110 protein-coding genes, 2 tRNA genes and 5 pseudogenes (2 of these 117 cut by a window edge) are annotated in these 113357 nt (G+C 62.8%); 58 read left to right on the top strand and 59 right to left on the bottom strand.

The annotated features are described in order from the left end of the window. A protein-coding gene (locus JGU72_RS20190) for a zinc-dependent alcohol dehydrogenase family protein (protein ID WP_199685835.1) crosses the window boundary here: on the top strand, positions 1 to 394 show its final stretch. 656 nt of this gene lie to the left of the window's left edge; only the last 394 of its 1050 coding nucleotides appear in the window; the start codon falls outside the window, past its left edge; it ends in the stop codon at positions 392 to 394. Positions 395 to 460: 66 nt separating this feature from the next. On the opposite strand, the gene JGU72_RS20185 is transcribed toward JGU72_RS20190, so the two are convergent. The 4 genes from JGU72_RS20185 to JGU72_RS20170 are packed head-to-tail and all read right to left on the bottom strand — an operon-like array spanning position 461 to position 6462. Further along, on the bottom strand, positions 461 to 1075 hold the full coding sequence (locus tag JGU72_RS20185) for a hypothetical protein (protein ID WP_199685834.1): 615 nt from the start codon (positions 1073 to 1075) through the stop codon (positions 461 to 463). Next, positions 1072 to 2085 (bottom strand): inorganic phosphate transporter, encoded by a 1014-nt coding sequence (locus JGU72_RS20180; protein WP_199685833.1) that lies wholly within the window; start codon positions 2083 to 2085, stop codon positions 1072 to 1074. The genes JGU72_RS20185 and JGU72_RS20180 overlap by 4 nt, the downstream gene beginning before the upstream one ends. Further along, complete coding sequence (gene otsB, locus JGU72_RS20175) at positions 2082 to 6062, bottom strand: trehalose-phosphatase (RefSeq protein WP_307828524.1); 3981 nt, start codon at positions 6060 to 6062, stop codon at positions 2082 to 2084. Before otsB ends, JGU72_RS20180 begins: the two co-directional genes overlap by 4 nt. Position 6063: 1 nt before the next feature. After that, positions 6064 to 6462 carry a hypothetical protein gene (locus JGU72_RS20170; RefSeq protein ID WP_199685832.1) on the bottom strand — a complete coding sequence of 133 codons (399 nt, stop codon included), beginning with the start codon at positions 6460 to 6462 and terminating at the stop codon, positions 6064 to 6066. A 177-nt stretch (positions 6463 to 6639) separates the two neighbouring features. Here JGU72_RS20170 and JGU72_RS20165 point away from each other — a divergent pair, with 177 nt between their 5' ends. The 3 genes from JGU72_RS20165 (at position 6640) to JGU72_RS31295 (ending at position 8986) form a co-directional block, all read left to right on the top strand. Further along, on the top strand, positions 6640 to 6873 hold the full coding sequence (locus JGU72_RS20165; RefSeq protein ID WP_199685831.1) for a hypothetical protein: 234 nt from the start codon (positions 6640 to 6642) through the stop codon (positions 6871 to 6873). 153 nt (positions 6874 to 7026) lie between these two features. Continuing rightward, complete coding sequence (locus tag JGU72_RS20160) at positions 7027 to 8040, top strand: Acg family FMN-binding oxidoreductase (RefSeq protein ID WP_199685830.1); 1014 nt, start codon at positions 7027 to 7029, stop codon at positions 8038 to 8040. A 46-nt stretch (positions 8041 to 8086) separates the two neighbouring features. After that, positions 8087 to 8986 carry a universal stress protein gene (locus tag JGU72_RS31295; RefSeq protein WP_199685829.1) on the top strand — a complete coding sequence of 300 codons (900 nt, stop codon included), beginning with the start codon at positions 8087 to 8089 and terminating at the stop codon, positions 8984 to 8986. Between the two features lie 386 nt (positions 8987 to 9372). On the opposite strand, the gene JGU72_RS20145 is transcribed toward JGU72_RS31295, so the two are convergent. Then, positions 9373 to 10230 (bottom strand): universal stress protein, encoded by an 858-nt coding sequence (locus JGU72_RS20145; RefSeq protein ID WP_199685827.1) that lies wholly within the window; start codon positions 10228 to 10230, stop codon positions 9373 to 9375. A gap of 220 nt (positions 10231 to 10450) precedes the next feature. Continuing rightward, on the bottom strand, positions 10451 to 10612 hold the full coding sequence (locus JGU72_RS20140; protein ID WP_199685826.1) for a CBS domain-containing protein: 162 nt from the start codon (positions 10610 to 10612) through the stop codon (positions 10451 to 10453). 319 nt (positions 10613 to 10931) lie between these two features. Here JGU72_RS20140 and JGU72_RS20135 point away from each other — a divergent pair, with 319 nt between their 5' ends. The 3 genes from JGU72_RS20135 (at position 10932) to JGU72_RS20125 (ending at position 12342) form a co-directional block, all read left to right on the top strand. Then, a complete protein-coding gene (locus tag JGU72_RS20135) occupies positions 10932 to 11414 on the top strand; it encodes a DUF2267 domain-containing protein (RefSeq protein WP_199685825.1) in 483 nt (160 codons plus the stop codon). Positions 11415 to 11538: 124 nt separating this feature from the next. Next, positions 11539 to 11739 carry a hypothetical protein gene (locus JGU72_RS20130; protein WP_199685824.1) on the top strand — a complete coding sequence of 67 codons (201 nt, stop codon included), beginning with the start codon at positions 11539 to 11541 and terminating at the stop codon, positions 11737 to 11739. A gap of 168 nt (positions 11740 to 11907) precedes the next feature. Continuing rightward, positions 11908 to 12342 carry a hypothetical protein gene (locus tag JGU72_RS20125; RefSeq protein ID WP_199685823.1) on the top strand — a complete coding sequence of 145 codons (435 nt, stop codon included), beginning with the start codon at positions 11908 to 11910 and terminating at the stop codon, positions 12340 to 12342. Positions 12343 to 12575: 233 nt separating this feature from the next. Here the strand turns inward: JGU72_RS20125 and JGU72_RS20120 are convergent, their stop codons facing one another. The 5 genes from JGU72_RS20120 to JGU72_RS20100 all read right to left on the bottom strand — a co-directional run bounded on the left by JGU72_RS20120 (position 12576) and on the right by JGU72_RS20100 (position 16687). Then, the gene (locus tag JGU72_RS20120; RefSeq protein WP_199685822.1) at positions 12576 to 12929 is read right to left on the bottom strand and encodes a CBS domain-containing protein; all 354 of its coding nucleotides are present in this window, start codon (positions 12927 to 12929) and stop codon (positions 12576 to 12578) included. Between the two features lie 91 nt (positions 12930 to 13020). Then, the gene (locus JGU72_RS20115; RefSeq protein ID WP_199685821.1) at positions 13021 to 13899 is read right to left on the bottom strand and encodes a universal stress protein; all 879 of its coding nucleotides are present in this window, start codon (positions 13897 to 13899) and stop codon (positions 13021 to 13023) included. Between the two features lie 47 nt (positions 13900 to 13946). Next, on the bottom strand, positions 13947 to 15476 hold the full coding sequence (locus JGU72_RS20110) for a CYTH and CHAD domain-containing protein (RefSeq protein WP_199685820.1): 1530 nt from the start codon (positions 15474 to 15476) through the stop codon (positions 13947 to 13949). Beyond that, positions 15473 to 16366, bottom strand: coding sequence for a universal stress protein (locus tag JGU72_RS20105; protein WP_199685819.1), 894 nt, complete (start codon positions 16364 to 16366; stop codon positions 15473 to 15475). The genes JGU72_RS20110 and JGU72_RS20105 overlap by 4 nt, the downstream gene beginning before the upstream one ends. A 51-nt stretch (positions 16367 to 16417) precedes the next feature. Further along, a complete protein-coding gene (locus JGU72_RS20100; protein WP_199685818.1) occupies positions 16418 to 16687 on the bottom strand; it encodes a hypothetical protein in 270 nt (89 codons plus the stop codon). Between the two features lie 349 nt (positions 16688 to 17036). Here JGU72_RS20100 and JGU72_RS20095 point away from each other — a divergent pair, with 349 nt between their 5' ends. Genes JGU72_RS20095 through JGU72_RS20085 form a run of 3 tightly spaced genes read left to right on the top strand, consistent with a single transcriptional unit; the run spans position 17037 to position 19413 of the window. After that, positions 17037 to 18017 (top strand): Acg family FMN-binding oxidoreductase, encoded by a 981-nt coding sequence (locus tag JGU72_RS20095; RefSeq protein WP_199685817.1) that lies wholly within the window; start codon positions 17037 to 17039, stop codon positions 18015 to 18017. Positions 18018 to 18049: 32 nt separating this feature from the next. Beyond that, positions 18050 to 18805: an SDR family NAD(P)-dependent oxidoreductase gene (locus JGU72_RS20090; RefSeq protein ID WP_199685816.1), complete on the top strand. Its 756-nt coding sequence runs from the start codon at positions 18050 to 18052 to the stop codon at positions 18803 to 18805. Then, on the top strand, positions 18802 to 19413 hold the full coding sequence (locus tag JGU72_RS20085; protein ID WP_199685815.1) for an Rv1733c family protein: 612 nt from the start codon (positions 18802 to 18804) through the stop codon (positions 19411 to 19413). Before JGU72_RS20090 ends, JGU72_RS20085 begins: the two co-directional genes overlap by 4 nt. Positions 19414 to 19618: 205 nt before the next feature. On the opposite strand, the gene JGU72_RS20080 is transcribed toward JGU72_RS20085, so the two are convergent. The 5 genes and pseudogenes from JGU72_RS20080 to JGU72_RS20060 form a co-directional block, all read right to left on the bottom strand. After that, on the bottom strand, positions 19619 to 20209 hold the full coding sequence (locus JGU72_RS20080) for a TetR/AcrR family transcriptional regulator (protein ID WP_199685814.1): 591 nt from the start codon (positions 20207 to 20209) through the stop codon (positions 19619 to 19621). 189 nt (positions 20210 to 20398) lie between these two features. Then, positions 20399 to 24823 (bottom strand): non-ribosomal peptide synthetase, encoded by a 4425-nt coding sequence (locus JGU72_RS20075; protein ID WP_199685813.1) that lies wholly within the window; start codon positions 24821 to 24823, stop codon positions 20399 to 20401. A 109-nt stretch (positions 24824 to 24932) separates the two neighbouring features. Continuing rightward, the gene (locus tag JGU72_RS20070) at positions 24933 to 25811 is read right to left on the bottom strand and encodes a M56 family metallopeptidase (protein WP_233532705.1); all 879 of its coding nucleotides are present in this window, start codon (positions 25809 to 25811) and stop codon (positions 24933 to 24935) included. A gap of 17 nt (positions 25812 to 25828) precedes the next feature. Beyond that, positions 25829 to 26200, bottom strand: coding sequence for a BlaI/MecI/CopY family transcriptional regulator (locus JGU72_RS20065; protein WP_199685811.1), 372 nt, complete (start codon positions 26198 to 26200; stop codon positions 25829 to 25831). A 261-nt stretch (positions 26201 to 26461) separates the two neighbouring features. Beyond that, positions 26462 to 26878 (bottom strand): annotated as a pseudogene (locus JGU72_RS20060) (TetR/AcrR family transcriptional regulator); the annotation flags it as partial. Positions 26879 to 26906: 28 nt separating this feature from the next. Between JGU72_RS20060 and JGU72_RS31100 the strand changes: the two are divergent. From JGU72_RS31100 to JGU72_RS20035, 6 genes and pseudogenes are all read left to right on the top strand, one after another. Further along, positions 26907 to 27038 (top strand): hypothetical protein, encoded by a 132-nt coding sequence (locus JGU72_RS31100; RefSeq protein ID WP_267909246.1) that lies wholly within the window; start codon positions 26907 to 26909, stop codon positions 27036 to 27038. Between the two features lie 354 nt (positions 27039 to 27392). Continuing rightward, complete coding sequence (locus tag JGU72_RS20055; RefSeq protein ID WP_199685809.1) at positions 27393 to 28136, top strand: hypothetical protein; 744 nt, start codon at positions 27393 to 27395, stop codon at positions 28134 to 28136. A 202-nt stretch (positions 28137 to 28338) separates the two neighbouring features. Further along, entirely contained in the window at positions 28339 to 28581 is a 243-nt protein-coding gene (locus JGU72_RS20050) for a hypothetical protein (RefSeq protein WP_199685808.1), read from the top strand. Positions 28582 to 28644: 63 nt separating this feature from the next. After that, the gene (locus JGU72_RS20045; protein ID WP_307828523.1) at positions 28645 to 29151 is read left to right on the top strand and encodes a hypothetical protein; all 507 of its coding nucleotides are present in this window, start codon (positions 28645 to 28647) and stop codon (positions 29149 to 29151) included. A 95-nt stretch (positions 29152 to 29246) separates the two neighbouring features. Further along, a pseudogene (locus tag JGU72_RS31095) lies at positions 29247 to 29357 on the top strand (MaoC/PaaZ C-terminal domain-containing protein); the annotation flags it as partial. Positions 29358 to 29597: 240 nt separating this feature from the next. After that, complete coding sequence (locus JGU72_RS20035) at positions 29598 to 31838, top strand: molybdopterin-dependent oxidoreductase (RefSeq protein WP_199685807.1); 2241 nt, start codon at positions 29598 to 29600, stop codon at positions 31836 to 31838. A 1-nt stretch (position 31839) separates the two neighbouring features. On the opposite strand, the gene JGU72_RS20030 is transcribed toward JGU72_RS20035, so the two are convergent. After that, positions 31840 to 32499, bottom strand: coding sequence for a TetR/AcrR family transcriptional regulator (locus tag JGU72_RS20030; protein ID WP_199685806.1), 660 nt, complete (start codon positions 32497 to 32499; stop codon positions 31840 to 31842). A gap of 71 nt (positions 32500 to 32570) precedes the next feature. On the opposite strand from JGU72_RS20030, the gene JGU72_RS20025 reads away from it, so the two are divergent. Further along, positions 32571 to 33467 (top strand): alpha/beta hydrolase, encoded by an 897-nt coding sequence (locus JGU72_RS20025; protein WP_199685805.1) that lies wholly within the window; start codon positions 32571 to 32573, stop codon positions 33465 to 33467. Between the two features lie 18 nt (positions 33468 to 33485). Continuing rightward, entirely contained in the window at positions 33486 to 34337 is an 852-nt protein-coding gene (locus JGU72_RS20020; RefSeq protein ID WP_199685804.1) for an SDR family NAD(P)-dependent oxidoreductase, read from the top strand. A gap of 219 nt (positions 34338 to 34556) precedes the next feature. Here JGU72_RS20020 and JGU72_RS20015 read toward each other — a convergent pair whose 3' ends face one another. Next, positions 34557 to 35012: a hypothetical protein gene (locus JGU72_RS20015; RefSeq protein WP_233532704.1), complete on the bottom strand. Its 456-nt coding sequence runs from the start codon at positions 35010 to 35012 to the stop codon at positions 34557 to 34559. Between the two features lie 113 nt (positions 35013 to 35125). Between JGU72_RS20015 and JGU72_RS20010 the strand changes: the two genes are divergently transcribed. Further along, on the top strand, positions 35126 to 35443 hold the full coding sequence (locus JGU72_RS20010; protein ID WP_199685802.1) for a nuclear transport factor 2 family protein: 318 nt from the start codon (positions 35126 to 35128) through the stop codon (positions 35441 to 35443). 79 nt (positions 35444 to 35522) lie between these two features. Here JGU72_RS20010 and JGU72_RS20005 read toward each other — a convergent pair whose 3' ends face one another. Further along, complete coding sequence (locus JGU72_RS20005) at positions 35523 to 36320, bottom strand: SDR family NAD(P)-dependent oxidoreductase (protein ID WP_199685801.1); 798 nt, start codon at positions 36318 to 36320, stop codon at positions 35523 to 35525. After that, positions 36317 to 37177: an acyl-CoA dehydrogenase family protein gene (locus JGU72_RS20000; protein ID WP_233532703.1), complete on the bottom strand. Its 861-nt coding sequence runs from the start codon at positions 37175 to 37177 to the stop codon at positions 36317 to 36319. Before JGU72_RS20000 ends, JGU72_RS20005 begins: the two co-directional genes overlap by 4 nt. A 503-nt stretch (positions 37178 to 37680) precedes the next feature. Between JGU72_RS20000 and JGU72_RS19995 the strand changes: the two genes are divergently transcribed. Both JGU72_RS19995 and JGU72_RS19990 read left to right on the top strand, forming a co-directional pair. Further along, positions 37681 to 38124: a hypothetical protein gene (locus JGU72_RS19995; RefSeq protein ID WP_199685799.1), complete on the top strand. Its 444-nt coding sequence runs from the start codon at positions 37681 to 37683 to the stop codon at positions 38122 to 38124. Between the two features lie 324 nt (positions 38125 to 38448). Further along, a complete protein-coding gene (locus JGU72_RS19990) occupies positions 38449 to 39276 on the top strand; it encodes a hypothetical protein (protein ID WP_199685798.1) in 828 nt (275 codons plus the stop codon). A 558-nt stretch (positions 39277 to 39834) separates the two neighbouring features. Here the strand turns inward: JGU72_RS19990 and JGU72_RS19985 are convergent. Then, positions 39835 to 40713 carry an alpha/beta fold hydrolase gene (locus JGU72_RS19985; RefSeq protein ID WP_199685797.1) on the bottom strand — a complete coding sequence of 293 codons (879 nt, stop codon included), beginning with the start codon at positions 40711 to 40713 and terminating at the stop codon, positions 39835 to 39837. Continuing rightward, positions 40710 to 41102: a hypothetical protein gene (locus JGU72_RS19980; RefSeq protein WP_199685796.1), complete on the bottom strand. Its 393-nt coding sequence runs from the start codon at positions 41100 to 41102 to the stop codon at positions 40710 to 40712. The genes JGU72_RS19985 and JGU72_RS19980 overlap by 4 nt, the downstream gene beginning before the upstream one ends. Before the next feature lie 217 nt (positions 41103 to 41319). Between JGU72_RS19980 and JGU72_RS19975 the strand changes: the two genes are divergently transcribed. Beyond that, positions 41320 to 42072, top strand: coding sequence for an IclR family transcriptional regulator (locus tag JGU72_RS19975; RefSeq protein WP_233532702.1), 753 nt, complete (start codon positions 41320 to 41322; stop codon positions 42070 to 42072). A gap of 12 nt (positions 42073 to 42084) precedes the next feature. Here the strand turns inward: JGU72_RS19975 and JGU72_RS19970 are convergent, their stop codons facing one another. Genes JGU72_RS19970 through JGU72_RS19950 form a run of 5 tightly spaced genes read right to left on the bottom strand, consistent with a single transcriptional unit; the run spans position 42085 to position 47103 of the window. Then, complete coding sequence (locus tag JGU72_RS19970) at positions 42085 to 43266, bottom strand: thiolase family protein (RefSeq protein ID WP_199685794.1); 1182 nt, start codon at positions 43264 to 43266, stop codon at positions 42085 to 42087. Continuing rightward, positions 43233 to 43610, bottom strand: a complete 378-nt coding sequence (locus tag JGU72_RS19965) for a Zn-ribbon domain-containing OB-fold protein (protein WP_199685793.1) — start codon at positions 43608 to 43610, stop codon at positions 43233 to 43235. Before JGU72_RS19965 ends, JGU72_RS19970 begins: the two co-directional genes overlap by 34 nt. 34 nt (positions 43611 to 43644) lie before the next feature. Beyond that, positions 43645 to 44388 (bottom strand): enoyl-CoA hydratase/isomerase family protein, encoded by a 744-nt coding sequence (locus JGU72_RS19960; protein WP_199685792.1) that lies wholly within the window; start codon positions 44386 to 44388, stop codon positions 43645 to 43647. A 58-nt stretch (positions 44389 to 44446) separates the two neighbouring features. Further along, a complete protein-coding gene (locus JGU72_RS19955) occupies positions 44447 to 45691 on the bottom strand; it encodes a CaiB/BaiF CoA transferase family protein (RefSeq protein ID WP_199685791.1) in 1245 nt (414 codons plus the stop codon). Further along, positions 45688 to 47103, bottom strand: coding sequence for an aldehyde dehydrogenase family protein (locus JGU72_RS19950; RefSeq protein WP_199685790.1), 1416 nt, complete (start codon positions 47101 to 47103; stop codon positions 45688 to 45690). The genes JGU72_RS19955 and JGU72_RS19950 overlap by 4 nt, the downstream gene beginning before the upstream one ends. A 257-nt stretch (positions 47104 to 47360) precedes the next feature. Here JGU72_RS19950 and JGU72_RS19945 point away from each other — a divergent pair, with 257 nt between their 5' ends. From JGU72_RS19945 to JGU72_RS19920, 6 genes are all read left to right on the top strand, one after another. Then, the gene (locus JGU72_RS19945) at positions 47361 to 48368 is read left to right on the top strand and encodes a MaoC family dehydratase (RefSeq protein ID WP_199685789.1); all 1008 of its coding nucleotides are present in this window, start codon (positions 47361 to 47363) and stop codon (positions 48366 to 48368) included. Between the two features lie 47 nt (positions 48369 to 48415). Further along, positions 48416 to 49336: an HpcH/HpaI aldolase/citrate lyase family protein gene (locus tag JGU72_RS19940; RefSeq protein ID WP_199686105.1), complete on the top strand. Its 921-nt coding sequence runs from the start codon at positions 48416 to 48418 to the stop codon at positions 49334 to 49336. 33 nt (positions 49337 to 49369) lie between these two features. Further along, complete coding sequence (locus JGU72_RS19935) at positions 49370 to 50521, top strand: acyl-CoA dehydrogenase family protein (protein ID WP_199685788.1); 1152 nt, start codon at positions 49370 to 49372, stop codon at positions 50519 to 50521. 25 nt (positions 50522 to 50546) lie between these two features. After that, a complete protein-coding gene (locus tag JGU72_RS19930) occupies positions 50547 to 50945 on the top strand; it encodes a hypothetical protein (RefSeq protein WP_199685787.1) in 399 nt (132 codons plus the stop codon). Then, positions 50942 to 51796 (top strand): alpha/beta fold hydrolase, encoded by an 855-nt coding sequence (locus JGU72_RS19925; protein ID WP_199685786.1) that lies wholly within the window; start codon positions 50942 to 50944, stop codon positions 51794 to 51796. Before JGU72_RS19930 ends, JGU72_RS19925 begins: the two co-directional genes overlap by 4 nt. Before the next feature lie 94 nt (positions 51797 to 51890). After that, on the top strand, positions 51891 to 52724 hold the full coding sequence (locus JGU72_RS19920) for an enoyl-CoA hydratase-related protein (protein ID WP_199685785.1): 834 nt from the start codon (positions 51891 to 51893) through the stop codon (positions 52722 to 52724). Positions 52725 to 53696: 972 nt separating this feature from the next. Here the strand turns inward: JGU72_RS19920 and JGU72_RS19915 are convergent. Continuing rightward, complete coding sequence (locus JGU72_RS19915) at positions 53697 to 54107, bottom strand: PPOX class F420-dependent oxidoreductase (RefSeq protein ID WP_199685784.1); 411 nt, start codon at positions 54105 to 54107, stop codon at positions 53697 to 53699. A 541-nt stretch (positions 54108 to 54648) separates the two neighbouring features. On the opposite strand from JGU72_RS19915, the pseudogene JGU72_RS19910 reads away from it, so the two are divergent. Further along, a pseudogene (locus tag JGU72_RS19910) lies at positions 54649 to 54968 on the top strand (transposase); the annotation flags it as partial. A 195-nt stretch (positions 54969 to 55163) separates the two neighbouring features. Then, entirely contained in the window at positions 55164 to 55628 is a 465-nt protein-coding gene (locus tag JGU72_RS19905) for a VOC family protein (protein WP_199686134.1), read from the top strand. A 990-nt stretch (positions 55629 to 56618) separates the two neighbouring features. Here the strand turns inward: JGU72_RS19905 and JGU72_RS31500 are convergent. Beyond that, positions 56619 to 57299, bottom strand: a complete 681-nt coding sequence (locus tag JGU72_RS31500) for a hypothetical protein (RefSeq protein WP_463315442.1) — start codon at positions 57297 to 57299, stop codon at positions 56619 to 56621. On the opposite strand from JGU72_RS31500, the gene JGU72_RS19895 reads away from it, so the two are divergent. Continuing rightward, positions 57265 to 58683 carry a multicopper oxidase family protein gene (locus JGU72_RS19895; RefSeq protein ID WP_199685783.1) on the top strand — a complete coding sequence of 473 codons (1419 nt, stop codon included), beginning with the start codon at positions 57265 to 57267 and terminating at the stop codon, positions 58681 to 58683. The genes JGU72_RS31500 and JGU72_RS19895 overlap by 35 nt on opposite strands. A gap of 310 nt (positions 58684 to 58993) precedes the next feature. Here the strand turns inward: JGU72_RS19895 and JGU72_RS19890 are convergent, their stop codons facing one another. After that, a complete protein-coding gene (locus tag JGU72_RS19890) occupies positions 58994 to 59728 on the bottom strand; it encodes an aquaporin (RefSeq protein WP_233532701.1) in 735 nt (244 codons plus the stop codon). 159 nt (positions 59729 to 59887) lie between these two features. On the opposite strand from JGU72_RS19890, the gene JGU72_RS19885 reads away from it, so the two are divergent. The 3 genes from JGU72_RS19885 to JGU72_RS19875 are packed head-to-tail and all read left to right on the top strand — an operon-like array spanning position 59888 to position 62979. Beyond that, positions 59888 to 60964 carry an acyltransferase domain-containing protein gene (locus tag JGU72_RS19885; protein ID WP_199685782.1) on the top strand — a complete coding sequence of 359 codons (1077 nt, stop codon included), beginning with the start codon at positions 59888 to 59890 and terminating at the stop codon, positions 60962 to 60964. A 60-nt stretch (positions 60965 to 61024) separates the two neighbouring features. After that, a complete protein-coding gene (locus tag JGU72_RS31290) occupies positions 61025 to 62335 on the top strand; it encodes a sensor histidine kinase (protein ID WP_199685781.1) in 1311 nt (436 codons plus the stop codon). Beyond that, a complete protein-coding gene (locus tag JGU72_RS19875; RefSeq protein WP_199685780.1) occupies positions 62332 to 62979 on the top strand; it encodes a response regulator in 648 nt (215 codons plus the stop codon). Before JGU72_RS31290 ends, JGU72_RS19875 begins: the two co-directional genes overlap by 4 nt. A 2295-nt stretch (positions 62980 to 65274) precedes the next feature. Here the strand turns inward: JGU72_RS19875 and JGU72_RS19870 are convergent. From JGU72_RS19870 to JGU72_RS19855, 4 genes are all read right to left on the bottom strand, one after another. Further along, positions 65275 to 65607 carry a type II toxin-antitoxin system RelE/ParE family toxin gene (locus JGU72_RS19870; protein WP_199685779.1) on the bottom strand — a complete coding sequence of 111 codons (333 nt, stop codon included), beginning with the start codon at positions 65605 to 65607 and terminating at the stop codon, positions 65275 to 65277. Further along, on the bottom strand, positions 65570 to 65812 hold the full coding sequence (locus JGU72_RS19865) for a type II toxin-antitoxin system ParD family antitoxin (protein ID WP_199685778.1): 243 nt from the start codon (positions 65810 to 65812) through the stop codon (positions 65570 to 65572). The genes JGU72_RS19870 and JGU72_RS19865 overlap by 38 nt, the downstream gene beginning before the upstream one ends. A gap of 244 nt (positions 65813 to 66056) precedes the next feature. Further along, positions 66057 to 67199 carry a PrpF domain-containing protein gene (locus JGU72_RS19860; protein WP_199685777.1) on the bottom strand — a complete coding sequence of 381 codons (1143 nt, stop codon included), beginning with the start codon at positions 67197 to 67199 and terminating at the stop codon, positions 66057 to 66059. Positions 67200 to 67338: 139 nt separating this feature from the next. Then, positions 67339 to 68730, bottom strand: coding sequence for an SLC13 family permease (locus JGU72_RS19855; RefSeq protein ID WP_199685776.1), 1392 nt, complete (start codon positions 68728 to 68730; stop codon positions 67339 to 67341). Between the two features lie 218 nt (positions 68731 to 68948). On the opposite strand from JGU72_RS19855, the gene JGU72_RS19850 reads away from it, so the two are divergent. The 5 genes and pseudogenes from JGU72_RS19850 to JGU72_RS19830 all read left to right on the top strand — a co-directional run bounded on the left by JGU72_RS19850 (position 68949) and on the right by JGU72_RS19830 (position 73325). After that, the gene (locus JGU72_RS19850) at positions 68949 to 69905 is read left to right on the top strand and encodes a LysR family transcriptional regulator (RefSeq protein WP_199685775.1); all 957 of its coding nucleotides are present in this window, start codon (positions 68949 to 68951) and stop codon (positions 69903 to 69905) included. A gap of 579 nt (positions 69906 to 70484) precedes the next feature. Continuing rightward, positions 70485 to 71064 (top strand): annotated as a pseudogene (locus JGU72_RS19845) (SDR family NAD(P)-dependent oxidoreductase); the annotation flags it as partial. A gap of 171 nt (positions 71065 to 71235) precedes the next feature. Next, on the top strand, positions 71236 to 72456 hold the full coding sequence (locus JGU72_RS19840) for an FAD-dependent oxidoreductase (RefSeq protein ID WP_199685774.1): 1221 nt from the start codon (positions 71236 to 71238) through the stop codon (positions 72454 to 72456). A 20-nt stretch (positions 72457 to 72476) separates the two neighbouring features. Beyond that, the gene (locus JGU72_RS19835; protein WP_199685773.1) at positions 72477 to 73103 is read left to right on the top strand and encodes a TetR/AcrR family transcriptional regulator; all 627 of its coding nucleotides are present in this window, start codon (positions 72477 to 72479) and stop codon (positions 73101 to 73103) included. Between the two features lie 30 nt (positions 73104 to 73133). Continuing rightward, positions 73134 to 73325, top strand: coding sequence for a hypothetical protein (locus JGU72_RS19830; RefSeq protein WP_199685772.1), 192 nt, complete (start codon positions 73134 to 73136; stop codon positions 73323 to 73325). A 131-nt stretch (positions 73326 to 73456) separates the two neighbouring features. On the opposite strand, the gene JGU72_RS19825 is transcribed toward JGU72_RS19830, so the two are convergent. After that, positions 73457 to 74149, bottom strand: coding sequence for a hypothetical protein (locus tag JGU72_RS19825; RefSeq protein WP_199685771.1), 693 nt, complete (start codon positions 74147 to 74149; stop codon positions 73457 to 73459). Positions 74150 to 74598: 449 nt separating this feature from the next. Beyond that, positions 74599 to 74672, bottom strand: a tRNA-Ile gene (locus JGU72_RS19820). A 118-nt stretch (positions 74673 to 74790) separates the two neighbouring features. On the opposite strand from JGU72_RS19820, the gene JGU72_RS19815 reads away from it, so the two are divergent. Further along, a complete protein-coding gene (locus JGU72_RS19815) occupies positions 74791 to 75219 on the top strand; it encodes a nitroreductase family deazaflavin-dependent oxidoreductase (protein WP_233532700.1) in 429 nt (142 codons plus the stop codon). A 15-nt stretch (positions 75220 to 75234) separates the two neighbouring features. Here the strand turns inward: JGU72_RS19815 and JGU72_RS19810 are convergent, their stop codons facing one another. Further along, the gene (locus JGU72_RS19810; RefSeq protein WP_199685769.1) at positions 75235 to 75462 is read right to left on the bottom strand and encodes a hypothetical protein; all 228 of its coding nucleotides are present in this window, start codon (positions 75460 to 75462) and stop codon (positions 75235 to 75237) included. Positions 75463 to 75468: 6 nt separating this feature from the next. Beyond that, the gene (locus JGU72_RS19805; RefSeq protein WP_199685768.1) at positions 75469 to 75867 is read right to left on the bottom strand and encodes a DUF5709 domain-containing protein; all 399 of its coding nucleotides are present in this window, start codon (positions 75865 to 75867) and stop codon (positions 75469 to 75471) included. 128 nt (positions 75868 to 75995) lie between these two features. On the opposite strand from JGU72_RS19805, the gene JGU72_RS19800 reads away from it, so the two are divergent. Then, positions 75996 to 76628, top strand: coding sequence for a type 1 glutamine amidotransferase domain-containing protein (locus JGU72_RS19800; RefSeq protein WP_374101134.1), 633 nt, complete (start codon positions 75996 to 75998; stop codon positions 76626 to 76628). 90 nt (positions 76629 to 76718) lie between these two features. Here JGU72_RS19800 and JGU72_RS19795 read toward each other — a convergent pair whose 3' ends face one another. Continuing rightward, positions 76719 to 76925 (bottom strand): hypothetical protein, encoded by a 207-nt coding sequence (locus JGU72_RS19795; protein WP_199685766.1) that lies wholly within the window; start codon positions 76923 to 76925, stop codon positions 76719 to 76721. 396 nt (positions 76926 to 77321) lie between these two features. Here JGU72_RS19795 and JGU72_RS19790 point away from each other — a divergent pair, with 396 nt between their 5' ends. Further along, entirely contained in the window at positions 77322 to 79442 is a 2121-nt protein-coding gene (locus JGU72_RS19790) for a catalase (RefSeq protein WP_199685765.1), read from the top strand. An 8-nt stretch (positions 79443 to 79450) separates the two neighbouring features. Here the strand turns inward: JGU72_RS19790 and JGU72_RS19785 are convergent, their stop codons facing one another. After that, a complete protein-coding gene (locus JGU72_RS19785; protein WP_199685764.1) occupies positions 79451 to 80062 on the bottom strand; it encodes a TetR/AcrR family transcriptional regulator in 612 nt (203 codons plus the stop codon). Positions 80063 to 80160: 98 nt separating this feature from the next. On the opposite strand from JGU72_RS19785, the gene JGU72_RS19780 reads away from it, so the two are divergent. From JGU72_RS19780 to JGU72_RS19770, 3 genes are read left to right on the top strand one after another with little or no spacing between them, the layout of a single operon-like run. Next, a complete protein-coding gene (locus JGU72_RS19780; protein ID WP_199685763.1) occupies positions 80161 to 81060 on the top strand; it encodes an AurF N-oxygenase family protein in 900 nt (299 codons plus the stop codon). Beyond that, a complete protein-coding gene (locus JGU72_RS19775; RefSeq protein ID WP_199685762.1) occupies positions 81057 to 82865 on the top strand; it encodes an FAD-dependent oxidoreductase in 1809 nt (602 codons plus the stop codon). The genes JGU72_RS19780 and JGU72_RS19775 overlap by 4 nt, the downstream gene beginning before the upstream one ends. Positions 82866 to 82909: 44 nt before the next feature. After that, complete coding sequence (locus tag JGU72_RS19770) at positions 82910 to 84541, top strand: FAD-dependent oxidoreductase (RefSeq protein WP_199685761.1); 1632 nt, start codon at positions 82910 to 82912, stop codon at positions 84539 to 84541. Positions 84542 to 84553: 12 nt separating this feature from the next. Here JGU72_RS19770 and JGU72_RS19765 read toward each other — a convergent pair whose 3' ends face one another. Continuing rightward, a complete protein-coding gene (locus JGU72_RS19765) occupies positions 84554 to 86074 on the bottom strand; it encodes a catalase (RefSeq protein ID WP_199685760.1) in 1521 nt (506 codons plus the stop codon). Between the two features lie 161 nt (positions 86075 to 86235). Between JGU72_RS19765 and JGU72_RS19760 the strand changes: the two genes are divergently transcribed. Then, positions 86236 to 88068: an acyl-CoA dehydrogenase gene (locus JGU72_RS19760; protein WP_199685759.1), complete on the top strand. Its 1833-nt coding sequence runs from the start codon at positions 86236 to 86238 to the stop codon at positions 88066 to 88068. A gap of 32 nt (positions 88069 to 88100) precedes the next feature. After that, complete coding sequence (locus tag JGU72_RS19755) at positions 88101 to 88457, top strand: hypothetical protein (RefSeq protein ID WP_199685758.1); 357 nt, start codon at positions 88101 to 88103, stop codon at positions 88455 to 88457. A gap of 123 nt (positions 88458 to 88580) precedes the next feature. Here the strand turns inward: JGU72_RS19755 and JGU72_RS19750 are convergent, their stop codons facing one another. From JGU72_RS19750 to JGU72_RS19740, 3 genes are all read right to left on the bottom strand, one after another. Further along, a complete protein-coding gene (locus JGU72_RS19750) occupies positions 88581 to 89381 on the bottom strand; it encodes a peptidylprolyl isomerase (RefSeq protein WP_199685757.1) in 801 nt (266 codons plus the stop codon). A 75-nt stretch (positions 89382 to 89456) separates the two neighbouring features. Further along, positions 89457 to 90692: a M23 family metallopeptidase gene (locus JGU72_RS19745; RefSeq protein WP_199685756.1), complete on the bottom strand. Its 1236-nt coding sequence runs from the start codon at positions 90690 to 90692 to the stop codon at positions 89457 to 89459. An 86-nt stretch (positions 90693 to 90778) separates the two neighbouring features. After that, positions 90779 to 91630: an SDR family NAD(P)-dependent oxidoreductase gene (locus JGU72_RS19740; RefSeq protein WP_199685755.1), complete on the bottom strand. Its 852-nt coding sequence runs from the start codon at positions 91628 to 91630 to the stop codon at positions 90779 to 90781. A 104-nt stretch (positions 91631 to 91734) separates the two neighbouring features. Here JGU72_RS19740 and JGU72_RS19735 point away from each other — a divergent pair, with 104 nt between their 5' ends. Both JGU72_RS19735 and JGU72_RS19730 read left to right on the top strand, forming a co-directional pair. Beyond that, the gene (locus JGU72_RS19735; protein WP_199685754.1) at positions 91735 to 92349 is read left to right on the top strand and encodes a TetR/AcrR family transcriptional regulator; all 615 of its coding nucleotides are present in this window, start codon (positions 91735 to 91737) and stop codon (positions 92347 to 92349) included. A gap of 73 nt (positions 92350 to 92422) precedes the next feature. Next, on the top strand, positions 92423 to 93304 hold the full coding sequence (locus JGU72_RS19730; RefSeq protein WP_199685753.1) for an aldo/keto reductase: 882 nt from the start codon (positions 92423 to 92425) through the stop codon (positions 93302 to 93304). A gap of 6 nt (positions 93305 to 93310) precedes the next feature. Here JGU72_RS19730 and JGU72_RS19725 read toward each other — a convergent pair whose 3' ends face one another. The 5 genes and pseudogenes from JGU72_RS19725 to JGU72_RS19705 form a co-directional block, all read right to left on the bottom strand. Beyond that, positions 93311 to 93796, bottom strand: a complete 486-nt coding sequence (locus JGU72_RS19725; RefSeq protein ID WP_199685752.1) for an SRPBCC family protein — start codon at positions 93794 to 93796, stop codon at positions 93311 to 93313. Next, a pseudogene (locus tag JGU72_RS19720) lies at positions 93793 to 94107 on the bottom strand (ArsR/SmtB family transcription factor); the annotation flags it as partial. The pseudogene JGU72_RS19720 and the gene JGU72_RS19725, both read right to left, overlap by 4 nt. Before the next feature lie 84 nt (positions 94108 to 94191). Continuing rightward, positions 94192 to 94578 (bottom strand): DoxX family protein, encoded by a 387-nt coding sequence (locus JGU72_RS19715; RefSeq protein ID WP_199685750.1) that lies wholly within the window; start codon positions 94576 to 94578, stop codon positions 94192 to 94194. Between the two features lie 82 nt (positions 94579 to 94660). After that, the gene (locus JGU72_RS19710; protein ID WP_307828522.1) at positions 94661 to 95161 is read right to left on the bottom strand and encodes an acyltransferase; all 501 of its coding nucleotides are present in this window, start codon (positions 95159 to 95161) and stop codon (positions 94661 to 94663) included. Between the two features lie 56 nt (positions 95162 to 95217). Further along, a complete protein-coding gene (locus JGU72_RS19705; protein WP_307828521.1) occupies positions 95218 to 96126 on the bottom strand; it encodes a glycosyltransferase family 2 protein in 909 nt (302 codons plus the stop codon). A gap of 320 nt (positions 96127 to 96446) precedes the next feature. Here JGU72_RS19705 and JGU72_RS19700 point away from each other — a divergent pair, with 320 nt between their 5' ends. From JGU72_RS19700 to JGU72_RS19690, 3 genes are read left to right on the top strand one after another with little or no spacing between them, the layout of a single operon-like run. Beyond that, positions 96447 to 97622: an inorganic phosphate transporter gene (locus JGU72_RS19700; RefSeq protein ID WP_199685748.1), complete on the top strand. Its 1176-nt coding sequence runs from the start codon at positions 96447 to 96449 to the stop codon at positions 97620 to 97622. A 27-nt stretch (positions 97623 to 97649) separates the two neighbouring features. After that, positions 97650 to 97946, top strand: coding sequence for a hypothetical protein (locus tag JGU72_RS19695; protein ID WP_199685747.1), 297 nt, complete (start codon positions 97650 to 97652; stop codon positions 97944 to 97946). Between the two features lie 58 nt (positions 97947 to 98004). Beyond that, the gene (locus tag JGU72_RS19690; protein WP_199685746.1) at positions 98005 to 98307 is read left to right on the top strand and encodes a DUF3349 domain-containing protein; all 303 of its coding nucleotides are present in this window, start codon (positions 98005 to 98007) and stop codon (positions 98305 to 98307) included. Positions 98308 to 98519: 212 nt separating this feature from the next. On the opposite strand, the gene JGU72_RS19685 is transcribed toward JGU72_RS19690, so the two are convergent. Then, the gene (locus JGU72_RS19685) at positions 98520 to 99239 is read right to left on the bottom strand and encodes an IclR family transcriptional regulator (RefSeq protein WP_199686102.1); all 720 of its coding nucleotides are present in this window, start codon (positions 99237 to 99239) and stop codon (positions 98520 to 98522) included. Between the two features lie 134 nt (positions 99240 to 99373). Between JGU72_RS19685 and JGU72_RS19680 the strand changes: the two genes are divergently transcribed. Genes JGU72_RS19680 through dmpG form a run of 3 tightly spaced genes read left to right on the top strand, consistent with a single transcriptional unit; the run spans position 99374 to position 102169 of the window. Continuing rightward, complete coding sequence (locus JGU72_RS19680; RefSeq protein ID WP_199685745.1) at positions 99374 to 100180, top strand: 2-keto-4-pentenoate hydratase; 807 nt, start codon at positions 99374 to 99376, stop codon at positions 100178 to 100180. 4 nt (positions 100181 to 100184) lie between these two features. Then, a complete protein-coding gene (locus JGU72_RS19675) occupies positions 100185 to 101153 on the top strand; it encodes an acetaldehyde dehydrogenase (acetylating) (RefSeq protein ID WP_199685744.1) in 969 nt (322 codons plus the stop codon). Continuing rightward, complete coding sequence (dmpG, locus tag JGU72_RS19670; RefSeq protein WP_199685743.1) at positions 101150 to 102169, top strand: 4-hydroxy-2-oxovalerate aldolase; 1020 nt, start codon at positions 101150 to 101152, stop codon at positions 102167 to 102169. The genes JGU72_RS19675 and dmpG overlap by 4 nt, the downstream gene beginning before the upstream one ends. Before the next feature lie 29 nt (positions 102170 to 102198). Here dmpG and JGU72_RS19665 read toward each other — a convergent pair whose 3' ends face one another. The 3 genes from JGU72_RS19665 to JGU72_RS19655 form a co-directional block, all read right to left on the bottom strand. Next, positions 102199 to 102891, bottom strand: coding sequence for a TIGR00266 family protein (locus JGU72_RS19665; protein WP_199685742.1), 693 nt, complete (start codon positions 102889 to 102891; stop codon positions 102199 to 102201). Positions 102892 to 102959: 68 nt separating this feature from the next. Further along, on the bottom strand, positions 102960 to 103649 hold the full coding sequence (locus JGU72_RS19660) for an enoyl-CoA hydratase/isomerase family protein (RefSeq protein ID WP_199685741.1): 690 nt from the start codon (positions 103647 to 103649) through the stop codon (positions 102960 to 102962). A 215-nt stretch (positions 103650 to 103864) separates the two neighbouring features. Further along, a complete protein-coding gene (locus JGU72_RS19655; RefSeq protein ID WP_199685740.1) occupies positions 103865 to 104803 on the bottom strand; it encodes an SDR family oxidoreductase in 939 nt (312 codons plus the stop codon). Between the two features lie 130 nt (positions 104804 to 104933). On the opposite strand from JGU72_RS19655, the gene JGU72_RS19650 reads away from it, so the two are divergent. Further along, the gene (locus JGU72_RS19650; RefSeq protein WP_199685738.1) at positions 104934 to 105773 is read left to right on the top strand and encodes a helix-turn-helix transcriptional regulator; all 840 of its coding nucleotides are present in this window, start codon (positions 104934 to 104936) and stop codon (positions 105771 to 105773) included. 15 nt (positions 105774 to 105788) lie between these two features. Here the strand turns inward: JGU72_RS19650 and JGU72_RS19645 are convergent, their stop codons facing one another. From JGU72_RS19645 to JGU72_RS19625, 5 genes are all read right to left on the bottom strand, one after another. Next, on the bottom strand, positions 105789 to 106262 hold the full coding sequence (locus tag JGU72_RS19645; RefSeq protein ID WP_199685732.1) for a hypothetical protein: 474 nt from the start codon (positions 106260 to 106262) through the stop codon (positions 105789 to 105791). 435 nt (positions 106263 to 106697) lie between these two features. Beyond that, positions 106698 to 107138, bottom strand: coding sequence for a VOC family protein (locus JGU72_RS19640; protein ID WP_199685730.1), 441 nt, complete (start codon positions 107136 to 107138; stop codon positions 106698 to 106700). A gap of 133 nt (positions 107139 to 107271) precedes the next feature. Continuing rightward, entirely contained in the window at positions 107272 to 108990 is a 1719-nt protein-coding gene (locus JGU72_RS31285; RefSeq protein ID WP_199685728.1) for an FUSC family protein, read from the bottom strand. Then, the gene (locus JGU72_RS19630; protein WP_267909256.1) at positions 108987 to 109664 is read right to left on the bottom strand and encodes an alpha/beta fold hydrolase; all 678 of its coding nucleotides are present in this window, start codon (positions 109662 to 109664) and stop codon (positions 108987 to 108989) included. The genes JGU72_RS31285 and JGU72_RS19630 overlap by 4 nt, the downstream gene beginning before the upstream one ends. A gap of 170 nt (positions 109665 to 109834) precedes the next feature. Further along, positions 109835 to 110680, bottom strand: a complete 846-nt coding sequence (locus tag JGU72_RS19625; protein WP_199685725.1) for a class I SAM-dependent methyltransferase — start codon at positions 110678 to 110680, stop codon at positions 109835 to 109837. Positions 110681 to 111312: 632 nt separating this feature from the next. Between JGU72_RS19625 and JGU72_RS19620 the strand changes: the two genes are divergently transcribed. Beyond that, positions 111313 to 112656: a hypothetical protein gene (locus JGU72_RS19620; RefSeq protein WP_199685724.1), complete on the top strand. Its 1344-nt coding sequence runs from the start codon at positions 111313 to 111315 to the stop codon at positions 112654 to 112656. 262 nt (positions 112657 to 112918) lie between these two features. On the opposite strand, the gene JGU72_RS19615 is transcribed toward JGU72_RS19620, so the two are convergent. Next, positions 112919 to 112991: transfer RNA gene (locus JGU72_RS19615), tRNA-Asn, on the bottom strand. Between the two features lie 167 nt (positions 112992 to 113158). On the opposite strand from JGU72_RS19615, the gene JGU72_RS19610 reads away from it, so the two are divergent. Then, a protein-coding gene (locus JGU72_RS19610) for a hypothetical protein (RefSeq protein WP_199685722.1) crosses the window boundary here: on the top strand, positions 113159 to 113357 show its 5' portion. Its footprint extends 47 nt past the window's final position; the window shows 199 of its 246 coding nt (coding positions 1-199); its start codon is at positions 113159 to 113161; the stop codon falls past the right edge of the window.

Raw genomic sequence — 113357 nt, 5'->3', positions numbered from 1 at the left:
CCTCAACGAGAATGTGCTGGATATTGTGCGGGGCCTCACCGACGGCCTCGGCGCCGACGTGACCATGGAAGCGGTCGGAATCCCCGAAACCTTCGAATTGGCAGTCGATCTGGTCCGTCCTGGCGGACACGTGGCCAACATCGGCGTACACGGCGCGCCCGCCACGTTGCACCTCGAGCGAATTTGGATCAAGAACCTCACGATCACGACAGGTCTTGTCGATACGAACTCGACGCCGACACTGATCAAACTGTTGGCCAGCGGACAGGTCGACGCATCTCCTATCGTGACCCATCGATTCGGCCTCGACGAATTCGAGGATGCTTACGACGTGTTCGCGCGGGCTGGCGAGACCGGCGCACTCAAAGTGGTCCTGGCGGCGCCCCAGAGCTGATCGATCCAATGCGGATAGCCGCACCCGAACTCGGGTGCGGCTATCCGTGCGTACACCGACTACTCCCTACTGAGACTTGTACACCGCGTACCAGGTCCGCCGCGCGGCACCGCGAACCGCATCGGTGAGATGCTCCGCGCGCCGGTACAACTCCCGGCGGCGCAATTCCCGACGGAGGTCGGTTTCACTTTCGAGATCGGCAATCGCGGTTCGATAGGCGTGCTCTGCTGCGGTCAAAAGTTCGAGCGATTCGTCTGCCAACTTCCCCGCCCGCGCGTGCGGCAGGGCGTGTATCGCCGCACCGAGCGGAACGAGCGCTCTCTCGATCGCATCCACCTGCAGCCCCAGACACGGATCGGTCGCCGTGTGCGAAAGCTCGGCCTCGCGCACGACTGCGTACGACCGCTCACAGATCTCGCCGAGCCGCTCGCCAAGTTCGAACAAGTCCTCGGCGCCGAGGGGAGTACTGAAGCTCGATCGAACCTGCGTGTGCAATCGTCGACGGCGCACGTGTTCCTGCACGATCAACGCGCGCATTGCAATGATGGGATCGGCGCCATCGGCACCTGCGCACCACGCCGCGAGAATGCTGAAGGACTGCTCGACAATGTCCAACTGTTCAATCAGTGTGCCGAGAATGTCATAGGTTTCCGGCAGAAACCACGCGTGTGGAAGTTTCATGTCACTGCACTCCATAAGGGGTAAACGAAAACGGCGACGGCGGCACTGATGGGTAGGGTGACGATCCACGCCGCGCCAATTTCGCGGACAACGGCCCAGTGCACGTGGTGGGCCCGTTGCTGTAGCCCGACACCAACCACGCCGGATGCAACGACGTGCGTCGTGCTGACAGGGGCACCAACCGCAGCACCTACCAAAATGACTGCAGCGGAGCCGCCTTGACTCACTAGACCATCCAAGGGCTGCATCCGGTAGACGCCGCTGCCGACCGTTCGTACGATGCGCCACCCGCCGAGCGCGGTGCCAACCGTAAGGCACGCGGCTGCTGCAAAGCGAACCCAGAACGGCACTGCAAATTCGGATAGCTGTCCCTCGGCGACCAGCAGGAGCGTCACAACACCCATCGTCTTCTGCGCATCGTTTGCACCATGGCTGAACGCCAGAGCCGACGCCGTGACCCACTCGGCCTTTCGGATGACGCCGTTGATCTCTCGCCGCGCTCTGCGCAACAGCCGTCGTCCGATGTAGATCCCTCCCGCACCTACCGCGACTCCGAGCACGGGCGAAATCGCCAACCCAGCAAGGACGCCGAATACGCCGGTCGGCCGACCGTCCGAGAAACCGCCCCACCGGACACCTGAAAGCCCACCGGCAACGATCGCGGCACCGACGAGTCCACCCACAAGAGCATGCGAGGAACTGGACGGCAGACCGAACTTCCAAGTGACCATGTTCCATGCAATGGCTGCGGTCAGTGCAGCCGCGATTGCCGTCACCGTCTCGTGCGGCGCAACGTGGACGACGCCACCGACAGTGTCCGCAACCGCGGTACCAGCAAGCAATGGACCCAAGATGTGGCCCGCGCTTGCAAGGGCCAGGGCTTGCGCCGGCGTCGCTGCCCGAGTCGCGACAAGCGCTGCAACAGCATTCGCCGAATCATGAAAGCCGTTGGTGATATCGAAGGCCATCGCCAGGCCGACCACGATGACGAGAACTGTGAAGACACTCATTTCAGATGCACGGTGTCACCCGGCCGCAACGCGGCCACGTGGCCACGGCATTCGATCTCGATCGGCCGCTGGGTACCCTCGGTGGCTGTCACCTGGACCTCCGTGCCGACTATGCGGAGCACAAGGCGGTGCCCTCGGTAGTAGATCGGAAACGCGAGAGCACCGAGTTCTGTCGGCCAGTTCGGACAAAGCACCAAACGATCGCCGCGTGTCTCGAGGCCTGAAAAGCATCGTTGCAACAGGTCGATACTGCCCGCCATTGCTGCCAAATGAATCCCTTCCGCAGTCGTGCCGCCCTGCACGTCGGCGATGTCGGATGCGAGCACACGGTCGAAGAACTCGATGGCCTGAGATCTGTTGGCACGAGCGAGAACCCAAGATTGCACGACCGCACTGAGCGTGGATCCATGCGACGTGCGCGCCATGTAATAATCGATGGTCCGCGGAATCGTTTGGGCGTCGAACTTGTAACCGAGTCGATCGAAAAGCTCTCGAAGCTCGTCCGACGACAAGAGGTAGAAGAGCATCTTCACGTCGGCCTGTTTGGACACTTTGTACAGATTGACGTCGTCGCCCTCTGCCTCGAGAATACGGTCCAGGCGTCCTATCTCGCCGTACCTACCGCGATATTTCTCCCAATCCAGTTCAGCGAGTTGATCGTAGCCCTCGAACTGGCTGATCACACCATCGTGGAAAGGCACGTACAGCTGGCGGCTGACCGCTTCCCACCGAGTCATCTCGTCGGCGTCGACACCCAGGGTTTCCAGCAGTTCGCACTTAGTGACGCTGGGGATGACGTCCAGTGCGTCGAGCGCGCGCACGATCACCCAAACCGCCATCACGTTCGTGTATGCGTTGTTGTCTATCCCATCGAGCGGCCGCCCCGGGTAGCCGGAGTGGAACTCGTCCGGGCCGATAACTCCGCGAATGACGTAGCGGTCGAGTCTGTCGTCGTATGTCGCGAGACTCGCGTAGAACCGCGCGATTTCCACAAGCATTTCTGCCCCCACGTCCGCGAGGAAGTCGAGATCGCCTGTGACCTGATAGAACTGCCATACGTTGTAGGCGATTGCCGCACCGATGTGATGCGCGCGCTGGCTCGAATCCGGCACCCACCTGCCCGACCGCGGGTTGAGGTGCAATTGCTGGCTTTCCTCGCGACCGTCACTACCCGACTGCCATGGGAACATCGCGCCCCTGTAACCCGCTTCGGCTGCCAACCTTCTTGCTTCTGGAAGACGGCGAAAACGGTAGCGCAACAACGATTCCGACAACGCCGGTAACCGGAGGTTGAGTACTGGGAGGACGAACAACTCATCCCAGAAGACATGCCCGCGGTATGCCTCGCCGTGCAAGCCTCGAGCGGGCACGCCTGCGTCGACGTCCGCCGTATGTCTCGACACTGTTTGCATCAGATGCAGTATGTGCAGGCGGACGATCCGCTGAGCCTCGTCGTGGCCCTCCAACTGGATATCCGCATGGGCCCATATGTGTTTCCAGGCAAGTTCGTGCCCGCTCAGCAAATCGTCGAACCGAGCGATGCGCCCCAACATCCGCGCCGCTTCATCGGCTGGCTCGGAAATTGCACGGTCACGGCCCGTGAATACGGTCGCGATCTTTTCCAGCGACACCGGCTGTCCGGACGTGACGTCGACTGAGATCTCATGGCCGATGGAGGTGCTCTCATCCACGAGTCGGTACGGCGAGCAAACTCTTTCAGCCCCGCGCCACAGTGTGTTCCTTGCGGCGACCGCCACCGGAATGCGCGATTGATTGGTCGTTACTACGAACAGCACGGAGTCGTCGGAAAGCTGCCGTGACTCGACGTGCTGGAGATGGTCACTCGACAGCTCGCGGTACCGCTCGACATTGGTGTTCCGGACAGCGCCGTTCACTGTCGAACGAAACTCGACCATGCCCGACCAGTCCTCGGGAACCACCGTGGTTTCCAGTGCACACACGTGCGGGTGCTGCATCGAAACGAACCGTCTCTGCACGACTGCTGTGTTCTGCCCTAGCGAATCGCGGAACCTGAAGCGGCGCTGCAAAACTGCACGTTTCAGATCGAGGTGCTGACAATAGTCGAGAAGCTCAGCTCTATCGAGGTCGAACCACGCACCCCTTGGCCCCTCGGTCCGAAACGTCACTGGGAGCCAGTTCGGCAAGTTGACGATGCTCTCGTTGTCGATGATTTTGCCAGATACGCGGTCCAGCAATCGGTTGTAGACGCCGGCGGCATAGGTGCCCGGATAGTGGTACTCCCCTGCCCGCGCTTCTGGCGCACACCCGCGGGTCGCAAACAACCCATTTCCGGTGGTACACAGAGCCTCGCGCAACTTTTCGGATTCAGCGTCGTAACCTTCGTAACTGAAAGTCCACGTGTCCGCATGACACGTCGCGACCACTCGCTCCAGCCGGTCGGCGAGTTTGGCCAGAACCTCGCGAACCTCGCCGGTGCTGTCCACAGCCAGACGCGCAGCGGAAGGGCGGTCCCCCGTATCAGCATTGCGCACAACGACCCCAACGCCTTCTTGCGCAACAGCATCGAAAGCGTCTTCATCGGTGAGGTCATCGCCGATGTAGAGCGGTGTCCTTTTATCCGGTCCGACGATGTGCGCCAGAACCCAGCACAAGGCGTCCCCCTTGCCCCAGTCCACATTGGGCCGCAATTCGACCACTTTGCGACCGGTCGTCAACCGAAGTCCCGTCGCCGATGCAACGGCGGCGACCGCACCGACTATTTCTTCGATGGTTTCGGCCGCTACGTTGCGATAGTGGACAGCGATCGTAAATCGTTTGTGTTCCAGAAGGACTCCCGGAAAGTGGCTCAAGCTTTCACGCAAGCCCGCGACCGCCCGCGCGAGATCCGGGATCGCCGCGAGCGCAGCCTCGTTCTCGTAGTACTCACCGCCGGGACCGATGAGTTCGAATCCGTGACTACCCGAATACCAAATTCCAGGTAGCGCGACCCGAGCGCGGATGTCGGCCAGATCCCGGCCGCTGATCACAGCGACGGGGCAGAGTTGCGCAAGCCTCGAAAGCTCGGCCGCACAGCCATCGGCCAGCACTGCGGAATCGGGGTCGTTCACAATGTCGGACAATGTGCCGTCATAGTCCAGAAAAACTGCCGGCCGCGATCCGCGCAGAGTCGGGTCGAGCGCGCCGTCTTCGGTCAAAGCATGCGGAAGGTCCGAGGAGCGGACAAGGTTTTCCCGAATCACGACTTCGGCGAGGTCTGCGACCACCGTGTCGGCACCGCATTCGCGCAGCGGACTCGAGCCCCCAGCCGAGTCGACGCCGATAACGAGCGCGAATCCGCCGTTCCGTCCCGCCGCAACACCCGCTTCTGAGTCTTCGATCACGACCGCCCTTGCGACCTGAGCACCGGTGCGACCAACGGCCTCGAGCAGAACCGCCGGATCCGGTTTGCCGGCCAGATTGCATTCTTGTGCATCGACGCCGTCGACGGTTACGTCGAACAGCTCGTCAAGCCCGGCGGCCCTGAGCACTATCGCGCCATTGCGGCTTGCAGTGAAGACGGCAGTCTTTATTCCTGCTTTCCTGAGGTGCGCAACCAACGCGACAACGCCGGCGAAGACCCGAACGCCCCCATGCGCGATTCGCTGCCGAAAAAGCTCGTTCTTTCGGTTGCCGAGCCCGCACACCGTAGCGTCCGCCAACTGGTCCTCGGCATTGCCGAGAACCAACGAAATCCCACGCGACGCAAGGAAATCGACGATACCTGCGTTGCGCGCCTTCCCGTCGACATACCGCTTGTAGTCTCCGGTGGTGAAGGGCGCATGATCTTCGTCCGCGGAAGCCGCGCGCGTACCCATAAATGCGTCGAACACCTCGGCCCATGCGTGCGCATGCACGGTTGCGGTATCGGTGACGACACCGTCCATATCGAAGATGACGACATCATGGAACCGCGGATCTACTACTGGACCGAGATTGCGACCAGGCTTGCACGTCACCTCAGGTCCGCTCTTTCGTGCCTGACGAAGAACTGTTGTGCGAAGCGCGTTCCATATCGAAAGCAATGACTTTGCCACCGCTGCCGCAGCTAAGTCGACGATCCGTTGTGTACATGCGACGCGCAATCCTTCGGGCCCTCCGCACCGCGCCCAGATCGATCACTTGCGTTGCCTGACCCTCACGACCGCGTGGCTCGACGCGGTCCGAACCGATGTGGCGCCGCCACAGTTCGGACTGGCCAGCTTGTGTCGCGAGTATCTCCATGACAGCGTCGACACGCTTACGGCCGGTTTGATAGTGGGGCCGGACGATCGCGGCAATCGTCTCGGACAACGACCGCTTGGCGTCTGCGCGTCCGTTGTGGGTTGGAGTGGTCAGGATCTCATGATGAAGGGGCATCAGTTGCTCCGAGTCTGTCGTTTACCTGCATCTCGATCGTTATCGCAATGCCGGCGAGCGCCAAGCGGCGCCCGTCCCGACAAGTCGATTCGTTCGTCACCGCGCCACGGGTCCTTGTGCTCTCAGCGCGCCCGCCCGGCATCGGATTCGATGAACCTTCTAATCACGAGGAGCGACATGACAATCGAAGTTCGTGTGTTCAAGGGCGACGATTTGCTGCACAGCGCCCTGTGCGAGTCCGAGTCCGACGCTGAAACCGAGGTCGAACGCTGGGCGGACTACGACGATGTGACCTGCGAGGTCGCCGAACTTGCGCTCCGTCCCTGGGATGAGGACCTGGCCGATCGAGCCCCAGCCGAGCCTGCCGATGATGAATACGCCGGGGAAAGCAGTAGGCACTGGCCGTGTTGAACACTGTTGCAGTACTGGGTATTTCGAGAATATTAGCGTCGCCAGCACGGTAGTATATGGTCCCCCGAAATCAGGGCCTTCGTCCTCTGCACTCGCCCTGGGACTGGTGCGAAGGTTGTTGTCACAGGCACCGGACAGAGAGGCAAACCCAAAATGGACGCAGAGTTCCCCGACGAAGGCACTATCAGAGCAGCAATCGCATTGGCGCTGCGCGCGCCATCGGTCCACAATTCGCAACCGTGGCGGTGGCGAATGGGCGACCGAACTGTGCATCTCTACATCGATCCCAAAGTCGTGTTGCACCACACGGATCCGGACGGTCGAGATCTGATGCTGAGCTGCGGCACAGCGCTGAACCACTTCAAGGTCGCGATGGCAGGCCTGGGATGGAGAGCACGTACACACCGCTTCCCGAACCCCGCCGATCCTGAGCACATCGCTGCTATCGAATTGGATCGCCATGTCGCGTCCGAGCAGGACATCGCAATGGCTGGTGCGATTCCGCGCCGGCGAACCGATCGTAGGCACTACAGCTCCTGGCCCGTACCGATAGGCCACATCGCGTTGATGGCGTCTCGGGCGGCCCAGGAGGGAGTCGTGCTCTACCGAGCAGAGGCACTCACGCATCTCGAGCGCGCCGTCGCCGCGGCCGCCGCGGAGCACGCGAAGGATTCCGACTATCAAACAGAACTGCGCGTGTGGAGCGGGCGCCGAGGCTCGCTGGATGGGGTGCCCGCCACGAACACTTCTGCGCCCGATGGCACGAGTCGGATGCCGTCACGTACCTTCGCGAATCCTCTGCTCCAACAACCGCGTGGCGTGCAGCCCAGCGAGGATGCGGCAGAACTGCTCGTGCTGGCTACTCCGTCCGACGACACGATCTCGCGGTTACGCGCGGGTGAGGCAACCAGCGCTGTTCTGCTGACGGCGACCTCGCTGGGACTTGCCACGTGTCCCTTGACAGAGCCTCTGGAGTTGCCTGATACGCGCGCCGCAATTGTGTCAGAAGTTTTGGGCGACTCGGGTTTTCCACAAATGATCTTGCGAATCGGTTGGGCGCCATCCACAGCAGAGCCATTGGCGGCCTCACCGCGGCACGGAGTCACGGAGATGATCGATTCGCTCGATGGTGCCGTAACCGGACGACGACGAGAAGTCGTACGTTGACGGGCGTCAGCATGCCGACTACAGCGTGATCGAGAGAAGATACGCAGTGGACGAGGACTTCGCCGAACATCCGATTGTCGCGGCCGTCGACGGATCGTGGTCGGCCGCGCAAGCCGCTCTGTGGGCGGCTGACCTGGCAACGAGACTGCACTGCACACTCGAGATCGTGCACGCTCTACCCAATCCGGGCTACTACTTCGGTGAAGCGGCGGTTGCCGGGCCAGCCGAGTTGGCGGAGTCCGGCCGACAACCCGCGAACCGGATCGTCACCGAGACCGCCGAACTCGTGCGCGAGCACTTTCCGGACATCGACGTTTCCGGCAGTGTGTCCACCGGACCCGCAGCGCAAGCGCTGATCGAACGATCCAAAAATGCTCGCATGTGTGTCCTCGGCCCGAACGGGACCGAGATGTTCGGCACGATTCTGCTCGGCTCTACAGCCATCCTTGTCGTCAACAACGCGCACTGCCCGGTCGTCATCTGCCGGCAGAACGTGGAGATGTTCGACTCCGTTCACCGGCAGATCATCGTCGGCGTCGACGGCACTCCCCTCAGTGACGATGCGGTCGAGCACGCCTTCCAACTCGCTGCTGCATTCGGACTTCCACTCGTCGCGGTGCACGCCTGGCAGGCGGACAAGATCGAGGTTCACTACCCCATTGCCGAGGCACGCAAGTCGCTTGCCACCGAAGAAAGCGAGGCCGCCGCCCTGCTGGCCGAGTGCACCGCGGGCTGGAGCGACAAGTACCCCGACGTTGTCGTCACTCGGATCTCCGAACGAGGCGGCGCGGCACAGATCTTGCTGAACCGCGCGAGTTCCAACGACATAGTCGTCGTGGGGAGTCGCGGTCGCAACCGCCTGATCGGGCCGCTACTCGGCTCCACGAGTCAGAACCTGATCTACCACGCGCCATGCCCAGTCGTGGTTTGTAGACGCGCCGGCTGATCGACCACCCAGAAAGTGGACCGTCTTCACGGCTTCGGCCGGCGCGGGGCAATTGCGACTGTCATCGTCGGCGGCGGAGCAGCACTCATAGCCATCAACCGCACACCGTTGTCAGCAGGCTACGCCGCGGCCACACGGCGCGTCGGGCGGTCTCGGCGTGGTCGAGGCGACTCTCACGATCGCGCTCGCCGCAACCGGAATGCAGGCTGATACCGCGGTTGCTGCCGTGCTGGTCTACCGTTTCCTGAATCTCCTGGCTCCGGTCACTGTCGGATATTTGCTGCTTGCAGCGAGCCCCAGGCCGCGTCCGGCACACGCGACGTTACAGGAACTGCGAAGCCCGGCCAGCGACGAATCCGTTGGCCGGGCTTCTGCATCTCCCGCTCTCAGGTGATCGAGGGGACCACCAGCACAGGGCATTTCGCGTGATAAACCATTGCGTGTGCGGTCCCATCGAGAGTGCCGGCGTCTTCCGCGCCGGTCTGACGGCGGCGGCCGACCACAACCAATTGCGCACTCTTACTCAGTTGCTCCAGATACGCAATCGGATACCCGTCTATGAGCATCGAGTAGGCCACCACGGTCGGGAAGTTGCCGCGGAACGTATCCACCCGGTCTTCCAACGGACCCGTGGCACCACGCGCGACCGTCGTCGAGCTCGCAGGAACCGCCCATGGGCGGATACGCTGTAGCTGCGGAATCATCACTTCTGCGGCTCGGATCTTGCCCTCGAAAAATGCCGCCCCCAGGACTGCGTCCACCGGCGATCTACTCTCGATAGGAACTACAATCGGCCCCGCCGACGGCACTTCGGCGTACCGGTGGGGCGCACGAACGATCGCGACCGCGCAGCGGGCTGTCCGCGCGAGCGAAGAGGCGGTCGACCCGAGAATCATCTCGGCGAAGAACCCGATACCCACCGATCCGACGACTACCATTTCTGCGCCTTCGGACAGCTCCGCCAAGGTCGAGTCGACCTTCCCGTGAAGCAACTCGGACTCGACTTTCACCGCGTCACGATGTTCCACAGCCCGTCGAGCTGCCTCCAAAGCATCTCTGCCATAGTCGAACTCCGTGTTCGGAGCTCCCGCCACAGGATCCTCGCCGTTCGGCTCCGCAACGTAGACGAGCCTGAGTGGGATATCCCGGTCAGCCGCTTCTGTTGCGGCCCACTCAGCCGCACGAATGGCGGCTGTAGATCCGTCGATGCCGACAATGATTGATTTCTGGGGTGAATGAACCATGATGAACTCCGATCGAGAAGTTGTGTGGACCGATCGAACTCGGCCCAGGTAAGTTGCAAATTTCAGATCAAGATGCCGCGGCGGCCGACCGGCATCGAACGAAGGCGAAAGTTGATCATGCGCACCGCGATTGTGCTCATATCTGCGCTCGGACTCAATACGTGGGCCGAGGCCGTCATCACTTGCTCCACAGTCGTACCTGCCTGATCCCGGCCTGCAATCAACGATTCGACTCGGACAGCATTCCAATCACGTGACCGTCCTCGTCAACGACGGGAAGCGCCGCGAAGCCATTGCCGACAAGGAGTGAGATCGCCTGTGCGAGCGGAGTTCGCGGTTGCACCGTCACCACCGAACGTGTCATGAGATCCCGTGCCTGCATCGAAACTACCTTTGCCTTTCCATATTTCGCATTTCCGCCCGCCGCTCCATGCGCGGAGCGACGCTCGATGCGACCGTCTTCAGCGTGCTGCAATCGACGCCCGGCACGAAGGGCCGGTGGTCCTCAGCCGCTGGGTCAATCGTCGGTCGTCGAACTCACAATCGCCGAGCCACTCTCGAGCAGACACTTGCCATTCGACCGCCCAAAGTCGTCGTACCGGGGCCTGACGGCCTCCGGACGAGGCCGCATTGCCCTAGTTGGAGGCGGTGATCAACCGAGAACCTCGAAACACACGCCGTTTCGAGTCCAAGGAGATTTCATGACACAGCAACGCGATCCCTTCGCTCCCACTGTCGCCAAGGCGCAGCACTGGCTCGACGTGGTGACCGACACCTTGGGTACCGAGGACAGGTTCTTTGCTTATCGGGCGCTCCGGGCCTGGTGCCATACGGTTCGTGATCGCATTCCGGTCCCCGTCGCCGCACACCTGGGTGCACAGATGCCGGAACTGATCCGAGGAATGTTCTACGACGGCTGGGTACCCTCGCACGTACCCGTCCGACACGGCACCGAGGCGTTTGTCTCTCAGTTCGCCCGTGAGGCCGGCATACCTCGAGCGGACGTTCCAACAACTGCGGGCCTGGTCACCGACGCGCTCGACCAACTGTTCTCGCCCGGCCAACTAGAGAGAGTCTTCGCTGTTTTCCCCGAATCGCTTGTACACGTCGTATGGGGGCAGCCACTTGCGGATAATTCTCTTGGCGGTCCAATCCCAAGTGGCGCCTGGACTTTCTCGGAATGACATTCGTACTGCCTGCGAGGGAAACCAGACCATTCGACTCGAGGCGAATTGCCCTGTCACCCCTCGGTTCAGTTCTCGCACAATCTTGTCAGGAATGCACCTGCTCAACCAGTGAAGGAATGAAATGAAACCGACGGCGTGGACAATCGTGTACGTGCTCACAATGGTGACAGTCGCCCTCGTGGGAATTACCTTGACTGCCGCCGGGTCGGGGCTCGGTAACTGGGCCGCCGTCGGCGGCGTCGGTGCGCTGTCGACAGCCGCGACGGTCGCCGCCATCGCCATCATCGCCTCACGGGGTCACGACATGCCGCGACATTCGTGATCCGCTGATCCCGAGTTCGCGCTCCCCATGTCGCCCGGCCGTGCTGATCACGGCCGGGCGATCCGCTGTTGCTCAGTGCGCGTTATGGTCTCGCCGACTCCGAACGTCCTTTCCGCAATGGACATGGGGCCCTTCCGCCGATTCGTCCAGCTATACAGACTCAGCATCATGCAACTGACAATTCGCAGACCGATTGCGACCTTCTGGGCGTACTCGGTTGCATCGCTGGCGGGCTGTACCGCCATACTGGCCTTCGCCGGCGCGGCCGGGCTCATACTGGGTGTCTTGGACGTCGGCGACGAGGCTGCCCATCGAATCCCTTTCGACAGTCCTGCTTTAGCCGGAATTGCGCTCGTGCTCATCGTCGGTGTGCCGATGACTGCGACCGCGTGGCTGGCCATTTCGGGAGACCCCCGAGCAGCCACCGCTGCAATCGGATCGGGACTTCTGCTTGTCGCCTGGATCGCCGTGCAGATCGCCATCATCAAGGAACTGAGCCTGCTGCAACCGTCTTTCGTCACAGTCGGGGTTCTGTTGGAGATGTTCGGTCTCGCACGACAACGCGAATGGTGGCCGAGTGGCAACTCGGACCCCAATGAATAACGCGGAAACGAAATTTGCGATCCTCGCTTGCGTCGAGGCTCGTGGGCAGTCCACCGACGGCTATGTCCGACGTCAGATCGTCCGCAAGCGCGCCGAATCTTGTCGACTAAGACGCTGAGCGCGAGGTGTTCTCGTGGCGAGAAGTACTCACCGATGCACCGTCGACATCATCGCGTGCTATCTCGCCGCGCAGACGGTGTCAGCCGTGGTCGACTGACGCAACCGCTCCGGCGTTATCGCGCCCGAGCAATCGCATGGACGATGTCGGTAGACGTCAAAACTCCGGCAATCCGGCCATCATGATCGACCACGAGAGCATCGGCGGAGGCGCGCTCCAATGCTTCGGCGGCCGACTCCAGCGTGGCGTCGACCGCGACGAGCGGCACCGGGCTGCGAGCGCATGCACCGGCGCCGCTCGCAGCCTCGGCCCGCAAATACAGTTCCCATAAAGCGTCGGACTCGTACAGAAGGCCGACACATTTGCCGCGATCGACTATCGGCAGGTGCCGAACGCGCGCCCCCAACATGACGGCCAGCGCCTCTTGAAGAGAAGCAGACGGGCCGATCGCGACCACGCGGGTCGTCATCACCATTCCTACGGTTGGAAGCTCTGCAGAACAACGACTTCCGTCGCCTTTGCTGGGAATCGCCATCGAAGCCCTACTCACTCGTGATGCGTCAGGCGGGCCCACGGGCGATGATCAGGGGGCATGAAACGGTATGTAGCAACGCCTGACTGACAGATCCGAGAAGAAGGCCGGCGAATCCACCCCGGCCGTGGCTGCCGACCACAACGACCGCCGCGTCGGCAGCCTGTTCGGCCAAGTGCCGGCGGGGGTGATTCCTGACAGCGATCCGACGTACGGAAACGTCGGGAAACTTCTCCTGCCAGCCCGCAAGGCTTTCGGCAAGCGTCGCTTCCGCAGCACCCGCAGCGTCCGGCCAGTCCGCCAACTGATAGTCGAAATCGCTCGTATCGGCCCACGCGTGCAGCGCCACAAGATCGCAATTCCGATGCGACGCTTCGTCGAATGCGATCTCGATCGCGCGCTCGCTGTTTCGCGTCCCATCGACACCGACGACTACCGGCTTCTTCGAGCGTAAGTCTTCGTCGGTGTCCTGCTCGTGAATCACCGCTACCGGGCAGTGCGCGTGCCGAGCGACAGCGGTACTCACCGAGCCCAGAAGCCCGCGCTTGAACGCCCCGAGGCCCCTACTACCGACCACTACCATCCGGGCGCCATTCGATAGATCGATAAGGGTCGGCACAGCAGGATCGTCACTGAGTATCGTCTTGACCTCGGGCGACTCCACTGCCGCCGTGTGCGCGGCAACGTCCGTCGTCGCGCGCGCAAGCACCTTTCGTGCAGCAGCTTGCAGCGGAGTGCGATCGAACGCGGCCTCCGCGATGGTCGCTGCGTAACCCCGTGGGTCCGCACAGGAATTGACGATATGGAGCGGAACATGATGGGTCGCGGCCTCCAGTGCTGCCCACCGCAGCGCAGAGCCTGAGGACGGCGAGCCGTCCACCCCGACAATAATTGGCTGATATGTCACAGCGATAACTCCTTGCGATGCGTAGTCAACGTCCTATTGCGAAAACACTATTGCTGCGGTGGTTTCGGACGCTGTTGCCTTTCGTCACTTCCCGTAAAGCAGTTGGCCCTCGAAGTCGATTGCTTGTCTTGGATCCGTTGGCAGGCTCGCTCGGCTCGCCGCCATTCATTCTTCAAGTCGCGCACCGCGTGCTCGCCGATCTGCACTTCGCGTTGATAGAGGACACCGAACGTGAATGTGTCTTCACTGCACAGTTCGGAGTCGCGTAGTAGAGCCAGTAGGTGTGCACGCGCAACTACCGAGTCCTGATACTCGCCCAACGAATTCTGCAGCTTGGTCAATTTCGCGATCGCACGCTGCACGGTCCGCGGTGCTGTCCCCCGACTCGCCTCGAGCGCATAGCGAAGTCTTTTCGCCGCCTTTCGCATCCGGTGTATCGCCTGCTCGCGCGGCGCGCCTTCCTTCGCGGATCGGACTGCCCCGAAAGACTTGGACACCCGCTTCACTGCGTGGGCCAAGACTGCCGTCATCTCGGCCCGATCCGGCTCCAGCGCACCACTGTTCGTGGTGGCAAAGGTCTCGAGGGAGTCGAGCAAGGCCCAGTATCGCGCAGCATCCAGCGTCGTGGTCGCGTGTTCCTCGGCACCGATGATCGCCCCACCGAAATGAGCCCGCAACCGCGCGGCAACAGGCCCGATCGTCAGAGTCGGGTCGGTCGTCGCCAATAATTTCCCGAGCCGCTCCTGTTGCACTTCCAGGTCCCGGGTCGGGCCTAATTCTGCACTGAGCCAATGCAGTTCGCGGTTCAGTTCGGACCCGCCAGATACGTGGTGGAGAACGGATCCGAACTCTGTCAGTACGCTGCTTGCCCTGCGCGCCGCAACTCGGATGCGATGCACCGCGTCTGGTCGCTTGCGTCGATATGCAAGGTCGGCCTGCAAAATTTCCTCGAGTTGCTCGCGCAAGAATGCCGCGAGCGGTGCGCTCGGCGCGCGCGGGGTATCTCCGTCGATCTCCAGCAGCCGTGCAAGTTTCGAACCAGGGTCGCTTCGCCGTATGCCGCACTCGGCGAAATGAGTGTCGATTGCCGACATCACGGCAACACTGTTCGCCGGCACCTCCACCTCCACCTCACGCCAACTCACCGGAATACGGTCACCGATAAGGTTGCGGGCCAGAACGGAATCGACCACCACTTCGCCGATCGGTGCACCGTTCGCACCGATCAGTTTTGTCGTCTCACGGTCCGTCGTGATGCATGCGACCGAACGCAGCAGCCTGCCCCGCGTTCGAGCAGCGACAAGTCGCGTCAGCTCGGCTGGCGGCGTGCTCCGATCATCCAGTGGCAGAAGGCATTCCAATCGAGTGTCCTGCACAGCCGGCAATTTCAGATGCCAACCTTCGTCCGATCCACCCGCTCGGCGGCGCAGCGTTATGCCGGCCCGCAGGAGCCGCGTGTCTTCGGTGTCGAAGTAGGTCGCGCGCAATGTGACCACAGACTCTCGCGAGAGCTCTGCGATACCTGCCAGTCCGGTCAGATCCGGGATCGATTCCGATCCCGGAGCGTCGTACGTCACAACGATTCCCGGGAGACAAGGACCGTGCAGGACGAACGAGAAGTCAGGGTTTGGCTGGTCGAACCGTGGACGAGACCGGACAGTGGACCATAGCCATGACTGCCGACCACGATCAATTGTGCGATCGTCGACCGCGCCAGTAGCTCTGTCACTGCGTTCCCCTCTTTACACACGCGAATAACCACGACATCGGGAAACTTCTCTGCCCAACCAGCCAAACACTCAGCAAGCAAAGCATTTTCGGACTGCCGATCGACGTCAGGCGACACTTCGGCGCCGTAGGGCAGGTGATTTGCCGACCACATGTGGACAGCGATCACAGGCACCCGCAGCATAGCGGCGTAATCGAATGCTTGGCCGACAGCTCGCTCGCTCGTCGCACCTCCGTCCACACCCACCACGACCGGTCGCGGGTCGCCGAGAACGTGCACCCGTGAGTCCGGCTGACCGCGAAACACAGCAACAGGGCTCGAAGCAGCGTTCGACACTTGCAGTGCGGTGGACCCCAGGATGCGAGCCCCCGCTCTAGTTCGACCAGTCGCTCCGACGACGACAAGACTTGCCTGCACACTGAGTTCGAGGAGCACATCCGCTGCTACACCAGGACGAATTCGCCACGAAACGTCCACTTCCTGATAACGCTTGCGCACCATCGACGCTGTATGCGCGAGGAGTCTCTTCGCCCTGCCGAGATCCTGTCTCCTGAAAGCAGCCTCGATCGGCAGCTCGTCGTCGCCGCCGAAGTACCTACCAGAAGGCACCGTATGAACAATCGCGAGGGGCGCATGGCGCACATCGGCGATGCGCGCCGCCCACAACGCACCGTGCAAGGCTGCACGCGAACCGTCGATGCCGACTACTACCGACTGCGGGTCCAAAGTCATCGCCATGTTCGAATACCGAAACCGTTCTGTCGGTGCGTCTGTCGGAATTGCTCGAGCTCAGTGATATGCCGGCTGATGCTTTTGACCGCTCAGTGACTCAGTCGGTACAAATTCGTCCTGGTCCTTCGGTTGCGGCTCTACGTAGTCGCGCAGTCGCGGCGCAACAATTCGCACAGCCCTCGAGCGCATTTTTGCCCACATTCGGCTGGGTACGAACAGGAGAAGCCACAGCAGAATTGCTGCTGTGACGAATACCTCTGCGTGTTCAGCGATGTAGCTCACAACGCCGAAATAGTAGGCGACCAAAATAATCGCGATCCCGGACATCTGAAGTTCTCCCTTCAGCCCGACTCGAATCGAGGCTCTGCACCCATTCCACTCGTTCGTGCTGTAACGAAGCAGGGCACGAGGTAGTCGCACCTATCAGCCATTGGTCGGAGAAAGTGGGGCACGAAGTCACTGACCGCGTGTGCCGGCCTTCCTGGTGTCCATGGTCGCCCGACGAGGGACCAAAGCCTCCTCTCGGACGATCATCCTCGTCGTAGATTTCGATGCGAGACGAAATGTCCGAGGACATACCCGAGGCGATGAGTATGCAAGAGCCACAACGAGAAAAGTCGTCCTTCGTTGCCGACGGTGGCGCGCTGCCGACCCGCAATCGAACGAGAAGCGAACCATGAACACACTGTCCGTACCCGATACCCGCACTGTCGAATCTGTGATCGCGCTGGCCTGCCGAGCACCGTCGCTACACAACAGCCAGCCATGGAGATGGGTCCGCGACGGCCATTCGCTGGATCTCTACTGCGATCCGGACAGGCTGCTGCCCTCGACGGACGCCTTCGGTCGGCAGATGGTCATCAGTTGCGGTGCCGCGCTCGACCATCTGCAAACAGCCTTCGCTGCTCGAAACTGGCAAACAGATATCACGCGAATGCCCGATAACGACCGCGATCACCTCGCACAGATCATCGTCGCACCGGCACATCATGCAAGCGCTGAGGCCACAGACGCTGCAGCCGCAATTGTGGAACGACGCAGTGATCGATTGCCACTCGCAGCACCGACCGACCTCGACGCGTTGACCCTTCGACTCGGCGCACTCGCGCTTGTCTCGCACGTGAGAGTCGACGTGCTCGGCCGCAGCGCACACGCCGAGCTGGTCCATGCGTCCGCACTGACTTCCAGTCAGCGCCAACTCGACGCTATGTACCAGGACGAGTTGTATTGGTGGACAGGCGAGTCGACTCTCCCCGAGGGTGTTCCGAAAAGCGCGTTGATCAGCGCTGCCGAACACGATCGAGTCGCAATGGGCAGACGATTCCCAGTTGGCAAGCCGCGGTCCAGGAGACACGAAATCGTCGAGGACCGTGCTGCCATTCTTGTCCTGTCCACAGCCGCGGACAATCGCATCGATTGGCTGCGCACAGGCGAAGCACTCTCCAAGGTGTTGCTCGAGTGCACCGCCAGAGGGCTCGCGACATGCGCCCTCACACACGTGACCGAACTTCCGCACAGCCGCAACATGATTCGGAGCGTCTCCCCCACTGACGGAATTCCGCAGGTACTCGTCAGGGTCGGAATCGCCCCAACGGCGGAAGACGGACCTCCAACCCCCCGCAGGCCGCTGTCCGAAGTTCTGTTCACCAAGAAGTAGCCAGCAAAACGAGACGAATCGACGGGAACGCGATGCAAAAGTTCGACGGGCGAAGTGCAGTAGTCACGGGTGGCGCACAGGGGATCGGTGCCGCAGTCGCACGGGCATTGGTCGACGCCGGAATTCGCGTGCTTATCGGCGATCTGGATGACGACGAAGGTAAGCGACTCGCTGAATCACTAGGCGAGCACGCACGTTACCGTCATCTCGACGTCACAGATGCGAAGGATTGGCGCGCAGCTCTAGAAGAATCCGACGAGGAACTCGGACCGCTCGCGATCCTTGTCAACAATGCCGGCATCGTGGATTTTCACGGGGTGGCCGACGAGTGGCCTGCTCAGTTTCGGCACGTTCTGGATGTGAATTTGTACGGCCCCTGGTTGGGCATGCACTCGGCGGCACCGATCCTGCGCCGCAACGGCGGCGGCGCAATTGTAAACATTTCCTCGACCGCCGGCCTGACCGGATATTCCGGCCTGGGCGGATATGTTGCAAGTAAATGGGGGCTACGCGGGCTTACCAAGGCCGCCGCACTCGATTTCGCGGAAGACGGGATCAGAGTCTGCTCGGTCCACCCGGGTCCGATAAGGACGCCCATGACAGCCGGCCTCGGCGAAGAAATCGTGACATCGCAACCAATTCCGCGATTCGGAGACCCTGCGGAAGTTGCGGCAATGGTGCGATTCGTCGCACTAGAGGCTACCTACTCGACCGGTTCGGAATTCGTCGTTGACGGCGGAGCAACTGCCGGATCGGTCGCGATCTCAAAAGGACCGAACATCCGATGACGAACACGACAAACTGGGGCGCACGCTTGTGGCAACTCGGTCCATGGAACACGAACAAATTGATGCGGACCAGCGAACGCGTCTACACGACAGCAGTGCTGATCGCGGTTGTTGTTCTTGCAGTGGCAGTTCCGATTTGCGCGACGATCGGCACGAACTCGTACTCCAACAAGCGCGATAGCATCCTTGCTGACCGCGCGACAAAGCACGAGGTCTGGGCGTCCGTGGTAGACGCCGTCAAATCGACCGGACCGAGCAATCTACGGTCTGGCGCCACTGCTTCCGACATGACCAAAGTCGAGGTCGAATGGACCGTCGGGGGTCGCGTCGTCAGGGCGACGCAACGGATCAACGGGCACGTCGAGACTGGCGATCAGGTTGCGGTTTGGACGAATGACGCCGGCGAACGCGTCGATCCGCCGCTGCCGACGTCCGCGGCCGCGTCATTCGGAATCTGGTCGGCCATTACGAGCTTCAGCGTAATTGCGGCGACTCTGATTGCGAGTATAGGAGGCTTTCGCTGGGCACTCGACACCCGCAATTCACGTCGTTGGACTCACGAATGGGCGGACTGGAGCGAGTCGACGCGAGCTTCGGACAGGAACTAGACACGCAAGAATCGCGGTGTGATTCACGACCAGAAGGGAGATGAGACAAATGGACCTGATGCAGGTTGTGCACATGATAATGATGTGCATGCACCATATGGGAATGATGCCACCCATGGACATGCCGATGTAATCGCTTAGCCTGCCGACTCCGCCCCACGGACGATTCCGGTTGGGGTCTGCCGGGGAAGAGTCGACTACCGCGCTAGACAGCGGTCGCGGAGTTGAGACTGCACATGAATAGCTCTACGACCGCGGCGGCCGCCTCATCGCGGGTGGTACGGCCACCCGCGAGTTCGGCCCCGACCGCCCGAGCAGCCCCCAACAGACCGATACACCGCAGCCGCAACACGGGCGGACCGAGGCAGGAGTGCGGCAGCAACGCGATATACATTGCCTCCACGTAGCGGTCGAACATGCCGAGAAGTTTCTGTTCGCTTTCGGAATGACCTTTCAACGCCGCAGTGAGAGCATCGAATTCGGCTCGGTCCGCTGCACAGTCTAACAATGCTGCCGCCACCCCGCGCGCGATCTCCTCGAGCGTGTCCGACGGCGGTTGCAACGCATTAACTAGCGCCGCGTAATGACCGTCGTACAGACGCTGATACAAAGTGAGCAGCAAACCCGTTCTGCCACCGAAGTAGTTGTAGACGGTGGGCCTACTCACGCCACAGGCATCGGCCAGCATAGGCAAGGTGAGGCCGTCCGCTCCGCGGCTGCGCAGGATCGCGAATGCGGTGCCGACCAACTGCTCACGCCGACCCCCTGTGGACGATCGGCTCGAAGCGGTAATCATCGTCCCCTCCCGGGCAACTCGACTTGCCCTGTCATCAGCCCACACTGTACACCGCTTGCGCCTGAAATCTGTTGTATTACAACCTTTTCCACATCCCCACATGGGTACAGGCGTGAAGCGCAAAGTCCGCGTCCAACACCGCCACAGTTCTCCCCGCCCGTCTGCCCATTTCGATCACGCTCGGCGACCTCACTGTGCGAAGTTGAATACAATTGCGCTGGTGAGCTTTTCGTATCGCTCGAGAATCGGTTCGACATCGTCGAAGACGTCGGTCGAGTACACCAACTCACACGATATTCCGACATCGTCGGCGGTCTCGGAAAAATGAAAATGCAGGTCGCATTTGGCCACGTCAAGCGGGTGTGGCGTGATGTCGAATTGCAGAGAGTCCACGGAAAGTGTTGGCGCAGAATAGTTGTCGAACGATACTACGACCTGGAAGAAGGGGTGTCGCACCGCGCTGCGTGGTGGATCGAGGACCTGGACGAGACGCTCGAAAGGAACGTCGGACTGGGCCAACCCACGCAGGTGCGCGTCTCGGGCACGGTCGATGACTTCGTCGAACGTCATGGTCGGCTCGATCTCGACGCATAAGACGAGTGTGTTCACGAACATTCCGACAAGCTCGTCGAGAGCATCCTCACCGCGTCCGGCAATGGGTGTACCGACTGCAATATCGGTCCGGCCTGTCAAATCCGCGAGCAACATTGCCACCGACGCAAGCACGGTCACGTACAGGCTGGTCTGGTGCCGGCTCGCGATGTCGCGAAGGGAGTCACCGAGGCGGGAAGACAACGTTGTGAGCCGCACACGGCCGGCACCATAGGTCCAGCACTCGGGCCGGCGACGATTGGCGGCCAGCTCGAGCGGTGCGGTGAGACCGGCAAGTTCGGACCGCCAATAGTCGATCTGTCGTGCTGCGACGCTGTCGGGGTTCGTTTCGTCGCCGAGTCGTGCGCGGTGCCAGACGACGTAGTCCGCGTAGTCGATGCGCAGAGGTGCCCAAGCGGGTTCTGCGCCCGCCGCTCGCGCCATGTAGGCAGCCACAAGATCGCTCGCCAGTGGGCGGAGCGACCAGCCGTCGGCCGCGATGTGGTGGATCGCGCACGCAATCACGTGGTCGTCGGGGCCTAGCCGGAACAATCGGGCTCGAATCGGAGCGTCGTGCCTCACATCGAAGGGCGCGCTGAGTACCGGTTCGACCTGCACGTCGTTGGTTGCTGGAGAACTGTGCAGCACTGCTAGTTCGGGTGCGGCCTCGACCGCGTCGAGTACTCGCTGCACGACCCCGGTCGCGGCGTCGGGATAGATCGTGCGCAGTGGGGCGTGGCGGTCGACGACGTCGACGAGCGCACGTCGGAGCGCTTCGACGTCGAGCGGTCCGTGGACACGGATCGTGAAAGGCAGGTTGTACAAAGCGGGTTCATGCGGCGATCGATCGATGAAGGCCTGTGCCGGAGCGAGCGGAATATGCGGGGGCACAGGCAGACTGCCGAGCCTGGGCAGCGAGTTCGACGATATCGACCGCTCGCGCACGCGTTCGCCCAGTGTCGCCAGGATCGGTGCGTCGAAGATGTCTCGGACGGTCAGTTGCATGTCGAATGCGTCGTTGATTCTTGCAGCAACCCGCGTTGCCGACAGCGAGTCACCGCCGAGGTCGAAGAACGAGTCTTCGACTGACTCCACCTCGACGTGCAAACAGTCGCCGACGATGCGCGTCAATTCGTGCTCGATTTCGTCGGCAGGTGGGCGGCCTGTTTCCGTCTGCGATCCGAATATCGGGGGCGGTAAAGCAGTCGAATCGAGTTTCATCGTCGGCGTCAGCGGCACAGTATCGATCTCGACGAAACTCGCTGGAACCATGTACGGCGGGAGACTGTTACGTGCGTGCCGGCGTAGGTGTACCGCGTCGAAAGGGGCGCCACGCGCGGGAACGACGTAGGAGATCAGAATCCGATCGTCCTCGGCGTTCGCATGCACGATCGTGGCAGCGAAATGAACCCCCGGGTCTGCGGTGAGAACGGCGTCGATCTCCCGGAGTTCGATCCGGAAACCCCTGATCTTCACCTGAGTGTCGCGCCGACCGTGAAAATCCAGTTGCCTATCGTCAGTAAACCGGACGATGTCGCCCGTATGAAACATTCGTGAGCCGACAGCGGCGAAGGGCGCGGCTACGAAACGCGCCGCCGTGAGGCCGGCCTGACGGTGATATCCGCGCGCCAATCCCGGCGTCGAGAGGTAGAGGTCGCCGAACTTTCCAGGCGGACACGGCCGCAGATGCTCGTCGAGCACGACGGCACTGACACCGCGCATCAAGTGCCCGATCGAGACTGGACCTTCCGGCTTCAGCGGCTCGGTCATCGTGACACTGCACGTCGCTTCGGTGGGGCCGTACGCGTTTCGCATCGTTCGACTGCCCGCCCACCGCCGCGCGAGCAGCGGCGGGCACGGTTCGCCGCCGACAAGGACAAGTTGCAGGTGATCATCGTCTGCGTGATCGAGTGTCGCGACTGCGGAGGGCGTGGACAGCAGGTGCGTCACCCGGTGCGCGCGCAATAGATCGTGCAGCTCGGTGCCACCGTAGGTCGACGGGGGCGCTACAACGAGTCTCGCTGCTCCCAAACTCGCGGCGAGAATTTCGACGAGCGAAGTGTCGAAAATCGGTGACGCGAAATGCAAAATACGCGACGACCCGTCGATCCCGTACTTCTGCCGGATTTCTTGGGCGAGGTTGGCCAATCCGCGATGCGTGACTACAACACCTTTCGGTGTGCCGGTGGAGCCAGACGTATAGATCACGTACGCCGGATGGTCGATTCGCAGCGGCGCGACCCGATCGGCATCGGTGATCGGGGTGCTCGAGTAGCGCCCGACTGCCTCAGATTCGTCTACGAGCAACCACGACACGGAATCCGGCAGACGGGCGCGAGCACCGCGCACCGTGAGGCCGAAACGCGCGCCCGAGTCCGCAATCATGTACGAGACACGGTCGGGCGGATGAGTCGGATCGACAGGGACGAAGGCCGCACCGGTTTTGGCGACTGCCCACACCGCGACAACTGATTCGATCGAGCGCGGAATCGCAATCACAACAAGAGATTCGGGCCCGGCACCACCGAGCGCCAGTGCGCGCGCCAATCGATTCGATTCATCGTCGAGCTGTTTGTACGTGAGCGCAGCCCGGTCGTCGCAAACGGCCGTGCTGTGTTCGTGTCCCTCCAGACCGGTAGCAAGCAGGTCGGGTAGCGACGCGGGGGCGAGTCCACACGCTCCGGTTGCTGGTATGAATTCACCGTGTTCGCCGGCCCGGAAGAGGTCCAAGTCCGAGACCATCGCGCGCGAACCCAGGCCGCCGACGAAACGGCCGAGAAACGACAAAAAGCGACGGTGGTGATTCACAAGGGTTTCGTGGCTGTACAAGTTCGCGTTCGCCTCGAAATCGATGCGCCACGCCGAATCGTCGTAGCCAGGATAAATGTTGACCGACAGGTCCGTTGTCGGGCCAGTAGTGAGTACGTGCACGTGCCCGTGCACTCCAGCGATCGCTATTTCGTTGCGAAACATCATCACGTTGACGACTGGACCGAAATGGACGAGACGATTGTCGGATTCGACGATGTCGTAGCGCGGAAACCGTTGGTGTCGAAGAGCATTCACAATCGCCGACTGGCAAATTCGGACAGCGGACTCGGCCTCGACCGAACCCACTCCCGCCAGCACCAACGGAACGACGTTTGCCGTCGACCCGCCGCCACGTCGCAACCTCGCTGTCGTGCGAGCAGCAACAGGTAACCCGAGTACGAGATCGTCCGCATCGAGCATGCGTGAAAGAAATGCTGCAAAACCGGCGATCAACGTTGCCGCGCCAAAGCGGTCGTCGAGCGAACGCAAGACGCCCGAAACTTGTTCGGGCAGTGCAGCGCTCGCAACCCAAGAATGAGCGGTCGGGCGTCCCACCGCACCTGCCAGGCTCGGCTGAGGCTGCAGCCAACCGGCCTGAGCGCGCCAGAAGTCACCATCGATTCGATACCGACGAGATGTGCGATAACGCGTTTCCTCCTCGATTACGTCCGCCAACCCGGTCGTAGCGGCGCCCTGAGGCTCCTCGCCGGTCATGAAACACCGATACAGATCAGTGGTGCGGCGCATGACCTGCATCGCGGCGTAGCCATCCAGGACGATGTGGTGGGCGCGCGAGTACCACCAGTACCTGTCGTCGGCCAAGCGGAAGATGCTGCACGCAACGAGCGGATCACGCAGCACGGACAACGGTTTGGTGTAATCCGCTGACATGATTGCGCGCGCCGCTCCGGCCGGGTCGGACTCCTGCCGCAAGTCGAGGGAAGCGACGTCGAACAATCCGAGACCGAGGACCTGGTGCGGCCGGCCCTCGACTTCGACCAGCGGATCGGTTGCGACGTCCAACTCCCGGAGCGCACGCCGCATGCAGTCGGCCATGAGCCCTGTGTCGACCGATCCGCGCAGATCCGCGTACTGCGCGACGACGAACGGGACATCGGGGGTCATCGTCTGCGCAAGCCAGAGCGCGTGCTGTTGGGGGCTGAGCGGCAGGATGCGCACACCGTCATCGGAACCCTGCAATCGGGTGACCATCCATTCTCCGTCGATAGCTACGCAACGCTGTCAACTGATAACTACTACAAACTGAGTAGTTTTAAACCTCGTTGCGCAGAATCGTCCGATTTCAGAGAACAGACGAGCGTCACCGGAAGACGTCGGTCGGACTGTGCCCGGGTTCCGGGAAGACGCTGTCTTGTGCCACGTCGGCCAACGCGCCCCACAACAACGCTGCAACGACTGCCACCGCACCAATCAAAACAACAAGGGACTTCGGTTGGTTCTCGATGGGCGGCGCTGCAAGCGCCTGCACCCGACGCACTGCGTCGCCACCCTTGCTGGAGATGCCGATCGCCGGCATCCGAACCGCTGCCCTGGGCAAGATCGACGCGCGCGCGACAGCGCGCAGAGCAGCCGGGCGGTCCAGGTATGCCGCGCATTCGTCCGCATGCCGCTCCGCGGCCAAGCGGATGGAGGCAGTCAGCGGTCGCACGACGGGGTTGAGCGCACGAGCCGACTCCGCGATCTGAATCCACGTACTGTGCCGGTAACGCACGTGCGCGGACTCGTGTGCGATAACCGCCGCCAGTTCTCGCGGAGGCAGCGCGGCCTTCATCCCGGTCGTTATCACGACCGCTCCGCGGCCGGTCCGCACCGCAAAGGCATCTGGGATCGGGTCCTCGATAACGACAACTCCATCGTCGTCTGCGCGAGCGTCACTGAAGTGGCGACTTACAGCCCGACTGGACAGAACGCGACGCCAATGCGCTGACAGGACGACGACCCGAGAAAGGGCCAGGGCGACCAGGGCATATCCGACAGCGAGCAGCGCGAACGGTGGAGCTGCGACAATAACGACCGCACCCAATGCGACCAAAGTGGTCCAAGTCGCGAGCGAGAGCACAGTCGATGCGGCAGTCATGGCAACCACATATGTGAAAGGTTCGAGCGTTCGTTCAAGTCGTCCGACAGCTGCGAGCAACGCCATCGTGAGCAGCCACGGTGTAACTACCGTCAGCGCCATTCCCATTAGTGCACCTCCTATTCGGCGTTGTCCGCGTCGTCCAGAGCCTTCCGGAGCAGAGCCTCCTCTGTCGGATCGAGGGATGCTACAAAGTTCGCCAAAACCTCTGCTCGGTGTACGCGTCCGTCCAGCGCGGCCCGCATTCGAGACGCGGCACGCAGGGCAGCCAGCGAACTGATCGGCCCTGCCAATGAGTATTCGAAGCTGCGGCCCCGGCGTCTCCTGGTCAGCAGCCCCTTCTCGGTCAACCGAACCAGGGCAGTCATCACCGTCGTATGCGCGAGATCATTCGGCAGCAGCGCGCCCACTTCCGCGACAGACTTCGGCGCAGGTGACGAATCGAGAGCTCGAAGGATCTCCGCTTCGAGCTCGCCCGGGGATCGCCGCATCGCGCACACCTCCCTGAGAGTCCGACCGAAGCCTAGCAATTCACCAGCTCCGTATGCCCCACTGATCCCCGGAGCACACGCACGTTCGCCGCCCCCCAGGCGACCCGACAAGGGCGCATAACCTACCCGCGTTCGCGGGCACCTTCGATCATCGGCCGTTCATCGAAAGACTTTGTCGACCGATTTCCATGACGCGTTGTGCGAGGCCCTGCGCGGCCACGGTGCTGTGCTGCTGGCGTGACCGGCGGTGTCGACGGACGGCGGCACTCGCGACAATCCACCCCACGCGAGCGCGACCGTCGTCTCGATTGCCGCCGCTTTGGAGATGGGCCTATCTGTATCGAGCCAGTAGCGTGCTGCGAGTCGGCTCGCGCCGATCAGGCTGGCGGCCAGGACACGTGCGCGGTGGTGATCGAGTCCCGAATCGTGCTCGACGAGGTCGAAGACCGCTTCCAGGCAGTCCTCGGTCACCTGCTCGATTCGCGCCGCGACCGCGATATCGCTAGCCAGGTCCGACTCGAAGACCAGCCGGAAGCCTTGCACATCGTTGTCGACGAAGTCGTAGAACGCGCGCACCGCCGCTCGAACCCGACTCTTGTTGTCGTCGGTCGACAGCAATGCGGCGCGGACACTCGTGACGAGAACACTCGCATGATGGTCGAGCACCGCGAGGTACAACCGCCGCCTAGGTGTCGCACTCGACACCATGCGCGGCCTGGCACTGCGCCTGAACATCGAACCCCGCCAGCAGCCGAGCCGACCCGACCCGTGGCCCGCAACCAGAGCAGAACTCACCGACCTGCTCGACCGCCCGACCACCCACCGACTCGACGACTGAGCCGAACGCGCGACCGGCCATCACGCCAATCTGGTTTTGCCGGAATATGTTTCGGCGAGTTCGCGGGCGAGAGTGAGCGCGTCACTCGTCGACCGCCAGCGGGGTCGTCCGCGCCGATCGAGAAAGACGTGACCGATTGCAATCCAGACTGGTCTGCGGGTCGCAACCTCGACACCCCGTCCGCACACACGCAAATCAGCCTCGGCAGCCCATCTTCGAAGTGCGCGTGAACCGGAAAATCGCCGGACCCCAGGAGAATTGGTTGCACCCGCGACATCGACACGGTTAACTCAGTACCGGTGACCTCGCGTCCGACGGCATCGCCCGTCGTCCCCCGAACACGCGAGTACGAATGTGCTGCTCCTAGACGTCGAAAATCGAGTACTCACCCACTTCCTCGGTCACGGACCGACACCCACGGCAGCAGACAGCCTGCGCCGACAACCACCACTACACCGCGACCTCTTCGACAACTTCCTCTACACCGCAACGACAATCGCTGTCGGCGAAGGCACCTGGGCGATGTTCCCCACCGCCTGCGCGAACTACCTGTCCGCCGTCGATGGTGACCTGCAGCGTCCACCGCCGTTGATTCCACCCGCTATCGCGAGCACCGTCGCGGAAATCCTGACCCAGTTCCAGCGGGCACAACCCGGAGACACAACGGTCGACGGATTGGGCAGCCGCATCACCCACCACCAACACAACCTAGCGTTGCGACTGTTCTACGAACTCGGTGGTGATCGCGGCGACGGACCCGCCGCCGCTGGACTACGCGTCCACAGCAAGACGATGGCAGCACGCATCAGCGACGGCTTCCTGCACCCCGCACTCGGCGGACACATGTGGAGCGACGTCCCCGCCGGCCCGCCCCACCGACCCGACGGTGGCCGCGACATCACCATCCTGCGCACCATCGCAGCACTCAGCTACGCCTGGCGCACAACACCGGCCGACCGACCCACGATCGAACGAAGAATCCTCGACCGTGCCCACACCCTCGGCTGGCGAACACACAGCCCCGGACTGATTGAAGACTCCCCCGGCAGGTGGTACGTGCAAGCACCACCACCAGACTCTCCGACGATACTTCCCTGAAGGGGCGTTCTCGGACACCAACCGCATTCCCGGACAACGCATTTGCAGACACATCGCCTTCTTAGAGAAGTGTCCTCCGTTTCACACCGGGCAGTCCACGCGATAATCGAGAAACGCAAAGACACATGCCGCGACGACGTTGAAAGGCAAGAACGAGTCGACCGGGCGGGTGCAGACGTGGAACTACGATGACCGCTGAGGCGTGATCGAGTCTGCGGACACACCAGAGGGATGCTGGGTCGACATTTCGTCGCTCATGATCGAGCACCCCGGACTCGTACTACCCGTTGGTCGTCGCATGCGATTCATGTGGGAGCGATTGAGCAGCAACGGAGTTCAGGACGGGTACGACTACGTCGCCTCCGAGGGTGTGGAACGACGGCGAGCAGCCATACCCACGTCCGCCGACCCCGACCAGTCGCAAGCACTGGCGCGCACCGCATGACGCCAGTCACTACATATCGTGCGGGCATTCTGTACCTCACCAACTTCCGCGATAGGTCTCCACGTGTTATCAAAGGCCATGGATTGGTCGCAGCCGGCGCTCGTGCGCGCAGGCTTTTCAGGTTTCGTCCCCTTCAGGGATCTCCCGGCCGCGAACGTGCCGATCAATCCTGGCGTATACGTTGTCGTTCGACCTACCGGTACAACACCCAAATTCCTTCCGGCTAGTCCGGCCGGCTGGTTCAAGGGCAAAGATCCGTCTGTGTCGATTCCAGTCCTGCAAAAGAAATGGGTTCCCGATACATCGCTGGTGTATGTCGGCAAAGCCAACGGTGGTAGCACTGGGAGAAGGGGTCTCCGTAAACGACTCGACGAGTACCGACGACATGGGGCCGGGGACCCCGTCGGCCACTGGGGTGGACGATACATCTGGCAGCTCGCCGACAGCGACGAGTTGCTGGTTGGATGGAAAACGACCGCGGACGGCCTCGCACGTGACCTCGAGCGAGACATGATTGCCGAATTCAAAGCAGCGCACGCCCAGCGACCGTTCGCCAACCTCGCCGGATAACCCACACGATCTGAGTTGCAGCGTTCATGCTCAAGGATGCAGACCGCGTACGCTGAACGGTCCCCAATCCCCATTCGCCACAGTATGTTTCAAAACACACCGATCCGCAGAGAGCAGCGTCCGGACCGTTCGGCAGAACAATTGCGCACGGATACCTGACACTTGCGCTGATCGCTCCCGCACTGTCGGAAGTACTCGTCATCGAAAACTGCGACACCCCGCGGTTCGCCACCCGGATCGACGCGTTCCTCGACAGCGCACATCCATCCGGCGAACCGAAGCGATAACACTCTGGGTCAGCGCTCGCCAGCGGTGTATTGCGAGAGCACGATAACGCCGAGTCGACGACCTGAGACCCTCCGAGACCCGATCGGCACGGCATGGTCGTCCCAGTTGCCAGAGCCGAAGTTCTGGACACCTGCCCAGTCATGTGTCAAGGTAATGCGATGTCCGCTGCTTCACCTACGACCGTCGTCACGTACTGCCGCATCTGCGAGCCGCTGTGCGGGCTCATCGCAACCGTCGAGGACGGTCGCCTTCTGTCCCTGCGTCCGGACCCCAAGCACCCGTTGTCGAAGGGCAACGCCTGCCCCAAGGGCATCGCGTTCACCGAGGTACAGAACGACCCCGACCGGGTGCTGCACCCCTTGCGACGCACTGCGGACGGCGAGTTCGAGCAGGTCTCCTGGGACATCGCCCTCACCGACATCGCCGCTCGGTTGCGCAAGGTGTGGGACGAGGACGGTGGCTCGGCGGTCGGCCACTACCTCGGCAACCCCAGCGCGTTCTCCTACTCCGCCGCGTTGTGGAGCGGACTGTTCCTCAAACGCCTCGGTTCGGTGCACCAGTTCACCACCGGATCGCAGGACATCAACAGCCGCTTCGTGGCCAGCAAGCTGTTGTACGGCGCCGCCACCCAGATGCCGTTCCCTGACCTGCCCCGCACGCAGTTCGTTCTGATGATCGGCGCGAACCCGCACGTCTCGCACGGCAGCGCCGTGCACGCCCCGCGGATCAAGCACGAGCTGTCCGCGATCACCGCACGTGGCGGCAGGGTGGTGGTGGTGGACCCACGTCGGACCGAAACCGCGAAGGCGCACGAGCACGTGCGGGTCCGCCCGGACTCCGATGCCTGGTTGCTGCTTTCCCTGCTGCACGTGGTCTTCGCCGAGGGCCTGACCGACGAGACGGCGATCGCCGAGCAGGCCAGCGGGGTCGAGATGCTGCGGACCGCGGCGAAGGAATTCCCGCCCGAGGAGACAGCCGCGCGCACAGGGGTCGATGCAGCGGTGGTACGACAGCTCGCCCGAGATTTCGCGACCGCGCCCAGCGCGACGGCCTACGGGCGCACCGGCGCGTGCCTGGGCAGGCACGGCACGTTGGTGTCGTTCCTGATCGACGTCCTCACCCTGGTCACCGGCAACCTCGACCGCCCGGGCGGCACGGTCTTCTCGCGGGGTGTCATCCCGGTCGAGGAGATGGGCGAGAAAGCGGGCGCGATGACCTACGGCGCCAGCCACTCGCGGGTCGGTGGCTTCCCTGACGTGATGGGCATCTTCCCGTCGAGCATCATGGCCGAGGAGATCACCCGCACCGGCCCGGGTCGACTGCGGGCGCTGATCGTCACGGCGGGCAACCCCGTACTGACGGTCCCAGACGGCGAACGTCTGGTGGAGGCGCTCGGAGAGCTCGACCTGCTGGTCTCCTTCGACCTCTACGTGAACGAAACCAATAGGCATGCCGACTACGTGCTGCCGGCGGTGACTTTCCTGGAGCGCGAGGACTTCCCCTTCGCCCTCACCGCCGCCTCACCCCGACCCTTCTACCAGGCCACCGAGGCCGTGCTGAAGCCCTACGGCGAGGCCCGCCCCGAGTGGGAGGTCTTCGAGGAGCTGATGCACCGGATGGGGCTGGCGATGACCTCCGGTGGTCGGCTGTCGTTCCTCAACCGTCCAATGCTCGCGCTCGAGAAGAGCGGCCTTCGGCTCACCCCGCGCCGGCTGATGGTGGCCCTGCTCCGCACCGGGCCCTTCGGCGACCGGTTCGGCCTACGACGCGGCGGGCTCAACGGAAAGACCATGCAGAGCAAACCGCACGGAGTCCTCCTCGCGGACCATGCCGCCACCGGCATCCTGTCCGAGGTCGTCCTGCTGCCCAGCAAAAAGGTTCGCCTGGACCCCACTGAGATCGCCGAGGAGCTCGCCAGGCTGGGTGACCGTCACCGCATGGACGGCGCCGACGGCTCGGATCCCGACTTTCCGACCCTGCTGATCGGCCTGCGCGAGATCCGCTCGCAGAACTCCTGGATGCACAACAGCCCCCTCCTGATGAAGGGTCCGCGCCGGCAGTCCGCGCGCGTGCACCCTGACGACGCCGCGGCAGCCGGGGTCGTCGACGGCGGGAACGTGCGGATCGTCTCTCGTCACGGGTCGATCGAGGTCGCGGTCACCGTCACCGACGAAGTCGGGCCGGGCACCGTGGCCGTCCCCCACGGCTGGGGGCACCGCGGAGGCTGGCAGCTGGCCAACGCCAGCGAAGGCACCAACGTCAACAAACTCATGTCCAGCGATCCAATCGACCTAGAGGCGCTTGCCGGGATGTCACTGCTCAACGGTGTGGCGGTAAGGCTGGAACCCCCAGCACTACGGGAGACAGGATCCGGCGCTGGTCGAGACAAGCCCGTGTAGGTCAGTGGGCGCGCAGGCCGTCGGCGGCTATAGCTATGAATGCAGCCATGAGCTGGTCGAGGGCCGCGGCCTCGACCCTCAGCTCACCCGGACGCCAGGCGAGTGCGAGCACCCCGTTCAGGGACGCCCAGAGTGCCGTTGCGACCTGATCGGGTTCCAGATCGGGACGAACGGCGCCCGTCGCCATGCCGGCGCGGATCGCGTCAGCGAGCTTTGCGTTCTGGGTCCTGGTCAGCTCGGCCAAACGAGCCACGGCGTCCGGCTGATCGGCGGGCTCGACGAGGATTCGGAACTCGTGGGGACGCTCGCGCGCAAATCGGACCCAAGTGGTCGCTACCAAGAGCAATCGCTCCTCCGCGGTGCCTTCGGCAGCATAGGCAGCATCCATGTAGGCGCGACTTTCCTCCATGGCCTGCTCCGCTACCGCGAGCAGCAACGACGACCGATTCCCAACCCGGTTATAGATGGTCGCGACCGCCACGTCGGCGCGCTCGGCCACTGCCTCGAGGGTGAGCGCGCCCATGCCCTCGGTCGCCACGATCTCGCGGGCGGCGTCGATCACAGATTGCCGATTAGCAGCCGCTCGACGCTGGGTTCGGGTCGGTGGAGGTGAACTTGCACCAATCTCGTGGGGCGAAGGCGGTACGGGGAATGACGGCATGGGATAAGTGTAAGCGGTGTCATACTTAGAAGGTCTTCCAACTTTGGTATGTCTTCTATTACGATACTTTTATGATTCAGACCGACATCGAGTTCCCGTCCGGTGACGGCATTTGTGGAGCCTGGCTTTACGCCCCCCAGCAGCCCGGCAATGCGTTGCGCCCGATCATCGTGCTCGCCCATGGTCTTGGCGGGGTGCGGGAAATGGGTCTGGACGCCTTCGCGAAGAGGTTCAGCGAAGCCGGATATCAGTGCCTGGTGTTCGACTACCGCCACTTCGGCGCCAGCAGCGGTGAGCCGCGACAGCTCCTCGACATCAAACGCCAGCTCCAGGACTGGGCATCCGCCGTCGCCTTCGCCCGGACGCTGGAAGGGGTGGATCCCGACAGAGTTGTCCTCTGGGGTACCTCGTTCGGCGGAGGCCACGTCCTTCGCACCGCTGCCCAGGACCGTCGCATCGCAGCGGTCATCTCTCAGTGCCCTTTCACCGACGGCCTCGCCTCGACACTGGCGATCCCCCTGAGAACGTCAGTCAAGGTCCTCGCACGAGCCGTGCGCGACCGCATCCGGTCCCAGCAAGGACGGACACCCCTCATGGTGCCCACCTACGGACCGCCCGGCTCGACAGCGCTGATGACCTCCCCGGACTCCGTAGCTGGTCTCGAGGCCCTGATAGCGCCCGGGTTCGACCTACGCCCCGACGTCGCGGCACGCTTCGCGCTCGACATCATCCGCTATTACCCTGGCCGCGGCGCCCGCGACATCACGTGCCCGATCCACTTCGCGGTCTGCCAGGACGACTCCGTCGCCCCCACCAAAGCGACCCTGCGTCACGTCTCGAAAGCACCGCGGGGAGAAATCAAACTCCAGCCGGGCGGCCACTTCGACATCTACGTCGGAGAAGACTTCGAGCACAACATCTTCCAACAGCTCGCCTTCCTCAACCACCACGTGCCCGTCACCGGCTGAAACATCACAGGAGTCCCCATGCCTAAATACGAACTCGACGGACGCACCGTCCTCATCACCGGCTCCACGGGTGGCCTCGGTACGGCTGTCGCCCGTGCACTGCGCCGGCGCGGCGCAAACCTCGCCCTGCTCGACCTCGACGCCGACCTGGCCCAGCGGCAGGCCGCCGACCTCGGACCCGAGACGGTCGCACGAGGCTGGGCCGCTGACGTCCGCGACCTCGACAGCCTTCGCGCTGCGGTCGATGCCGCGGCCGAACATTTCGGCCGCATCGACGTCGTCATCGCCAACGCCGGCATCGGCGCGGTGGCACCCATAGAGACCATGGACCCCGAGGCGTTCGAGCGCATCATCGACATCAATCTCAACGGGGTGTGGCGGACGTTCCGTACGGGTCTACCCCACGTCAAACAGACTGGCGGTTACATGCTGGCCGTCTCCTCGATGGCGGCCTTCGTCCACTCACCGCTCAATGGTCCCTATGTGGCCAGCAAGGCCGGGGCCTGGGCGCTGTGTGACGCCTTCCGCCTCGAGGTTCGCCACTACGGCGTCGGCGTAGGCAGCGTGCACCCCACGTTCTTCCAGACCCCGATGATGGACGACGTCCACGCCGACCCCGCCGCCACCAGACTGTGGGGCGGGAACAGGAACGGCCTGTGGAAGACGATTCCGCTCGACACCGTCGTCAACTCCGTTGTGTCCGGCGTCGAACGCCGAGCAGATCTGGTCGTACCCACCCGCCGAAACGCACTCGTCGCACGGATCCCGGGCCTCGTCCGGCCCATCATCGACCGCATCGGATTCCGCGGCACCACCATCCCCGACGCAATCGCCCAAGCCTCCCCCTCGGGATGGTCCCAACCACGCTGATGAGCGTCCTCGCGGCCGCCTCCGGCACGCCTCAGGGGAAAGCAGGGGGTTTGATCGTTACGAGTCCGGCAGGAACTGTGACTCGTCCCATGGGGTCGAATACAAATACCGACACGTTGTAACCGACTCCGTCACCCACCGGTTTATCGGTGCGGTGACATGCAGTGTCCGCCATAGTGATTGGTTGCTAGTCAAGGACGAGCGCGCGTTTCTGTCCAGCTAGTAGACGTCGACGGCCGTCACGCTCGGGATGTGCGGACGAGTCGTCGTCAGAGTGAGTTCGACCCGCCCCGAGCCCGTTTGCAGATGAGTATTCGGCTCCGCCGGAAAGTCGATAGGGCTGCCCGAGGCAACAGCAGTCCAGGACCCCGTCGCACCGGTCTCGAGGTTTCGCCACGCGACGGTGGCCGGCACCGAACACACGACCCCGGGCGGGGCCGAAATTCCGACGAAGGTGGCATTGAGGCGGATGTAGAGCTTTCCGGGCAGGCTGTCCGTCGCGACTGTGACTCCACCTATTCGGCCGGCGCAGGCAATCCCGTCCGCGACAGTAACGGTGTCACGAAGATTGACCCACCTGTCCTGCGTTTGATCTGCTGCCGCAGGACCCGTAGCGGCGAACAACCCGGCAACTGCCAGACCGCTCGCCAGGACCGAATTTCGAAGGGAGGTCATGGTTTCAACGTACACACGCACACGAGATCGGGAACGCGCCGAAGGCCATCGGCGCATGGGTGCCGATGTGGGACGCTAGACCATCGCGGCGCCACGGGCTATCGTTCTTCGCCATGACCGTGCTTGTCGACAAGTACATCGACGCCGTCAACCGTGCCGACATCGATGCCCTGACTGCCCTCTTCGCGCCGACTGCGACTCTGACACAGCGAGATGGCTTCTACCGCGGCACCGGTCAGATCGCCGAGTTCTATCGAAACCTGTGGCTCGGCGGCCCATCCGCCCACGAGATCGAGAATCAGTTTGCCGATGGGAGCGCACAGATCGTCCAATTCAAGGCGACCAGTCCGACGGGCGAAACGCGCCACGCCGTCGACGTCTTCATCGTCGAGGACGGGCTAGTTCAGTCACTGGACATCTACTACCGGTGAATCCTTGCCGCGAGCGCGTACTCGTGCGCGCTTCGGTCCTACCATGAGGCCGTAAGTCGGCGGATCGTGAAAGAAAGTCTCAGGCCGCCGAGATGCCGCCGTTGATACTGATCGCCTGTCCGGTGATCCGACCGGCAGCAGGGCTGTACAGAAATACAACGAGCGCAGCCAGATCGTCGGGCACAGGCACCCCGAGATGAGCCTGCTGAGCAGCCTTCGCGAACAGCCTCTTGCTGAATCCATCGCTGGTGATGCGGTCGGTCGATCCGGTGTCGTGGACGAGCGACGGCGTGAGGACATTCGCCCGGATGCCGTCGCGCTTCCCCTCGATGGCGAGCACCCTCGCGAACATCACGATGCCGGCTTTGGCAGCACCGATCACCGATTCGCCTGGCGTCGCAGTCTTGGCCGCATCGGATGCGACATTGACGATCACACCCGATCGACGCGTACGCATTAGCGGCAGCACTTCGCTCGCCATATGCATCGACGGCAAGGCCAGGTGCGTGTAGATCCGAGCGATGTCTTCAGTCGGGATGTCGGCGAACAATTCCGGCCGAACCTCGGGGGCTGTGGTGTACATCAGTATGTCGATCCCACCGAGAACATTCTCGGCCTCCTCGGCAATTCTTCTGGCGGACAATGCATCTATAGCGTTCCCGGCAATGAACGTGACCTGTGCGCCGTGGCGGGCAACGAGCGCCCGCGCGTCCTCGCCGCGCTGGACATTTCGCCCGACGAGGACGATGCGCGGTACTCCAGCTGCGGCGAGTTGTTCGGCGGAGGCCAGGCCGATGCCAGCTGTCCCGCCCACGATCAACGCGCCACTGTCCCCCAACGCCTTCGGCGGAGGAAGGCCGATATCCGACGCGGTCACAACGACACCGTCCCTCTCGCGAAGATGTCCCTTGCGATGACGTGCTTCTGAATTTCGGACGTGCCGTCTGCCGATAGGTAGGCCATGACGTCGCGGAACCGCTGCTGGATCGGGAATTCGGTTGAGTAGCCGAGGTTTCCGTGGATCCGCATCGACGACTCGATCGCATTCTTCGCAACAACCGGGGCCCACCACTTGCTCATCGACGCCAGAGCGGTGTGCGGCTGACCGGTCTCGCGAAGCCACAATGCCCGGTAGCAGGTCCAGCGCGCGCCCTCGATGTAGGTTGCGTGCTCGGCAAGCTGGAACGAGATCCCTTGGTTCTCGGCGATCGGGCGTCCGAACGTTTCGCGTTGCTGCGCATACACAGCCGCTTCCTCGAGACTCTGTTTCGCGGCTCCCAGGCAGAGCAAGCCAAGTGCCGCTCGGCTAAAGTCGAAGTGGTTCATCACAGTTCGGAACCCATGGCCTTCCTCGCCGATGAGGTGGCTGTGCGGAACGAAGACGTTGTCGAAATGGATCGATCCCCACCCCAAGGGCAGGCAGCCCATTCCCATCATGTGGCTGACCGACACACCGTCGGAATCGAGCGGAACCACAAAACAACTCACGCCCGAGGCGCGCGTGGTGCCGGCTTCGCGGGCGTAAACGAGCGCGACGGTTGCGTTCATCGCAAACGAGATCGCGGTCTTCTCGCCATTGAGCACCCAGCCGCCGGGAACCGGCTTCGCCGCGGTGCGAAGACCACCCGCATCCGAGCCCGAGCCAGGCTCGGTGAGGGCGATACCGTAGCCGCAAGCGCAATCTCGAACCAAACGTGCCGTCGACAACGCGGCGGTACCGGAGCTGCTCGACAATCTGGACCTCACCGTCGATGACACGGAAGTGCTGTTCACGTACGCGGCCGCGACTTGAACCCGAACTCCGAATGTCAGCCGTGCGACCAAGGACTCCCCCTGTAAACGCACCCGCGCCGTAGCACCGTCATCGCCGTCATCGCCGTCGTCGCCAAGCAACGACACTCGCATCAACGACGATCACGATCGTCTCGGAGCACCTTCGCCGCCACCTCGAACGAGACGGCTCCGCCCAGATACCCGCTCGAGCACCCAAAGCGCTCCCATTCGGCCCTCGAAGTGTCGGGGCGCCGACGTTCGCTCCGTGTCCGCGCCGACACTTGCCGCACCCCTCACGACACTGGAAATCTGTTCTAACTCGTTGTATCACAACCATTTTCGCTAAATAACAAGCACAGGGGTGGCCGATCCGCACCCTGTAGGGGGCATTGAATCAAGAGCCTCGTTGCGTGGAAACTTATTGAGACACAAGAAATTCCACCATCCAGCCCTAGGGACATCCCATGAGCACATTCCGCACCCGTCTTCGTCGTGGCATCACCGGCACCGCCACCACCGCACTTGCCCTGCTCGCCTTTGCCAACCCGGCATCGGCAGCAACCGATCTTACGACCGTCCACGTCGTCCAACTGTGCACACAGGGCGGCCAGTTCTGCAACGGCATCGAACGGCAGTCGTTCACCACCACGGAGCAGTACCCGAACATGTTCGTCGAGTTCGTCGCCGACCCCGGACACTGCTCCGACATCATCGTGCGCCTCTCCGTCGACGGACCAACAATCAAAGAAGTCCAGGTCGGCCCGGGTGAGAGCACGGGTGCGATCTTCGTCCCCGCCACCGCCGGCAACCACCTCGTCAAACTCACCGCCTTCGGCGTCGAGGGCGGTTGCAACGTCGGCAAACTGGGATCCTGGGAAGGTAATGTGTCGATGCAGCGGGTCAACTGATCGCACTTCGAACCTTCACCACCGAACGAGACATATTGCGTTCGGCAGCCAAATATCTCGCCGGGAGACGCGCTGTTGACCGCTTCCAGTTCGTCGCAGACCACCAGAACGCCTTCGAGGTGACGCGGTTATGTAAGGCCTTTGAGGTGGCGCGCTCGTCGTTCTACTCCTGGGAAGCCGCCGCCGAGGGCACGGCGGCGCGCCGTCGACTGACGGCACACGGCAACGTCTACCCGGATTTCCCATGGTTGCCGAACATTTCTGGGGCGGTTCCGTCGACGATGCCGCACCGATGGTTACCCCTAGCGCAGTAATGTGACCTGCATGGATCAAATCCCTTCGGATGAGGGTGCATCCACCACGCTCGTCAGTACCGCGGTGCTCCGCCGCGACCTTTCGTTTGCGGCCCTGACAACTGCCGCCCTGTTGATTGCCCATGCGATCGTCCTGTTTCTGCATGAGTGGGCGCACTCCGCGATGGCATGGATTCTCGGCTTCAAGTCAAATCCGCTGGCTATCACTTATGGCCGTCTCAACCTGCCAAACGTACTGCTGCAGGGTGAGATGGACGAGAACGTCGATTATGAGTCGATATTCCGCGCCGGACATCGGGTGGACGTGTCGGTGATCGCGTTGGCGGGCATCACAAGCATGCTGCTTGTCTACGTTGTCTGCGCCCTGGTTTTGCGGAGTCGAGCATCGCGAATGCGGTCAGCCGGCACGATGTTCCTGTTCTGGGTGGCCGTGATGTCGGCCGGCGATCTCTGGGCTTATGCGCCCGTGCGCACCATCACGACACGTTACGACATGGCGAACGCGGCCCAGGGTCTCGGCATCTCGACCTGGACATTGCTGCCGTTCGTTACTGTGCCCTCGATTTGGGTCGGCTGGGACCTCTTCAGCCGTCTGCTGCCGAGCGTGCTGGCCCAGTCCAGTGGCAGTGACCTGCTTCGCCGCGCATTTGTCGTCGTGGTCGCCTGCTTTGTGTACTTCGGCTACTTCGGCAATGTCGGGAGCGGCGGCAGCTACGGCAACGTCTCGGCGGTGCTGTCGATCCTCTCGGTGTTCTTGCTGTTTCCCCTGGTCGTTATGGCGACGCTGTCCCGGGCCGGGATACGCAACGCCACTGAGCGGCCGAAGAAGAGCAGTTAGCACCGCACGTATCCCCCAGATCGACGAGGGAACCGACCGCGTAGTGATCGTCCGAGCGGCCGCCCTGCTCAGCCCGCGACCCGGAGCAGGCGCTACAGCTGAACGTGGATAAAAAAATGAAATACATTGGTGAAACGAAAAGCACCCGAATTCGCACTTACGACCCAACGCTAGTTGACCACCCTGAATCCTCGATCAAGTCGTTCGATAGCTCTGCGGCCGACTCAGAGACATAGGTCCCCGTCAGCCACTTCGGCGAATATTCCGACCCGACGACTCCGGCCGGTCGACAACCGCAGCCGCCCATCGCAACCGCGCAGCCTAGTGTGTCGCACGGGACACCGAAAACCACTGCACCATAAACACTTCAAACCCTCGATCGCTGAATCGAATCGCTCGGCCTACGTCGACCACAACCAGGATTGCAACACCATTACCTGCCCGCACCCGCAACGCCGCCCAAACGGAGGTACCGAGTTCGCCGGCGAGTGGACGTGCCCGTAGGCCGCGCCTGCCCACGGTCGCGTAGCGGCCGCGACGGCGGACGATGCACCGACCTCAATGCCTGGCAGCCAAAGTCAAGTGCTCCAAAGATGCGGCCTCTCGCAGGATCGGCTGGAGGAAACCCTTGAAGACGTCGGGGTTCTCCGACATCGGAAAGTGGCCTACGCCTTGCATTTCCACGAAGTGCGAACCCTCGATTTCCGCAGCGAGGAGGGCACCGACTGCCGGCGGGGCCGTCCAGTCGTATTCAGCGCTGAGGATCCATACAGCGATCTGTGCCGTGTCGATGTTCCGGGCCGTTTCGGTGAGGTCGTGCTCAATGAAGTAGTACTCGAGGTCGCCCTTGAAGACCGACGGCGCTCCCTGACTGTAGATCCAGGCGGTCTCGCGTTTGCACTCCTCGGGGCTTGTCGGGGCGCAGAACGTGTACATCATGCCGAACTTGGTGTCGTTGCCCACCTCGGGGTGATACAGGTAGGGCAGGATCCGCTCCATCCCGTGTGAGTGCAGCGCAGCCTCGACACACACCACTGCGCGGTACCGCTCGGGGTGACTCAACGCAAGGTCCGCTCCCAGGTGACCGCCCATGGAACAACCAACAAAAATCGGGCGATCCAACTGCAGTGCGTCGGCGAGTTCGAGATGGAATGCGATGAGGAAGTCCTGAGTCAGGGTGTAATTCTGGTTCCACCAGTCCACGGAGGTCGGAGGGACTGACTTGCCATGGAAAGGCAGGTCCGGTGCGATAAGCCTGAATTCTTCTGTGATCTCAGGGGATTCGAGCAGGTGGCGCCACTGCCGGTTGTCGCACCCGGCGGTGTGCTGCAGTACTACTGGAACACCAGTTCCCGATTCTTCGACGTATACCCGGTATTCGACACCTTGCACGGTGAGGTACAGATAGCGGCCCGTGATGTCTGCGTACCTGCTCATGCCGCCACCGACCGAACGCCGTCGGCGATCTGGCACAGGACTTCTCGGGTCCGACGGATCGCCGGGTAGTAGGCCATGATCATCTTCATATTTCCTTCGATCCGGAAGCCGTGATACAGCATCGCGCAGTAGTAGTCCTGGAAGAACGGCGGCGGCACCGGAGCGAGCAGCGCTGCCCACTGCTCGTCGGTCCCCGCAAGCTGGAAGTCCCAGCCGTCGAAAGGCGTTACCCCGGGGTCGACGGCAACGACGTTGCCCTCGATGAGCTTTACCAGCAGGCTCTGCTCGTCAGTCACGATGCGGAACTGAACATTCCAATATCGTGCGTGAATCCGGAACTCCGGGTCATTGTTCAGCGCGTTTCGCAAGAGCTCCGCGTCGATTTCCATTAGGTCTCCATCTTTGGTCCATATAGCGGCACGATTGATATTTTGTTGATACGTAATCGTCACAGACCCGCCCGGAATGTGTCAAGAGACACAGCGATTTTCGTCGGAAGAACGCTTGCATGCAGCAACTTTTCGAAATATACGACCTGTTACGCCTTTTCGATGCCAACTGCGCTACTGTGCCATATAACGGTACAAAAGCGATCGGAGACCCTGGATGGATACGAACGGAACCACTGACTCGATGAGCAGCCTCGCGCGAGGCCTTCTCGTTCTCGAGGTCATCGCCGACGCGCAGCCGATCGGGGTTGCTGATCTCGCGCGGCGCCTCGACATGCCGAAGTCTTCTGTGCAGCGAACTCTGAAGACATTGGCGGAGGCTGGATGGCTCGTGTCGACCGACGAGCACCGGACACGGTGGTTCCTCGCCGCGAAGGTCCGCTCCATCGGCCATAGGGCAGGTGGCGAACCGAGCCTGCTCCAGGCAGCGTTACCGCATGTCCAATGGCTCGCGCAACAAACGCAGGAGACCATCCACTTCGGTGTGCCCATCGGTGATCGTTCGATGGTCGTACTCGACCGGGTCGACTCCACGCGACCGGTCCGCACGTTCATGGCGATCGGCACGACAATTCCGCTTCACGCGTCCGCATCGGGCAAGGCGATTATGTCCGGGTGGGAGGATGCGCGACTCAACGCTTACATCAACGGCGGCTTGGACCGGATTACACCGACGACCCTCACATCCGCGCCCGATTTCCTTCGCCAGCTCGAACAAGTTCGCGCACAAGGCTATGCCGCCAACTTCGCAGAGAACCGCGAAGACGTCTTCGCGATCGGTAGTGCCGTCGGGACCCTCGCCGCGGTCAGCATCTCCATGCCGGCAACCCGATTCGACCCTGACCGCGTCGAGGAGTGGGGCGGACTCGCACGCGAAACGTGTGCACGCATCGGCCGCGCTCTCGGCTGACTACCGAGGACATCAGCGAACGCCATCAGCAGCCAAGATATGAACCGAGCATGCACCGTGGTCGAGCCCAGCTATACCGCCGCCCGTCACGTGGGTCATGCCGATGGTTGCGCCTTCTACCTGCCGGCTGCCCGCACGTTGTGTGAGCTGCGCGAAGCACTCCACGACCTGCGCCAATCCAGTGGCACCGACGGGGTGTCCCCTCGACAAGAGCCCGCCCGACGGGTTGACCACAACATCGCCGCCGTACGTGCTGGACCCAGACGTCAGAAATTGCACCGCGTCGCCGGCTTTGCACAAGCCCAACACCTCGTAATACACCAGCTCCGCGATCGAGAAGGCGTCGTGCAGCTCGACCAGATCCAGGTCGTCGGGTCCCAGACCCGCCATCTCGTACGCCTCACACGCCGACTCGGCGGTGATCTCCGGCGCGAGCATGTCGCGCCGGCCGCTCTCGTACTGCCCAGAGTGCAACGTCGACGCGAGCACTCGAACAGCAGGCCCACCGAGTCTGCGGCGCACCTTCTCCGAGACGACCACCGCTACGGCCGCACCGTCGCCCGTTGGGCAACACTGAAGGAGCGTCAGGGGATCGGCGATCGGACGCGACGCAAGTACCTCTGCCACAGTTACTTCGGAGCGGAACTGGGCACAGGGGTTCGTGCTCCCGTGCCGTCGATTCTTCACGCTGACGAGGGCCAAGTCCGAGACGGAAGCATCGCGTTCATGCATGAATCGGCGAGCCCGCAAGGCATAGAGAGCCGGCATCACCAGCCCGATCTCGGTCTCGACATCCCTCTCCGGCAGGGGCAGCGTGCCCTTGCCGAACTGCGAGAGACTGTCGACGCCAATTGCCAAGGCAACGTCTACGCGTCCAGATTCGACGTCCTGGATCGCGGTGCGCAGGGCAGTTCCTCCGCCCGAGCACGCATTCTCGACATTGGTCACTGGTATACGACCGGCCCCGAGCCGCGACATGATGCGTTGACCGAGGAGCGGGCCGCCGAAAGAATGCCCGCAAGCCACCGAGCCCACGTCCTCGAGCGATAGGCCCGCGGACTGCACGGCAGCGATGACGGCCGGAGCCGCGAGGCCGACGTAGCTCGAATGTGGATGGCGACCCATTCGGACCATCTCGGCACCCATGACGTACGCCGCGCTCACGGGTTCGTCTCGCTGGAGTGAAAGGCCCATCCGGTGGGTCCGTTGCGCAAACGCACCTGCGTATCGCAAGCCAGCGCATCGGGCGAGATATCGAGATCGCCGAGGACTCTGAGGCCGTCCGCGAGGTCTACGTAACCCACCGCGTACGGAACCGCGCGTGCCGAGCTCACATGAACGACCGTGTAGGAGTACAGGTTTCCGTGATCTGCAAATGTCCGCTCCTCCAAATTCGACGCACGGCAGTTACGGCACACTCGAACCGGCGGGAATGCCGCCTGACCGCATTCGACGCAGCAGCTGCCTACGATCCGACCCTCCCGACGCACAAGGGCGACCGATTCGTGGGGATTCGTTTCGATCCAAGGTTCAACCATGGCGTTCATCTCTCTTCAGTTGCAGCGTCGGATGTCAATCGAGGGGCCCGCGTTGGTGAGTTCGACTCGCCTCGATGGACCACCCCGTGAGCCGGCTGACCTTCATCGACTCCTCCCACGACGCGTTCACCATGCTGTGAAAGGCACGCTTCCCCCAGTCCAGGGCGATCGGGTCGAATTTTGCGATGTGCTCGGCGATTTCGATGCTTCGTGCCAGGAGTTGGTCGTCTGGAACGACCTCGTTGACCATGCCCATTCGCCACGCTGTGGCTGCGTCTACTCGCTTGGCCAGGAAGATGAGCTGGGCGGCGTGCTTCGGCAGCACCCGGTTGATGAGTGACGGCCCGGAGAGCGCCGCCCACGCACCGAATCCCATCTCCGGTGTGCCGATGCTCGCGGATTCGGCGGCGATCGCAAGCTCACAGTTGTGAACGAGAGTCGAGCCTCCGCCCAGCGCGAATCCGTTCACCGCGGCGATGAACAGCGCCGGATGCTTCCGAAGATCTTCGTTGCACTCGGCCCAGTATCCGATGTTCGCGCTTGCCAACCTGTCCGTCTGCGAAGCGACGTGCGTTTCGGTCAGGTCGACACCAGAACAGAAGCTCGAGCCGACGCCGGTCAGAACAACGACCTTCTTGTCGTACACCTCGGTGAAGACTTCCCGCAGACGGCGCTGCGCTGCTCTGTTCATGGCGTTGCGCTTGTCGGGCCGGTTGAGTGTGATCAACGCCCAGCCGTCGTGGTGCTCCACTAATACGTGCTCGTCGTCGGGGGACATAGCGAACCTCGCTCACTAGAAGAATCGGTATCGGAAATGTGTTCTTGCGCTTGCGGACTCACACGCTGCGGTCTGCCAGGGCCGCGAATCGACGGGGGAAGCCTGAGCGGCCTTGGTCCAGGTGTTCCCGGACATCCGCTCCGTGCTCGTCCAGCAACGGCGCTCGGCGATCCGGTTCTGCGGGCGTGCCCGAAAACTTCATCGGCTGACCGGCAACGGCGAGCGTGTGGGACATACCAGGGTGCTCGAGCTGAATGACCATCTTGCGAGCAGCCACGTGCGGATCGGCCATGATTTCGGCTGCGTCGCGTACATCGCCGACTGGGACGCGACCGCCCAGCTGAGCCAAGATTTCTGCCTTGGTCCGCACGCCGGTCCAGTCAGCGAGGCAATCGAACACCTCACGACGCCGCGCGACTCGCAGCCGGTTCGTGGCCAGATCGGGATCGGCAGCCAGATCTGGTCGACCTATGAGCCCGCAGAGCGTGCGCCACCGGACGTCGTTCGGCGCAGCGATCGCGACCCAGCCGTCGACTGCAGGCAGGATGTCGAAGGGACTGAGCAGAGGGTGCCGGTTTCCCTCGGGCGTGGGCACCGACCCGGTGTAGGAGTGCTGATAGATGATCCGTTCGCACAGGGCGAGGATCGCGTCGTACATCGCCACATCGACGAACTGCCCGAGGCCGGACCCGCGGGTCTCGTACAGCGCTGCGGTGACACCGAGGGCCAGCATCGTGCCGGGATAGATATCCCCGATACCCGGCCCCACCTTGATCGGGTTGCCGTCCTCGGTGCCGGTGATGCCCATGAGACCGGCCATCGCCTGGACGACCACGTCGAAAGCCGGCCAATGCAGGTACGGGCTCTCACCCGACCGGGCGTCACCGAAGCCGCGCACGGCGGCATAGATGAGGCGCGGGTTGTCCGCGCTCAGTGATTCATAGGACAAACCGAGGCGCTCCATGACACCTGCGGTGAAGTTTTCGACGAGTACGTCTGCTTCGGCGACGAGCTTTCGGAATGCGGCGATGCCGGCTTCGGTCTTCAGATCGAGGACGATGCTGCGCTTGCCGCGGTTGACACTCTGGAAGTATCCGCCGAACGCGCGCTCCTGGTCGTCGACGTGGAACGGTCCGGTCAGACGGGACATGTCACCGGCGGGCGTTTCGATTTTCAGCACATCTGCACCCATGTCGGCGAGCAACATAGTGGCGTAGGGCCCAGCGAGTGCGTGCGTGAGGTCGACGACTCGTACTCCATCGAGTGGGCCGCCGCTCGCTGCGCGACGAGAGTGGGTGGTCACAGCGCGACCGTCACGCTCTTGACCTGGGTGTAGTGATGCAGTGCTTCGACACCCTTCTCGCGTCCGTAACCGCTCTGCTTGTATCCGCCGAAAGGCGTCTCGACCCCACCCGCGAACCACGTGTTGACGAAGACCTGTCCGGTCTCGAGTTGGTCCGCCACGCGGAGCGCTCGTGAGATGTCGCGGGTCCACACACCGGAGACCAGGCCATAATCGCTGTCGTTGGCGACGGAGACGGCCTCCTGTTCGTCGTCGAAGGCTATTACGACCACGACAGGTCCAAAGACTTCCTCGCGCGCGATGCGCATCGAGTTGTCCACGTCCGTGTAAATCGTTGGGGGGACGAAGAATCCGTCGCCTCGGTCGCCAATGGCCACACCGCCGACCGCGGCGTGTGCGCCGTCGTCCCGGGCAATCTCGAAGTACTCGATAACCTTGTCGTACTGCGCTCGCGTGGTGACCGGACCCAACGTCCCTGCGGCGCTGAGTTTCTCAGTGGCCTCGACGAGCCTCGCGACGAATTCGTCGTGAACCGGACGTTGCACGAGCAGCCGTGTTCCGGCCGAACAGACCTGCCCGGTATTCATCGTGAAGGCGACGAGAGACATTGCCGCAGCGCGGTCCAGGTCGGCGTCTGCGAAGACGATGTTCGCCGATTTCCCGCCGAGTTCGAGTGTCAAAGGAATGATCCTGTCAGCCGCAACCCGACCGACCTCGCGTCCCGCGCGTACCGACCCTGTGAAGACGATCTTTCGAACTCCGGGATTCTTCACGAGCGCGGATCCGGGTCCCTGGCCGTCGCCGGTCACTACGTTCAGCACGCCGGGCGGAAATCCAACCTCTGTTGCGAGTCGTGCAAGTACCAAGGTGGTGGCCGACGTGAATTCCGACGGCTTGATCACTACGACATTGCCGGCGGCGAGCGCGGGCGCCGCTGCTCGCGCGGCTTGGTTCAGCGGGACATTCCAGGGGGTAATGACGCCAACCACGCCGAACGGCTCACGTCGTGTAAAACTGTGGTGCTCGGGCCCCAAGTCGATGGTCTCGCCGTGGAGCGAGTTGACGAGCCCGCCGTAGAACTCGAAATATGCGGCAGCACCGGCAATTTCCTGCCGCGCGTTCGAATCGGGTTTGCCTGCCTCCCCCGCCTCGAGGCGTGCGAGCTCGTCCGCATGGGCCAGGATGGATTCGGCTAGGCGCATGAGCAAGCGGCCTCGGGCGATCGGCTTTTGTCGTCGCCAGGCCGACGCAGCAGCCTGTGCTGCGCTGACAGCGTCCTCGACATCTGCGGCGGTGCCCATGGCGATGGTTGCGATTTCGGCGCCGTCGACCGGGCTCTTCGTCGTGAACTGACCGCCGTCGCGGGCTGGTGCACTCTGACCGTCGATCCAGTGGTCGAAATTGACCTTCATTTGCGCTCCTAGTGGACTATATGCCATATAGCGGCACGTAAAGTTCTCGATTTGATTTGAGTATGTGACGTTCAATGATGCCTTGTCAATGCCCGTTTTCTGTCGATCCAGCGGGCTGCACGTCGTTTCGCTTTGCGTGACTCAAGGACTATATGCCGTCATACGGCACGTTTGCCATTGACAGATCGGCGAGTGGCGCGTAACACTATTTGTGCCACTTAGCAGTCCGCTTGTGCCACTCAATGAAACGAGTCCCTATGAAGACTTTGGAGCCACACGATTGGCCCCTGATCCCCCGCGGCACAGCATTCGAAGATCACGTCGTCGGCCGCGTCTTCGACCATCACTGGGGCCGAACGATTCACGGGAGCGACAACATCGCCTTCAGCACCCAGATGCTCGCGTTCAACCCGATGTACTTCAATCGCACCGCTGCCGTGGCCGCCGGGCACCCAGACGAGGTCGTCAACCCGCTGCTCGTGTTCGACGTGGTCTTCGGACTGAGCGTCGAAGATCTCAGCGAGGCCGGCGGACCGTTCTTGGGCGCGAGCGCAGTCGAGTACATCCGTGACGTCTATCCGGGACAGACCCTCACGGCCTCGAGCACGGTCGTCGACGCACGAAAGTCGGCATCTCGAACGGACGCCGGAATCGTCACCTGGGAGACGCTCGGCCGGGTGGCGGCCGATCCGGTGATCAGGTTCAGGCGCACCAATCTCGTGCGGCTACGCGCCGAAAGCCACGGTCTCGCAGCCGTTCCCGATGGGTTTGCGGAGGATTTCGTCGTCGGGGCACGCTTCCGACATGCCCGGACACGGACCATCACCGATCTCGATCTCAACGGACTGACACTGCTCGTGATGAACACTGCCTCGGGGCATTTCAGCGAACAGGAGATGGCCGGGTCCGCTTTCGGCGGGCGCATCAATTTCGGCGGCCTGACCCTTGCCCTCACGGTCGGCCTCGCAACTCAAGACACCAGCGGGCAGTCAGTTCGCGAAATCGGGCTCGACGACATCCGTTTCGCAGTTCCGGTCCGGCACGGCGACACCGTCGGCGCGGCCACGGAGGTGCTGGCCGTCGAACCGATCGCCGGCGGCGATGCGATCGTCTCCTTCCGCCATTTCGGCATGAACCAACACGGCGACGTCGTGTGCGAAGTAACCCGCAAACTCCAGGTCCGGACTCGTTCCACCGCAGCCGATTTCGCCTCGATCGGCCGCGACTTCGACTCGACCAGCTCAACGAACGCTACTGAAAGGTGAACTCACCAGTGATCACAAACCGCCCCCTACGTCCCCGCCGGTCCTGTATGGCTGTGCCCGGAAGTAGCGACAAGATGCTGAAGAAGGCGCAGGGATTTTCGTCCGACCAAGTATTCCTCGACCTCGAAGACGCCGTCGCACCCGTAGCCAAACCTGCCGCCCGAACAGCGGTCGTTCAGGCGCTGAATCACGGCGACTGGTCCGGGAAGACTCGAGTCGTACGCGTCAACGATGCCGATACCGAATGGGCACACGAAGATGTTCTCCAGGTGGTCCGCGGCGCTGGCGCGAACCTCGACTGCATCATGCTCCCGAAAGTCGAACGAGTCGCCCACATCCATTGGTTGGATGTGTTGCTGACACAGATCGAACGTGAATTGGGTCTGCCGGTCGGCGGGATCGGCATCGAAGCGCAGATCGAGGGCCCGGCTGGGCTCAGCGAGATCGACGCGATCGCAGCCGCAACCTCCCGTACCGAGGCACTTATCTTCGGACCCGGGGATTTCATGGCCGCCATGAAGATGCCTGCGCTGACGATCGGCGCCCCCGGCGCCTCTGGCTTCGATCCCTTCGACACCGTGCTCATGACGATCGCGATGACCGCGCGCAAATACGGACTGCAGGCCATCGACGGGCCCTTCGCACTTATCCGGGACCTGGACGGCTACCGAGCATCCGCCGAACGCGCAGCCGCCTACGGCTATGACGGCAAATGGGTCCTCCACCCCGGTCAAATCGACACCGCCAACGACGTTTTCGCTCCGACGCAGGCGATCTACGACAAGGCCGAGATGATCATCGACGCCTACGACTACTACTCCTCCGCTGCGGGCGGCGGACTCGGCGCAGTGATGCTCGGCGACGAAATGATCGATGAAGCGAGCCGGAAGCTCGCACTCGTGACCGCCGAGCGCGGCCGACTCATCGACATGCCTCGTACCACCCGGTTCGACCCGCCAAATAGCTGAACGCCCCATCACTATTCACCGGAGGAGCGACCTATGACGGTGCTCACGACCGCACAACACCAGCTCCAGGCGCAGGCCCGCGAGTTCACAGCCAACGAGTTGCTGCCGGTCGCCAACAAACTCGACCCACTGCACGCAGACATCCCGTGGTCGATCATCGATCGAATGGCCGAACTCGGCTATTTCGGAATCATGATCGATCGCGACCACGGTGGACTCGGTCTCGGAATGACCGAGTACTGCCTGGTCGCCGAGGAACTCTCCCGAGGCTGGATGAGCGCGGCGAGTGTCCTTGCACGCGCCAACGGCGTCGGTTCTGGGGTCACGGACCCGCAGTGGCGCGACGACATCCTGCGTCGTCAAGCACGCGGGCAATGGATCTCGGCGGGCGCGTTCAGCGAACCCGAAGCCGGATCGGACCTAGCCGCGATCTCGTGCCGAGCCGAGCGGCGGGGCGACACGTACGTGCTCAACGGGGAGAAACGTTGGTGCGGTTGGGCAAAGGCTGCCGACGCGATCCTGATCCTGGCCCGCACCTCCCCCGGTCGACGCGAAGGCCTCGATGTGTTCCTGCTGGAGAAAAAGCGCGGAGAGTTCCCCAAGGGCATCACCGGTACCCCCATCCCGAAGATCGGCTATCACGGCATCACCTCGTGGCAACTTCAGATCACCGACCTCGAAATACCGTCGACAAACCTGCAACTCGGCCCAAACGGGGAGAGCGGCAACGGGTTCGGCATGTTCGCGACCCTCGTCAATTGGGCACGGCTGCACACCGCGGCCCGCGCGGTCGGCGCTGCGCGCGGTGCGCTGGAGGACGCCACCGAGTACGCCCGTCAACGAGTGCAGTTCGGCCAAACGATCGCGTCGTTCCAGGGCGTCAAGTTTCGCCTGGCCGACATGGCCACACAAGTCGCCGCCGCCAGGGCGTTGTACCTCGACGCCGCAACCCTCTACGACGCCGGATTGGACTGTCAGAAGGAATGTTCCATGGCAAAGCTGTTTGCAAGTGAGGTAGCCGAGAAGGTCGCGAGTTCCGCGATGCAAGTGCTCGGCGGAAACGGTTACACCACCGAATATGCGATCGAACGGCACTGGCGCGACGGCCGCCTCACACAGATCTTCGAGGGCACCTCGGAGATACAACGCACCATCATCGCTCAGCACCTGCTGCGCGAGAACTGAACAGCACCAAGAGAAAAGGATCATCATGACGACCATCCAACTCGATCTCGACGCGCTGGAGCACGAGCTCCGGCGAGACCCCGAGTTCGCTCTCCACAGCCGCTATCTCACCACCAAAATCCGCGTCGTCATCGGCGAGTCGCAGTCCTTCCAGATCGTGCTCCGAGACGGGGCGATCGACAAGGTCGATCCCGTGGTGACCCCGTTCGACGCCTACGACATCCAACTCGCCGGCACCGAAGAACACTGGGCCTTCCTGCTGGCCTCGATGCCACCGGCGTTCTACCAAGACTTCTACCCGGCGATGGTCCACCACGGCTTTCGTATCGAAGGCGACATGGAGACGATCATGGCCTACTACCCCGGGCTTCGCCGCCTCGGCGACATCTTCCGGACCGTGGCGACGGCGGGGGTGACAGCATGAGCGCACGTCTCGCAGACATCGTCGGTCGCTACCTGTACCTCGAAGTCCAAGGCATCGAATACCGCGTCTATTACGAGGAGGCAGGACAGGGTATTCCGGTCGTGCTCCAGCACACCGCGGGATGCGACAGCCGGCAGTGGCGACACCTCCTCGAAGATCCCGACTTCACGTCCAATTACCGCCTCATCGCGATCGATCTTCCATTCCACGGCCGCTCCCTTCCTCCAGAATCTCAGGAGTGGTGGACCGAGGAATATCTGTTGCGGCTCGGCTTCCTCCTGGCCTTCTACGTAGCGCTGGTCGACGCGCTCGAGTTGGACCGCCCGATCTACGCGGGAGTCTCACTCGGCGGGCACCTGGCCCCGGATCTTGCGTTGCACCACCCCGGATTGTTCCGCGCTGCAATCGGTTTCGGAGCTGCGCTGGCTACCCTCGGGGTCGACCGATTCGTTCCCTGGTTCCACCACCCGCGTATCTCCAACGACTCCAAGCCCGCGATGATGTACACCGGCTGTGCACCGCAAAGTCCCGAGGCATACAAGCGCGAAACCGCCTATATCTACAGCCAAGGCGCGCCCCCAGTCCTCAAGGGAGACGTGCACTACTACTTTGCCGAGCACGACCTCACCGAAACAGCGAAGACGATCGACACAGCCAAGACTGCACTCCATGTCGTGTCCGCCGAATACGACTGGCCCGCCCCGCCCGCCGCGTGCCAGGCGCTGGCCGACGAGGTCGACGGCGCCACATTCACTCTCATGGAGGGCGTGGGCCACTTCTCGATGTCGGAGAACCCGGAAGTGTTCAAGAAGCACTTCTTACCACTGCTGGATCAGATCGCTGCGAACTGAGCGGAGGGCCGCTCACAATCCGCTGGGCGGCCCCCTCGAGCGACCCTGACCATCCCGCCGCACCGACGGCGCTTCGACCAGAAGAGGCAGCCAATTGCTCGCCAACCCACGCCCCGACTTGATTCTCGTTGAGAGACTGGGGTTTCTGGCCATCATCCGACTGAACCGGCCGGACAAATACAACGCCATCACCCAGGACATGTACACCGATCTCCGTCTCGCGCTGGTGTCGGCCGATCGCGACGCAGACGTGCGCGCAGTGGTCATCTCCGGTGTGGGAAAGGCGTTCACCGCCGGAAACGATCTGAACGACTTCGCCATCGACATCGACGGAAAAGCACCGGTGCAAGAGTTTCTGCGCACCATCGCCAGCATCTCGGTGCCCGTCATCGCCGCGGTCAACGGCCTGGCCGTCGGAGTAGGAGTCACGATGCTTTTGCATTGCGATCTTGTCTACGCGGACCCGTCGGCGAGCTTTCAGGTTCCGTTCGTCGAACTCGGGCTCGTACCCGAAGCGGCATCGAGCCTGCTGCTTCCCCAGCTCATCGGTGCCCGCCGTTCTACCGAGCTGCTATTGACCGGGCGCAAGTTGACCGCCATCGAGGCGGCCGCGTGGGGCCTCATCAACGAGGCGACACCGACACCGCTGGAGCGCGCCATCGAAGTCGGACACGGCATCGCAGCCAAACCGCCTGGTGCCGTTCGGCATACGAAGACTCTCAGTCGATCGACTACGCTTCACACGCTCGATCGCATGAGCGAAGAGGAGGCCGTTTTGGCCGCCCAGCTCAATTCCCCCGAGTTCACCGAGGTACTCACTTCCCGCCGCGAAAAGCGGAAACCTCTTTTCGACAAGCGCAGCTCCGGTCTCGTACCGAAGATCCGCAACAGCCTCGAGAGCAGGACCGGTGCGCCAAGTTCCGAGTGAACAGACACCGCGCAAGTCTTCGATGGCACTTGCCGACCACCGGTGCCGCCGATCCGCCCCCACCACCCACGATGCGATCACGGGTGGTGGGGGCTTCCAAGACCGTCACCCCGAGTCTTGATTCGTCCTTGCACAATCGTCGGAGAGAAACAAGGTACGGCCAAGGTCGAATGCGGAGGGACCGCGCTCCGCGGCAGCGAAGGGCTTGTGCGCCCCGTGACGGTCGCGAACCTCAACCTGGTCGATGTCGATCCGGCGGCACTGCGACCGGTTGCCTTGCGGGAAACGCAGTCATTGATCTACGACCGTCGTACGCCCAGCAAACGGACTGTTTCTGCCGCAATACAAGAAACTACAGATTCCCGGTTCGTCGCAGGTGCCTGACTCCGTCGCACTCGTTGCTGTACGCGCGTCTCGAGATTCGACTGACGATGGCGATCACGCAACCCACTGAAGTCGTCCGCATTGAGCTGTTCAAGTCAGGACATCACGACACTGTCCACCTCGCAATCATCGCCGGAGCCAGCCTCATACCTGGACCAGGACCTGGACCTGGCTCGGCGTAACAGCCGAAAGCGTGGACCGAAACCGAAAATACATTGGCGAAGCAGCGTCACCGTCGTCGCCGTCGCTCCGGCGACCGCGACAGCTGGAATTGATGGAACTAACCGACGCCTTCAAAGTGAAAGCCAGCCTCGATGAGGCGCCGTCCACGATCACTGGGTAAGGAACCGCGTTCCGACGCGACGTTCGGTTATGGCGTTTGACGCGTTCAGACCCCACAACCGAACTCAGGATCCGAGCGCTGGCCGCGCACACAAATATCCACCATGCGGGAGAAGCCACAACAACGGTTGAGGTCGATCAACGAAAGCTGTTGTTGCAGTGAATGAAACACGACACATTAGTCTGGTTGACTTATCCTATCGGCAATGATTTTCACTGGTTCGGAAGGTTCGGCTCCCGTCGGTTTTAAGCGGTGTGACCAGTCCGGATCACCGGATACCACTGGTCGCCAACAGGCTCCCCGGCAAGGTTCCAACTCCACGACACAACCGGCGTGATCCGCATGTAAGTACCCGGACCGACCATTCCCACACGCTCAAAGGGCTGCTCGGCGACGCCGTCGATGCGAAGACCGCGCGCGACGAAAGGCTCGAACGAGGGCAGGTCGTCAAAAACCAAGCCCACCCGCTCGTTGCCCGCGGCCACATTCTTGAACTTCCGCGTCCCTGTCACGTCGGGTCCCCCGACCCAGAAGTACTCACCGTCATACTCGACTGCCACCGGGACAACGTCAGGCTGCCCATCGGTGCCGACTGTCGCTAATCTCCCCAACGACTGAGACCGCAGAAACTGGACTTCGTCCTCAGAAAACGCCACCAGCCAAGCCTCCCACAATCACGGTAGAAGACGCCCCTTTGCGCGACGATCACCTGCCGGGTAATCCACTCACTCGTATCCCGAAAACGAACGAATATGGAACCGGGTGATACCGCTCGGGCTGGAAGCAGTTGGGAGGCGAGGGGTCTCAGTCGGGGACATCAGACCACGACACACGAGTATCTCCAGACAGTCCCGATCACGGGATCTTCGATGCTGAGGTCGTACACCGGCCGCGTCGCACGAATTAGTGGCCACTTTGTGTCCACCGTGCTGGGTCCACATTTCGTCGCTCTCGACCGAGCCCCGCGGACTCGGACTCCCGGTGGGCCCTCGCGTGCGGATTCGTGCGGGAGCCATTAAGTGGCAACGGATTTCAGGACGGGTAAGACGCGGCAACTCATCGATGCGAAGCCCTCGTACACAGCGCGGAGATGAGAATCAGGGCACGTCACAAATCGGCTTCCCACGGAGGCGGATACTGCTACGTGCAGTCGAAACATTGACTGCACATTGTCGCGACCCTGAAGGCTCAGCCGGTATTCCGCGCGACACCGGGTCCTCGTTCGACCCGCAGATCGTCAAGAAGCGGAAGCGCCGCCTGTCTGGCGTCGACGAGAATCGTATTGTCCTTGACGGCAGAAGGATTGACCACAGGCGAGGTCGCGCCTCATTTCGCCGACGTCTGCGGAGCAACGGTCTCCAAGGACACCATCAGCCGGATCACCGACAAAGTAAACGGAGAGATGACCGAACCTCCCGTTGGAACGAACGTATTCGGCCATGTTCATCGATGCAATTCACGTCAAGGTCTGCGACGGGCAGGTCACCAGTCGGCCGATCTACCCTGTGATCGGAGTCAAGCCACCACATCTCGTACGTGCGGGGTGGCCGGAATCAAGAGGAATCGGTGTGGAGGGGAAGCTGCGCGAGTCGTTGTGGCGAACTGTCACAGCGTGCGGCCGACGAAACGGACGACGGTGTGGTGGTGCAGCCGGGAGGATGACGACGACAATCCCTGCGGTAGGAACCGCCCGCCCCGGAAAGGAAACAACGATGCGAGTGACCCGTATTCGACAGATAAAGTTGCCCGTCACCGACCTCGCCAGTAGCGCCAAGTGGTATCGGGATCTGCTCGGCCTGTCGTTAGTCCACGAGTTCGAGGAGCGCGGTGTCGTCCGTGGCGTAGTCCTGACCGATCTCGAGTCGGGTGTCGTTGTCGGACTCCGCGAACGCGACCATTGTGAAGGTACGCCTCGCTTGGACGGATTCGATGTCGTCGCATTCGAGCTAGATTCTGTCGCCGCGGTTCGTGAGTTCTCGGCTCAATGCGACAGGCGTGCAATCGAACACAGCGAGATCCACGACCGGGGACAATTCGGCGTCGCGATGGATGTCCCCGATCCTGACGGAACTGTCCTGCGGTTTGTGGCTGGCCAATTCGTCAGCGACAGCTTCGTTGGTTTCTCGTTCGACGACGGAGCCCCGCAGATGTACTCCGAACCTCGCCTTCCTGTTTGACTCCGCCGGCGACCCTAGTCGATCTTCGCCGCGCGACTCGGACCGCCTACTCGGCAACGGGAAGTGTCGCTGAACCCTGCAAGCGGTAAATCTGTCGCGCCCGCGATGCGGCTATGCGGCCTCGTTGCGACCGCGAGATCGACGGCCGTTCGCAGTAAGGACGAAGATCACCACCCGCAAGGATTAGCAGTCGCGTACATCGACAGTGACCCGAATCGAGCTACCGACCACCTGGACAGGACGCCCGAGTGCTTGGATTGACGAAGCCCAACACCTCACGCGAAGTCTGTCGGGGATCGTCAACCAGGACATGCAAACCCCACTTCCAGGTTCCGTGAAGGACGCGAATACCGTCCCCTCGTTAACCTCCCCAAAGTTGGTCCGCCCAAGGCATACAAGCCGTACGGTCTCCAGTTGCACCGTGGTCCGGGTCGGCCGCTCCTAACAACTCTGCGCGTACGCCGATGCAGCGAAATCGAGGCGCCCGCCATCTCGAAAAGGCCGCCACCGACCATTCGACACAGCAGCCCGGTGGTGCAACCCACTTTCCAGTAGGTGATCTGTCCGAGCAACGCAACCGTGACTGGGCTCGACGGAGGATCGTCTTGCCGTGCGGCACGGTGCTGTGCTGCTGTTCGGAAGCGAAAATCAACCGCTCGCGTCCCTGTACGACGGCGCTCCGAACGGTTTCGATCATCGGCCCGTTTGCTCGGCGAATGACCGCCTTCTGTCCAACCAGTTCGTTGCTGAGCGCTACGACTCGGTATGGGCTTACCGGCCAGATGATGTACGGCGAAGACAACAGTGACGGTCCCACGCCGTGCCGGAAAGGGACGAGTACAGGGGCATCGCACGTCGTGAACCGCCCACGAAGATCGATCCAGACCTCGATCTGGCGAGTCGTCAGCACGTCAGCGGCATCCCACATGCCTTCGAACAGCAGCTCTGTGTGAATTCCGGCCACCCGGTGAGGATTCAAATCATCGTCCTCTATCGCGGTGAAATCACAACAATCCCGCGCGGCAGACCGCCGTTCCGGTTAGACCCGCACCACGCCGTCTGGTACGTGATCGCGCAGATCACCGGCGCGAAATGGGAGCCGTCGCGGTCCGCTACATCATCCCAGCCGGCACCGTGCAACTCCCAGCATTGTCTGGGCACGCCCTGATCAGCGCGTTCGCGGTGGAACTGCTGTTCACCTTCGTGCTGTGCTACGTGGTCCTCAACGTCACGACGAACAACGACCACCCCGACAATTTCGTATTTTGGGATCGCCATCGGGTTCACCGTTCTGGCCGGAGCCGTGGCGGTCGGCGGGATTTCGGGGGCGGCATTCAACCCCGCCGTCGTGATCGGCGGGATCGCGATGGGCCTGCTCGCCTGGCCGGCCTTGTGTCTCTTCGTGGCGGCACAGGCGATCGCCGGCATCGCGGCAGGAGCGGCCTTCCGGGCGCTGAACCCCAACGACAAGTAACCATCCACCTCAGCGGCCCTCCCTTCACCACCATCAGTGGCAGGAGGGCCGCTCCATCGTGTCGATAGCCTGCGCAGCGATAGCAAAGCGCCGTACTGTGAACAATTGTCGAAGACAGTCAAATTGGACATCACGTCGTAATGCAAGGAAGGATCTTCCGCCGTGGCCACAGCCAGGAACACGGTCTTCGTGCCCATCGACCGCAGGCAGTTTCTCGCTCTGATCGGCCTCGGTGCTGCCGCGGTCACGGGCGGGTGCAGCAGCCGCAACGAGCCCACTGGGGCGACGCCCCCACCGCCATACCCCGAGCCGGAGCAAATGATCAGCCAGGACGGCGTCCTCAAGGCGGCCGTCGAGGTCACTCGCGAGCGGCTCACAATCGGAGATCAGACCGTGGTCGGCACCGTCTACAACGGCGCGTTCGTCGGACCGACTCTGCGGCTGCGGCGCGGCGAGCGTCTGGAACTCGCGGTCACCAACAGCCTTCCGGAGATCACCAACGTCCACTTCCATGGTCTGCACGTGTCGCCGTCCGGCATCTCGGACAACGTCTTCATCACGATCCAGCCGGGGAGCACCCAGAACTACGTCGTCGACATCCCGCACAACCACCCGATGGGCACCTTCTGGTACCACACCCACGCGCACCCGTACACCGAGGCGCAGGTGTTCGGCGGGCTCGCCGCGTTGCTGATCGTCGACGGACTCACCGACCTGCTGCCGCCGGAACTGCACGGCATCAAGGAACAGACCGTGGCGCTCAAGGACTATCAGGCGGTCAACGGCGCGATTCTGACCCAGAATATCGACAGCAACGCGCCGACGACGCGGACGGTGAACGGCGCGGTGAACCCGACCATGACCCTCGACGCCGGAGAGACCCAGTTGTGGCGATTGGCCAACATCGGCGCGGATATCTACTACGAGCTTCAGCTCGACGGACACCAGTTCCACGTGCTGACCGTCGACGGCAACCCCGTGTGGCGGATCGACGCCAGGGACTCACTAGTGCTGCCGCCCGGCCAGCGTCTGGACGTGTTGGTACAGGGCGCAAAGGCAGGTACCTATCAGCTCAAGACCCTGCCCTACGATCAGCAGGGCGACATGTACCCGCAGGCCCAGCTCGCCACGGTCGAGGTGCGGGAATCGTCGCTGGCGCCAGCCGCGATTCCGGCGAAACTCGTAGACTCCTACACCCTCGCGAACACCACGGTGGACAACACCCGCACCGTGCGGTTCGCGAAGGACCAGGCCACGGGGCACTTCATGATCGACGGGCAGATGTACGATCACAACCGCATCGACCAGCAGGTCAAACTCGGCGCAGTCGAAGACTGGACGATCCGCAACGAGGACAAGCAGCAGCACCCATTCCACATCCACACCAACGACTTCCAGGTGATGTCCGTCAACGGAGCGCCCTATGATGCGGTCAGCTTCCAGGACACCGTAAACCTGCCAGCCAACAGCGAGGTGGTGATCCGGATCCCGTTCCGCGATTTCACCGGCAAGTTCGTCTACCACTGCCACATCCTCAACCACGCCGACATGGGCATGATGGCCAACGTCGAGGTCGTTTAGTGGCCGCTCGCCACTCAAAAGCGTTGTGATACAACGGTTTGCGGGCGATGGTGGCCGTCTCAGCCCAACGTTGTGCCCCGAGTCGGACTCGGATCGGGACGTGACAAAGCGATTGAGCTCGTCTACACGTACTGACACCCTGCTCAATTGCTTTTGGGAGTAAGCATGGATAGGCAGGAGGGCGCGTACTCGGCACCGGCGGCGCAGGCGATTTCAGGCGCGCCTGTGCGGGATGGCGGTGCGGCGACACGTGAAGGCGGCCCCCTCCCATCGCCGCTTGCTGGCGTGGGAAGGGGCCGCGGATGGATAGTTATTTGTCGTTCGGATTCAGTAGCCGAAACGCAATCCCCGCAGCGATCGCCGCGGTGATCTGAGCTGTGATGTGCACCCACAGCGTCGCGCCTGCGAACGTGCCCATTGCAACGCCAGCGAGCGCGACGGCCGGGTTGAAGACCCCTCCCGAGATTCCGCCGACCGACACCGCTCCAGCCAGGACGGTGAAGCCGATCGCGAGGCCGTAAAAGTTGTTGTCCGGGTGGCTCTTACTGGTGGCGACGTTGAGAACCACGTAGCAGAGGGCGAAGGTGAACAACAGCTCCACTAGGAAGGCGGCAGCGACCGTCTGCCCGGTGAACGACAGCGGCGCGGCGCCCTGCGCCGCAGGCACGAACGCGCGGACCGCGACAGCCGCGGCCAGGCCGCCGACAAATTGCGCGGTCCAGTAGCGGACGGCGTCCGGCAATTCGATCCGGCGGCGAATCAGTACCGCAAGAGTCACCGCGGGGTTGTAGTGCGCGCCGGAGACGTGTCCGCCTGCGTAGATCATGGCCATCAGGACACCGCCGATCGCCAACGGCGCCAGGCTGCTGCCGCCGCGGACACTGGCTCCGATCGTGAAGACCAGGAAGAAGATTCCGATCCCCTCCACGATCATGCGGGCGGTGGTGTTTGAAAGCTGAGCACCGGCGGCGGGGTGGTCGGAACTCGCCGCGGGGGTGGTCGATGTCATTGCTTTGCTGCTGGTAGTGGTGCTGGTGTTTGTCATATCAACAGCCTGCGGTCGCCAGACACGACTCGGTACCGACCGTTCGCGTGAACCGCACGATGAACCGGGTGTCATCAATTCGGACGACACTGGATTCATCTCGCACCTACTGCGATTTGACGATTCCGCCGTAGTGCTCTGCGCCGCAGTCTCATTCACATGACTACTGCACTCCACACCCCACCGTTTCTTTCCATCGATCAGATTCCACAGGGCTGGGCCACCGAGCATTCGCGTTTGACGGAGCCAGCGGTTCTCGTGTTCCCCGGACAGGGTTCACAATGGGCGGGCATGGCTGCCGAGCTGTTGGACTCCAGCCCTGTCTTCGCCGGCCGGCTACGTGAATGTGACTCCGCTCTAGGCGCATTCGTCGACTGGTCGGTCGAGGACGTGATGCGTCAGCGTCCCGGCGCACCGTCCCTTGACCGTGTCGAGATCGTGCAACCGGTCATCTTCGCGGTGCACGTCGCGCTGGCCGCGCTGTGGCAGGCCAACGGTCTCGCCGTGGCCGCCATCGCTGGACAGTCACAGGGCGAGGTTGCCGCAGCGTGCGTGGCCGGCGCCCTATCCCTCGACGACGCGGCACGCATCATTGTGCGCCGGTCACAACTGTTCGCCGAGCAACTCGTCGGGAAGGGCGGGATCGCCTCCATCGCGCTGTCAGCCGCCGAGGTCGAGCCGCTGCTCGCCCCTTACACGGGCGCGCTGGAGATCGCCGGCGTCATCGGCCCTCGCACGGTGACCGTCGCGGGCGAGCTCGGCGCCCTCGACGACCTGGTGGCGCGCCTGTCCGGTCGCGGCATCCCCGCCAAGGTCGTCCCCGCATCCATCCCGTCGCACTGTTCTTTCATCGAGCCGCTGCATTCCCAACTGACCGAGATGCTCGCAGGCATCAACCCACGGCCCAGCCAGATCCCCCTGTACTCGACGGTGACTGGCGCGGCGATCGACGGACGCGAGCTGACAGCGGACTACTGGTACGAAAACGCTCGTCGGCCCGTCCTCTTCGAGCCGGTGATACAACAGCTCATCGCCGCCGGCCGCCGGGTGTTCGTCGAGTCCAGCGCGCATCCTGTGCTCACCGCCGCAATGTCGGCAGCAGCCGAGAATGCCGGTGCCCCAGCGGTGATAACCGGGACACTGCGTCGCGGCCAGGGTGATATCGCCCAGGTCCGTAAGGCGCTCGCGTCCGTGCGTGAAGAGGTCGACCGTTCGCCAGCGGCATCCGCAGCCTGAATACACGAGGAGCACCAACGACCCGGATAGACTTCCGGTTGTGCACACGTGGATAGTGCAGTGACCCGGCTTGGGCGATTGTCGGACGGCGACACCGCCCGACCTGCCGATGAGGCACAGCGAGGTTCGAAATGGGCGAGCTGGGCGGCTCCTCCATTTGTTGCAGGAGCCGGCAGCAACGACGCGGTGTGGTCGATCTTCCTCGAATTCGACCGGCAGACACAGCGCCAGCGCAGCATCCTGCGATTGGCAATGGTCGGGCTAATGGTGCTTGTTGTTCTCAGCGCAACGCCGACCGACGAGTGGCCCGCTCAACTCGCTCTCGTTGGGGTGTACGGTGCGCTATCGCTCATCGCCGCATGGGTGTGGCTGCGACGCCCTGAGCGGGCTCGGCGCCTACGCGCCGTCGAGCCGATGGTGCCCATTGATATTGCGGCGGTGTGCGGCCTTCAATTCCTTTCCACCGGAAGGTATCTGGTGCTGGGAGTGCTGGCGTTTCTGCCCTTTTTCATTGCCACTCAGACAGGTCGACGCGCAGCATTTCTGTCGCTTGCGTCAATTGTTGCCGGCGGAGTCGCAGTGGTGGCGGATCCGGTGTTCCTCGGACAGCTGTCCGCCCTCGAAATAGTGACGATTCTCGTGATGCTGAGCGTGCTCTGCCTGTGCTCGTACACGGTGTCACGGGTACAGGAGCGCCGGCTTGTGAGCGTCGCGGAACTGACCGCGGGTCGATCGCTTCTCCTCGCCGATGTGATGACAGCCGAAGAGCGCGAACGCAGGCGGATTGCCGAGGCGCTGCACGACGGCGCATTGCAGACGCTGCTCGCTGCCAAGCAGGACCTCAGAGATGTCCTCCGCGGGAAGGACGACGATCGAGGGATCCAGCGGGCCAGCGAACTGGTCGAGTCGGTATCCGAGGAGCTGCGACAGGTCACGCGCGAACTCCACCCGGCGGTCCTCCACGAAGCCGGTGTGGCCGCAGCGGTACAGACGCTGGCACAGGCATTCTCGGAGCGCACCGCAGTGCCGGTCGAGCTCGCCATCGACTATCCGTTCGCCCATGCCGGCGACGCGGCGTTGTATGGCGTCGCGCGAGAGCTGCTCAACAACGTCGCGCGTCACGCTCACGCTCAGAAGGTGCGGTTGGAACTTCGCGACGAGGGCACCGAGCTGACCCTGATTGTGCGAGATGACGGTGTTGGCATGGACCCCGCGGTGATCTCCCAACGTCTGGCCGAGGGCCACATCGGACTGGCGTCGCACCGCGCGCGCATCGAAACACTCGGCGGCAGAATCGATTTCGAATCCGTGGAGCGCGGAACCTCCGTGTACGTCCGCCTCCCGGCGAGATACCAGCAGGAGGCGTCGTGATCGAGTCCGATCGCAGAGTGCGTGTGGTGGTCGGTGACGACCACCCCATCTATCGCGACGGCGTGGTGCGTGCGCTGACGAACAGCGGACGCACCGAGGTGGTCGAAGCCGTCTGCGACGGCACAGCTGCTCTCGAAGCCATTCGCGTCCATCGGCCCGATGTCGCCCTGCTGGATTACCATATGCCGGGAATCGACGGGATCGCGGTCACCCACGCGGTGATCCGAGACGGCCTGCCTACACGAGTGCTGTTGTTATCTGCCAGCACCGAAGGCCCCGTGGTCTACCGCGCTATCCGGGAGGGCGCAGCGGGCTATCTGTCGAAGAACGCAGACCGCGACGACATCGTCGCTGCAGTCGTGGCGTGCGCGCGTGGCGACAGTGTGCTGCCACCCGAACTCGTCACGGGCTTCGCCACCCAGGTGCATCGCCAAGCCGACAACCAGGCGCCCCTGCTCAGCGGGCGCGAGCGTGAAATCCTGCGACTCATCGCCGATGGGAAGTCGGTGCCCGAGATGGCTGCAGAACTGTTTCTGGCTCCTACGACGATCAAGACGCACATCAGGCGGCTCTACGAGAAGCTAGGAGTGTCGGATCGTGGCGCGGCTGTGGCGCACGCGATGCGCAACCAGCTGCTGGAGTGACCGCCCGGGGAATCAGCAACGCACTCGGCCGCGAAACATGTAGCCGGAGAGCAGCTTCAGCGAGTTGTCTTATTTCACAGCTTCGGCCTGACCGAGCAACCTTCGACCCACGGCTCGGATGTCATAATCCACGAGACCAACGCGACCAATGGATCATGAGTTCAAACACCCCGAACGCTTTGCCCACCATGCCTTGACCGTCCGATTGGTCGGGCGAATTCTGAGGTTACGCAGGCAACGACGACCTCGTAGGCGACCGGATTGTCGAGACGGGCGTTCGTAGACGAGAGACACGTGTTGCAGTCCGATCTCACTATGTGGACGGACGCCAACCTGGCCCACTGGGACCTGACACGCTCCCCTCGCTCGCCTCGAGTGCGGCGACACCTTTGCCATGTTGCGCCCGCCGGACTTCTGCCGACGCAGCCAAACGCCCTCCATGCGAACTTCAACACGCAGAAGACCGCAACCACAGACCTGCCGAATTAGGTTGTTACCCAACGATTATGGCTTTGGTTGAGATCAGATCTACTTCCCAATCGAAATAACCTGCTGCACAACGCTTTGCAGATCGAAAACACTGCTCCAGGGACGTTGGGCGGAGCGGTCGGGGACCTCGACCAAAATGGCCCCTCGGCGGGGGAATTTTTTGGGCATGATCCGGATCCTTCACAAGAAAGGAACGGCATCAAACTCGGTACGGTTCAGTGTGCCAGACGCCCCTTCTCCTGCGTGACCTCGGACTCTGCCGTCCGCAATTGCCGACACTTATCGTTGTCGACAAGCTGCCATGGGAGCCGCCCTCGAGGGAGAACCAACATGCGATCGATAAGACACAAAGCGGTTTTCGGACTTTTGCTGTTCAATGCGGTGTCAGCAATCGGCGGTGGTATTGCCCTGATGGTTGGAGTGATTCCCGAGCAGCCATCATGGGTCCGACACACCGACTTCACCAGTCTCTACTTTCCTGGCGTAATACTCATGTCACTCGTCGGAGGAAGCGCGCTCGTCGCTGCGGTAGCCATGCTCAAGCGAACCGCCGGAGCGCAATTAGCTTGCATCTCATCGGGAACAATAATGATCATGTGGATCGTCGGGGAAATTGCCTCGATTCGCGCGTTCCATTTCTTACAAGTCATCTACCTCGGTACCGGCGCATTGATCATTTGGTGGACGTCCGAGAGCACGACCTCGTCGCGGAGTAACCCTCCCACTAACTGCTCCGCATACACGGACCTCAGGCCCACATCCCGAGGGCGCTCGCCACTACTGAAGTAGTCGTCCGGAGCGAATTGCGCCGCCGTCGGCGTGGGTGGGTGTGCGAGTCAAGATCGCCTGCATTGATATGACGCTACGGGGCGGTCAAACATGTTGTCCACCAACGTGAAGGAAAGGTTCACGGTTTCAAGATCGCCGCCAAGGGGCTATGACCTGTGGCATCTTTGCCACGACCAAGATCATGCTGGCGGTCAAAAGGAGGCGAAGAAAGACGCGCCAATTGCGTTTCGGCAGAACATATTCAGACCGGAGCCCGCGAAACAATCAACGTCCCCAACTGGTGGACCGCGGTCCGCAACCGCAACGCACGACCCGCGGTGCCGCTCAAAGGACGCGCCGTGCCTGTTGCCCTACATACACCTCGCATCGCGCGCGACACAGGTCGCGCCAGGCGTCGCCACCGAAAAGCGCCGGCCGAACAGTCATCGGCGGCAGACTCTGCCCTACCCACCCAGGCCCGGCGGAAGCGCCGGGTTCTCCCCGCGCTGACACGACGGTCACAGCACCGCACCCGCGTGAGCCGCCACCGCAGGTGGTGACGCCGCGCGTCCGGGAACGACACGAGTCGCCGGGCACGCGGCCACCGTGACGTGCGGGGCCAACGACTAGGTATGGACAGTCACGGGCAAGGATGGGACAGTCTCCGATGCTGCTGCAGCCACCGCAATGCTTTTCGATAATGTTGAGGTCACACCTACCTCCTTAATCGAAATGCTTCGCTGCACAACGCTTTGCGGAATCGCGAACAACGCTTCACCGACGTTGGCGGAGTGGTCCGGGGACTCACCCCAGTTGCCCCTCGGTGGGGTAATGCTTTGGGCATGATCGGCATCCTGTACATGAAGGAAGCGGCATCAAACTCGATACGGTTCAACCGGACTGGACCGAATCGGCCACTGACGCGGTACATCAATGGGGCGTGTTCGCTCGCGAGCTTCACCGCTGAGTGAGATCGAAGGTTCTCGTCGATCGTGCACAGTGGCTTGTTCCTCGGCTCGTCCGGCGTATCCCGACCGCTCAGAGGTGGCGGTCTATGTCCATGCGTTGGTGCAGGACTCGCACAATATCGATGACACCCTCGTCGGTAACTCGATAGAACAGCACATGAGATCCGGCCGCGAGCTTCAAGTATCCGGCCCGGACCTCATCACAGCGCCGTCCGACTGCTGGGTTGTCGGCGACTCGTTCGATCGCGCGCTGCAACTCACGAACGAAGTGCTCGGCTTGCTCGGCGTTCCAACGTTGCGCGGTGTGGTCCCAGATGTCTTCGAGGTCGGCCTGCGCGGCGGGTGAAAGGAGAAACCTCGGCACTCTAACGGTCCCTCTCCCGCTTACGGGAGAGGAAGGCATCGATATCGAATGGGGTCGACGGGCCGCTGCGTTCCCCGTCGATGAGCGCGCTGCGCAGCGCACCGATCTGGGTTTCGCGGTCTTCGAGTAGGCGCAGCGCCGAGCGGACCACGTCACTGGCCGAGCGGTAGCGTCCCGAGGCCACTTCTGCGTCGATGAAGGCACTGAAGTGCTCGTCGAGACTGAACGAGGTGTTCTTACCCATGCCGACAATGATACCAATAGTTGGTATCCGCGGTTTGCCCTATTGGCCGACGTCTCGGCGGCGTGCACTGTGACGTTCATTGCGGCACGAACCATGCCTCGGCCGTTCGCACGGGCACTGCGATGGACCGAATTCCCGGCACACCCGACAGAACTTCGCCACGTCAGCCTTCAGCTGAGTCGTTCTGGCAAGGCCCGACCACTTGTCACGAGGCAACCGCGTCAATCGTCAGCCCATGCGCGGCTTACGCCGAGGCGAGCAGCTCCCGAACAGGCGGGGCGATGAAGAGTTCGGCGGACGCGATGCGGCGGGCAGCGCGGTGCAAGGTGATTCCGCCGATCTGCCCGTCCGCCGTCAAGGTGATGCCGACGGGGACCACGCCGGCCGCGGTACCGATCCGGAGCGTGTTCTTCACCGTCCGACCCGAGGCCGCGTCGAAGACAACAGAGCCGGCGACCGTTGCAGCGGCTGCTACCGCAACGGCGGCGGTCAGGCCGATGGCGGGGTGGGGGGCCATCATCGAGATCATGCGGACTGCGATGTCGTAGTCAGCTGCGGCAACCGAGGTACCTGTTGTGGTCACGTAATCTTCTGCGCTGCAAACGATTCCGATCTTGGGTATCGCGTGCGAGACCGGGTCGCCGGGGCCGCAGAGACCCATGCGGAGCGCTGCGACGCGGCGAAGCGATACGAGAGCGGGCATCACCGTGGAGATTCGCTCCAGAGACTCGGTCGCCGCGACACCGAGATCGGTGTCGCGAGCATCGATCAACACGGCAGGGGCACCTGCTGAGATGAGCGTCGCCGGGTAGCGGGACGACCCGTGGACGAGGTGGTCGATCGGGTTGCCGGTGGGCAATAATGCCCGGTCTCGGCTTACGGGGGCGTTGAAGGTCAGATCCACTGGGACGCCGGGCGCGGCTGCTCCGGGCACCATGGCATCACCGTCGAAGGGGACCCGGCCGCCCGGGGTTGCGATCTCTGCGGTGAGGACCGCGCCGGTATTTTCATTGCGCATCCGCACCCGTGTCGAGTGCGAGTGCACCGGGACTAGTCCGGCCTGGATGGCGTAGAGGCCGATGGCGGTGGCGCAGTTGCCGCAGTTGCTGCCCCATTCGACCGAGCGATCGGCGATTGCGACCTGCGCGAACAGGTAGTCGATGTCGATGTCGTGATGGGCAGAGCGTCGAACGATCGCGGCTTTCGAGGTCGTCGAGCTGCCGCCACCGATGCCGTCGAGCTGTCTCGGATCACCGGAGCCGAAGGCTGCGGCGAGGATCGTGTCCAGACTGCCGATTGTGCCGATCAGCGGATCGATGTCGACGGCGTTGAAGAGCCAGCATTTGCTGGTTCCGCCGCGCATCCAGGTTCCTCGGATGGTGAACATGTGTGCGCACCTCTCTTGCCTGACCGGGATCGTCCGGGAGGCGGTTAGTTCGTCGCTTTAAGGGTGCCGCGCTTGCGGCTGTAGGACAATTACGAATTGCTGCAAGTAACCGTTGCTGTGCTTAACGCTCGCCGACGGCTCAGCTCGCGAGTGCGGGCACCAGGACCATCACGGTCCAGCAGAGCGCCGGTGCGAGGGCCACGACGATGCCGGCGTTGATGATCAGTTGCCGGTAGAAGGCGCGGCGGTCGATGCCTTGGGCGTTGGCGAGAACGAGTGCACCGTTGGTCGAGAACGGTGAGACGTCGACCACGGTGGCCGAGATGGCCAGGGCTGCGACGACCCCGACCACAGGCAATGCACCAGTGTCGAGCAGCGGCATGGCGAGCGGAATGATCGCAGCGAGCAGTGCGGTGGACGACGCGAAGGCCGAAGTGGCACCGATGACGTAGCAGAGAACCAGCGCCACGACGAGCGGCGCGCCGATGGTGATCGCCAGGTGGGCGACGTGATCGATTGTGCCGATCTCTTCGAGAACCGAGATATAGGTGACCATTCCGGCGACAAGCAGAACGGTGGACCAACTGATGCCGGCGATGGCGTCGTTCTGCCCCTTGAGGTCGGTGAAGGCCAGGAGTGCGCCGGCGGCAATCGCGATGAAGCTGATGGGCAGGTGGAAGACCAGCACCAGGACCAGCAAAGCCCCTATCAGCACCAAAGTGAGTTTCTGCACCGCGGTCACAGTCAGTGCCGGAGACTTGGTCTCGGCAATCTCGGTGCGCGTGCGGGTGAGCAGCGTCGTCGACGAGCCGCCCGTATTGCCGCGATAGCTGCTCGACGCTGGCCCGGACTCCGGCCCACCGAAGGGATGACCGTCTGTGGCCGCAGCCATCGCCGATCCGGTCGCCGTGTACTCGAGGTTGCGCATGCGAGCCAGCACCGAGTAGCCGAGGACGGTCAGGATCGACAGCAGCAAATTGATGCCGTAGCTGGCGATGAACAGCGTCCACGGGTTGATCGAGAGCCCGTTCTTCTCCACGAGGTCGTGCACCAGCACCCCGGACACCGAAATCGGTGAAAATGCGCCGGCGTGGGCGCCGTTGATGGTCATGATGCCAATCACCAGTGGACTCATCCGCGCTTTCGCCGCGAACGACATCGCCGCCGGCGAGATGAGCGCGACCGCGGCCGGGCTGAACGTGCCCAGCGCGGTGAGGACCGACGCGGAAAAGAAGAACACCCACGGCACGACGGTCACCCGGCCGTGAACTGCGCGAATACACGCATTCACCAGCAGATCGATCGTCCCGTTCTTCTTGGCCATGCCGAAGAAGTAGGTGACTCCGATGATCGTCAAGACGATCGAGCTGGGGAACGACGCCAGAATCTCCTTGTCGTCGTAACCCAGCGCCAACGCACCGACCGCGAACGCCCCGATGAACCCGAGGATGCCGATGTTGATAGGCACGATGCTGGCGATGACGAACATGGCCACCAGGGCGATCAGGGGAAGTATCTCTACCGAGCTCATAGCGGCAGTCCTTGCCTTTCGAAGTGATGCGAGATGTCGCTCAGCTCCTGGACGTCATCTCCGGGTTCACGTCGGCCGGGAGGGCCGCTGTACTTCACGCCCACGTCGTCCGATCAACGTTATGCCGATCACACTATGGCCCGCATCACTTCAGAACAATCACGATTTGCTAGCTTGTTCTTTAGGCGTACTTAACTCAGGATCGAGGGTAACCACGAATGACAAACCCCACGTTCGACGTCGTCACACTGTTCGTGCTGCTCGATATCGCGGAAGCTGGATCACTGACCGCCGGTGCCGACCGGGCCAGCATGACTGCGTCCGCGGCGTCCCAGCGGATAAGCAAACTCGAGCAATCGATCAAGCAGCCCGTACTCGTCCGCTTGCCTCGTGGCGTGGAACTCACCGAAGCCGGACAGGTACTGGTCGCACGAGCACGGCTGTTCCGTCGCGAAATGCGTGCTGCCCGTGGCGATCTCGATGCGCTCAGCGGCCTGCACCAGGGAACGGTCCGGTTGGGCTCCTTCCCCACCGCCAGCGCCTCGATCCTGTCCGACGCGCTGAAGGAATACCACCTGCGGTGGCCCGACATCGACGTTCGTGTCCGGTCGGCGACGCGGCCACAACTGTTGGAAATGCTTCACTCGAGCGAAATCGAGATCGCCCTACTGTGGAGCTATGCCTGGACCGAGGAGACCGAGCGCTCACTCACTCTGGAACCGCTGATGCAGGACCCGACCATGCTCCTCATCCCCGCCGACCGGGAAATCGGAACCGGCGGCGCATGGCTCAGCGCGTTGCGATCGCAACGGTGGATCATCCGCAGCGCCGATCACCCTGCGGCCGAAGTGCTGTATCGAAGTTGTCGCGCCGCAGGTTTCGAACCCGACGTGGTTTACGAAGGCCACGACTATCAAGAGATCCAGGCCATGGTTGCTGCCGGCGTCGGCATAGCCATGGTGCCGCGGCTTGCCACCGCTCAACATCGCCCCGATGTACGGGCGGTCGCATTCAACAAGGCCGACGACGTTCCGACGCGGTCGATCTATATCGCGACCCTCACCCGCCGCGCCTACACCCCCGCCATGCGTGCGGTGGCCCGAGCTCTGCACACCGCGGTACCCTCGCCGCCGGAGAACTCGTTTGTGCGGGGAACCGCCAACTCCCCCGAGTGACTCGCCGAATAGATTCTGCTGCAACATAATTGAATGGGCGAGATCGCGGACGGACGGTGAGCCGCCTTCGAAGTGATCACTACCGAACCGACCGTTCGACAACGTCGATCGCTACGTATCGAGTCGTCGGACCCGCCACGGTTCGATGTCGCGCCGCGAGCGAACCTTCACCGCACGGAATTTGTAGCCGTCCTGATCGATGACCGCTTCCCATTCGAAGTCGACCTGCTCGCCGACGTCGAAAGCATGAACGCCCCGCCAATGGCGAAACTGTCACCCGGCTGGGCATCGAGTACTTCATCGGGATGCGGGGCGCTGTAATACGTCCAACAACCACCCGGTGTGTCCGCCGAATCGATGACTCCCCAACCCTCGTCGACATGCCATGAAGCGACGACACCGCTCGCCGGGATGCCGGCCCCGACGCGGAATCGGGGCGTGATCGTGGCCGGTGACTTCGTGAACGGTCCCGTCGGGATCGATATCCCACGCCCGGGAGCTGAACGGCCCTAGCGTTGTGTAGGGCTCGCTGCCGGCCGGCTGATCGCGCGCACGCTCTGAAAAGCACTGTTCGACAACATTTTCCGATACGAGCACCATAGGCAGATCTCAGGGACCACAGCACTCGTCACCGGCGGAGCGTCGAGCCTCGGACTGGCCACTGTGACCGCGCTCGCCAAGTCCGGCGCGCGGGTGGTCGCCGTCGACTTACCTGGCGCGAAGACCGATGCGCTCGATGCTTTCGGCGACGATGCATAGTTCGCACCCGCCGACGTCACCGACGAGGCGGCGGTCACCGAAGCTGTTGCCGCGGCTACCGCCGAGTCGTCGTTGCGGATCGTGGTGAATTGCGCAGGCATCGGCAATGCCATCAAGACCGTTGGCAAGAACGGGCCGTTCCCGCTGGCCGACTTCGAGAAGATCATCAAGGTGAACCTGGCGGCACCTTCAACGTTATCCGGCTCGCCGCGAACGCGATGTCGCAGAACGAGTCGGTCGACGGCGAACGCGGGGTGATCGTCAACACCGCGTCGGCTGCGGCGTTCGACGGCCAGATCGGGCAGGCTGCCTGCTCGGCCTCAAAGGGAGGAATCGTGGGCGCCACACTCCCGATCGCGCGTGACCTCGCATCCTCCTGATCCGCGTCGACACCATCGCACGACAACCTTCTGCACTGTCCTGACCATGGGCAATCCCTCCACGTCGAGAGCGTGTACCGCCCGCCACCATTGCGGCCCGACGATAAGTACGCTACCGTAGCTACGTTAGCGTACCTATACGGTTATTGCCCCCCTACCTCAATCACTCCCCCAATCTGGAGGTCGTTTCAATGTCGAATCGAACAGCAGATCGTGACCCGTGCGTCGTCGTCGGCGCTGGACCCGTGGGTCTGGTCGCCGCACTCGCCTTGGCCCGCAAGGGGCTCTCGGTCGTGGTGCTCGAGGCTGAACCGCAGGATCGGGTGCGGCCGGGGAGTCGAGCGATCGCGCTGATGCAGCCGACGTTGCGGCGCCTTGACGAGGTGAAACCGGGCCTCGGCAAGCAGGTTGCCGAGGCAGGAGTGGTACCGACAGGCTATGACGCGTTCTACGACGGCCGCCGAGTATTCAGCCAGACGATTCCCTCGATCGGGTCGGTGCAACTCGCGAGCAGCCTGCCGCAGCGCACAACCGAGAAGATCGTCTTCGCCGAATGCGTCGCCGCAGGTGTGCAGTTTCGTTGGAATTCACCGGTTTCCGAGCTGAAGAGCAGCCCGAACGGCGCGCTGATCACCTTGACCTCCGGGGAACAGATCGCCGCGTCGTATGTGATCGGTGCCGACGGTGCACGCTCCGTAGTACGCAAGGCGATTGGCGTCACGATGGACGGCGTCACCGACGAGACACCGTTCATCATCGTCGACGTCGACCAACACCCCGACGGCTCGACACCGATGACCGGCGTGTTCGCCTACAACAGCCCAGCTGTGGGCGGCCGCAACGTGATGCACATGCCGTTCGCGACAGGCATGCGCGTCGACTTGCAGTGCCTACCAACCGATGACGTGGACTACCTCTCCAGCCCGGAGGGCGTGCGCGAATGGGTCTCCAAGGTAGTAGGCCCCTGGTACGGCGACCACGTGCAATGGGTATCGACGTACCGGTTCCATCAGGTCGTCGCCGACTCCTACACCGACGAACACCGGCGGGTTCTCCTGGCCGGGGAAGCGGCACACCTGTTCGCTCCATGGGGTGGAAGGGGGCTGAACTCCGGCGTCTTCGACGCAACGGATGCAGCGACCGCGATCGCCGAGGCATCCACGACCGACGATCCCGTCAAGCGCCGCACGATCATCGAACGCTGCGCCGACGAAGGCAAGAAGTGGGGCATACACAATCGCGACATCTCATCGAAAGCCCTGCGTCAGATGCGCGGCACCGACATCGTCAACAAGGCGAAGCGAGCAATCGCATCCCGGGTTGCACCGCTGGTCTGGCCGGCAGGCGCCTGGCTGGCCAACGGACCCATCCAGGTCCCGGTGCCGCGACCGGGTTCCCGGAATTTCTACTGATCATGAGTAGCGTCAGAGCGATGAAACCAGCCGCCAAAAGGACCCGCCAGCCCAGGATGCTGCTCGAAGTACGGCGCGAACAGGTGCTCGACGGCGCGCTGCGGTTACTCAACCGGGGCGGCTACGCGGCGGTCACGATGGAAGCGGTCTCCCGTGAGGTCGAGCTCGCGAAACCGCGTGTCTACGCGGCCTATCCCGGTGTCGAACCGCTTCTCCTCGCGTTGCTTGAACGAGAAAGAGACCGTGCGTTGGCCACGCTCACCGTCGCTATGCCAACGTTCGACGCAGGAGCCAAGTTCGACGACATCCTGGTCGCGGCAGCGACGAACTTGCTGCAGGCGGTCGAGGCGAACCCGGACTCCTGGCGGCCACTGCTGATTCCGCCCAATGACGCTCCACAGCAAGTCCGCGACAACTTCGAGGCCGGACGGCAATTCGCGCTCGCACAATTGCGTGCGCTGCTCGAGTGGGGTCGCGACCAGCGCCCCGGACTAGCAGACATCGATCTAGACCTGATGGCGATCTCGTTACTTGCCGTCGGCGAGCAGGGCGCACGCATGGTGCTCAACCAGCCCGAGGAATTCACCGCGCAACGTTTCGCGAACTTCACGCGAAGCCTCCTCGACCAACTACCTCCGCACACTTGATCTTTCCCAGCATTGAATGGAATTGCGACAATGACTGATTCAACGACGACTCAGACGCGCGTACTCATCATCGGCACTGGCTTCTCCAGCATGGGAACGGCCATCCAACTGCCACCTACGACTCGCCCGGTGTTCCCGCCGGTTGGATCGGCCGGGGTCGCCGCCGATGTCGGTATACCGGTGTCGCTGTTCCGTGCGTCGGTTTCGTCGTCGGTGAAGTGAGCATTGAAAATGCAACCATCGTTGTAACGGAGGCGATTTCGGCACGCGTGCCCGCAGCCGCCAGTGTTGGTCAATGTGAAATGTCCCGCCCGTGAGTTCGTGCGATCGGGTGGCGTTGGTTCTCAACCCGTTCAGTTCGATGCCGACCTGGTAGGCGGCATGTGTTGCACGCGGAGTGAGTTGAGGACGAGTGTGGTGCAGTGGGCGGCGATTTGGTCGCGGGTCGCGGTGAGGCGGCCTTCGAGCCAGTCGAGGTATACCATCACGAATGCACCGGACAATGAGCTGATCGTGAGTTGCAAATTGCCTTCGCCGAGCGACACCTGGTCCTGCAGCCCGGCGCCGACGTGGGCGGCCGCAAACAGGACGAAGGCGGGCACGACAACGGTCGCGTTGTGACGCAGCGTGTCATCGCCGAGAGTTTCACGGAACGCGATTCGCACACGACGAGGATCGCCTTCGAAATACTGTGCGGCAGCAACGAATACGGCATGTGTCCGCTGCTCGAGGTATCCCAGTGGCAGGCAATCGGCACTTTCACCGAGACCTTCCGCATGTGGCCGGTCACCCGGACCAGCCCGGTGCTGGCACCCTCTGGAGGCGCGTGCGACTTCGAAGGAGTCGACCGCTACAACATGGTCCGCTCCGCAGAAGGTCCCGGCGGGTGGCAGATCCGCTACGGCAAAACGGTCTACGACCTGCTCAGCGTGATGAACCAGGTAGGGGATCCCGGCGCTGACCAGCCAGAAGGCACGCCCGGCGCTGTTCGGGTTCAACACCCTCTCGCGGCCGGTGAACCTCGGCCGCAAGGTGGGTTTGATCAAGTAGCAAACCCCGAGGTCGTGCGGCCGTTCCCCCAGCACAGCGGTCCCCATCTAATTCTCGAACAACTTGGGCGGATCGGTGTGTTCACCGGCCGTACCGGTGGGCAGCGGTCATGCCCCCCCCCGATCCGGTAGGGGGTAGCCAGCACGCGCCGTGACACCACCCGTCAGCGGATCGTTGAGAACCCGGCGGAGACGGGATCGCGGGACGACCACCCCAAACCGAAACCACCATTTAGGTTCAGGCCGCTCAACTCGCGATCGGTTTTGTAAATACATTGGTGAAGCAGCGCTGTGCGTTCACATAGTGGGATTCAAGATCAGATCACCGCAGGTCACAGCCGATTCTTGGCGATCTTGAAAACTTCTGAACTTTTTCTTTGTCGTTGGTGGACAGCACGTTTGACTGCCACTAGCGTAGGAATCACAGCAGGTCAGAAGGGAGATTGTGGGGCGGGCGGGGCTCGAACCCGCGACCAATGGATTATGAGTCCACGGCTCTAACCGACTGAGCTACCGCCCCGTACCCGTCATTTTCCGGGCACCGGCGATGGTACCGAGTCGGTCGTGGCGCCCGTCACCCAGGCCCAGCAGTGGACGTAAGGTGTCGAGAGCATCCGCCGATGGAGAGGTCTCGCCCCATGTCCGCTTTCGTCAAGATACTTCAGGTGCACCAGGCTGTCTACGAGCGCAGTGGCGGTTGGATCGGTCACCGCTTGCTCTTTGGCATGCCGACGTTGCTGCTCCATACCGTCGGCCGCAAGTCCGGCGAACCGCGGACCTCAGCGCTCACCTACGGCCGCGACGGCGACGACTACCTCGTTGTTGCCTCCAAGGGCGGCGCTCCGACGCCTCCCGCGTGGTGGCACAACCTCAACGCGAAGCCTGAGTGCGAGATTCAGATCGGTCGCACGCACCGAAAGGTCAAGGCACGCTCGATTTACCCCGGCGATGACGGCTATGAGCGCATGTTCGAGACCATGAACAAAATCAACCGCGGGCAATATCGGGAGTATCAGAAGAAGACCGATCGGCCTATCGCCATCGTGATCCTCACTCCGACTACTTGATCAAGCGGCTCAACGCTATTCGGGAGCGTCGTCGCCCGAGTCGACAGGTGCCTGACTCTCCCGATCCTCGACGTTCCCCGGAACCTTCTGGGCGCGCCGCTCTTCGGTGATCCGGTTCTCTATGTCTTCGACGACCTTGCCTAGGTCTTCGTCGTGTTGCATACCGCCCTCGGGTGGCAGCTCCACTGCTTCATCGGGCTCTTCGGCACGGCGTTCGTCAAGGCCTGCATGGTCTTTCGTCATCTTTGGTCAGCTCCTGTCGATCGAATTCGGATCGATTGCATGGACCGCGGCCTCCTCTGCCGATGCCGCTCCCCCGTCGATGCCGACGTCCTGTGCGACTGTATCGTCTTCTCCCGCAATGAGTCTCCCCGAGCGGGCGTCCCCGACTTCTTCGTCCGCCATGAGGTTCTCGTCGTCAGGGCCCCAACGATCTTGCTTGTCGAACACGTCCGGCACTTCGCTGGACAGCCGCTCGTCCAACCCCTCGTATTCGGCGTTGTACGGCTTCTCGACTGGCGAATAGCCTTCGTCCAGTACGTCGTCGACGCCCCTGTCGACGAGGGTGTCTTCGGCTTGTAACTGATCTTCTTCGTCGACGCTGAACTCGCCGGTCGATCCCTCTGATTCTGTCGGTGTGCCAGTCATCTCAACCCCCTTCAGGCGTCGGCGTTCGGTGCAAATGGACGGGTACCCGGCACGCGGCCGTGGGAAACGTTTCACCCGCCGCACGACCGGGCATTCGGTGGACGAAGAACACAAACTCGAAGGGACTGATGATGACGGCCGATACGAGCACTCTCGCTGGGATCCGGGTGGCGATTCTCGCAACCAACGGCGTCGAACAGGTCGAACTGACGGAGCCACGGGACGCCGTAGAGAAAGCAGGCGCGACAACCCAATTGGTATCTCTCGAAGACGGAGAGATTCAAGCGATGAACCACGACACCGAGCCGGCCGACACGTTCACCGTCGACAAGCTGGTGGGCAACGTTTCAGCAGACGACTTCGAGGCGCTCATCCTGCCTGGTGGCACCACCAATCCCGACAAATTGCGGCAGAGCTCCGACGTCATCAGCTTTGTCCAGGGCTTCTTCAAGGCTGGCAAACCCGTAGGCGTTATCTGTCACGGGCCGTGGACGCTCGTCGAAGCAGACGTCGTCCGAGGTCGTACGTTGACCTCGTACCCGAGCGTGCGGACAGACATTCGAAACGCAGGCGGCAACGTTGTCGACGAAGAAGTAGTCAACGACCACGGTCTGGTGTCGAGTCGCAACCCAGGAGACCTACCAGCCTTCTGCGAGAAGATCGTCGAGCAGTTCGCCGTGATCAGGCACGAAGTGCACGACGAGGGCGCGACCGCGGATACGGTCGCGGACGCCAAAGCGCGGGACGCGGCTGTGAGCTGAGCACGGAGCGAACTGAACACGGAACGGCCGGACCAGAAACCCCCGACAAAGCATCTGGTCCGGCCGCACCGAAATCAGTGTCCGCTCTGGTCAGTGCTGCGGCATCTCCGACGTGCCCGTCCGCTCCTCCTGAACCTGTGCCTCGCCGACCCGCTTGGTCCGCCGCCGCTCGGCAACCGCCAACCAAGCCCAGATGAGCACCAAAACGCCGGCGACCGGCCACAACCACCACCCGAGCGCGTCCACGAATCCCAGCAGAAACACTGCGGCCGCTATCCCCAACCAGATAATGATCATCTCGACCGACCTCCCGCTCAGCGCAACACGGCATTCCTACGGAGGCGGGATACCCCGTCCGAAACTGGGCAAACCTGCAGCAAGAGTGCCCACCGCCCGATCGCAGAGCCGAAGAGCATCGGCTGCCGAAAAGGGTTTGCGACGGCCTCAGCCTGGGAAAACAGTGCATTGTGCCAACCAGTGCAGAAATGCAGAACGATCCTGTCATGTGGCCGCAGCCCAGTCCGCTCGATGAATGGTGGCGACAGGTCATGTCAGATACCAGCCGACTACCGGACCTGCCTGTAAAAGACGAATAGGTCAGGACACACCAGGCCGCCGCAGACACCGTCCCGATTGCCGATGCTGGACACGGGTACCCATCAGTCCACGACCGTGGAACGGAGCGCGCCCTAGATGCCTGCCAATGATCCGTCCGATGCGAAGCAGCACCAACTCGACGACGCCCGAGTAGAGCGCGACTCTGGATTCCTCACCACGCAGCAGGGCGTGCGGGTAGACCACACCGACAATTCCCTTCGCGCAGGGCCTCGTGGTCCAACCCTCTTGGAAGATTTCCACGCCCGGGAGAAACTCACACACTTCGACCACGAGCGCATACCTGAGCGCGTCGTCCACGCGCGCGGCGCAGGCGCCTACGGCTACTTCGAGCCGTACGACGATTCACTCGCCGAATACACGGCGGCACGGTTCCTCACCGAACCTGATACTCGGACACCGGTTTTCGTCCGATTCTCGACGGTTGCAGGTTCGCGTGGATCCGCAGACACCGTGCGTGACGTGCGCGGCTTCGCCACCAAGTTCTATACAGCGCAAGGCAATTACGACCTGGTCGGAAACAATTTTCCCGTCTTCTTTATTCAGGACGGAATCAAATTCCCCGACTTCGTGCACGCCGTAAAACCGGAACCGCACAACGAGATTCCGCAGGCGGCGTCCGCCCACGATACGTTGTGGGACTTCGTTTCCCTGCAACCGGAGACACTGCACGCAATCATGTGGTTGATGTCGGACCGTGCTCTGCCGCGCAGCTACCGAATGATGCAGGGGTTCGGTGTTCACACTTTCCGGCTGGTGAACGCCGAGGGCGTCGGCACTTTCGTGAAGTTTCACTGGAAGCCGAAACTCGGCGTGCACTCGCTGCTATGGGAAGAGTGCCAACGGATTTCGGGTGCTGATCCCGATTTCAATCGTCGCGATTTGTGGAATGCAATCGAAGCGGGTGAGTTCCCAGAGTGGGAATTGGGCGTGCAACTCGTACCGGAAGACAAGGAGTTCGACTTCGAGTTCGATCTCTTGGACGCGACGAAACTCATCCCCGAGGACCTCGTTCCTGTTCGTCCGGTCGGAAAGATGGTGCTCGACCGCAATCCGGACAACTTCTTCGCCGAAACCGAGCAAGTCGCCTTCCATACCGCCAACGTCGTGCCTGGGATCGATTTCACCAATGATCCCCTGCTGCAAGCTCGTAACTTCTCCTATCTCGACACGCAACTGATTCGCCTCGGTGGGCCCAACTTCGCCCAAATTCCCGTGAATCGTCCGCTCGCCGACGTCCGTAACCACCAGCAGGACGGGTACGGGCAGCACCGCATTCCGAAGGGCAGAGTCGCGTATCGGGAGAACACGCTCGGCGCCGGATGTCCCGCGCTGGCGAACGAGGACGTCTTCGAGCATTACACGCAGAGCGTGGAAGGCGAGCGAATCCGCAGGCGCAGCGACACGTTCAAGGACCACTACACACAGCCGAACCTGTTCTGGCAGAGCATGACCGAAGTCGAAGGCGAACATATCGTCGATGCGTTTGCGTTCGAACTCGACAAGGTCGAATCAGCCGAGATCAAAGAGGGCGTGATCGCTCGGTTGAACATGGTCGACGGTCAGCTTGCGATTCGTGTGGCCCTGCAACTCGGCATGGCGCCTCCCGGCAGTAGCGCACCGGCGGGTCTGGTCGATCCCTCGTCCGCGCTGTCCCAGCTCGAATCCGAGGATCTGCACGTCACCGACACGATCGTCACCCGTACGATCGCGGTGATAGCTGCGGACGGCGTTGATGTGCGGGGAATCGAGAACCTGCGAGAAGCGCTCACCGAGCGCGGTGCGACGGTCGAGATCCTGGCTCCGACAGCCGGCAAGCTGCACGGTGGGCAAGGCGGCAGTATCGACGCCGACCGCAGACTACAGACGACGGCATCGGTCCTCTACGACGCGGTCGTCGTCCCGTGCGGTCCGGACGCGATGGAAGTGTTGTCCGACAACGGCTTTGCTATCCATTTCGTGGCCGAGGCATACCGCCACAAGAAGCCGATCGGCGCCTTCGGCGCGGGAATCAAGCTGCTGGCCAAGGCCGGAATCACCGCGAAGGTGGCGGACGACGCCGATGTCGTCACCGACGCGGGGGTGATAACGACGACTGCAGCCGAAGACACCTTGCCCGACGACTTCGTCACCGCGTTCGCCGACGCCGTTGCGCACCATCGAGTGTGGGACCGCGATACAACGTCGATCAGTGCGTGAAGGACCGGCTACTGCCGCATCGTGGACAGATGATTCTTCACGGGCACAAGAAAATTACGCGCATAGTTCTCCGGACCCTCGGGTGAATCCAGATCAATGACACTGGTCGGAATGAGTATCAGGGTGTGAAACGCGCGCGCGACGTGCTCGGCAAATTGTGCTCGCGATGCGCCCTGGAGCTCATCGAGATTCATCACCGATTCGACGAATATGCTGCCGAGGTTCAGCGCGTAGCTGTCGTCGGTGATCACATACGGCAGTAGAAGTTCGGGATTCAGCCTCAGGACGGGAAGCACAGCAGGATGGCCCCGGAGCAGCCGGTACGCGTGCGCGAAGCCATGGATCAAGCGTTCGTCGGGTTCGTCGTGCAATGCGACTACACCGTGGACGTCAGCAAAGAACCGCGCGAGTTCGTCTTTCACGAGTGCCGCAATCAGCGCATCGCGTCCAGGAAAGTATTTGTACAGAGTCGCTCGACCGACCTTGGCACGCTGCGCCACCTCGTCCATCGATAGCTTCCGCAAGCCCGTATCCGCCGCCCAAGACAGCACCGCGTCAAGGATGCGCGTCTTGATGTCGTCGGCCCGCTCGGCGGCGACGGCACTGCCTGGGGATTTCATGAGCACATCGTAACCGTAGACAACTGAACGATTTATGTCTATGATTCTACGCATTGGGTCGGCAGAGTGGCCGGCCAGGACGAAGGAGGCTGATCCCGATGTCTGTACCAACACACGAGGTCGCACGCCGGCAGATGGCGGATCGTTTGATCGGAGGTTCGATCCGGCGGTCCTACAATTCCGCGATCGACGTCGACTGGGATGCGCCCCAAGATCCGGACGTGTTCTACCTCCCGCCGGAGGGCATCTCGCTGTACGGAACTCCATTGTGGGAGAAAATGTCTCATCGGGAGCGGGTCGAACTGTCGCGCCAAGAGGCGGCGAACATGCTCAGTCGCGCGGTGTGGTTCGAAAATACGTTGAACCAGGGTTTGCTGCGCGCGATGCTGCACCAGGACCCGACGTCACGCAACGTCCACTACGCCTTGACCGAAATCGGCGACGAGACGCGCCACATGATCATGTTTGGCCGGACCGTGAGCGCAATCGGCGCCGAACCCTATCGCCTGTCGACGCTGGAAGCGCTCACGGTGCAGTTGTTCCCGCTCACTTACCGCGGACTGTTCCTCTGGGTCGCGGCGCTGTGTGGCGAGGAACTGGTCGACGACCTACAGCGGAAGTTCGCCCGCCACCCCGACCTCCAGCCGATCATGCAGCAGGTCATGCGCATTCACGTCACCGAGGAAGCTCGCCATATCCGCTACGCCCGTGAAGGTGTGCGCCGGCGTGTGCAGCGCGCCCCGTGGTGGGAACGTCAGTTCGCGGCGACGGCGAACGGCGCAGCAGGTTTCATCCTGCGACGGATGATGTACGACGGCGAAGTCTATGTGCGCTGCGGGCTCGACAAGGGCGAGGCGATGCGGCAAGCCCGCGCAAACGAACAGGTCAACGCCGTGCGGCGGGACTCCTTCGTTGGCGTCTACGACTTTCTTTCCGAGAACGGACTGATGAACCCGATCTCGCGAACGCTGTGGCGAGCCTTCGGATTCCTGGCATGACCGCGCGTGTGCAGCCCGAATTCGACGTCGTCATCATCGGGTCCGGCTTCGCCGGCATGTGCGCCGCGATCAAGCTGCGCGAGGCGGGCATTCAGAACATCGTCGTCTTGGAAAAGGCGAACGAGGTCGGCGGTACCTGGCGGGAAAACACGTATCCGGGCGCAGGTTGCGACGTGATGTCGCTGATGTACTCGTTCTCGTTCGCACCGAATCCGCATTGGACGCGCGGATATGCGCGGCAGCCCGAAATTCTTACCTACTTGCGCCACGTCGCGAACAAGTACGCACTCCGGGACTGCATCAGGTTCGGCGAAGAGGTTGTCTCGGAAGTCTTCGACGACGAGAACGACCTCTGGACCGTGTCGACCCGACAAGGCCACAGCTTCACCGCGCGCGCTGTCATCGCAGGCACCGGACCGCTCCACATCCCGAAGATCCCCGACCTCGAAGGAAGCGAGACATTCGGTGGGCGGTCCTTTCACTCGGCCGAATGGGACCATTCGATCGACTTCGCAGGGAAGTCCGTCGCGGTGATCGGCACCGGAGCCAGTGCCGTGCAATTCATTCCGGTGCTCGCGGATCAGGCGAAGTCCGTCCGGGTCTTCCAGCGAACACCGCACTGGGTGCTGCCGAAGCTGGACCGACCGATCACGGCGGCCGAAAGGCTTTCTTACCGAACCATTCCCGGCTTGCGACGCCTTGTCCGTGCCGGAATCTATTTCAGCCACGAGGCGATGACCGCGGCGTTTCTCAACCCCCGGTACATGCCGGCGGTGCGCGCACTCGCCGACTTGCATTTGCGGCGCCAGGTGCCCGATCCGGCATTGCGCGCAAAACTGCGGCCGGAATACGAAGTCGGATGCAAGCGAATCCTGATTGCCAACGACTACTACCCGGCGCTGCAGAAGGACACGGTGTCGCTGGTGACCGAAGGTATCGCCGAACTCACCGAAAAGGGTGTCCGTACACGCGACGGCGCAGAGCACGAGGCCGACATCGTCATCTACGCAACAGGTTTCGCAGTGACCGACAAGGCCGACGCACAACAACTCGTCGGCCGCGAAGGGCGCACCATCCAGCAGCTGTGGCGGGACGGCCCTGCGGCCTACCTCGGACTCGCCGTCAACGGGCTGCCCAACTATTTCCTCGTGATGGGACCGAATTCAGGGGTCGGCAACCAGTCGGTCGTCTTCATGATCGAATCGCAGGTCGCCTACATCGTCGCCTGCCTGCAGGCGTTGTCAGCCCGCGAGTGCACCAGGGTCGAAGTGAAATCACATGTGCAACAACAGTACAACCGCAATCTGCAGCGCAAATCGGTCGGCACGGTGTGGACTGCCGGCGGTTGTGAGAGTTGGTACCTCGACAAAGAAGGTGTCAATCGCGCAGTGTGGCCGGCAACGACCCTGTCCTACTGGCGGACGACGCGCACTCCGGACCTGACCGACTTCGAGTACACCCGCTTGGAAGATCGGGACGACGAGGACTACCGCGGTCCCGCCGTCCTCATCGACACGGACGGCTACGAAATAGCCGTACAGGTTCACTTACTCGCTGTGTACCAACCCGTCGCCAACAAAGTGCTCTGGTCCGGGCGCGTCTATCCCACAACACAATTGCGCGAACTGCATCTGCTCAACAATCAGCCTGCCCGCATTCGCATCGGCTCCAACGCGGACGTCGATGCGGTCCTGGTCGACGAGGATCCCTGGGGTGGCTCCCACATTGTGGGCGAAGGTGTTTCGCCCTACCCGTTGCCGTTCGAGACCGAGCTGCGCACATTGCTGGAAAGCGCCGACGCGTAACCGCCAGGTCGGCGACCGAACCTTCTCACTAGCCAAGGATTGTCATGGCCTATGTCGTTACCCAGAACTGTTGCAACGACGCTTCGTGCGTCGCTGCCTGCCCGGTCGGATGTATCCATCCCACTCCGGACGAACCGGGATTCGGCACCGCCGAGATGCTGTACATCGATTCCGCGACGTGCATCGACTGCGGCGCCTGCGCCGACGCCTGCCCGGTCGACGCTATCGTCCCCGACACAGAATTCACCGCGGACTACTCCGCGATGAATGCTCTTTACTACCAGACGAATCCGATGACCCCCACGTGGCAATACCGGACTTCGACATCGCTCGTCACGACCGATCGCCCGGGACTACGCGTCGCGATCGTCGGTTCCGGACCGGCCGCCCAATACGCGGCGAAAGAACTGCTTGCGCAGCCGGGCGTCGAAGTCCACATGTTCGAACGGCTACCGGTTCCGTTCGGGTTGATCCGCCACGGCGTCGCGCCGGACCATCCGGCTACGAAGGCGGTCGCCGACCAGTTCGCATGGACTCGCGATCAGGAGCGCCGATTCCATCTGCATCTCAACGTCGAGATCGGCACACATCTCGACCACGCCGAGCTGCTCGCACACCACCACGCCGTGCTGTATGCCTATGGCGCAGCGTCGAATCGGCGGCTGGAGGTACGCGGTGAACGGTTGCCGGGTTCGCTGTCGGCATTCGACTTCGTCGGCTGGTACAACGGTCACCCCGACCACGCCGACGCGCTACCCGATCTGTCGGGACCTCGTGCGATCGTCGTGGGCAACGGCAATGTTGCGCTCGATGTCGCCCGCATTCTCGCAACTGAACCAGAACGACTGTCCACCACCGATATCGCCGACCACGCCTACGCGAGGCTGCGTCGCAGCCGAATCGAGGAGGTCGTCGTGCTCGGGCGGCGCGGCCCCGTCGAAGCCGCGTTCACCACGCCCGAACTCCATGCGCTGGCCCAGCGTCCCGATATCGACGTCATCGTCGACCCCGCCGACCTCGAGGGCGTCGCCGAACCCCCCGACCCGATCGTGCGCCAGAAGCTCGACCTGCTCACCGGCCTCGCTCGTGCCGGTCGGACTCGAGGAAACAGGCGAATCGTGTTGCGGTTTCATACGTCGGTTCGCGAGATCGTCGGCGAGCATTGCGTCACCGACGTTCACGTCGTGCGACATGGGCTACCCGAAGTCATCGAGACAAGTCTTCTCATCGGGTCCATCGGCTTCCGCGGCACTCCCATTCGCGGCGTGCCGTTCGACGCTGCAAACGGCACCATTCCGCACGACCGCGGCCGCGTCATCCGTCCGACCACGGGCCTTCCTGCCACCGGCGTCTACGCCGCCGGGTGGATCAAACGCGGCCCGACGGGTGTCATCGGCACGAACCGGACGTGCGCAAACGAAACCGTCGCCGCACTCATCGAGGATTACCTCGAAGGCCGCCTCGCCGATCCGCCCGCCGGGCGCGGCGAGTTGGTACAACTCCTGCACCGGCGCCGTCCTGCAGCACTCGACCGTGATGGGTGGGCAGCGATCGACGCTGCCGAGCGGTCCGCAGGCATGGCCGACGGGCGACCGCGCCGAAAGTTCTACCGGACCGAGGACATGCTGTCCGCTGCGCGGCCGCCACGCCGATTGCTGCGGCTACTCACCCGTTGACGGTGCTGTCGATCACGCCTTTTCCTGCATGCTGGTACGGGCAGGATTTCCTTGGTCGGCGGCCTTCGGATCAGTCTCGTCCGCCTTGGCGCGCACACCCTCTTCGACCTTGTCGCCCAGGTCCTTGTCGACGTTGCGCCAATACTCGAAGGCACGCGCGAGGATCGGTTCGGAGACACCGTTCAGCAAGTGGCCAACGATGTTGTCTACCAGCCTCTCCCGGGCAGCATCGTCGAGCACGTCACGGACGAGGGTTCCGGCCTGACCCCAGTCGTCGTCCTCCGAGTGCGAGACGTATGCGAACCGGGAAATTTCGCCTTCGGAGTACCAGCCCGGATCTTTGAACTTGTCGCCGGCCGCGCTCGGCCCGCCCTTCGAATTGGGCGCGTAGACGGGATCGGAGACCTTCTCGTACCGCATTGCACCGTCTTTGCTGTAGCTGTTGACGGGCGATGTCGACGCGTTGACGGGAATCTGCTTGTAGTTCGCGCCGATTCGGTGGCGGTGTGCGTCCGCGTATGCGAACAGCCGCGCAAGAAGCATGCGGTCCGGGCTCGGACCGATACCGGGAACGAGGTTGTTAGGCTCGAACGCCGCCTGTTCGATTTCCGTGTGGTGATCGGTCGGGTTGCGATCGAGTGTCATCCGTCCGACCTTGTGCAGCGGATAGTCGTCGTGCGGCCAGACCTTCGTCAGGTCGAATGGATTGAACCGGTAGTCGGCGGCGTCGTCGAACGGCATGAGTTGAACGAACAACGTCCAACTGGGGTTGTTGCCCGCAGCGATAGCTTCGAACAGGTCCCGCGTGTGGTAATCGGTGTCCGCCGATGCCATCTGGTCGGCCTCGTCCTGCGTGAAGAACTCGATGCCCTGATCGGTCTTGAAGTGGTACTTCACCCAGAAGCGCTCACCGTCGGCATTCACCCACATGTAGGTGTGCGACGTGTAGCCGTTCATGTGTCGCCAGGTTCGGGGAATCCCGCGATCACCCATCAGCCAGGTGACCTGGTGCGCCGATTCCGGCGACAGACTCCAGAAATCCCACTGCATGTCGTGGTCGCGTAAGTTGTTGTCCGCGCGGCGTTTCTGGGAGCGGATGAAGTGCTGGAACTTCATCGGATCCTTGATGAAGAAGACCGGCGTGTTGTTGCCGACCATGTCGTACACGCCCTCGGTCGTATAGAACTTGACGGCAAACCCGCGCGGATCGCGCCAGGTGTCCGGGCTGCCGCGCTCCCCCGCCACGGTCGAAAATCGGACGACGAGGTCGGTGGTCACGCCGGGCTGAAACAGCGCGGCGCGTGTGTATGCGCTGACATCCTCGGTGACTTCGAAGTGGCCGAACGCGCCACTGCCTTTAGCGTGCGGCTGACGTTCCGGAATGCGTTCACGATTGAACTGCGCCATCTGCTCGATCAGATAGTGATCTTGCAGCAAGATCGGCCCTCCGGCACCCAGGGTCAACGAGTGCTCGTCGCTGGCCACAGGGATTCCCGCGTCCGTAGTCGTCGAGTTGAAATCGCTGGTTGTCATCGATGCTCCTGACGCTGATATCGGTCACCTTCGATGTACCCGTATCGCAGCGATTGACACGTGCGACGGCGAATTGTTTGGTGACACTAACGGTTATATACACCTACGATGACTCCGGTCACAGTCGATCGGGCGACGGACGCACCGAAGGAGAGCAACGTATGGGCCATTACAAGAGCAATGTGCGCGACCTCGAGTTCAACCTCTTCGAGGTTCTCGGAATCGGCGAGGTTCTCGATACCGGGGCTTACGGCGACCTCGATACCGAGACCGCATCGGAGATTCTGGACCAGGTCCGGCGCATCGCCGAGGGCCCCTACGCAGCGTCGTTCGCCGACGCCGATCGCAACCCACCGACGTTCGACCCCTCCACCCACGAGGTGACGCTGCCCGATTCGCTGAAGACTTCGCTGCGAACCGCATTCGAAGGCGGCTGGGATCGGCTGAGTGTCGCGACCATCCTCGGCGGCACCCCAGCCCCACGGGCGCTGTACTGGGCGATGGTCGAGATGTTCCTGGGCTCGAACCCCGCCGCCCACGTCTACTGGGCAGGTGGCACGTTCGCGAACATCTTCTACGCCAACGCCACCGAGGAGCAGAAGGCGTGGGCAGTGCTTGCTGCGCAACGCAACTGGGGCGCAACGATGGTCCTCACCGAACCCGACGCCGGTTCCGACGTCGGCGCTGCCCGCACCACCGCCACCCGCCAGGAGGACGGTTCCTGGCACCTGACCGGCGTGAAGCGGTTCATTACCTCCGGCGATTCCGGCGACCTTTTCGAGAACATCTTCCATTTGGTGCTGGCCCGCCCCGCGGGCGCCGGGCCGGGCACGAAGGGTCTGTCGCTGTTCTTCGTCCCCAAGTTCCACTTCGACCCCAAAACCGGCGAGCTGCGCGATCGCAACGGTGTGTTTGTCACAAACCTCGAACACAAGATGGGACTCAAGGGCTCGGCGACCTGCGAGCTCACCTTCGGCGCCCACGGCGTTCCCGCGGTCGGATGGCTGGTCGGCGAGACGCACGCCGGGATCAATCAGATGTTCGACGTCATCGAGTACGCACGAATGCTTGTGGGCACCAAAGCCATTGCTACCCTGTCCACCGGTTACCTCAACGCACTCGAGTACGCGAAGACCCGGATCCAGGGCGCCGATCTCACGCAGATGACCGACAAGACGGCGCCTAAAGTTCCGATCATTGCGCACCCGGACGTGCGCCGGTCGCTTCTGCTGCAGAAGGCCTACACCGAGGGTCTGCGGGCGGTATATCTGTACACGGCCGCGCACCAGAATGCCGATGTCGCACAGCATGTCTCGGGTGCGGACGCAGAACTGGCACACCGCGTGAACGACTTGCTGCTCCCGATCGTCAAGGGTGTCGGCTCCGAGCGGGCCTATCGGTACCTGGCCGAATCGTTGCAAACCCTCGGCGGCTCTGGCTATCTGCAGGACTACCCGATCGAGCAGTACATCCGCGACTCCAAGATCGACAGCCTCTACGAGGGCACGACCGCAATTCAGGCTCAGGACTTCTACTTCCGCAAGATCGCGCGCGACCGCGGCGTCGCTCTCGGGCATGTCGCCGGACAGATTCAGCAGTTCATCGACAGCGACGCCCGCATGGCGCAACTCAAGGGCGAACGTGCCCTTCTCGCAACGGCACTCGCCGACGTGCAGGCCATGGCCGCAACATTGACCGGCCACCTCATGGGCGCTCAACAACAGCCGACGGAGCTCTACAAGGTCGGCCTCGGTTCGGTGCGGTTCCTCCTCGCCGTCGGTGACCTGCTGATCGGCTGGCGACTCCTGCAGCACGCCGAAATCTCACTGAAGGCCCTCGACACCAAGCCCGGCGTCGACACCGCCTTCTACACGGGGAAAGTCACCGTCGCTTCGTTTTTCGCGCGCACGATCCTCCCCCAGCTCACCGCAACCCGCGCCATCCTGGCAGACCTCGACAACGACGTCATGACGCTCGACGAGGCCGCCTTCTAGTCGACTCCCGCAGTAGCTGCAAGTATGGAGGCATGGCCACCTACGCAGTCAACGAGGCAGGCATCGCGCACGCACGAAAACTGATCGACGGCAGGCAATACGTGCTCGACAGCGACTGGGGCGATGCGCAGCCGAAAGCCGCAGACGAGAACCGATACCTGGAGAACCACTCGTGGGAGCAGTACGGCGAGTGGTTCCTTGGTCTCACCGAGGGCGCCAACGAAGAAACGAAAGCGCGCTACGCGTTCGTATGCGGCGATTTCAGGCGAGTTCACAGGTCCGGCCTCATCGCGTGTGTCTACCGCGCGGCGGAGTGGCGCCACAAAGCCGTCGAGCGGGCAGCGTACGACCTGCTGCAGCACCTCGACAAGGCGACCAACCTGGGCTGACGCTGGTGGAGTTTCGGCCCCGGATTCCGGGGCCGACACTCCTCCGGACCGCGCGCGCGTCCGGTACTGAAGCATTCTGTCCGGTTTCCGGGGCACATGCTTCAGTACCGCCCGCTCGTGCTTCTACTCGACCTTCACCGACGTGATCTCGACCTTTTCGGCCGGCGGTCCGTCACCGCCGCCTTGGCCTCCGGGGTCCACCCCGGCGGCGGCGATGTCGTCCAGGACTGTGAGACCCTCGGAGTCGATCGTGCCGAAAATCGTGTAGTCGGGCGACAACTGGGAGTCGTCGTAGACCAGGAAGAACTGACTCCCGTTCGTGCCGGGCCCGGCATTTGCCATCGCCAGGACACCGCGCTTGTACAGCCGAGTCGACGACGACTCGTTGACCGGGTACTCGTCTTGGAAGGTGTACCCGGGACCGCCGGTGCCGGTTCCCAACGGGTCCCCGCACTGAAGGACCTTCAGGCTGGCGGCCGTCGTCAGGCGGTGGCAGGCCGTGTCGTCGAAGTAGCCCTGCTCGGCAAGGCTGATGAAACTGTTGACGGTGCACGGCGCTTTCTCCGCGTCGAGCGTCAGCCCGATGTCACCTTGGTTGGTCGAGATCGTGGCCTGCTTCTCAGGGTCGCCCGCGTACTCCGCCGGCGGCGGGTCGACTGGCTTCGCTGCTCGCTCGGACCCGACCTTGTAGGAACAATCGATCGGTTCGTCCGCAGTCTGTGCCGACGACGACCGAGCTGCGCTCGTCGTCGTCGCGTCGGCCTTGGACGAGTCGTCATCATTCGCCCTGAGGACAACCACGACTATCCCGACGATGACTGCGATCACGACCACCGCGACGACGGCGATCAGTACGTACGGCGGCTTCCTTGCCGGCGGTGGCGCGTTCCACTGGCCACCGGGTCCGTTGCCGTACTGACTCATGTTGTCTCCGCTCGTGTCGATCTATCTGGCCGGGCGGCAAGAGTCTAGAACGTCGGCACACGCGGTCGGTCGACGTCAGCCGAACGTGACGATGTTCTGGTCCATGACCAACTGATCGGAGTGCTCGGTGGTCTGCAGACCAGGGACGGTGACAAGCGGTATGCCGGTGCCTTCCGACCGATCGAAGTCGGCGGTGCTCGCGACCTGCCCGGTAATCGAGAACTTGTCGTTCAGGTACGGCAGTCCCTGCGAAGCGAGTGGTGACGGCCCGTCCATCACATGGAAATGCAGATGTGGCGCAACGGAATTGCCGGTGTTGCCGACGAGCCCGAGAACGTCGCCAGTACTCACCTTGTCGCCGAGCTTCACTCGCACCGAGCCGGGCTGCATGTGTGCGTAGTTGATGAAGAATCCGTTGCCGATATCGAGGACGACGTAGTTGCCGTCCGCAGCATCGAGCGAGATTCCGGAGGGGAAGGTGCCCGGCACCTGCTCAGGCAGATCGTTCCGGGTGCCGACCACTGTGCCGTCCGCGGCGGCGAGCACGTCTTCACCGAAGATGAAGTAGCTCTTCGGATCCGTCGGCTCGCCGGTGAAGATTCGCAGCTGGTCGTCGGCCTGCTCGTAGTCGATCGCATACCGTTGCGCGACGAAGGTCTGGCCGTTCACCGGCAGGATCGCGCGCGTGTGCCTGGACGCGTCGCAGCATCCATCGGCCGCGATGAACCGCTCGCCGCGCAGCGGCGAGGACAGCACCGGCAGGGTTCGTGAATCGATTTTCGTCGGACCGACTTCGGCGGTGCTGGTGCGTAGGTCCGGCGGCGCTGCTTCCGCCGTCGTCGTCACCTTGTGGACCACGTTCTTCGGCACCGCAACCGATTCGTCGAGCGTGACGTGCAAGAAGATCGTTCCGGACTCGCCGGCTTCCAGGCTGTCTGCCGAGTCGCGACTGCCCGCGGGCTGCAGCCGCTGGTGCGCCTCGGCCGCGTCGAGATCGTCGATGACCGCGCCGGAATCAGCGTCGATCACCTGAAGACTGTCGAGCGTCGTTTTACCACTCGTGAAGTTCGTGACGGACAGTTCGTACACCAGGTGATTCTTGCCGTCCGACCCCGCGAACGGGACAGGCGGAAAATGAACAGTTCCGACGAAGGGCGTCAGCGCATCGGCCCCCTCGGCCGACCGCGTAGTGGTGGTGGTGGTCGAATCGGACTCGTCTTCCGAGTCCGAGCATCCAACACAGAATGCACTGATCGCCGCAAGCGCGACGAGGATTGTAGGAATGCGGCGGTTACGGAAAGCACTCGACATGTTGGTCCGATCAATTCGTCGCTGTCTGCAGAATCGTGCCCAGTCTGCACCGCACGCGACGGCAAGGGAAGAGGACAAACGCCAACTCATGACAATGCCCTGACTGGTTGCGCAATTGCGGACTCCGCAGCGCGAGTAACGCTTTCCCACTTCTCGTACTCAGCCCGCCGATTGTCGGCAATCGCAGCCGCAGCGTCGAACGCGGTGCCGCCGAGAAGTAGTCGGCGCGGCGGGTTCTCGGCATTCACCAGGGTGAGCAACGCTGCCGCGGCCAACTCGGGTGCACTGTCGACGGATCCGCCTTCCCATTGCTGTGCAATCTCGTGCCTCGTCCGGTCGTAGACCGGCATCGAGTCGGTCGACGTCATGGTGGTGTACAGGTCGGTCCAGTAGCCGCCGGGTTCGACGATGGTCAGGGTGATCCCGAAACCTGCGACTTCCATGGCCAACGACTCACTCATTGCTTCCAATGCCGCTTTGCTCGCACTGTAAAGACCGGTTGTCGGCGCACTTGCCAGCGCTCCGATGCTCGATATCTGGACGATGTGGCCGCTGCCCTGAGCGCGAAGAAACGGCACAACGGCTTGGCTTACCCACAATGATCCGAAGAAGTTCGTTTCGAACTGGGCACGCGCCTGCGCCTCGGTGAACTCCTCGACCATGCCCATCGTGATGTTGCCCGCGTTGTTGACGACGACGTCTATGCGTCCCAAAATGTCGTGCGCCCGCGAGACGAACTCGACGACCGCGGCACGATCGGTGACATCGACGTCGAAGACAATCAGCGCCCCGTCGGCCGTTGTCGCGAGCTCCCGTAGTTCGCTCGTCGAACGCGCACACTCCGCGACGCGGTCACCCGCGGCCAGCGCCGCCGAAACGAACGCGCGGCCCAATCCGCGCGAACCTCCCGTGATCAGCCAGGACCGTTGTTCCGACATTGCCAACCCCTCGTCTCGAGACGGATCGTCTCGTCTCGCTAATGGTGCAGCCAGACTCAGCAACTGTCAAGACGGACCGTCTCGTCTTGTGCTACTTTCGTCGTATGAAGCCAGCAAGTCCTCGCCCAGTCGACTCGCGCCGACGCAGCGAGCGATCACGGCAGGCAATCCTCGACGCCGCCCTGGATCTCGTTCGCGAGGTCGGCTACGAGAAGTTGTCGATCGAAGCCATCGCCGCGCGAGCCGGCGTCGGAAAACAGACCATCTACCGGTGGTGGCCCTCCAAGGGCGCAGTGCTTTTCGACGCGTTCGTCGCACTGAACGAAGAACAAGGCGAGCTAGCCGCGCTTCCAGACACCGGTGATATCGAGGCAGACCTGAAGGCTGTTCTCGCAGCGACCGTCGACGAGCTGAACGATCCGCAATACGACGTCCCGATGCGGGCCCTGAGCACCGCAATGTCGAACGACGAAGCCCTCGCGGAGCAGTACGAGCAGTGGCTCGGCAGGCCGATGCGGGAGATCAAACTGCAGCGCCTGCAAGCGGCACGCGATGCGGGCCAGATATCGCCGGACGTCGATCTCGATGTCACCATCGACATCGTGTGGGGTCCCGTCCTCAATCGATGGCTGCAGCGAACCGGGCCGCTGGATTCGACCTACACCGACAAGCTCATCACCTCCGTTTTCAGTGGGATCCGAGTCTCGTTGCAGGACTGAGCAAGCCGATTCGACGGAATACGACCCGACAGCCCGCGGTTGCATCACAGGTCTGCCAACATAGGGAGCCGATATGACAGAATCTTCAACTGCCGCCGCGACAAATTCTGCCGCCCTCTCGGGAACATTCTCGATCGGTGGCACCACGCCGGTCGTCCGACTCGGTTACGGCACAATGCAACTCACCGGCGAAGGCGTATGGGGTGATCCGAAGGATCCAGACGAAGCTGTTCGCGTACTCCAGCGTGCCGTCGAACGCGGGGTGACGTTCTTCGATACTGCGGATTCGTATGGTCCGGTCGTCGCTGAACAACTGCTCCGCAAAGCGCTACATCCCTACAACGACGACGTCGTGATTGCCACCAAAGCCGGGCTCACGCGGTCAGGCCCGGGCGACTGGCGGCCTGTAGGTCGCCCGGAGTACCTGCGCCAGCAAGCCGAAATGAGCTTACGAAATCTTGGGCTCGAACAGATTCCACTGTTCCAGTTGCACCGAATCGATGCCAAGGTGCCGCTCGCAGATCAGGTCGGCGAACTCTCGCTCCTCCAGCAAGAGGGCAAGATCAAACACATCGGCCTGAGCGAGGTCAGCGTCGCCGACGTGAAAGCCGCCGCCGAGTTCGCAACGATCGATTCCGTACAGAATCTGTACAACCTGGCCCACCGTGACGCCGAAGAACTGCTCGACTTCGCCGAGCAGAACTCGATCGCGTTCATTCCCTGGTTCCCGCTTGCCACCGGAAAGCTTGCGGCAGAAGGGAGCCCGCTGGATACGCTCGCAAAGAAGCACGGCGCGTCGCCGTCTCAGCTGGCGCTGGCCTGGCTCCTCCGACGCTCTCCGGTGATGCTGCCCATCCCGGGCACCTCCTCGGTGGCACACGTCGACGACAACATCGACGCCGCAGCGTTGACCCTCACGGACGACGAGTTCGCGGAGTTGGAGGCCGCCGTCTGACGGGCGTCAGTGCCGCTCTGTCTCGACGGCGTCGACATAGCGCTGCAGATAGAGCGGCCAGCCGGCTTCGTGTCCGACACCGTCACGAACGGCTTCCCAGCCGTCGCCGTGGCGCTCCAGGTGGCGATGCTCGAGCTCGACCCGAGTTCGGTCGGCAGATTCTGCGATGAAACGCACCTCGACTTCGCTTGTCCGCGCCGGGTCGGTTTCGATCTGCCACCGACCGTTGATATCCCAACTGAAGACCACTCGATTGGGCGGCTCGTAGGCGAGTACCCGCGCCCAGCGGCACTCGCTGCCGTCCTCGGCGCGGTCGTAGATGTGTCCGCCCACCCTGGGTTCGAACACCGTCTCCGCGATTGGCACCGACATGATGTTGTGCTCGCGCGGCTTGATCGCGTCGAATCGGTTGACGAATACCTCGAATGCGCGCTCGAGCGGTGCGTTCACCACAATCTGCTGTTGCACCGGCTCGGCTTGGGTCTGTGTCATGTCGTCTCCTCTGGTTGTTCGACCGCCTCCTTGTAGGCGGTCAAGGCCTGTCCCCAAAACCGGTCGAGCTGAGCGCGCAGTGCGCCCATACCGGCGGGGTCGAGTTGATATATCCGGCGCGTGCCGACAGCCCGATCCCGTACCAGCCCAGCATCTTTGAGGACCTTCAAATGTTGCGAGACCGCCGGTCGGCTGATCGGCAGGTCACGCGCCAACTCCCCTACCGCACACGGCCCGTCGGCGAGGCGCTCGAGAATCGTGCGTCGCATGCGATCCGCGAGCGCACCCCATTCGTCTCCTGCTTGGTAAGTGACTACGAACGGTAAGTCAACGCTTACGGATAAGCCCTGTCAAGGGTTTACAAGATCGGCCCTCGAGGCCACAGGCTGGGGCGGTCACTCGCCGAAAGAGTAAGGACCGAAGCGGCCCCACGCGACAAATCCAGCGAGCGCAAGATAGACCACGTCCACCATCATGAGCGTGAACTCTTGCCGCCGGAGACGCGTGATCGTCGCACCTATCATGATCAGGACCAACCCGAGTGCCGCCAGCGGAACGAACACCGGCGCGATGTCGAGGACGGCCGGCAGGATCAGGCCGATGGCTGCCAGGACTTCAAGGGCACCAATAGCTTTGACGCTGCCGGCGCTGAAGTCCTCGACCCACGCGGCGCTCGGTCCGAACGCGGCGATCCGCTGCTTGGGCAGGAGAACCTTTCCGCTTCCACCCGCAAAATAGGCGACCGCAAGCAGTCCGGCGACGATCCACAGCGCGACGTTCATGACGCTTCTCCTCGAATGTTCGTAGGCCTTGGTGGCCGAGCAAACATGAGACGCCGGCGACCCGACTTTTGTGACAGCTATTTCAGCTCAGCCCTCTTACTCGGACCGCTGGACTTCCGACGTAGACCGAGTCCGCCGCACAATCCTTGGTGACCAACGACCTGGCGCCGATGACGCAGCCCGAACCGATTTCGACGCCGGGCATGATGAGCGTTCCGGATCCGATCCAACTACCATCGCCGATCTTGACGGATTTTCCGTACAGAAGCCCCGCGCGCTGCGCCGACTGACCGATCTCGTGACTGCTCGTGATCACTCTGACGTGGTCCGCGATGTAGACGCGGGCGCCGATCTCGATATCAGCGACAGTGTCGAAATAGCATCCGCTGTTTATGAAGGAGTCTGAGCCGACAGCCAAACGGCCCTGTCCCTGCACAACTATTCCGCGATAAATCAAGGTCGGGCCGGCGGTACGAACCCGCCCTGCGCGTAAGGCAGCGCCGCGCCAGGTCGGCGAGATCAGCAGGCAGTTGGCGAAGCTCACAATCGCCGATTGCCACATGTAGAACAGCGTCGATCCCACCGCCCGCAGTCGAGCACGCGAAAGGCCTAGACCAGCGGCTGACAGCGCCGGACGCACTACGCGGCTTTGCCTTCCGCAAGTTCTGTGTCGGGCCCGAGTACGCCGCTGACGGGGAGGCTGCGCTGACTCGGCCGCCCGAGCAGGGACCGCACCGAAAACCTACCCTTGCCAGGGTCGTAAGCGCGGTGTGGCAGCCAGATCAAGGCGTGCGCTATCCAGAACTTTGCAACGTGCAGGTATACGACGAACCAGGTTCTTGCGCCACGAAAGTTGTGTTGCTGAAACGTGCGAACACCGGCCCATGCGTACGACGTGTACGCAATAGGGGACGTCAGCGCCCGGCGCGGCGATATGTCGACCCAGAGGTCGCTCAGCTGCCTGATGCGCTCGGGTTCTTTGACGATGCACAGAGCGAGGTCCATGTCCTCATGAATGTCCTGCCGGGCGCTCGCCTTTCCTCGCACCTTGTCCCACGTCGACTTGCGAATTGCCATGTTCGCACCGTGGAGATTGGCGATCGATCGATCGCCACCGACGAGTCCTCGATTGATCTGAAACTGGACGGCTACACGCTTCAGGGTCCGAAACGGCGAGTCGTAAGAATTGTTCAACCCGCACACCGCGCCGACTTCGGCGCTGGCTTCGCGCGCGAAATAGTCCCTGAGGACCGTTGCCCAGTCGTGCCGGACGCGCGTGTCGGCGTCGATCCGCCCGATTATGTGCCCGGTGGCGGCGTCGAAACCCGCATTTCGCGCTGCGGCAACACCGGGCGTTCGTTCGACCACGATCTTCACGACGGGATTGTCTTCGGCAACTCGTCGGACCAGTTCGGGCGTCCTATCCGTCGAATTGTTGTCGACCACAATGATTTCGTGCAGTTGGTCCCGCTGTGCAAGCAGAGCGTCGAGGCATTGAAGTATGTAGTGCTCTTCGTTGTATGCGGGTATGACGACAGACAACGTCACAGCATTCACAATCGGCTCGCCCCATGGTTGCAACGGAAAGAATGACCCCACTGAAGCGCCGCACATCCGCGCTCGACGCCCGTCGAACTATCCCCCGCCAGGATCTCCGTCGGAACGTTTGATCGCACGGTGAACAAAACCCTTGCCTCAGTTGGCGAACCACGCCGCCACCGCGCCCTCATGCGGTCTACGCCGTGTTTGCCCGTTTCGTGTCGAGTCAAGTTAACAATCAGCGAACAGTGCACGACGAGTAAACGCGGTTCCGCGAATTCTTAGCTGACGGTTCGACATTGAACGAATCTCACCCTCACAATTCTCGCGTGGACTTACAGCTGTTTCTTTTGATCATCGTCGTGATAACCGCACTGGCTTTCGATTTCACCAACGGTTTCCATGACACAGGCAACGCGATGGCTACCTCGATTGCCAGTGGCGCTCTGAAGCCGAAGGTCGCGGTGACGTTGTCTGCGTCGCTGAACCTTGTCGGCGCCTTCCTGTCGACCGCCGTCGCGGCGACGATCGCGAAGGGGTTGGTCGACTCCGGGCTGGTCACTCTGGAACTCGTTTTCGCCGGCCTTGTCGGCGGCATCGTCTGGAACCTGCTCACCTGGCTGCTGGGCATCCCGTCCAGCTCGTCCCACGCGTTGATCGGCGGCATCGTCGGCGCGATGATCGCTGCGGTCGGCGGCCACGGCGTCATCTGGCGCGGTCTGGTGTCGACGGTGATCGTTCCTGCCATGCTTGCGCCGATCATCGCCATGCTGGTGGCCAGCGTCGGAACTTGGCTGGTGTACCGCACAACCCGTGGGGTTCCCGAGAAACGCACAGACAAGGGTTTCCGCTACGGCCAGATCGGCTCCGCTTCTCTCGTTTCGCTCGCGCACGGTACCAACGACGCGCAGAAGACGATGGGTGTCATCTTCCTGGCGCTGATCTCCTACGGAGCCGCCAGCAAGACCGACACATTGCCGCCCTTCTGGGTCATCTTCTCCTGCGCTGCTGCAATTGCGCTGGGCACCTATCTCGGTGGTTGGCGCGTCATCCGCACGCTGGGCAAGGGCCTCGTCGAGATCAAGTCCCCGCAGGGTATGGCAGCCGAAACATCCTCCGCGGCAATCATCCTGCTGTCCAGCCACTTCGGCTTCTCGCTGTCCACGACCCACGTCGCGACGGGTTCCATCCTGGGCAGCGGCGTCGGAAAGCCGGGCGCCCAAGTCCGCTGGGGCGTGGCAGGCCGCATGGCTGCAGCTTGGTTGATCACCTTGCCGTCCGCAGGCATCGTCGGCGCTCTCACTTACTTCCTGGTGCACGGCATCGGCGGCTACGCAGGCACTGCTATCGGTTTCGGTCTGCTGGTCGCGGTCTCGGCGGCAATTTGGCTCAAGTCGCGTCAAGCACCGATCGACCACAACAATGTCAACGCCGAGTGGGAAGGCAACCTGACCGCTGGCACCAGAGAGAAGGCGCCGGCCCCGAAGTCCGCGGCAACTGTCTAGCCTGATCCGAAACTGGAGACACACAACATGAGTTCCTGGTTCAACTACACCGCCGTGTGGCAGATCATCGTCGCTGGACTGTTGGTCGGTGCCGGACTTCCTGCCCTGTTCGCCGTTGCGGTTCGGCTCAATGCGGAGGGTTCCGGCGTCGCAACCGGCCACGGCGGCGCCGCCGTATCGACCCGCAACCCTGTGTTCGTCGCAGTCAGTTGGCTGATCTTCGGCGTCGTGCTGCTCGCGGTGGTCGCCGGAGTGCTGTTCATCGCTCGCGACTTCATCGGCCATCAGACCGGCCTGTACCTCTTCGGCGCCAAGCCCAAGTAGCATCACGCACGTCCTCGGCAGAGGGTGTCGGGGGGACCACCTACGCGGAAGCTGAGCTGTGAACCGATTTCTCAACGCGATCGTCGCATGGTTACGCGACGGATACCCCGACGGTGTGCCGCCGGCGGACTCGGTGCCGCTCTTGGCGCTGTTGTCTCGGCGTCTGACGAACGACGAAGTCAAGGAAGTCGCCGGTGCTCTGATCGAGCGTGGCGAGTTCGATCACGTCGATATCGGCGTGTTGATCACCGCAGTCACCGACGAACTCCCGAAGTCGGAAGACGTCGAACGAGTGCGGGCGCGACTCGCGAAAAAGGGCTGGCCCCTCGATGATCGGCGCGATAGCGAGGATCTGCAGTAGCTTCGGACTACACCAGCGTTCCGGTGTCAGCCGGTCTGCGGATTGGCGTAGACGCGGACCGGCGTGACCAGAAAGGCCGTGCGGATCGTCGGGGCGGCCTAACCTCCCGCCGAGTGTGCAGTTGCTGTCGCCGTTACCCGACATTTGCGACGGTATCTGCACACTCGGCGGGTCGCATCGCAGGAGGTCCGCAGTCAACTGTCGAGACATCGCTACTGCGACCTCGCCCGCCGCGCAAGCATCACACCGATCCCAGCGGCTCCGGCACTGACCGACTGGGCGTGCATTTCGGGACGGAACCGGTGTGACGGGCCCGTCACGCTGACGGCCGCGACCGTCGCACCGGCCGAATCACGTACGGGCGCAGCCACGCACACGATGCCCTCCGCCGATTCTTCGAATTCGTAGGCGACGCCGTCGGCGACTATGCGCTCGAGTTGCGCCGCGAGCTGGCCCGGCATCACCCTGGTGTTGCGTGTGAACCTAGGCAACGGTCCCGACAGGACGCGCTCCCGCACCTGCGGGTCGGCGTAGGCAAGAAGTATCTTGCCAATCGCTGTGCAGTGCAACGGCATCCGGCCACCGAGCCGCGACGGCGCAGTTGCCTGCTGATGTCCGCCGATCTTCGACAGGTACACCACCTCGGCGCCTTCGAGCACGCCGAGGTGCACGGTCTCGCCGGTCCGTACGTACAGATCTTCGAGGAACGGAATAGCGACCTCGAGAAGTCCGCGCTCCACCGACGCCCGCATCCCGAGTTCGAACAGTTGCCCGCCGAGACGGTAGCCGCCGTCGGCACGCTCGAGGAGTTGAGCGTCGATCATGTCGGCGGCGACTCGATGCAACGTGCCCTTCGGGATGGTCGTGCGCCGCGCCAACTCGGCGAGACTCAGCACCGAGTCGTCGATGCCGAATGCGCGCAGCACCGCCATCACCTTGCCGAGCACCGTCGACGTGTCCACCGCTCCACGATAGCCCCGACGTTCCACTGAGCGGAACGGACTACTGGAGTTCGACACCGTGCACCACCGACACTTCACACATCCGCCTAGCAGTCTGGAAAACGATGAACACACGACTACGCACGACGACAGAAGCCGTCACGACCGCCGCCGACCGGTTGCGTGCCGCCGAACTGACTCGCATGCCCTGCGACCCGGTGCGAGACTTGATCGGCTCGGCTGATCTCGACGCGGCTTACGCTGTGCAGCAACGAAATATCGACGCCCGGATCGATGCCGGCGCTACTGTGGTCGGCCGCAAGATCGGCTTGACCTCCGAAGCGGTGCAGCGCCAGTTGGGTGTCCACCAGCCGGATTTGGGCGTGCTCCTCGACGACATGCAGTGCGCGGGCGACGAACCGATCGCGATCACCCGCCTGCTGCAGCCCAAGATCGAGGCCGAGATAGCCTTCGTACTCGCCGAAGACCTCACGGACGGTCCGTTCGACGTCTCCCGAATCCGAGCCGCGATCGCCTACGCGGTGGCCGCACTCGAGATCGTCGACAGCAGAATTGCCAACTGGGACATCACTTTCGGTGACACCGTTGCCGACAACGGTTCGAGCGGCTTGTTCGTACTCGGCGACGAACGTCGAACACTGGACGACTTCGATCCCGTCGCCGCGCAAATGCGTATGCGGATCGACGGCGCCGCGGTGTCCGAGGGCAACGGGGCCGCCTGCCTCGGCGACCCCCTCAATGCCGTTGCGTGGCTTGCGAAGACCGCCCACGAGTTCGGCAGGCCGCTGCGTGCCGGCCACGTGATCCTGTCCGGAGCGCTGGGGCCGATGGCACCGGTTGCGGCCGGCAACACAGTTACCGCCGAAGTGACCGGCCTCGGCTCGGTTACCGCGACATTCATCCAGGAGTGATCTCATGACAACCAAGACGAAAGTTGCCATCATCGGGTCCGGCAACATCGGCACCGACCTGATGATCAAGGTGATCCGGAACTCCGTCGGGCTGGAAATGGGCGCGATGGTCGGGATAGACCCGAACTCCGACGGTTTGGCACGTGCCCGCCGACTCGGCGTTCCGACCACGTCCGACGGCGTGGAGGGCCTGATTGGGCTACCCAACTTCGCCGAGATCGACGTCGTGTTCGACGCCACCTCAGCGAAAGCCCACATCGCGAACGCAGCACTGCTCGAGCCTTTCGGAAAGCGCCTGATCGACCTCACACCAGCGGCGATCGGCCCGTTCGTCGTCCCCGCCGTCAACCTCGCCGATCACGAGGACGCGCCCAACGTCAACATGGTCACTTGCGGCGGCCAAGCGACCATCCCGATCGTGGCAGCCGTATCGCGCGTCGCGCCCGTTCCGTACGCAGAGATCGTCGCCTCGATCGCGTCCAAATCAGCAGGTCCCGGTACTCGCGCAAACATCGACGAGTTCACCGAAACAACCACGCACGCGATCGAATCGGTCGGCGGTGCGCAGCGGGGCAAGGCAGTTATCATCCTGAACCCCGCCGATCCCCCGCTCATCATGCGCGACACGGTCTACTGCCTCGTTGCCGCGGGCGACGAAGCGACCCATGACCGAATTCGCGAGTCGGTCAAGCAAATGGTGTCCGACGTCGCGAGCTACGTTCCTGGCTACCGCCTCAAACAAGAAATCCAAATCACGGCGCTGCCAACGGATCAGCCGGTGCATACGTTGCTTGCGGAAACGCCGTCAGCACATCCCACCCACCAGGTTTCGGTGTTCCTCGAAGTCGAAGGTGCCGCACACTACCTGCCCGCGTATGCGGGCAACCTCGACATCATGACGTCCGCGGCGATGCGTTACGCCGAGGCCATCGCGTCCAAAGCTGCTTCAGCAAAGAAGGTTTCCGCACGATGACAACTCAATTGTTCGTTCAGGACGTCACCCTGCGTGATGGTATGCACGCCGTTCGGCACCGCATCACGCCCGAAGCAGTCGGTCGGATCGTCGCGGCACTCGATGCCGCCGGAGTCGACGCCATCGAAGTTGCGCACGGCGACGGCCTGGCGGGAGGCAGCCTGAACTACGGGCCCGGCAGCCACACCGACTGGGAGTGGATCGAAGCCGCGGCCGCGGCCGTCACCCATGCACGGCTGACCACTCTGCTGCTTCCCGGAATCGGGACCATCGCGCACCTGCGGCAGGCGTACAAGCTCGGCGTCCGGTCGGTGCGAGTTGCGACGCATTGCACGGAGGCCGATGTCGCCGCTCAGCACATCGCAACGGCGCGCGAACTCGGTATGGACGTATCGGGTTTCCTCATGATGAGCCACATGACGAGCCCAACCGAACTCGCCGGGCAGGCAAAACTGATGGAAAGCTATGGTGCACACTGCGTTTACGTCACAGACTCCGGTGGCCGGCTGACGATGGCCGGCGTTCGTGACCGCGTCCGCGCCTATCGGCAGGTGCTCGATTCGGAGACCGAGATAGGCATCCACGCACACGAGAACCTGTCGTTGTCCGTCGCCAATTCTGTTGTGGCGGTGGAAGAGGGCGCGACGCGTGTCGATGCATCGCTCGCGGGTCACGGTGCCGGGGCGGGCAACTGCCCGATCGAACCGTTCATCGCGGTGGCGGATCTGCAAGGCTGGAAACACAATTGCGATGTCTTCGCCCTGCAGGATGCCGCCGACGATATCGTGCGACCACTGCAAGACCGGCCTGTGCGGGTCGACCGGGAGACCCTCACGCTTGGCTACGCGGGCGTGTACTCCTCGTTCCTCCGCCATGCCGAAACTGCCGCGAAGCGCTACGACCTGGACGTGCGCACCATCCTGCTCGAAGTCGGCCGCCGAGGCCTGGTCGGCGGGCAGGAGGACCTCATCGTCGACATCGCCCTCGACCTCGCCGCCGCGACGCAAGCACTGTAAGCCACGCGAGGCCCGCAGCGCGTGTGACCCTAGGTGCCGTCGGTGCCGCTCCCGCTACTCGACGGCATCCGTTCACGAAGCCACTCGACGAGGTCCGTCGCGCTGCGGGTCTGCATCCAGAGCCGACCCGGACCCGTGAACTCGGTGACGATGCCCTCGCCACCGAGGAACATCGACTTCCACCCACCGGCCTTGCGGATCCGGTACTGGACCGACTCGTCGAACGCCACGACGTGGCCGGAATCGAGCGTCACCGGTTCGCCGGCTGCGAGCGTCAACGACCGAATGGCGCCGTAACTGGACAACAGAATTTCGCCATTTCCACTGCACCGCAACAGAACGATCCCGGCGCCGCTGAAGAAACCTTTGCTGCCGCCCCATTTGGAGTCGACGTCGACCGTCGGGTCGGATGCGAGCCAGCAGCCGGACTGGACCAGGAGCGCAGTTCCCCCGGTGACGCTGGTTTCGACCAGGTCGCCGGGAAGGGCGCCGGCAACACCGACGATGCCACCCCGCTCACTGGTGAAGTCGTTGACGAAAAAGCTTGCCCCACCGAGGGATCGGCGCAGGCCCTTCAAGAAGCCGCCACGAGTCGACGTGGTGATCGAGACGTCTCCGCGCATCATCGCCATCGCGCCCGCCTCGACCCGAACCGCTCCGCCGACGGGGACACTGATCTCGGCATACGCGAACGCAGGCCCGCAACTGATGACTGTCTCCATGAATTCCTCCGAAAGGACTGTTGAACGAAGTCATACGAGCTGCCCTACGGTATCGCGGACCGGAGGTCCTAACGGTTATAACCCGTGACGGGGCGACGTAGTGCCGCGACCGTCCGCGAGTAGAGGCCGAGTTTGATCTCCCCCAGTACCGGGCTCCGAGTATGGGCGACACCCTGGGCGTATTCGATCGCAGACTGCAAAACACGCGAGTCGTCTTCGGCGGCGTCGACCAGACCCATATTCCGAGCATCGACTCCGCCATAGCGACGGCCTGTCGTGAGCGCCTCGTGACCGGCGCGCGCAGGGAGCCGAGCTGCCGCAAGCGACAGGACGCCTGGTGCGTACGACGCACCGAGCGCTATTCCGGGCAGGCAGAAGTATCCACGGTCGGCGCGCATGACCGTGTGGTCGTGGGCAATTGCCAAGAATGCGCCTGCCCCGAACGTATGCCCCTGGAGGGCAGCAACCGTGGGTATGGGGAGAACCAGGAGTCGAGCGAGCAGCACTTGAATTTCAGTGAGCAACCAATCGATCCGACCCGGGTTCGCGACACCCCAATCCAAGTCTGCGCCGGTCGAAAAGAACTTGCCGTGCGCCGTTGTGACGAGTGCTCGCGGACCATCCGTTGCTTCGACCTCGCCCAACAGCGCGTTGACCGAGTCCAGCCATTCCGGGGTGAATCGATTTTCTGAGTTCGGCGAATCCGGTTCGCCCAGGTACAGGATCGACACGTCTCCAGAGCGGGCAAGGTAGGGCATGCAGTCACCTTTCACATAAGTGCAGCGCTATCGCGGTGCCGGACATGGCGGCAACGACATGCGTCGCTCACCGTGCTGCGCGAGTACATTTCCCGTGGGGTTCGTCGCCACGGCCTCAGCAGATCGCCGTCCGCGTCAAGTGACACTCGGTCGTTATGTGCTGAAGGGGCGGCGCACCGGCAGATGTGGGGGCAGCGCCGTTTAGAAGCGACCCGTCACGCATAGGTGACACCCGTCAACTTCTCCGACAGCGCCCAGAGGCGTGACGCATTATCGTTGTCGCGCAACGGTTTCCACAGTTTCTGCGCACCGGGCGGACCGCCGACGTTGCCTGGCCACTGCGGACCGTAAAAGCCGCCGTCTCTCGACTCGGGCGCCGCCACAGCCATCAGGGCGGGGAGTTTTGCGCTGTCCACCGTTCCGACGATGATTCCGCGCGCCGACAGCCAGCGGATTATCCGAACCTCCCTGGTGTCGCCGGTGCGGCCAACTTCCGGGCGTGCCGCGAGCAGGCTGGTCGGGGCGACGCCGGGGTGGGAGATGTTGCTCGTGATCCCCCAGCCTGCTGCGCTGCTACGACGACTCAGTTCGAGACCGAACAGCCCACATGCGATCTTCGACTGTCGGTAGGAGCGCATGCCGTCGTATGTGCGCTCCCAGTTCGGATCGTCCCAGTTGATCGCGCCGCTGCGCGCCGCGACGCTCGACTGAGTCGTCACCCGTGCCTGACCTGCCTGCAGCAGAGGTAGCAGGTGGCCGGTGAGCGCGAAGTGGCTGAGGTGGTTGGTCCCGAACTGCAACTCGAAGCCGTCGGCGGTGGTTTGTCGCTCTGGCGGCGTCATGACGCCTGCGTTGTTGACAAGGAAATGGATCGGCGAACCGTCGGCACGTAGCTGCTCGCCGAGCGCCGCAACCGACGCCAGTGACGACAGATCCACCTCCCGCAGAACAAGTTTCGCAGCTGGATGGCGAGCCCGGATCTTCGCGACCGCCGCCTCGCCCTTGTGTGGGTTTCGGACCGGAAGAACGACTTCCGCACCCGCACCTGCAAGCTTCGTCGCGATTCCGAGTCCGATGCCATCGCTCGCTCCGGTGACCACCGCCCGCTTTCCGGAGAGGTCGGGTACTGCGATGTCGTACTGCTTGTCTGACATGGGCTCACTCCTGATGTCGACCCGTGGTGCACCGTTCGGTGCCTGCGGACGAGCCTGCCTCGCGACGTGGGAATTATCCACGACTTGACGATCCGTGGCTGAGCGATCCGGGGTGCGAGAGGATGCATGCATGATCGATCGAGCGGGGCTTGCCGAGTTTCTCCTCGGCCGCCGTGAGGCGTTGCAGCCGGAGGATGTGGGGCTGCTGCGTGGTCAGCGGCGCCGAACTCCTGGTTTGCGGCGCGAGGAGGTCGCGGCGCTGTGTCACATGTCGCCCGACTACTTCGCGCGTCTGGAGCGTGCAACCGGCCCACAGCCGTCAGAGCAGATGATCGCTTCGATTGCGCAGGGACTGCACTTGTCGCGTGACGAGCGCGATCACCTTTTTCGCCTCGCCGGACACCAACCGCCCGCTCGGGACGCCGATCGTGAGTACATCAGTCCGGGAATGCTGCGAATCTTCGACCGGCTGACCGACGACACACCTGCTGAGATCGTCACCGAACTCGGTGAGACGCTGCGCCAAACGCCGCTCGGCGTCGCGCTCGTAGGCGACCTGAGCCGCCTCACCGGCCCAGCGCGAAGCATCGGTTACCGATGGTTCACCGATCCAGCGGCCCGTGCTCTGCATCCGCCTGAGGATCACCAGTTCTACTCGCGAATGTACGTTTCAGGACTGCGTGGCGTACTCACGCTGCGTGGACCCAAGTCGAAAGCCGCTCACCTGGCAGAGTTGCTAACCGACCGCAGCGAGCAATTCCGCACATTGTGGAAGGAGCACGAAATCGGCATCCGCCCGAAAGCGATCAAACGATACTTGCACCCCACCGTCGGGCCTCTGGAACTGAACTGTCAAATCTTGCTGGACCCAGAGCAATCGAACTTGTTGCTCGTGTACACGGCAGTACCCGGGAGCGAAAGCTACGAGAAACTACAACTGCTGTCGGTCGTTGGCACAACGTCTATCTGAGACACGAGCGCGCGTCTAGCGTCGTGCGACGCACTCTTGGTACGGCGCGCCCGAGTTGAAGCAGTCGGCGAGCCCGGACTGAATGTCGCCCGAGGTCGGCGGCTCGCCGCAGAGAATTCCGCATCGCTGGTAGTTCGGCACGAACGACCCGTCCGGGAGTCGGCAGGCATCGGTACAGGTGTAGAGGCGTCTGTTCGGATCTATCGGCATCAGATCGGGCGAATAAGACCATACCCACGCATCGGTTCGCGCGACGCGCGTGCAATAAACGGTCCTGCCGTTCGACAGAAGGCCGACGGCGCCATGAACTGCGCAGTAATTGTTCAGACCGACCACCGGTGGCGGCGAGGCAGGCGCACCAGGTCCCGCAGAACCGGAGTCGATTCCGGGAATCGGTTCCGCCGCAACAGAACCGGCCGGCGATATCGCGACCAAAGCGAGGCCGAAAACCACGCCGGCGATCCGGATTGCGCGTGAAACGTGTGGCATGTTGTGTCCCCTCTGCGACGCTCATGACACCTCACCTGGTGTGCCTTCCAGTTTCCTCCTGACCAGCGGGCGGCTGTAGAGACCCCAGGTGTAGATGGTCAGGGTAGAGGGTGCGAATTATCAGCCCTCTAGCCGATTACGGCACGGGCGAGACCCGACCGGTGGCACATTCGGCTGCCAACCAGTCAAGATGCTGCTCTGCATTGCCGTTATTTCAGGCCAAGTAATTCAGCAGCCAGAGCCACCACAGCGGGTAGTACATCATGACAGTCACCTCCCTGAGCAGGTGCGGGTCCATGCATCGAGCGCGCTGTCCGGCCGTTCGCGGCCGACTTCGCGCCCTGATTCATGGCTGTGATTGATGTATCGCCCATTTCGACTGAAATGGAACATTTCAGGCCGAAATTGTTGTAACCCGTCAATACCGGGCGCGTGTCAGCCGATCTGCTCGAAAAGCGACACGATGATCCCTTCCGGCCCACGTACATACGCCATCCGGACGCTGTTCTCGTACTCACCGATGCCACCGACGAGCCCGTACCCGTCCGCAGCGACCGCATCCACGGCCGCCTGGAGATCGCCCACCTCGAAGGACACGTTGCGCAACCCAAGCTCGTTGGCCATCGCACTCGGCGATCCTGGTACATGGTCGGGGGTGACGAACATCGCGAGCTCCAGCCCGGACCCGCCGTTCGGCGGCTGCAGCATTGCGATTTCACAGCGCGCGCCCGGGATGCCGCACACGGTCTCTACGAACTCTCCCTCCACAGAACCGGTGCCCGCTACCTCGAGGCCAAGTCCGACGAAGAACGCCGTCGCAGCTTCGAGGTCCGCGACGGTGATGCCGATGTGGTCGAAACGTCGTACGTGTGCCATGGAATCCATCCTCCAATTGAGTTCTTTCGATTTCGACGCTGGGACGGAGCCGAGTCTCGGTTCTCGACATGCCAGGATCGAGAATTTCGCTGCGACAGCCTCGCATACGGCCATTACGCGGTCGGCGCGGTGATCAATGCCCGCGGATCTCCTCGATCTGCTCGCCGATGCGTTGCGCTTCGGCCCCGACATCTCCCCCGGCGTCGACGGTGGCTACCAGGCGGGTAATTTCGTCGATCAGCTGCTCCAATCGGATTGTGTACGGAAGTTGTTCCAATGCAACACGGTTGACCGGTGGCGGCTCGGCCGACGCCCGCTCGGCGCTCTGCCGTGCCAGGTGTGCTGATCGGTACGCATCATCGCGGGGTAGTTGTAACGCCGGGCGCGAACCGCCGACGGCGGCGGACAGATACGCATCGGCTGCGTCGGCTGCCCGACGCAGTCTTCCCGCGTCGGACATACGGCGCGCGCTCGGCCACAGGGCATAGCCGATCACGATGGCGATGAGTGCGCCGAGCGAGGTGTCGAACAGCCGCACAAGAGGAAGCACTACGTCGACCGTCCCGATCGACGACGCCAGCAGCGCAGCGGCGGTTACTCCGATCACGCTCAGCGCGTACAGTTTCGGGGCCAACAGCACACCGACTGCCAGTGCGCACGCTGCACCGATCGCGACCCCGACACCAGCAGGAGCCACGAGAAGGATCGCGGCCGCGCACACGGCCCCGACGACGGTTCCGGCGACGCGATTCACGGTGCGAACGAAAATGGACGCGTACTCCGGTCTCATGATGACGGCGACCGTGAGAGGCAACCAAAAAGAATGGGCTGCACCGTGCAGGGCACTGCTGACTGCTGTCGCCACGCCCATACTCACACCCAACCGGACACTTGCATCCAGTACTTCCCGTGACCGTAGCGACCTCGACGCCGCGGCCGCGCGGTCGGCGAATGGAAGATTCGCGGAGCCCGGAAACCGTTTCGGCGCATCGGAGAACGCGTCTGCAAGGGCACTCAGGCCTGGTGTCGTCGCGGGCAGTTCGACGAACTCAGTGGTCCTGACGTCCCCGGACCTCGCGTCTTCGGCCGCACGTCGCAGCGCGGCGACTGCAGCGGCAGGCACCTCGGTTCCCTCCGCGAAGAGCGCGGCCGCCGCGAATCCGGCCAACTCCGCACGGATATTGCGTCGCCCTGCCTGTGCGGTGGCCCACGCAGCCGCGAGTCGCGCACGGGCTACAGCCATATCGGGGCCACCGATTGCCTCGCACAGATCGGCGGCCGCGTCGAACACAGCAGCCGCCTCCTTGGAACCGGCGCCGCTGTCGAACAGCCACGGCCACAACCACACTGCGCCAACCGCGACGGTCCCGGCCAAGTACCACGAACATTGCGCCCACCACGGAACCGGCGATTGCCCGAATTGCCCGAACGCGAGTCCGATCGACAGCATCATTCCGAACCCTGGAGCCGCGGGGCTCAGCGAGCCAATCGCACCCGAAACCCCTGCGACCACAGTCGCAGTCAGAACGAGAGCTACCGGGGTGTCCGGTGTCAGTGCGGCGATCCCCAGGCCGACGACTGCGCCGACGGCCTGAAAGACCAGTGCAGTCAGTACTGCGCGATAGGTCTGTGTCTGAACGAAAGCGACCGCACACGCGGCGCCCAAGTAGGCGATCCCAACGACGTCGAGCGCTCCGAAGACCGCGCCCGCGAGCAGGATCGCGGCAACGACGGTGAGAGTTCGGATGGCCGGTCCCCATGCCATGGGAGCGCTGGATGGCCGCAATGCGTCGACTGTCGATGACCCGATGACTCCGAACGCTGATCGCATTGCCGGCACGGCCGAGATCACGCCGACCGATTTTGGAGCAGCGCGTGCAGTCTGCCGGGTTCGCAGAAGATACTCATGTGCCAGGCGTGCGGAAGCACGACGAACGTCGAACGCGCCAGACGACGATGCATTGCTTCCATGGCGACGACATCGGACACCGCATCATGTTCCGCTGCAATCACAGTGACGGGGCAGGAAATCGACGGGGTGCGGTCGGAACAGTCGAATGTAGCGATGGCTCTGAGCGCTGATGCCCATGATGCTCTTGGTGCGTCGCCGAGCGCTCGGCGGGCGTAGCGAACTGCGTGTCCATTGCGGTTTATTTCGTCGGGACCGAACCACCGTTGCAGGGAGCTATCGACGTCGACCGCACCTGCCGCGACGGCGTCCGCTGTGGCAGCGAACGCCGGGAACGGTGTGTCTCTGGTGCAGAGCAGCGTCAGGCGCGACACCAGATCAGGGCGAAGCAGAGCAAGTTCGAGCGCGACCTGGCCACCGAACGAGTGACCTACCACGTGCAACGCCGGCAGTCCCGAAAGGCGCTTCTCGGACAGCGACGCTGCCAGACGGGCTTGCAGCTCGTTTTCCGGGGAATTCGGCGGGGTGATGTTCGGAGCGAAGACGTCACCGTGCGCAGAAAGCATCGGCCGCACGTCGTCCCAGACCGCCGCCGTCAGCGGAGTTCCGTGTAACAGAAGCCATGATGTGCGCGGAGGGTCAGCAGAATCCGATTCCGTTGGCGCCGTATGCCGAGATTCGCAGATCTGCGCGGCACCGCCTTCCGTCGCACTATGACCAGCCATTCAAGACGCCCACGTCACCCAGCACTTATATCGCGTACGGGAGCGGGCCGCAAGACCCGTACTCAGGTGACCCGTGCCGCCACCAGGGTCTCGAAAGTGTAGGGCCGCAGACCATCGGTACGGCCGGCGAAGTACCGCTGCTCGAGGTCTGCACGTGAAGGATGGTCCATGACCTTCAGCCCGCACCGGCCGATCAGCCTCTCGATATCGGAGACCGGCCAGCCAGGCTGAAGAGGCTCGCCGACAGAAGCTGCGATCGGCGTGTAGATACGGGCGAATTCCGTCCCCACATCGTCGAGCGCACAGTCCTCGGCCCGGTAGGAGAACACCACCTCAGACCCGGGAGCAGCCGCCGCGATCGTGCGCAACCCTGACTCGATCGCCTGTGCCGTCAGATAGGGTGCGACGCCCGTCCAGCAGAACATCGCCGGCTGCGCCCAGTCGAACCCGGCCGGGCCCAGAGCATTCTGAACCGGTCCGGCCTCGAAATCAGTCGGCACGAATACCTGCGAGTCGCTGAGCGGCAGGCCGAGCTCCCTGACCCGCTCGAGCTTCCAGGCCTGGGACGCAGGGTGATCGACCTCGAACACCGTCAGCGGGCCGAGCAGATCCGGCCGCCGCCACGCGAACGAGTCGAGCCCCGCGCCAAGAATCACGTACTGCGTGAAGGCGCCAGCAGCCAGCCGGTCCTCGGCGTACCGGCTGCGGGTGCAGACAGCCGCGCGGGATTCGCGACGGACCGTGCTGGGGAACAGCGGATCGAACTGGTCTCGCAGCTGCTGCCAGACCGGGCCGACGAGTACCAGGGCCAGCACATCGTCCAGTACCCACGGCGACGCATTCTCCAGGCGAAACAAGCCACGCGACACGGCCGCAAACATCGCCGTCCTGCTCGGCGCGCTTTCCATGCTTTCCTCCTCGCCGACGAGAACCCAGCATGCCGACCACACTCGTCCCACTCTGCGCACTTCACAGGATGCGCCTGAAGTGCCCTGACAGCCATAGCCAGATCGCGCTTGTGCGCACGCTGACTGTCGTAGAGGAGTGCACATCGGGGGTGACGCAACTCGTGGCCGCTGCCTTGCGGCGGACTGCAATGGTGGTTCTCGACGAACCTTCGGTCGGCGTCGACGTCGCTGCGCGCGCAGATCTTTGGTCACCCAGCCACGACGGACTCCCGCGCTTTTCTGGGAGGCGGCGGGTGGAGTTCTTTGCCGGACGGCAACGGCGCCTGCTTCGGCTACGGCACGAATGGATCACGTCTACTCACGCGAACAGATCCTGTTCCTGGCCTACTGAATGATTCGCCGAACCATGACCCCGAAAGTGCTGTCATCCACTCGAGGGAGTGCGCACTTCCCATCCGATTCGGCACAATCGACAGCAGCGATCGCGCACCCGTCCGCCGGTGAAGTTCATCGATGGTCGCGCGAATTCAGCTGGTGCACAATGTAACTCAGTCCACTGGGGCAGGCCGGCCGATCGCCAAGGTCCGGGTCTACGTGGGGTGGTCCGGAACCTCTGGATTCGAGGAGTACCGATGCCTCAACGGCTCAGCGAGATCGACAGTTTGATGGCGCGGATGGAACAGGCTCTTGCGGTCAACGCCTCACAGGTCGTGTGGGTGTACGACCGGACTCTCGACATCGCTGCACTGCGAAGTTTCAACGAGCGACTGAAGAGTGGAATGCTCGGTCGCGCAATTGCACCCGCCGCCCTGGGAGCGGCCGGAGACAGCTGGACGCCGGCCACTCGTTTCGCACCGCTAGAGATCGATACGGGACCAATTCCGCTCGACCGCATGGAGAGTTGGCTGACCGAGCAGTCGCGCGCATACATCGACGCCTACGGCGGTCCGGCTTGGCGGCTTGCTGCAGTACCGCTGGAAGGCGGCGGCGCTATTGCATCGTTGCTCGTGTCGCATGCAATTGCCGACGGACTGCTCCTCATGCAATCGATCGCGGACGCGGTGCTCGACCGCGCTGTCGATCAGTCCTACTGCACCGAACGCAACTCGAAGTTGCTGCGGGGTCTCGGCGACGTCGTCGACGCCACCCGCAACATTGCCCGCGCACTGCGATTCCACGTCGCGCTGGCGCGCCGTGGACCGACTGGGCAGCGCGATTCGGTCGAAACCCCGCAAGTCCTGCAACCGCTGTCGACCGCGGTCCTCGAACTGAGCGAGGATTTCGAAATCCCCCGCGCGACCGCCCTCGTGCCCTCGACGGCGTGGCATGCTTCGGCGTCGAATCGGGGAGGCACCTCGACAGTCCTCGCACTCGCGGTCGCTGCCGACTTGGCCACTTCGTTGGGGCGCATATCGACGACGGGGACCGTGCAGCTCAAGATGCCTGTCAGCACTCGATTCCCACACGGCGACGGTCGGGCAAATGCCGTTCGAGGCATCACCCTGAACGTCGAGTGTGTACCGGTTCGCACCACGGATCTGCGGGAGTTGCGACATCAACTGAAGGAAGCGTTGAAGTCGGATCCGGAAGGAAAGAGCGACCCCCACGCTGCGTTGGCAGCGCTGCACAAAATCGTGCCACGGCCCCGACTGGCTCGAATCCTATCGAGTCCAGCGGCCGCGGATTACCTCGGAACAGTCGTTACGACTGTTGGGAAACCCGATTCTGCGGTGCTGCGCATCGACGGCAACAACGCTTCCTCGATGGCCGGGAGCTTGATCAATCGGACGGCGGAAGATCCCGTGCGCCTCGGTGCACTCGGTGGATCCCTTGCGATGACCGTTCTGGAAGTGGGTGGAACGGTCGCGCTTCGGGTTTCCGGTCTCCATCCGCCGAATCCTTTGACACGGCAGGAACTCTCGCAGGCCTTGAACGGGGTCCTCGGGCAGTACGGAATGGACGCTACGTTCTGGTAAACACCGGTGGGAGGACGGCTGTCAATCATCACGGTCAAGCCGATCTGCTCGCCCGCACCGGATTTCATGCGATTTCCATGGCGCAGATCGGCACAGACGCAGCGACAACCGGCTCCAGAATCTATCGCTATTCCGACAGCAAGCCCGCTGCAGGGGCGCCTACACCACACCTGTGCGCCCTTGAAGGCCACTTTGCCACTATCGGTACGAAAATGCCCCCTGCCTGCAGAAATATCGCTGCAGGTCAGAGGGCTTATCGACGCTCCCCCGGCTGGACTCGAACCAGCAACCGTTCGATTAACAGTCGAATGCTCTGCCAATTGAGCTACAGGGGATTGTGCTCGCGACCCGTCCGTCTCCGGCTGGACCGAAGTGGAACTCTAGCGTATGCCCTCGCGTCCACTCAAATTCCCTGGTCGGAGCCCGTGGGATGGGCTCGGATCGACATGCGTACCGGCCGTCAGGCAGGATAGATCAGGCTGCCTATGGGAGGAACGCAAGAATGATCGGACTGGTCGTCGTCGGCGCGGCGGGATACGTACTCGGCACCAAAGCTGGGCGCGCACGCTACGAGCAGATCAGCAAGGCCGCGCGAGTAGTTGCGACGAATCCCGCGACGAAGAAGATTCTCAGCGCCGGACGCCAGAAATTGTCCGACACTCTCAACACTCGTCCCCAACTCGAACCGCTGGAGCCGATCG

The sequence above is a fragment of the Antrihabitans auranticaus genome, assembly GCF_016481275.1.
Taxonomy (GTDB): domain Bacteria; phylum Actinomycetota; class Actinomycetes; order Mycobacteriales; family Mycobacteriaceae; genus Antrihabitans.
The sequence above is the reverse complement of the archived record's forward strand: the minus strand, read 5'-3'. Positions and strand labels throughout refer to the sequence as shown.

Excerpts from the sequence above, each read along its gene's own strand:
- JGU72_RS20140 (WP_199685826.1), bottom strand. The coding sequence starts at position 10,612 with ATGCAGGCACGGGATCTCATGACACGTTCGGTGGTGACGGTGCAACCG.
- JGU72_RS19745 (WP_199685756.1), bottom strand. The coding sequence starts at position 90,692 with ATGTCGAGTGCTTTCCGTAACCGCCGCATTCCTACAATCCTCGTCGCG.
- JGU72_RS19675 (WP_199685744.1), top strand. The coding sequence starts at position 100,185 with ATGACAACCAAGACGAAAGTTGCCATCATCGGGTCCGGCAACATCGGC.
- JGU72_RS20090 (WP_199685816.1), top strand. The coding sequence starts at position 18,050 with ATGCAAAAGTTCGACGGGCGAAGTGCAGTAGTCACGGGTGGCGCACAG.
- JGU72_RS19695 (WP_199685747.1), top strand. The coding sequence starts at position 97,650 with ATGAGTTCCTGGTTCAACTACACCGCCGTGTGGCAGATCATCGTCGCT.
- JGU72_RS20185 (WP_199685834.1), bottom strand. The coding sequence starts at position 1,075 with ATGAAACTTCCACACGCGTGGTTTCTGCCGGAAACCTATGACATTCTC.
- JGU72_RS20100 (WP_199685818.1), bottom strand. The coding sequence starts at position 16,687 with ATGTCCGGGATCGCGATTATTTTGGTCGCCTACTATTTCGGCGTTGTG.
- JGU72_RS20095 (WP_199685817.1), top strand. The coding sequence starts at position 17,037 with ATGAACACACTGTCCGTACCCGATACCCGCACTGTCGAATCTGTGATC.
- JGU72_RS19990 (WP_199685798.1), top strand. The coding sequence starts at position 38,449 with ATGGATCAAATCCCTTCGGATGAGGGTGCATCCACCACGCTCGTCAGT.
- JGU72_RS19655 (WP_199685740.1), bottom strand. The coding sequence starts at position 104,803 with ATGTCAGACAAGCAGTACGACATCGCAGTACCCGACCTCTCCGGAAAG.
- JGU72_RS19765 (WP_199685760.1), bottom strand. The coding sequence starts at position 86,074 with ATGACAACCAGCGATTTCAACTCGACGACTACGGACGCGGGAATCCCT.
- JGU72_RS19935 (WP_199685788.1), top strand. The coding sequence starts at position 49,370 with ATGACGGTGCTCACGACCGCACAACACCAGCTCCAGGCGCAGGCCCGC.
- JGU72_RS19685 (WP_199686102.1), bottom strand. The coding sequence starts at position 99,239 with ATGGCGGTGCTGCGCGCATTCGGCATCGACGACTCGGTGCTGAGTCTC.
- JGU72_RS20170 (WP_199685832.1), bottom strand. The coding sequence starts at position 6,462 with ATGCCCCTTCATCATGAGATCCTGACCACTCCAACCCACAACGGACGC.
- JGU72_RS19940 (WP_199686105.1), top strand. The coding sequence starts at position 48,416 with ATGGCTGTGCCCGGAAGTAGCGACAAGATGCTGAAGAAGGCGCAGGGA.
- JGU72_RS20125 (WP_199685823.1), top strand. The coding sequence starts at position 11,908 with ATGCAACTGACAATTCGCAGACCGATTGCGACCTTCTGGGCGTACTCG.
- JGU72_RS20165 (WP_199685831.1), top strand. The coding sequence starts at position 6,640 with ATGACAATCGAAGTTCGTGTGTTCAAGGGCGACGATTTGCTGCACAGC.
- JGU72_RS20105 (WP_199685819.1), bottom strand. The coding sequence starts at position 16,366 with ATGGCGATGACTTTGGACCCGCAGTCGGTAGTAGTCGGCATCGACGGT.
- JGU72_RS19740 (WP_199685755.1), bottom strand. The coding sequence starts at position 91,630 with ATGTCGGAACAACGGTCCTGGCTGATCACGGGAGGTTCGCGCGGATTG.
- JGU72_RS20160 (WP_199685830.1), top strand. The coding sequence starts at position 7,027 with ATGGACGCAGAGTTCCCCGACGAAGGCACTATCAGAGCAGCAATCGCA.
- JGU72_RS20080 (WP_199685814.1), bottom strand. The coding sequence starts at position 20,209 with ATGATTACCGCTTCGAGCCGATCGTCCACAGGGGGTCGGCGTGAGCAG.
- JGU72_RS19835 (WP_199685773.1), top strand. The coding sequence starts at position 72,477 with ATGAAACCAGCCGCCAAAAGGACCCGCCAGCCCAGGATGCTGCTCGAA.
- JGU72_RS20030 (WP_199685806.1), bottom strand. The coding sequence starts at position 32,499 with ATGCCGTCATTCCCCGTACCGCCTTCGCCCCACGAGATTGGTGCAAGT.
- JGU72_RS19925 (WP_199685786.1), top strand. The coding sequence starts at position 50,942 with ATGAGCGCACGTCTCGCAGACATCGTCGGTCGCTACCTGTACCTCGAA.
- JGU72_RS19750 (WP_199685757.1), bottom strand. The coding sequence starts at position 89,381 with ATGAGTCAGTACGGCAACGGACCCGGTGGCCAGTGGAACGCGCCACCG.
- JGU72_RS20145 (WP_199685827.1), bottom strand. The coding sequence starts at position 10,230 with ATGGTTCATTCACCCCAGAAATCAATCATTGTCGGCATCGACGGATCT.
- JGU72_RS19620 (WP_199685724.1), top strand. The coding sequence starts at position 111,313 with ATGCCTCAACGGCTCAGCGAGATCGACAGTTTGATGGCGCGGATGGAA.
- JGU72_RS19885 (WP_199685782.1), top strand. The coding sequence starts at position 59,888 with ATGACTACTGCACTCCACACCCCACCGTTTCTTTCCATCGATCAGATT.
- JGU72_RS19860 (WP_199685777.1), bottom strand. The coding sequence starts at position 67,199 with ATGTTCACCATCCGAGGAACCTGGATGCGCGGCGGAACCAGCAAATGC.
- JGU72_RS19665 (WP_199685742.1), bottom strand. The coding sequence starts at position 102,891 with ATGGAGACAGTCATCAGTTGCGGGCCTGCGTTCGCGTATGCCGAGATC.
- JGU72_RS19780 (WP_199685763.1), top strand. The coding sequence starts at position 80,161 with ATGTCTGTACCAACACACGAGGTCGCACGCCGGCAGATGGCGGATCGT.
- JGU72_RS20070 (WP_233532705.1), bottom strand. The coding sequence starts at position 25,811 with ATGGCGCTGACGGTAGTTACACCGTGGCTGCTCACGATGGCGTTGCTC.
- JGU72_RS19840 (WP_199685774.1), top strand. The coding sequence starts at position 71,236 with ATGTCGAATCGAACAGCAGATCGTGACCCGTGCGTCGTCGTCGGCGCT.
- JGU72_RS19660 (WP_199685741.1), bottom strand. The coding sequence starts at position 103,649 with ATGCCCTACCTTGCCCGCTCTGGAGACGTGTCGATCCTGTACCTGGGC.
- JGU72_RS19965 (WP_199685793.1), bottom strand. The coding sequence starts at position 43,610 with ATGGTTGAACCTTGGATCGAAACGAATCCCCACGAATCGGTCGCCCTT.
- JGU72_RS19815 (WP_233532700.1), top strand. The coding sequence starts at position 74,791 with ATGTCCGCTTTCGTCAAGATACTTCAGGTGCACCAGGCTGTCTACGAG.
- JGU72_RS31100 (WP_267909246.1), top strand. The coding sequence starts at position 26,907 with ATGCGCGGCCTGGCACTGCGCCTGAACATCGAACCCCGCCAGCAGCCG.
- JGU72_RS20075 (WP_199685813.1), bottom strand. The coding sequence starts at position 24,823 with ATGGTCACCCGATTGCAGGGTTCCGATGACGGTGTGCGCATCCTGCCG.
- JGU72_RS19945 (WP_199685789.1), top strand. The coding sequence starts at position 47,361 with ATGAAGACTTTGGAGCCACACGATTGGCCCCTGATCCCCCGCGGCACA.
- JGU72_RS19725 (WP_199685752.1), bottom strand. The coding sequence starts at position 93,796 with ATGACACAGACCCAAGCCGAGCCGGTGCAACAGCAGATTGTGGTGAAC.
- JGU72_RS20025 (WP_199685805.1), top strand. The coding sequence starts at position 32,571 with ATGATTCAGACCGACATCGAGTTCCCGTCCGGTGACGGCATTTGTGGA.
- JGU72_RS20180 (WP_199685833.1), bottom strand. The coding sequence starts at position 2,085 with ATGAGTGTCTTCACAGTTCTCGTCATCGTGGTCGGCCTGGCGATGGCC.
- JGU72_RS19985 (WP_199685797.1), bottom strand. The coding sequence starts at position 40,713 with ATGAGCAGGTACGCAGACATCACGGGCCGCTATCTGTACCTCACCGTG.
- JGU72_RS19755 (WP_199685758.1), top strand. The coding sequence starts at position 88,101 with ATGGCCACCTACGCAGTCAACGAGGCAGGCATCGCGCACGCACGAAAA.
- JGU72_RS19950 (WP_199685790.1), bottom strand. The coding sequence starts at position 47,103 with ATGAAGGTCAATTTCGACCACTGGATCGACGGTCAGAGTGCACCAGCC.
- JGU72_RS20135 (WP_199685825.1), top strand. The coding sequence starts at position 10,932 with ATGACACAGCAACGCGATCCCTTCGCTCCCACTGTCGCCAAGGCGCAG.
- JGU72_RS19650 (WP_199685738.1), top strand. The coding sequence starts at position 104,934 with ATGATCGATCGAGCGGGGCTTGCCGAGTTTCTCCTCGGCCGCCGTGAG.
- JGU72_RS20085 (WP_199685815.1), top strand. The coding sequence starts at position 18,802 with ATGACGAACACGACAAACTGGGGCGCACGCTTGTGGCAACTCGGTCCA.
- JGU72_RS19865 (WP_199685778.1), bottom strand. The coding sequence starts at position 65,812 with ATGGGTAAGAACACCTCGTTCAGTCTCGACGAGCACTTCAGTGCCTTC.
- JGU72_RS20065 (WP_199685811.1), bottom strand. The coding sequence starts at position 26,200 with ATGCGGCGATCCCCGGGCGAGCTCGAAGCGGAGATCCTTCGAGCTCTC.
- dmpG (WP_199685743.1), top strand. The coding sequence starts at position 101,150 with ATGACAACTCAATTGTTCGTTCAGGACGTCACCCTGCGTGATGGTATG.
- JGU72_RS19810 (WP_199685769.1), bottom strand. The coding sequence starts at position 75,462 with ATGACGAAAGACCATGCAGGCCTTGACGAACGCCGTGCCGAAGAGCCC.
- JGU72_RS20035 (WP_199685807.1), top strand. The coding sequence starts at position 29,598 with ATGTCCGCTGCTTCACCTACGACCGTCGTCACGTACTGCCGCATCTGC.
- JGU72_RS19760 (WP_199685759.1), top strand. The coding sequence starts at position 86,236 with ATGGGCCATTACAAGAGCAATGTGCGCGACCTCGAGTTCAACCTCTTC.
- JGU72_RS19800 (WP_374101134.1), top strand. The coding sequence starts at position 75,996 with ATGATGACGGCCGATACGAGCACTCTCGCTGGGATCCGGGTGGCGATT.
- JGU72_RS19975 (WP_233532702.1), top strand. The coding sequence starts at position 41,320 with ATGGATACGAACGGAACCACTGACTCGATGAGCAGCCTCGCGCGAGGC.
- JGU72_RS19830 (WP_199685772.1), top strand. The coding sequence starts at position 73,134 with ATGACTGATTCAACGACGACTCAGACGCGCGTACTCATCATCGGCACT.
- JGU72_RS19715 (WP_199685750.1), bottom strand. The coding sequence starts at position 94,578 with ATGAACGTCGCGCTGTGGATCGTCGCCGGACTGCTTGCGGTCGCCTAT.
- JGU72_RS19850 (WP_199685775.1), top strand. The coding sequence starts at position 68,949 with ATGACAAACCCCACGTTCGACGTCGTCACACTGTTCGTGCTGCTCGAT.
- JGU72_RS20010 (WP_199685802.1), top strand. The coding sequence starts at position 35,126 with ATGACCGTGCTTGTCGACAAGTACATCGACGCCGTCAACCGTGCCGAC.
- JGU72_RS19905 (WP_199686134.1), top strand. The coding sequence starts at position 55,164 with ATGCGAGTGACCCGTATTCGACAGATAAAGTTGCCCGTCACCGACCTC.
- JGU72_RS19640 (WP_199685730.1), bottom strand. The coding sequence starts at position 107,138 with ATGGCACACGTACGACGTTTCGACCACATCGGCATCACCGTCGCGGAC.
- JGU72_RS19785 (WP_199685764.1), bottom strand. The coding sequence starts at position 80,062 with ATGAAATCCCCAGGCAGTGCCGTCGCCGCCGAGCGGGCCGACGACATC.
- JGU72_RS19680 (WP_199685745.1), top strand. The coding sequence starts at position 99,374 with ATGAACACACGACTACGCACGACGACAGAAGCCGTCACGACCGCCGCC.
- JGU72_RS19805 (WP_199685768.1), bottom strand. The coding sequence starts at position 75,867 with ATGACTGGCACACCGACAGAATCAGAGGGATCGACCGGCGAGTTCAGC.
- JGU72_RS20120 (WP_199685822.1), bottom strand. The coding sequence starts at position 12,929 with ATGACGACCCGCGTGGTCGCGATCGGCCCGTCTGCTTCTCTTCAAGAG.
- JGU72_RS19870 (WP_199685779.1), bottom strand. The coding sequence starts at position 65,607 with ATGCCTTCCTCTCCCGTAAGCGGGAGAGGGACCGTTAGAGTGCCGAGG.
- JGU72_RS19960 (WP_199685792.1), bottom strand. The coding sequence starts at position 44,388 with ATGTCCCCCGACGACGAGCACGTATTAGTGGAGCACCACGACGGCTGG.
- JGU72_RS19890 (WP_233532701.1), bottom strand. The coding sequence starts at position 59,728 with ATGACAAACACCAGCACCACTACCAGCAGCAAAGCAATGACATCGACC.
- JGU72_RS19645 (WP_199685732.1), bottom strand. The coding sequence starts at position 106,262 with ATGCCACACGTTTCACGCGCAATCCGGATCGCCGGCGTGGTTTTCGGC.
- JGU72_RS19790 (WP_199685765.1), top strand. The coding sequence starts at position 77,322 with ATGCCTGCCAATGATCCGTCCGATGCGAAGCAGCACCAACTCGACGAC.
- JGU72_RS20020 (WP_199685804.1), top strand. The coding sequence starts at position 33,486 with ATGCCTAAATACGAACTCGACGGACGCACCGTCCTCATCACCGGCTCC.
- JGU72_RS19795 (WP_199685766.1), bottom strand. The coding sequence starts at position 76,925 with ATGATCATTATCTGGTTGGGGATAGCGGCCGCAGTGTTTCTGCTGGGA.
- JGU72_RS19855 (WP_199685776.1), bottom strand. The coding sequence starts at position 68,730 with ATGAGCTCGGTAGAGATACTTCCCCTGATCGCCCTGGTGGCCATGTTC.
- JGU72_RS19980 (WP_199685796.1), bottom strand. The coding sequence starts at position 41,102 with ATGGAAATCGACGCGGAGCTCTTGCGAAACGCGCTGAACAATGACCCG.
- JGU72_RS19775 (WP_199685762.1), top strand. The coding sequence starts at position 81,057 with ATGACCGCGCGTGTGCAGCCCGAATTCGACGTCGTCATCATCGGGTCC.
- JGU72_RS19770 (WP_199685761.1), top strand. The coding sequence starts at position 82,910 with ATGGCCTATGTCGTTACCCAGAACTGTTGCAACGACGCTTCGTGCGTC.
- JGU72_RS19930 (WP_199685787.1), top strand. The coding sequence starts at position 50,547 with ATGACGACCATCCAACTCGATCTCGACGCGCTGGAGCACGAGCTCCGG.
- JGU72_RS19970 (WP_199685794.1), bottom strand. The coding sequence starts at position 43,266 with ATGGGCCTTTCACTCCAGCGAGACGAACCCGTGAGCGCGGCGTACGTC.
- JGU72_RS19735 (WP_199685754.1), top strand. The coding sequence starts at position 91,735 with ATGAAGCCAGCAAGTCCTCGCCCAGTCGACTCGCGCCGACGCAGCGAG.
- JGU72_RS20130 (WP_199685824.1), top strand. The coding sequence starts at position 11,539 with ATGAAACCGACGGCGTGGACAATCGTGTACGTGCTCACAATGGTGACA.
- JGU72_RS19625 (WP_199685725.1), bottom strand. The coding sequence starts at position 110,680 with ATGGAAAGCGCGCCGAGCAGGACGGCGATGTTTGCGGCCGTGTCGCGT.
- JGU72_RS19730 (WP_199685753.1), top strand. The coding sequence starts at position 92,423 with ATGACAGAATCTTCAACTGCCGCCGCGACAAATTCTGCCGCCCTCTCG.
- JGU72_RS31500 (WP_463315442.1), bottom strand. The coding sequence starts at position 57,299 with ATGGGCACGAAGACCGTGTTCCTGGCTGTGGCCACGGCGGAAGATCCT.
- JGU72_RS20015 (WP_233532704.1), bottom strand. The coding sequence starts at position 35,012 with ATGACCTCCCTTCGAAATTCGGTCCTGGCGAGCGGTCTGGCAGTTGCC.
- JGU72_RS19995 (WP_199685799.1), top strand. The coding sequence starts at position 37,681 with ATGAGCACATTCCGCACCCGTCTTCGTCGTGGCATCACCGGCACCGCC.